Source organism: Rhodococcus sp. NPDC056960 (genome assembly GCF_042674125.1).
Lineage (GTDB): Bacteria > Actinomycetota > Actinomycetes > Mycobacteriales > Mycobacteriaceae > Rhodococcus_F.
Window position 1 is genome coordinate 1 of sequence record NZ_JBHURF010000021.1, and the last position, 113,692, is coordinate 113,692.

The 113,692-nt window shown below is 68.4% G+C and carries 103 protein-coding genes, 2 tRNA genes, 1 other RNA gene and 3 pseudogenes (1 of these 109 cut by a window edge); 40 read left to right on the plus strand and 69 right to left on the minus strand.

Translation table 11 applies throughout. The features are described from left to right. The 3 genes and pseudogenes from ACFTWF_RS29525 to ACFTWF_RS29535 all read right to left on the minus strand — a co-directional run. Positions 1-228 (minus strand): annotated as a pseudogene (locus ACFTWF_RS29525) (ketol-acid reductoisomerase); the annotation flags it as partial. Between the two features lie 50 nt (positions 229-278). After that, positions 279-782 (minus strand): acetolactate synthase small subunit, encoded by a 504-nt coding sequence (gene ilvN, locus ACFTWF_RS29530; RefSeq protein ID WP_015890233.1) that lies wholly within the window; start codon positions 780-782, stop codon positions 279-281. Further along, positions 779-2,722 (minus strand): acetolactate synthase large subunit, encoded by a 1,944-nt coding sequence (locus ACFTWF_RS29535; protein WP_378464678.1) that lies wholly within the window; start codon positions 2,720-2,722, stop codon positions 779-781. The genes ilvN and ACFTWF_RS29535 overlap by 4 nt, the downstream gene beginning before the upstream one ends. A 267-nt stretch (positions 2,723-2,989) precedes the next feature. On the opposite strand from ACFTWF_RS29535, the gene ACFTWF_RS29540 reads away from it, so the two are divergent. The 3 genes from ACFTWF_RS29540 (at position 2,990) to ACFTWF_RS29550 (ending at position 7,241) form a co-directional block, all read left to right on the plus strand. Further along, a complete protein-coding gene (locus ACFTWF_RS29540) occupies positions 2,990-3,487 on the plus strand; it encodes a PH domain-containing protein (RefSeq protein WP_378464825.1) in 498 nt (165 codons plus the stop codon). 52 nt (positions 3,488-3,539) lie between these two features. Then, complete coding sequence (gene ilvD / locus ACFTWF_RS29545) at positions 3,540-5,384, plus strand: dihydroxy-acid dehydratase (RefSeq protein ID WP_378464679.1); 1,845 nt, start codon at positions 3,540-3,542, stop codon at positions 5,382-5,384. A gap of 321 nt (positions 5,385-5,705) precedes the next feature. Beyond that, positions 5,706-7,241, plus strand: a complete 1,536-nt coding sequence (locus tag ACFTWF_RS29550; protein WP_378464680.1) for an amino acid permease — start codon at positions 5,706-5,708, stop codon at positions 7,239-7,241. An 83-nt stretch (positions 7,242-7,324) separates the two neighbouring features. Here ACFTWF_RS29550 and ACFTWF_RS29555 read toward each other — a convergent pair whose 3' ends face one another. Beyond that, on the minus strand, positions 7,325-8,194 hold the full coding sequence (locus ACFTWF_RS29555) for a DoxX family protein (RefSeq protein ID WP_378464826.1): 870 nt from the start codon (positions 8,192-8,194) through the stop codon (positions 7,325-7,327). A 98-nt stretch (positions 8,195-8,292) separates the two neighbouring features. Between ACFTWF_RS29555 and ACFTWF_RS29560 the strand changes: the two genes are divergently transcribed. Continuing rightward, positions 8,293-9,441, plus strand: coding sequence for a PQQ-dependent sugar dehydrogenase (locus ACFTWF_RS29560; protein ID WP_378464681.1), 1,149 nt, complete (start codon positions 8,293-8,295; stop codon positions 9,439-9,441). Positions 9,442-9,531: 90 nt separating this feature from the next. On the opposite strand, the gene gatB is transcribed toward ACFTWF_RS29560, so the two are convergent. The 4 genes from gatB to ACFTWF_RS29580 form a co-directional block, all read right to left on the minus strand. Then, positions 9,532-11,043: an Asp-tRNA(Asn)/Glu-tRNA(Gln) amidotransferase subunit GatB gene (gene gatB, locus ACFTWF_RS29565; protein WP_378464682.1), complete on the minus strand. Its 1,512-nt coding sequence runs from the start codon at positions 11,041-11,043 to the stop codon at positions 9,532-9,534. A 42-nt stretch (positions 11,044-11,085) separates the two neighbouring features. Further along, entirely contained in the window at positions 11,086-12,117 is a 1,032-nt protein-coding gene (locus tag ACFTWF_RS29570; RefSeq protein WP_378464683.1) for an ATP-dependent 6-phosphofructokinase, read from the minus strand. A gap of 96 nt (positions 12,118-12,213) precedes the next feature. Next, a complete protein-coding gene (locus tag ACFTWF_RS29575) occupies positions 12,214-12,876 on the minus strand; it encodes a response regulator transcription factor (RefSeq protein ID WP_073359177.1) in 663 nt (220 codons plus the stop codon). 9 nt (positions 12,877-12,885) lie between these two features. Further along, positions 12,886-14,082: a sensor histidine kinase gene (locus tag ACFTWF_RS29580; protein ID WP_378464684.1), complete on the minus strand. Its 1,197-nt coding sequence runs from the start codon at positions 14,080-14,082 to the stop codon at positions 12,886-12,888. 139 nt (positions 14,083-14,221) lie between these two features. Here ACFTWF_RS29580 and ACFTWF_RS29585 point away from each other — a divergent pair, with 139 nt between their 5' ends. Next, positions 14,222-14,863: a hypothetical protein gene (locus tag ACFTWF_RS29585; RefSeq protein ID WP_378464685.1), complete on the plus strand. Its 642-nt coding sequence runs from the start codon at positions 14,222-14,224 to the stop codon at positions 14,861-14,863. After that, positions 14,860-16,308, plus strand: a complete 1,449-nt coding sequence (locus ACFTWF_RS29590) for an alpha/beta-hydrolase family protein (protein WP_378464686.1) — start codon at positions 14,860-14,862, stop codon at positions 16,306-16,308. Before ACFTWF_RS29585 ends, ACFTWF_RS29590 begins: the two co-directional genes overlap by 4 nt. 12 nt (positions 16,309-16,320) lie before the next feature. On the opposite strand, the gene gatA is transcribed toward ACFTWF_RS29590, so the two are convergent. From gatA to ACFTWF_RS29605, 3 genes are read right to left on the minus strand one after another with little or no spacing between them, the layout of a single operon-like run. Then, on the minus strand, positions 16,321-17,802 hold the full coding sequence (gene gatA, locus ACFTWF_RS29595; protein WP_378464687.1) for an Asp-tRNA(Asn)/Glu-tRNA(Gln) amidotransferase subunit GatA: 1,482 nt from the start codon (positions 17,800-17,802) through the stop codon (positions 16,321-16,323). Next, positions 17,799-18,098 carry an Asp-tRNA(Asn)/Glu-tRNA(Gln) amidotransferase subunit GatC gene (gene gatC, locus ACFTWF_RS29600; protein ID WP_185729131.1) on the minus strand — a complete coding sequence of 100 codons (300 nt, stop codon included), beginning with the start codon at positions 18,096-18,098 and terminating at the stop codon, positions 17,799-17,801. Before gatC ends, gatA begins: the two co-directional genes overlap by 4 nt. Before the next feature lie 59 nt (positions 18,099-18,157). After that, a complete protein-coding gene (locus ACFTWF_RS29605) occupies positions 18,158-18,715 on the minus strand; it encodes an antibiotic biosynthesis monooxygenase (RefSeq protein WP_378464688.1) in 558 nt (185 codons plus the stop codon). 204 nt (positions 18,716-18,919) lie between these two features. Between ACFTWF_RS29605 and ACFTWF_RS29610 the strand changes: the two genes are divergently transcribed. Beyond that, positions 18,920-19,570 carry an amino acid-binding protein gene (locus tag ACFTWF_RS29610; protein ID WP_378464827.1) on the plus strand — a complete coding sequence of 217 codons (651 nt, stop codon included), beginning with the start codon at positions 18,920-18,922 and terminating at the stop codon, positions 19,568-19,570. 39 nt (positions 19,571-19,609) lie between these two features. On the opposite strand, the gene ACFTWF_RS29615 is transcribed toward ACFTWF_RS29610, so the two are convergent. From ACFTWF_RS29615 to ACFTWF_RS29655, 9 genes are all read right to left on the minus strand, one after another. Continuing rightward, complete coding sequence (locus tag ACFTWF_RS29615) at positions 19,610-20,098, minus strand: GNAT family N-acetyltransferase (RefSeq protein WP_378464689.1); 489 nt, start codon at positions 20,096-20,098, stop codon at positions 19,610-19,612. A gap of 58 nt (positions 20,099-20,156) precedes the next feature. Continuing rightward, a complete protein-coding gene (gene ligA, locus ACFTWF_RS29620; protein ID WP_378464690.1) occupies positions 20,157-22,247 on the minus strand; it encodes an NAD-dependent DNA ligase LigA in 2,091 nt (696 codons plus the stop codon). Between the two features lie 41 nt (positions 22,248-22,288). Then, complete coding sequence (locus ACFTWF_RS29625) at positions 22,289-23,311, minus strand: methionine synthase (RefSeq protein WP_378464691.1); 1,023 nt, start codon at positions 23,309-23,311, stop codon at positions 22,289-22,291. Next, complete coding sequence (mnmA, locus tag ACFTWF_RS29630; RefSeq protein WP_378464692.1) at positions 23,308-24,402, minus strand: tRNA 2-thiouridine(34) synthase MnmA; 1,095 nt, start codon at positions 24,400-24,402, stop codon at positions 23,308-23,310. Before mnmA ends, ACFTWF_RS29625 begins: the two co-directional genes overlap by 4 nt. Beyond that, on the minus strand, positions 24,402-25,622 hold the full coding sequence (locus tag ACFTWF_RS29635) for a cysteine desulfurase family protein (RefSeq protein WP_378464693.1): 1,221 nt from the start codon (positions 25,620-25,622) through the stop codon (positions 24,402-24,404). Before ACFTWF_RS29635 ends, mnmA begins: the two co-directional genes overlap by 1 nt. Positions 25,623-25,639: 17 nt before the next feature. Further along, complete coding sequence (locus ACFTWF_RS29640; RefSeq protein ID WP_378464694.1) at positions 25,640-26,515, minus strand: lysophospholipid acyltransferase family protein; 876 nt, start codon at positions 26,513-26,515, stop codon at positions 25,640-25,642. Positions 26,516-26,559: 44 nt separating this feature from the next. Further along, positions 26,560-27,393 (minus strand): GNAT family N-acetyltransferase, encoded by an 834-nt coding sequence (locus ACFTWF_RS29645; RefSeq protein ID WP_378464695.1) that lies wholly within the window; start codon positions 27,391-27,393, stop codon positions 26,560-26,562. 136 nt (positions 27,394-27,529) lie between these two features. Further along, complete coding sequence (locus ACFTWF_RS29650) at positions 27,530-28,486, minus strand: electron transfer flavoprotein subunit alpha/FixB family protein (RefSeq protein ID WP_378464696.1); 957 nt, start codon at positions 28,484-28,486, stop codon at positions 27,530-27,532. A 46-nt stretch (positions 28,487-28,532) separates the two neighbouring features. Further along, a complete protein-coding gene (locus tag ACFTWF_RS29655; protein WP_185729121.1) occupies positions 28,533-29,333 on the minus strand; it encodes an electron transfer flavoprotein subunit beta/FixA family protein in 801 nt (266 codons plus the stop codon). Positions 29,334-29,574: 241 nt separating this feature from the next. Between ACFTWF_RS29655 and ACFTWF_RS29660 the strand changes: the two genes are divergently transcribed. Genes ACFTWF_RS29660 through ACFTWF_RS29670 form a run of 3 tightly spaced genes read left to right on the plus strand, consistent with a single transcriptional unit; the run spans position 29,575 to position 33,238 of the window. Beyond that, positions 29,575-30,402 carry a class I SAM-dependent methyltransferase gene (locus ACFTWF_RS29660; RefSeq protein ID WP_378464697.1) on the plus strand — a complete coding sequence of 276 codons (828 nt, stop codon included), beginning with the start codon at positions 29,575-29,577 and terminating at the stop codon, positions 30,400-30,402. After that, complete coding sequence (locus ACFTWF_RS29665; RefSeq protein WP_378464698.1) at positions 30,399-31,997, plus strand: 1,4-alpha-glucan branching protein domain-containing protein; 1,599 nt, start codon at positions 30,399-30,401, stop codon at positions 31,995-31,997. Before ACFTWF_RS29660 ends, ACFTWF_RS29665 begins: the two co-directional genes overlap by 4 nt. Next, the gene (locus tag ACFTWF_RS29670; RefSeq protein WP_185729118.1) at positions 31,994-33,238 is read left to right on the plus strand and encodes a glycosyltransferase family 4 protein; all 1,245 of its coding nucleotides are present in this window, start codon (positions 31,994-31,996) and stop codon (positions 33,236-33,238) included. The genes ACFTWF_RS29665 and ACFTWF_RS29670 overlap by 4 nt, the downstream gene beginning before the upstream one ends. Positions 33,239-33,324: 86 nt before the next feature. Here the strand turns inward: ACFTWF_RS29670 and ACFTWF_RS29675 are convergent, their stop codons facing one another. Then, positions 33,325-33,582: a DUF3253 domain-containing protein gene (locus tag ACFTWF_RS29675; protein ID WP_378464699.1), complete on the minus strand. Its 258-nt coding sequence runs from the start codon at positions 33,580-33,582 to the stop codon at positions 33,325-33,327. A gap of 22 nt (positions 33,583-33,604) precedes the next feature. Then, the gene (locus ACFTWF_RS29680) at positions 33,605-34,348 is read right to left on the minus strand and encodes an acyltransferase (protein WP_378464700.1); all 744 of its coding nucleotides are present in this window, start codon (positions 34,346-34,348) and stop codon (positions 33,605-33,607) included. A 138-nt stretch (positions 34,349-34,486) separates the two neighbouring features. Between ACFTWF_RS29680 and ACFTWF_RS29685 the strand changes: the two genes are divergently transcribed. Beyond that, on the plus strand, positions 34,487-35,794 hold the full coding sequence (locus tag ACFTWF_RS29685) for a PQQ-binding-like beta-propeller repeat protein (RefSeq protein ID WP_378464701.1): 1,308 nt from the start codon (positions 34,487-34,489) through the stop codon (positions 35,792-35,794). A 39-nt stretch (positions 35,795-35,833) separates the two neighbouring features. On the opposite strand, the gene ACFTWF_RS29690 is transcribed toward ACFTWF_RS29685, so the two are convergent. The 5 genes from ACFTWF_RS29690 to ACFTWF_RS29710 form a co-directional block, all read right to left on the minus strand. Then, entirely contained in the window at positions 35,834-36,991 is a 1,158-nt protein-coding gene (locus ACFTWF_RS29690) for a class I SAM-dependent methyltransferase (protein ID WP_378464702.1), read from the minus strand. Position 36,992: 1 nt separating this feature from the next. Next, the gene (locus ACFTWF_RS29695; protein WP_378464703.1) at positions 36,993-37,964 is read right to left on the minus strand and encodes a class I SAM-dependent methyltransferase; all 972 of its coding nucleotides are present in this window, start codon (positions 37,962-37,964) and stop codon (positions 36,993-36,995) included. A gap of 55 nt (positions 37,965-38,019) precedes the next feature. After that, complete coding sequence (locus ACFTWF_RS29700) at positions 38,020-38,799, minus strand: enoyl-CoA hydratase/isomerase family protein (protein ID WP_378464704.1); 780 nt, start codon at positions 38,797-38,799, stop codon at positions 38,020-38,022. Positions 38,800-38,856: 57 nt separating this feature from the next. Beyond that, entirely contained in the window at positions 38,857-39,699 is an 843-nt protein-coding gene (locus tag ACFTWF_RS29705) for an NUDIX hydrolase (protein WP_378464705.1), read from the minus strand. Between the two features lie 75 nt (positions 39,700-39,774). Beyond that, positions 39,775-40,599 carry an ABC transporter ATP-binding protein gene (locus tag ACFTWF_RS29710; protein WP_378464706.1) on the minus strand — a complete coding sequence of 275 codons (825 nt, stop codon included), beginning with the start codon at positions 40,597-40,599 and terminating at the stop codon, positions 39,775-39,777. An 83-nt stretch (positions 40,600-40,682) separates the two neighbouring features. On the opposite strand from ACFTWF_RS29710, the pseudogene glgX reads away from it, so the two are divergent. Continuing rightward, positions 40,683-42,650, plus strand: a pseudogene (glgX, locus tag ACFTWF_RS29715) (glycogen debranching protein GlgX); the annotation flags it as partial. 14 nt (positions 42,651-42,664) lie between these two features. Here glgX and ACFTWF_RS29720 read toward each other — a convergent pair. The 4 genes from ACFTWF_RS29720 to ctaD form a co-directional block, all read right to left on the minus strand. Further along, complete coding sequence (locus ACFTWF_RS29720; protein WP_378464707.1) at positions 42,665-43,420, minus strand: YitT family protein; 756 nt, start codon at positions 43,418-43,420, stop codon at positions 42,665-42,667. A gap of 77 nt (positions 43,421-43,497) precedes the next feature. Beyond that, positions 43,498-44,277 carry an aminoacyl-tRNA hydrolase gene (locus ACFTWF_RS29725; protein WP_378464708.1) on the minus strand — a complete coding sequence of 260 codons (780 nt, stop codon included), beginning with the start codon at positions 44,275-44,277 and terminating at the stop codon, positions 43,498-43,500. After that, entirely contained in the window at positions 44,274-45,494 is a 1,221-nt protein-coding gene (serB, locus tag ACFTWF_RS29730; RefSeq protein WP_005240300.1) for a phosphoserine phosphatase SerB, read from the minus strand. The genes ACFTWF_RS29725 and serB overlap by 4 nt, the downstream gene beginning before the upstream one ends. Positions 45,495-45,599: 105 nt before the next feature. Next, positions 45,600-47,393: a cytochrome c oxidase subunit I gene (ctaD, locus tag ACFTWF_RS29735; RefSeq protein ID WP_378464709.1), complete on the minus strand. Its 1,794-nt coding sequence runs from the start codon at positions 47,391-47,393 to the stop codon at positions 45,600-45,602. 300 nt (positions 47,394-47,693) lie between these two features. Here ctaD and ACFTWF_RS29740 point away from each other — a divergent pair, with 300 nt between their 5' ends. The 3 genes from ACFTWF_RS29740 to ACFTWF_RS29750 are packed head-to-tail and all read left to right on the plus strand — an operon-like array spanning position 47,694 to position 50,286. Next, on the plus strand, positions 47,694-48,701 hold the full coding sequence (locus ACFTWF_RS29740; RefSeq protein WP_378464710.1) for an ABC transporter substrate-binding protein: 1,008 nt from the start codon (positions 47,694-47,696) through the stop codon (positions 48,699-48,701). A gap of 35 nt (positions 48,702-48,736) precedes the next feature. After that, positions 48,737-49,804, plus strand: a complete 1,068-nt coding sequence (locus tag ACFTWF_RS29745; RefSeq protein ID WP_378464711.1) for an iron-siderophore ABC transporter substrate-binding protein — start codon at positions 48,737-48,739, stop codon at positions 49,802-49,804. Positions 49,805-49,812: 8 nt separating this feature from the next. Then, on the plus strand, positions 49,813-50,286 hold the full coding sequence (locus ACFTWF_RS29750) for an NUDIX domain-containing protein (protein ID WP_378464712.1): 474 nt from the start codon (positions 49,813-49,815) through the stop codon (positions 50,284-50,286). Positions 50,287-50,360: 74 nt separating this feature from the next. Here ACFTWF_RS29750 and nrdF read toward each other — a convergent pair whose 3' ends face one another. The 4 genes from nrdF to ACFTWF_RS29770 all read right to left on the minus strand — a co-directional run bounded on the left by nrdF (position 50,361) and on the right by ACFTWF_RS29770 (position 54,316). Continuing rightward, positions 50,361-51,326 (minus strand): class 1b ribonucleoside-diphosphate reductase subunit beta, encoded by a 966-nt coding sequence (gene nrdF, locus ACFTWF_RS29755; protein WP_015890191.1) that lies wholly within the window; start codon positions 51,324-51,326, stop codon positions 50,361-50,363. 65 nt (positions 51,327-51,391) lie between these two features. Continuing rightward, entirely contained in the window at positions 51,392-53,578 is a 2,187-nt protein-coding gene (nrdE, locus tag ACFTWF_RS29760) for a class 1b ribonucleoside-diphosphate reductase subunit alpha (RefSeq protein WP_378464713.1), read from the minus strand. Then, on the minus strand, positions 53,536-53,994 hold the full coding sequence (gene nrdI, locus ACFTWF_RS29765; protein WP_378464714.1) for a class Ib ribonucleoside-diphosphate reductase assembly flavoprotein NrdI: 459 nt from the start codon (positions 53,992-53,994) through the stop codon (positions 53,536-53,538). The genes nrdE and nrdI overlap by 43 nt, the downstream gene beginning before the upstream one ends. A gap of 88 nt (positions 53,995-54,082) precedes the next feature. Beyond that, a complete protein-coding gene (locus ACFTWF_RS29770; RefSeq protein ID WP_378464715.1) occupies positions 54,083-54,316 on the minus strand; it encodes a redoxin NrdH in 234 nt (77 codons plus the stop codon). A gap of 563 nt (positions 54,317-54,879) precedes the next feature. Between ACFTWF_RS29770 and ACFTWF_RS29775 the strand changes: the two genes are divergently transcribed. After that, a complete protein-coding gene (locus tag ACFTWF_RS29775) occupies positions 54,880-55,704 on the plus strand; it encodes a siderophore-interacting protein (protein ID WP_378464716.1) in 825 nt (274 codons plus the stop codon). Positions 55,705-55,734: 30 nt separating this feature from the next. Here ACFTWF_RS29775 and ACFTWF_RS29780 read toward each other — a convergent pair whose 3' ends face one another. Then, entirely contained in the window at positions 55,735-56,298 is a 564-nt protein-coding gene (locus ACFTWF_RS29780) for an NAD(P)H-dependent oxidoreductase (protein WP_378464717.1), read from the minus strand. A gap of 101 nt (positions 56,299-56,399) precedes the next feature. Between ACFTWF_RS29780 and ACFTWF_RS29785 the strand changes: the two genes are divergently transcribed. Next, positions 56,400-56,999, plus strand: coding sequence for a TetR/AcrR family transcriptional regulator (locus ACFTWF_RS29785; protein WP_378464718.1), 600 nt, complete (start codon positions 56,400-56,402; stop codon positions 56,997-56,999). A 34-nt stretch (positions 57,000-57,033) separates the two neighbouring features. Beyond that, positions 57,034-57,804 (plus strand): META domain-containing protein, encoded by a 771-nt coding sequence (locus ACFTWF_RS29790; RefSeq protein ID WP_378464719.1) that lies wholly within the window; start codon positions 57,034-57,036, stop codon positions 57,802-57,804. Here the strand turns inward: ACFTWF_RS29790 and ACFTWF_RS29795 are convergent. Beyond that, a complete protein-coding gene (locus tag ACFTWF_RS29795; protein WP_378464720.1) occupies positions 57,801-58,352 on the minus strand; it encodes a nucleosidase in 552 nt (183 codons plus the stop codon). The two genes, ACFTWF_RS29790 and ACFTWF_RS29795, sit on opposite strands and share 4 nt — an antisense overlap. Before the next feature lie 50 nt (positions 58,353-58,402). Between ACFTWF_RS29795 and nadE the strand changes: the two genes are divergently transcribed. Then, entirely contained in the window at positions 58,403-59,242 is an 840-nt protein-coding gene (gene nadE / locus ACFTWF_RS29800; protein WP_378464721.1) for an ammonia-dependent NAD(+) synthetase, read from the plus strand. 4 nt (positions 59,243-59,246) lie between these two features. Then, entirely contained in the window at positions 59,247-60,032 is a 786-nt protein-coding gene (locus ACFTWF_RS29805; RefSeq protein WP_378464722.1) for an SDR family oxidoreductase, read from the plus strand. Here the strand turns inward: ACFTWF_RS29805 and ACFTWF_RS29810 are convergent. Beyond that, on the minus strand, positions 60,029-60,286 hold the full coding sequence (locus ACFTWF_RS29810) for a MoaD/ThiS family protein (RefSeq protein WP_378464723.1): 258 nt from the start codon (positions 60,284-60,286) through the stop codon (positions 60,029-60,031). The genes ACFTWF_RS29805 and ACFTWF_RS29810 overlap by 4 nt on opposite strands. Further along, a complete protein-coding gene (gene moaA, locus ACFTWF_RS29815) occupies positions 60,279-61,334 on the minus strand; it encodes a GTP 3',8-cyclase MoaA (RefSeq protein ID WP_378464724.1) in 1,056 nt (351 codons plus the stop codon). Before moaA ends, ACFTWF_RS29810 begins: the two co-directional genes overlap by 8 nt. Before the next feature lie 124 nt (positions 61,335-61,458). On the opposite strand from moaA, the gene glp reads away from it, so the two are divergent. The 4 genes from glp (at position 61,459) to ACFTWF_RS29835 (ending at position 65,694) form a co-directional block, all read left to right on the plus strand. Then, positions 61,459-62,643: a gephyrin-like molybdotransferase Glp gene (glp, locus tag ACFTWF_RS29820; protein WP_378464725.1), complete on the plus strand. Its 1,185-nt coding sequence runs from the start codon at positions 61,459-61,461 to the stop codon at positions 62,641-62,643. After that, entirely contained in the window at positions 62,640-63,614 is a 975-nt protein-coding gene (gene moaCB / locus ACFTWF_RS29825) for a bifunctional molybdenum cofactor biosynthesis protein MoaC/MoaB (protein WP_378464726.1), read from the plus strand. Before glp ends, moaCB begins: the two co-directional genes overlap by 4 nt. After that, positions 63,607-64,020, plus strand: coding sequence for a molybdenum cofactor biosynthesis protein MoaE (locus ACFTWF_RS29830; protein ID WP_037245328.1), 414 nt, complete (start codon positions 63,607-63,609; stop codon positions 64,018-64,020). Before moaCB ends, ACFTWF_RS29830 begins: the two co-directional genes overlap by 8 nt. A gap of 252 nt (positions 64,021-64,272) precedes the next feature. Next, positions 64,273-65,694 (plus strand): DEAD/DEAH box helicase, encoded by a 1,422-nt coding sequence (locus ACFTWF_RS29835; RefSeq protein WP_378464727.1) that lies wholly within the window; start codon positions 64,273-64,275, stop codon positions 65,692-65,694. Here ACFTWF_RS29835 and bluB read toward each other — a convergent pair. From bluB to ACFTWF_RS29850, 3 genes are all read right to left on the minus strand, one after another. After that, on the minus strand, positions 65,691-66,350 hold the full coding sequence (bluB, locus tag ACFTWF_RS29840) for a 5,6-dimethylbenzimidazole synthase (RefSeq protein WP_378464728.1): 660 nt from the start codon (positions 66,348-66,350) through the stop codon (positions 65,691-65,693). The two genes, ACFTWF_RS29835 and bluB, sit on opposite strands and share 4 nt — an antisense overlap. After that, positions 66,347-67,384 (minus strand): CobW family GTP-binding protein, encoded by a 1,038-nt coding sequence (locus ACFTWF_RS29845; RefSeq protein WP_378464729.1) that lies wholly within the window; start codon positions 67,382-67,384, stop codon positions 66,347-66,349. Before ACFTWF_RS29845 ends, bluB begins: the two co-directional genes overlap by 4 nt. A gap of 73 nt (positions 67,385-67,457) precedes the next feature. Then, complete coding sequence (locus tag ACFTWF_RS29850) at positions 67,458-67,943, minus strand: acyltransferase (protein ID WP_378464730.1); 486 nt, start codon at positions 67,941-67,943, stop codon at positions 67,458-67,460. A 127-nt stretch (positions 67,944-68,070) separates the two neighbouring features. Between ACFTWF_RS29850 and ACFTWF_RS29855 the strand changes: the two genes are divergently transcribed. Further along, the gene (locus tag ACFTWF_RS29855; RefSeq protein ID WP_378464731.1) at positions 68,071-68,472 is read left to right on the plus strand and encodes a PAS domain S-box protein; all 402 of its coding nucleotides are present in this window, start codon (positions 68,071-68,073) and stop codon (positions 68,470-68,472) included. 265 nt (positions 68,473-68,737) lie between these two features. Here ACFTWF_RS29855 and ACFTWF_RS29860 read toward each other — a convergent pair whose 3' ends face one another. The 16 genes from ACFTWF_RS29860 to prfB form a co-directional block, all read right to left on the minus strand. Continuing rightward, the gene (locus ACFTWF_RS29860; RefSeq protein ID WP_378464732.1) at positions 68,738-68,947 is read right to left on the minus strand and encodes a hypothetical protein; all 210 of its coding nucleotides are present in this window, start codon (positions 68,945-68,947) and stop codon (positions 68,738-68,740) included. An 87-nt stretch (positions 68,948-69,034) separates the two neighbouring features. Continuing rightward, positions 69,035-69,107 (minus strand) — tRNA-Ala (locus ACFTWF_RS29865). Between the two features lie 162 nt (positions 69,108-69,269). Next, positions 69,270-70,001: a DsbA family protein gene (locus tag ACFTWF_RS29870; protein ID WP_378464733.1), complete on the minus strand. Its 732-nt coding sequence runs from the start codon at positions 69,999-70,001 to the stop codon at positions 69,270-69,272. Positions 70,002-70,042: 41 nt separating this feature from the next. Beyond that, entirely contained in the window at positions 70,043-70,531 is a 489-nt protein-coding gene (locus ACFTWF_RS29875; protein ID WP_378464734.1) for a MauE/DoxX family redox-associated membrane protein, read from the minus strand. A gap of 26 nt (positions 70,532-70,557) precedes the next feature. Then, positions 70,558-71,772, minus strand: coding sequence for an MFS transporter (locus ACFTWF_RS29880; protein WP_378464735.1), 1,215 nt, complete (start codon positions 71,770-71,772; stop codon positions 70,558-70,560). Between the two features lie 59 nt (positions 71,773-71,831). Further along, positions 71,832-73,463 (minus strand): phosphoglucomutase (alpha-D-glucose-1,6-bisphosphate-dependent), encoded by a 1,632-nt coding sequence (gene pgm / locus ACFTWF_RS29885; RefSeq protein WP_378464736.1) that lies wholly within the window; start codon positions 73,461-73,463, stop codon positions 71,832-71,834. A 72-nt stretch (positions 73,464-73,535) separates the two neighbouring features. Next, positions 73,536-73,880: a fluoride efflux transporter CrcB gene (gene crcB / locus ACFTWF_RS29890; RefSeq protein WP_378464737.1), complete on the minus strand. Its 345-nt coding sequence runs from the start codon at positions 73,878-73,880 to the stop codon at positions 73,536-73,538. Beyond that, positions 73,877-74,248, minus strand: a complete 372-nt coding sequence (locus tag ACFTWF_RS29895) for a fluoride efflux transporter FluC (protein WP_378464738.1) — start codon at positions 74,246-74,248, stop codon at positions 73,877-73,879. The genes crcB and ACFTWF_RS29895 overlap by 4 nt, the downstream gene beginning before the upstream one ends. Before the next feature lie 96 nt (positions 74,249-74,344). Beyond that, positions 74,345-74,716, minus strand: a transfer-messenger RNA (tmRNA) gene (ssrA, locus tag ACFTWF_RS29900). 95 nt (positions 74,717-74,811) lie between these two features. Next, positions 74,812-75,666, minus strand: coding sequence for an EamA family transporter (locus tag ACFTWF_RS29905; RefSeq protein WP_378464828.1), 855 nt, complete (start codon positions 75,664-75,666; stop codon positions 74,812-74,814). Between the two features lie 8 nt (positions 75,667-75,674). Continuing rightward, the gene (gene smpB / locus ACFTWF_RS29910; RefSeq protein ID WP_141471363.1) at positions 75,675-76,148 is read right to left on the minus strand and encodes an SsrA-binding protein SmpB; all 474 of its coding nucleotides are present in this window, start codon (positions 76,146-76,148) and stop codon (positions 75,675-75,677) included. Between the two features lie 76 nt (positions 76,149-76,224). Then, positions 76,225-77,130 carry a permease-like cell division protein FtsX gene (ftsX, locus tag ACFTWF_RS29915; protein WP_378464739.1) on the minus strand — a complete coding sequence of 302 codons (906 nt, stop codon included), beginning with the start codon at positions 77,128-77,130 and terminating at the stop codon, positions 76,225-76,227. A 66-nt stretch (positions 77,131-77,196) separates the two neighbouring features. Beyond that, positions 77,197-77,886 carry a cell division ATP-binding protein FtsE gene (gene ftsE / locus ACFTWF_RS29920; protein ID WP_378464740.1) on the minus strand — a complete coding sequence of 230 codons (690 nt, stop codon included), beginning with the start codon at positions 77,884-77,886 and terminating at the stop codon, positions 77,197-77,199. Positions 77,887-77,940: 54 nt separating this feature from the next. After that, positions 77,941-78,405 (minus strand): hypothetical protein, encoded by a 465-nt coding sequence (locus tag ACFTWF_RS29925; protein WP_378464741.1) that lies wholly within the window; start codon positions 78,403-78,405, stop codon positions 77,941-77,943. After that, positions 78,402-79,298: a mechanosensitive ion channel family protein gene (locus tag ACFTWF_RS29930; protein WP_185729074.1), complete on the minus strand. Its 897-nt coding sequence runs from the start codon at positions 79,296-79,298 to the stop codon at positions 78,402-78,404. The genes ACFTWF_RS29925 and ACFTWF_RS29930 overlap by 4 nt, the downstream gene beginning before the upstream one ends. 5 nt (positions 79,299-79,303) lie before the next feature. After that, complete coding sequence (prfB, locus tag ACFTWF_RS29935) at positions 79,304-80,410, minus strand: peptide chain release factor 2 (RefSeq protein ID WP_378464742.1); 1,107 nt, start codon at positions 80,408-80,410, stop codon at positions 79,304-79,306. 167 nt (positions 80,411-80,577) lie between these two features. Here prfB and ACFTWF_RS29940 point away from each other — a divergent pair, with 167 nt between their 5' ends. The 5 genes from ACFTWF_RS29940 to ACFTWF_RS29960 all read left to right on the plus strand — a co-directional run bounded on the left by ACFTWF_RS29940 (position 80,578) and on the right by ACFTWF_RS29960 (position 86,718). Beyond that, the gene (locus ACFTWF_RS29940) at positions 80,578-81,072 is read left to right on the plus strand and encodes a beta-class carbonic anhydrase (protein ID WP_378464743.1); all 495 of its coding nucleotides are present in this window, start codon (positions 80,578-80,580) and stop codon (positions 81,070-81,072) included. A 36-nt stretch (positions 81,073-81,108) separates the two neighbouring features. Beyond that, entirely contained in the window at positions 81,109-81,909 is an 801-nt protein-coding gene (gene hisN, locus ACFTWF_RS29945; protein WP_378464744.1) for a histidinol-phosphatase, read from the plus strand. A gap of 331 nt (positions 81,910-82,240) precedes the next feature. Continuing rightward, positions 82,241-83,653, plus strand: a complete 1,413-nt coding sequence (locus ACFTWF_RS29950) for an acyl-CoA dehydrogenase family protein (protein ID WP_378464745.1) — start codon at positions 82,241-82,243, stop codon at positions 83,651-83,653. 29 nt (positions 83,654-83,682) lie between these two features. Next, on the plus strand, positions 83,683-84,888 hold the full coding sequence (locus tag ACFTWF_RS29955) for an acyl-CoA dehydrogenase family protein (RefSeq protein WP_378464746.1): 1,206 nt from the start codon (positions 83,683-83,685) through the stop codon (positions 84,886-84,888). 195 nt (positions 84,889-85,083) lie between these two features. Continuing rightward, complete coding sequence (locus ACFTWF_RS29960; RefSeq protein ID WP_378464747.1) at positions 85,084-86,718, plus strand: acyl-CoA synthetase; 1,635 nt, start codon at positions 85,084-85,086, stop codon at positions 86,716-86,718. 62 nt (positions 86,719-86,780) lie between these two features. Here ACFTWF_RS29960 and ACFTWF_RS29965 read toward each other — a convergent pair. Next, positions 86,781-86,857, minus strand: a tRNA-Met gene (locus ACFTWF_RS29965). A gap of 440 nt (positions 86,858-87,297) precedes the next feature. Here ACFTWF_RS29965 and ACFTWF_RS29970 point away from each other — a divergent pair. Then, positions 87,298-87,627: pseudogene (locus ACFTWF_RS29970) on the plus strand (transglycosylase family protein); the annotation flags it as partial. 480 nt (positions 87,628-88,107) lie between these two features. Next, positions 88,108-88,668 (plus strand): transglycosylase family protein, encoded by a 561-nt coding sequence (locus tag ACFTWF_RS29975; RefSeq protein WP_378464748.1) that lies wholly within the window; start codon positions 88,108-88,110, stop codon positions 88,666-88,668. Positions 88,669-88,744: 76 nt separating this feature from the next. On the opposite strand, the gene ACFTWF_RS29980 is transcribed toward ACFTWF_RS29975, so the two are convergent. Then, complete coding sequence (locus tag ACFTWF_RS29980) at positions 88,745-91,723, minus strand: UPF0182 family protein (RefSeq protein ID WP_378464749.1); 2,979 nt, start codon at positions 91,721-91,723, stop codon at positions 88,745-88,747. 154 nt (positions 91,724-91,877) lie between these two features. On the opposite strand from ACFTWF_RS29980, the gene ACFTWF_RS29985 reads away from it, so the two are divergent. Next, on the plus strand, positions 91,878-92,489 hold the full coding sequence (locus tag ACFTWF_RS29985; RefSeq protein ID WP_185729064.1) for a PPA1309 family protein: 612 nt from the start codon (positions 91,878-91,880) through the stop codon (positions 92,487-92,489). A gap of 21 nt (positions 92,490-92,510) precedes the next feature. On the opposite strand, the gene ACFTWF_RS29990 is transcribed toward ACFTWF_RS29985, so the two are convergent. Further along, complete coding sequence (locus ACFTWF_RS29990; protein WP_378464750.1) at positions 92,511-93,533, minus strand: PDZ domain-containing protein; 1,023 nt, start codon at positions 93,531-93,533, stop codon at positions 92,511-92,513. Between the two features lie 113 nt (positions 93,534-93,646). Here ACFTWF_RS29990 and ACFTWF_RS29995 point away from each other — a divergent pair, with 113 nt between their 5' ends. The 3 genes from ACFTWF_RS29995 to ACFTWF_RS30005 all read left to right on the plus strand — a co-directional run bounded on the left by ACFTWF_RS29995 (position 93,647) and on the right by ACFTWF_RS30005 (position 97,446). Then, positions 93,647-95,074, plus strand: coding sequence for a zinc-dependent metalloprotease (locus ACFTWF_RS29995; protein WP_378464751.1), 1,428 nt, complete (start codon positions 93,647-93,649; stop codon positions 95,072-95,074). A gap of 120 nt (positions 95,075-95,194) precedes the next feature. Beyond that, positions 95,195-96,088 (plus strand): hypothetical protein, encoded by an 894-nt coding sequence (locus ACFTWF_RS30000; RefSeq protein ID WP_378464752.1) that lies wholly within the window; start codon positions 95,195-95,197, stop codon positions 96,086-96,088. Further along, entirely contained in the window at positions 96,085-97,446 is a 1,362-nt protein-coding gene (locus ACFTWF_RS30005; protein ID WP_378464753.1) for an ABC1 kinase family protein, read from the plus strand. The genes ACFTWF_RS30000 and ACFTWF_RS30005 overlap by 4 nt, the downstream gene beginning before the upstream one ends. A gap of 189 nt (positions 97,447-97,635) precedes the next feature. Here ACFTWF_RS30005 and ACFTWF_RS30010 read toward each other — a convergent pair whose 3' ends face one another. Beyond that, on the minus strand, positions 97,636-97,977 hold the full coding sequence (locus ACFTWF_RS30010) for a WhiB family transcriptional regulator (RefSeq protein WP_252189861.1): 342 nt from the start codon (positions 97,975-97,977) through the stop codon (positions 97,636-97,638). 454 nt (positions 97,978-98,431) lie between these two features. Continuing rightward, on the minus strand, positions 98,432-100,570 hold the full coding sequence (locus tag ACFTWF_RS30015) for an ATP-dependent DNA helicase UvrD2 (protein WP_378464754.1): 2,139 nt from the start codon (positions 100,568-100,570) through the stop codon (positions 98,432-98,434). 78 nt (positions 100,571-100,648) lie between these two features. Here ACFTWF_RS30015 and ACFTWF_RS30020 point away from each other — a divergent pair, with 78 nt between their 5' ends. After that, positions 100,649-100,903, plus strand: a complete 255-nt coding sequence (locus ACFTWF_RS30020) for a mycoredoxin (RefSeq protein ID WP_037245224.1) — start codon at positions 100,649-100,651, stop codon at positions 100,901-100,903. Here ACFTWF_RS30020 and nudC read toward each other — a convergent pair. Together nudC and ACFTWF_RS30030 are read right to left on the minus strand one after the other, a co-directional pair. Continuing rightward, the gene (gene nudC, locus ACFTWF_RS30025) at positions 100,900-101,811 is read right to left on the minus strand and encodes an NAD(+) diphosphatase (protein ID WP_378464755.1); all 912 of its coding nucleotides are present in this window, start codon (positions 101,809-101,811) and stop codon (positions 100,900-100,902) included. The two genes, ACFTWF_RS30020 and nudC, sit on opposite strands and share 4 nt — an antisense overlap. A gap of 20 nt (positions 101,812-101,831) precedes the next feature. Next, positions 101,832-102,899 carry a potassium channel family protein gene (locus ACFTWF_RS30030; protein ID WP_378464756.1) on the minus strand — a complete coding sequence of 356 codons (1,068 nt, stop codon included), beginning with the start codon at positions 102,897-102,899 and terminating at the stop codon, positions 101,832-101,834. A gap of 121 nt (positions 102,900-103,020) precedes the next feature. On the opposite strand from ACFTWF_RS30030, the gene ACFTWF_RS30035 reads away from it, so the two are divergent. Then, positions 103,021-103,419 (plus strand): hypothetical protein, encoded by a 399-nt coding sequence (locus ACFTWF_RS30035; RefSeq protein WP_378464757.1) that lies wholly within the window; start codon positions 103,021-103,023, stop codon positions 103,417-103,419. Here ACFTWF_RS30035 and ACFTWF_RS30040 read toward each other — a convergent pair. Together ACFTWF_RS30040 and ACFTWF_RS30045 are read right to left on the minus strand one after the other, a co-directional pair. Continuing rightward, on the minus strand, positions 103,385-106,729 hold the full coding sequence (locus ACFTWF_RS30040; RefSeq protein WP_378464758.1) for an ATP-dependent helicase: 3,345 nt from the start codon (positions 106,727-106,729) through the stop codon (positions 103,385-103,387). The genes ACFTWF_RS30035 and ACFTWF_RS30040 overlap by 35 nt on opposite strands. Continuing rightward, complete coding sequence (locus ACFTWF_RS30045) at positions 106,726-110,022, minus strand: ATP-dependent helicase (protein WP_378464759.1); 3,297 nt, start codon at positions 110,020-110,022, stop codon at positions 106,726-106,728. The genes ACFTWF_RS30040 and ACFTWF_RS30045 overlap by 4 nt, the downstream gene beginning before the upstream one ends. Before the next feature lie 56 nt (positions 110,023-110,078). On the opposite strand from ACFTWF_RS30045, the gene ACFTWF_RS30050 reads away from it, so the two are divergent. Together ACFTWF_RS30050 and ACFTWF_RS30055 are read left to right on the plus strand one after the other, a co-directional pair. Beyond that, the gene (locus ACFTWF_RS30050) at positions 110,079-110,864 is read left to right on the plus strand and encodes an alpha/beta fold hydrolase (RefSeq protein ID WP_378464760.1); all 786 of its coding nucleotides are present in this window, start codon (positions 110,079-110,081) and stop codon (positions 110,862-110,864) included. Between the two features lie 10 nt (positions 110,865-110,874). After that, the gene (locus ACFTWF_RS30055; RefSeq protein WP_378464761.1) at positions 110,875-111,183 is read left to right on the plus strand and encodes an MGMT family protein; all 309 of its coding nucleotides are present in this window, start codon (positions 110,875-110,877) and stop codon (positions 111,181-111,183) included. 11 nt (positions 111,184-111,194) lie between these two features. Here the strand turns inward: ACFTWF_RS30055 and ACFTWF_RS30060 are convergent, their stop codons facing one another. After that, on the minus strand, positions 111,195-112,475 hold the full coding sequence (locus tag ACFTWF_RS30060; protein WP_378464762.1) for a lipase family protein: 1,281 nt from the start codon (positions 112,473-112,475) through the stop codon (positions 111,195-111,197). Positions 112,476-112,616: 141 nt separating this feature from the next. Beyond that, positions 112,617-113,692 carry the 3' portion of a PLP-dependent aminotransferase family protein gene (locus ACFTWF_RS30065; RefSeq protein WP_378464763.1) on the minus strand. The gene runs 370 nt beyond the window's last position, so 1,076 of the gene's 1,446 nt are visible here — the last part of the coding sequence; its start codon lies beyond the right edge, outside the window; the stop codon is at positions 112,617-112,619.

The window sequence follows — 113,692 nt, forward strand, 5'->3', positions numbered from 1 at the left end:
CACCATGATCAGGTCGGCCCACGCGGAAACCTCGGCGGGGGTACCGACGGTCAGGCCCTGCTCCTCGGCCTTCGCGCGGGACTTCGAGCCCTCCTTGAGGCCGATGCGCACATCGACGCCCGAATCGCGCAGGCTCAGCGAGTGCGCGTGGCCCTGGCTTCCGTACCCGATCACAGCGACCTTACGGCCCTGGATGATCGACAGATCGGCATCGTCGTCGTAGAACATCTCGACTGCCACAGTTCAACCTCTTTCTTGGAATGTGCGTAACTAAAGTACTAGCGAGTGGCCGTGATGGACTTCGGCCCCCGTCCCACGGCCACGACCCCGGACTGCACGATCTCCCGGATGCCGTACGGATCGAGCATCCGCAGCAGCGCATCCAGCTTGGATCGCGTTCCAGTCGCCTCGATCGTGACCGACTCCGGGGAGACGTCGATCACCTTGGCGCGGAACAGATTCACCGTCTCGATCACCTGCGTGCGCACGCTGGCGTCGGCTCGCACCTTGATGAGCACCAACTCGCGGGCGACGGAGGCCTCACCGTCCTGCTCGACGATCTTGATGACGTTGACGAGCTTGTTGAGCTGCTTGGTCACCTGCTCGAGCGGGAACTCGTCGACGGTCACGACGATGGTCATGCGCGAGATCTCGGGAAGCTCGGTACCACCGACGGCGAGCGACTCGATGTTGAACCCGCGACGGGAGAACAGCGCGGCCACCCTGGCCAGCACGCCCGGCTTGTCCTCGACGAGAACACTGAGGGTGTGGCTGGTGCTCACTGATCTTCCTCCCCGGCCGCTGCGGCCGTGCCCGAACGCTGCTCGCGCTCCATGGCCTCGTGGATGACGGCCGGCTCGGCGGCCGCCTCGTCGTCGTCGAACAGCGGACGGATGCCCCGTGCCGCCATGATCTCGTCGTTGCTCGTGCCCGCGGCGACCATCGGCCACACCTGGGCGTCGGCGCCGACGATGAAGTCGATCACGACCGGCTTGTCGTTGATGGACTGCGCCTCACGGATGGCCGCCTCGACGTCTTCTTCACGCTCGACGCGAATGCCGTGGCACCCCAACGCCTCTGCGAGCTTCACGAAGTCCGGGATGCGGACCGCGCCGTGGGTGCCGAGGTTGGTGTTCGAGTAGCGCTCGTCGTAGAACAGCGTCTGCCACTGACGCACCATGCCGAGGTTGCCGTTGTTGATGAGCGCAACCTTGATCGGGATGCCCTCCAGCGCGCAGGTGGCGAGTTCCTGATTGGTCATCTGGAAGCAGCCGTCACCGTCGATGGCCCACACCTCGGTGTCGGGCATACCCATCTTGGCGCCCATCGCGGCGGGCACGGCGTAACCCATCGTGCCGAGACCGCCCGAGTTCAGCCACGTGCGCGGCTTCTCGTAGTTGACGAACTGGGCCGCCCACATCTGGTGCTGACCGACGCCGGCGCAGTAGATCGCGTCGGGGCCGGCGAGCTTGCCGACCGCCTGGATCACGTACTCCGGGGACAGCGCGCCGTCCGAGGGGCGGTCGTAGCTGAGCGGGTAGGTGCGCCGGATTCCGTCGAGGTACGCCCACCACTCCGTGAGGTCCAGCGTGGTTCCGGTGGCCAGGTCGGCCCTGATCGCCTCGATCAGTTCGACGATGACCTCCTTGCAGTCGCCCACGATCGGGACGTCCGCGTACCGGTTCTTGCCGATCTCCGCCGGGTCGATGTCGGCGTGGATGACCTTCGCCTCGGGGGCGAACGAGTCGAGCTGACCGGTGACGCGGTCGTCGAACCGCGCACCGAGGGTGATCAGGAGATCGCTGCGCTGCAATGCGGCCACCGCGGCGACGGTGCCGTGCATGCCGGGCATGCCGCAGTTCAGCGTGTGACTGTCCGGGAACGCGCCGCGCGCCATGAGGGTGGTGACCACCGGAATGCCGGTGAGCTCGGCCAGTTCCAGCAGTTCCGGCGACGACTCCGACTTGATGACGCCACCACCGACGTAGAGCACCGGGTGCTTCGCGTCGGCGATCAGGCGCGCGGCCTCGCGGACCTGCTTGCCGTGCGGCTTGGTGACCGGGCGGTATCCGGGCAGCCGCATCTCCGGCGGCCACGAGAACGTGGTCTGCGCCTGGAGAACGTCCTTCGGGATGTCGACGAGCACGGCGCCGGGACGACCGCTGGAGGCGAGGTAGAAGGCCTCCGCGATGATCCGGGGGATGTCGACGCCCTCGGTGATGAGGAAGTTGTGCTTGGTGATCGGCATGGTGATGCCGGAGATGTCGGCTTCCTGGAACGCGTCGGTGCCGATGAGCCCGCGGCCGACCTGGCCGGTGATGGCGACGACCGGAACGGAGTCCATCTGCGCGTCGGCGAGCGGGGTCACGAGGTTGGTCGCACCGGGGCCCGACGTCGCCATGCAGACGCCGACCTTGCCGGTCGCCTGGGCGTACCCGGTGGCGGCGTGGCCTGCACCCTGCTCGTGGCGGACGAGCACGTGCCGGACCCGCTTCGAGTCGAAGAGCGGATCGTAGACAGGCAGAACGGCACCACCCGGAATGCCGAATACCGTGTCGACCTCGAGCTCCTCGAGGGCTCGGACCACGGACTGGGCGCCACTGACCCGCTCGGGGGCGAGTTGGCGGCGGCTACCGGTCTGCGTCGCGGCGGCCGCGGTCGTCGGGCTTGCTGCCCCCGACTTGCGCGGCGTGGGTTGAGGCCGTGCGGTTGGTGCGCTCACTGGGAAATCCTCTGATTCTGGCTCCGGGCAACAAAAAACCCCCGTCAGCTCATGCTGTACGAGGGTGGCGCGTCGTTATCTGGCGAGTTGAAGGAATCGACTCAGGCGACGACGCGCCGGCCGATTACGAGCAACTCATTCTGTTTCACGCGCTCGACGGTAGGCGCGCTAATGGTGAACAGTCAACTTGGTGAGTCGGCCGTCCCAGAATATGAGATACGTCGGCTGCGGTGCGAAGATGTAGAGGTGTCAACTTCGCAGCAGCCCGTGCCACCGGAATCATCATCCCACACGACGAACCCACCCAAGCAGGTCATCCGGATTTCTCCCCTGGCCTACCTGGGATGCGCCTTCCTCCTGTTCGCCGTGTCGTTCCCCATCTTCGGCTGGCCCGCCGCCTTCGGCTGGCTCGTGATCGCGCCGATCGTCGCGGTGGCCTGGGTCGCGCGGGTGCGCACCACGGTCACATCCGATGGGATCGAGGTGCGCCGGCTGTTCGGCGGCCGGTCCCTCGCCTGGTCCGAGATCACCGGATTCCGCTTCCCCCGGCGCGGGTGGGCCCGGGCGACGCTGGCGGACGGCGGCGAGGTCACCCTCCCGGTCGTCACGTTCGACCGGCTGCCGGACATCGCCGAGGCGAGCGGCGGCCGGATCACCGACCCCTACGCGGCGGACGCCGCAACGGAGGAAGCGGCCCACCACACCGCGACCGAACCGGACGGCGAGCACCCGGCGAAGGACCGGCCCGCCACAGACGGGGAATAGCGCGCGAGTAGCGTTTGTCAGTACTTCCGTACGCTGACTAAGGAATACGCTCATGCCCCCGCTGAGGTCCCGAACCACCACCGCAGGACGAAATGCCGCAGGCGCCCGCGCCCTGTGGCGCGCCACCGGAATGACCGACTCCGACTTCGGGAAGCCGATCGTCGCGATCGCGAACTCGTACACGCAGTTCGTTCCCGGGCACGTCCACCTGAAGAACGTCGGCGACATCGTCGCCGACGCCGTCCGCGCCGCCGGTGGTGTACCTCGCGAGTTCCACACGATCGCCGTCGACGACGGCATCGCGATGGGGCACGGCGGCATGCTGTATTCCCTTCCCAGCCGCGAGATCATCGCCGACTCCGTCGAGTACATGGTCAACGCGCACACCGCCGACGCGCTCGTCTGCATCTCCAATTGCGACAAGATCACGCCCGGAATGCTCAATGCCGCACTGCGTTTGAACGTTCCCACCGTGTTCGTGTCGGGTGGGCCGATGGAGGCGGGCAAGGCCGTGGTGGTGAACGGCGTCGCGCAGGCGCCGACCGACCTCATCACGGCGATCTCGGCGAGCGCCAACGACCAGGTCGACGACGAAGGACTGTCCGAGGTCGAGCGCAGCGCGTGCCCGACGTGCGGATCGTGCTCGGGCATGTTCACCGCGAACTCGATGAACTGCCTCACCGAGGCCCTCGGCCTGGCATTGCCCGGCAACGGCTCCACCCTCGCCACCCACGAGGCCCGTCGCGCGCTGTTCACCCGCGCGGGCACCACCGTCGTCGAGGCCGCCCTGCGGTACTACCGGGACGAGGACGACTCCGTCCTCCCCCGCAACATCGCGACGCCCGCCGCGTTCCGCAACGCGATGGCGCTGGACGTCGCGATGGGCGGTTCCACCAACACGGTGCTGCACACGCTCGCGGCGGCACAGGAGGGCGAGGTCTACGACTTCGACCTCGACAAGATCGACGAGATCAGCCGCAAGGTGCCGTGCCTGTCGAAGGTCTCGCCGAACTCGGACTACCACATGGAGGACGTGCACCGAGCAGGCGGAATTCCCGCGATCCTCGGCGAACTGCGCCGGGCGGGACTGCTCGAGAGCGATGTCTCCACCGTGCACACGAAGAGCTTCGACGAGTGGCTCGACACGTGGGACATCCGGTCCGGCAAGGCATCCGACGACGCGGTCGAGCTCTTCCACGCCGCGCCCGGCGGCGTCCGCACCACCGAGCCGTTCTCGACCAACAACCGGTGGTCGTCGCTCGACACGGACGCCGCGAACGGCTGCATCCGCGACTTCGAGCACAAGCACACGGTCGAGGGCGGCCTGGCGGTGCTGCGGGGCAACATCGCCGTCGACGGCGCGGTCATCAAGACGGCGGGCATCGACGAAGACCTGTTCCACTTCCAGGGACCCGCACGTGTGGTGGAGTCGCAGGAGGAGGCGGTGTCGGTGATCCTCGGCAAGAAGATCCAGCCCGGTGAGGTTCTCGTCGTGCGCTACGAGGGCCCTGCGGGCGGCCCCGGCATGCAGGAGATGCTGCACCCCACCGCATTCCTCAAGGGCTCCGGCCTCGGGAAGAAGTGCGCGCTGATCACCGACGGGCGCTTCTCCGGCGGTTCCTCGGGGCTGTCCATCGGCCACATCTCTCCCGAAGCCGCCAGCGGCGGCGCCATCGGCCTGGTGGAGGACGGCGACCAGATCCTCATCGACATCGCGACCCGCAGCCTGAAGCTCCTCGTCGACGACGCGGTGCTCGCCGAGCGCCGGGCGAAGATGGAGTCGTCCGAGCGTCCGTGGCAGCCGGTGAACCGCGAACGCACCGTCACCACGGCCCTGCGCGCGTACGCCGCCCTGGCCACGTCGGCCGACAAGGGCGCGGTCCGGCACGTTCCCTGACGCGTTGGCAGGCGCACCGAGCAGACACGAAGCCGGGTGCCGCAGCAGGAGGATTCCTGCCGCGGCACCCGGCTTCCGTCGTCGGTGGGGCCACCCGTTCGGTCCGGATGTGACCACCCTCACGGGTGATCAACTCGCTCAAACGAAAACACCCCAGAACACGTTCTACTGATCGATTTGATCAGTTGGGCCGTCGCTTCTTGCACATCGCGCTCAGTAGTGGTTCCCTCAGTTGGCCGTTGAGACCTACATCACAATCGGCAGCCCACCGGAACATCTCCGGCCCACGAGGCCGTCGGGAACACAACCAAGGAGCGACACATGCCCGGAGTCGGCATATGGCGAACGAAATCCGTTGAGCAATCGATAGCGGACACCGACGAACCCGACACCCGGCTGCGGCGGGAACTCACCGCGAAAGACCTCACCGTCTTCGGTGTCGCCGTCGTGATCGGCGCCGGCATCTTCACGCTCACCGCCCGGACCGCGGGCAACGTTGCCGGCCCGTCCATCTCGCTCGCCTTCGTCCTCGCCGCCATCGCATGCGGCCTGGCCGCCCTCTGTTACGCCGAGTTCGCCTCCACCGTCCCCGTCGCGGGCAGTGCGTACACGTTCTCCTACGCCACCTTCGGCGAGTTCGTCGCCTGGATCATCGGCTGGGACCTCATCCTCGAATTCGCCCTCGCCGCGGCCGTCGTCTCCAAGGGCTGGTCGCTGTATCTGGGCAACGTCCTCGGGTTCAGCGGATCCACCACCGCCCACCTCGGGCCCATCGACTTCGACTGGGGCTCGCTGATCATCGTCGGCGGCATCACCATCGTGCTCGCGATCGGGACCAAGGTGTCCTCGCGCGTGTCCGCCGTCATCACGGCCATCAAGATCGCGGTGGTCCTCCTCGTCATCGCCGTGGGCGTCTTCTACATCAAGAAGGAGAACTACGCCCCGTACATCCCGCCGGCCGAGAGCACCGAGACCGCCGCGCACGGTGTGCACCAGAGCCTCTTCTCGTTCCTCTCGGGCGCGGACGGCAGCAGCTACGGCTGGTACGGCCTCCTCGCCGCGGCGAGCCTCGTCTTCTTCGCCTTCATCGGCTTCGACGTCGTCGCCACCACCGCCGAAGAAACCAAGAACCCGCAGAAGGCCCTCCCCCGCGGCATCCTCGGCTCGCTCGCGATCGTCACCGTGCTCTACGTCGCCGTGACCCTCGTGCTCACCGGCATGGTGAAGTACACCGATCTCAAGACCGGCAGCCCGCTCGTCGGCGACAGCAGCGCCACCCTCGCGACCGCGTTCGAGGCACACGGCATCACCTGGGCCCAGACCGCCATCAACTTCGGCGGACTCGCCGGCCTCACCACCGTCGTGATGGTGATGATGCTCGGTCAGACCCGCGTCCTGTTCGCCATGTCCCGCGACGGACTGATGCCCCGTGGTCTCGCGAAGACCGGCAAGAAGGGCACCCCGGTCCGCATCACACTGTTCGTCGGCGCCGTCGTGGCCGTCCTCGCCGCCTTCTTCCCGATGGGCACGCTCGAGGAGATGGTGAACATCGGCACGCTCTTCGCGTTCGTCCTGGTCTGCATCGGCGTCATCATCCTGCGCCGCACCCGCCCCGACCTGCCCCGCGGGTTTCGCGTCCCGCTCGTCCCGCTCGTTCCCATCCTCGCCGTCCTCGCCTGCGGATGGCTGATGCTGAACCTCTCCGTCGAGACCTGGATCCGATTCCTGGTGTGGATGGCCCTCGGAGTCGTCGTCTACTTCGCCTACGGCCGGCGCAAGTCGGTCCTCGGACAAAAGCTCGCCGCACAGGCCGGCCCGCCCGAGGAGGAGAACATCCCCGAGCTCGCCCAGCGCTGACCCTGCAGGAACAACGACTGCGCCGCACTCCCGATCCGGGGATGCGGCGCAGTCGTGGCAGGAAGACGTGGCAAGAAGAACGGTCAGATGAGAGGGTTGGCGCCGTTCAGGAAGATCCACACGCACACACCGGCGGCGATGCCCAGAATCAGTGCCACGAACGACCCGATGAACGGGCGCGTCGCCCAGCCCCGGCGGCCATCGAGGGAGAGGCGTCCCGGCCCGGTGAGAATGATCACGCCCGCGCACACACCGAGGAGCGTCTCGTACTCGGTACCCGCGGGCGCGAAGTACTCGAGCCCCGGTTCCGCGATCTGCCGGAACGCCCACGCATTGATCATCACGGCCAGCACCGAAGCGGCCGCCAGCGGAGTGAGGAGCCCGAGGATGAGCAGCGCACCGCCCGCGACCTCACCGATGGCACCCAGAATGGCGAGCAGTTTCGCTTGCTGGAACCCCGAATTCGCGAGCACCTCCTCGAACCCGTCGAGTCCCGGACCGTTCCACATTCCCGTCAGCTTCTGCAGTCCGTGCACCAGCGCGGTCGCACCCACCGCCAGCCGCAGTGCCAGCAGACCGAGGTCGAGGGTGCCGCGGCCGATCTTCACGTCGCCGTCGTCGATCCTGCCGGTTCGCGAATCGCTCGACGCGGCCGCGAGGGACGAGCCGGAACCGGCGCCGATCACGTGCGTCGGATGATCCGACACGTCCGACACTCCCGACTCCCGGTACGCAGGAATCTGTTCGGTGGGAAGACCCGCGCCGCGGGCGTCGCCGTGGTCGAGTTCGTCGTCGGTGTGCGGGAGACCCTTGCCTGCCGAACCGGACGACGGCGTGGCCGACGGAAAGCGCTCGGTGGGAAGGTCGTACGGGCTCGAAACCTTGCCGTAGCCGGGTGAGCCGCCCTGGTCCACAGCACCCTTGTCCGACGAGTCGCTGGGGTCTTTCCGCATGTCAGTCACACCGTCCAGCCTAGGTCGATCGGCCGGACAACGCTGGTAGGCGGAACCGGCGTGGCGGCGACGTCGAACTCTTCCGTAACGTCTCCATCATGATGGTGGGTGGGCGGCGCCGCACGGCGTCCCGCAAGATGGCGATGTCCGCACTCTGTGTGACGGCGGTACTCGCCGCCGGGTGCGCGAAATTCGACGACTCCGCGTCCTCACCCTTTACCCCAGAGCCGACGGGTGCGTCGGGCGCCGAGGTGGAGCCGGAGAACCCGCCGCCGACCACCACGACCACGCCCCCGCCGAGCGGGCCGCTGGGACCGTGCCAGGATCCGGACCCCAGCGTCATCGCCACCTGTCTCGACACCACCGGCGGACTCGTCGTCCTCCCCGACGGGGCCACCGCCCTGGTCGCGGAACGCCGGACCGGGCGCATCCTGCAGGTCGCGCAGGGACAGACCCCCAAGGAGATCGCACACGTCGACGTCGACGCCAGTTCCGACGGCGGCCTCCTCGACATCGCGCTGTCGCCGAGCTTCGTCGAGGACAACCTGATCTACGCCTACGTCAGCACCCCGACCGACAACCGGGTGGTACGGATCGCGCCGGGTGACTCCGCGAAGGAGGTCCTCGGCGGCATTCCGCGCGGCGACACGGGCAACGCCGGTTCACTCGAATTCTCCGGCGACGAACTGATGGTCCTCACCGGCAACGCGGGCAACCCGGCCGCGGCCGCGGACCCGGCGTCCCTCGCTGGCAAGCTGCTGAAGGTCACGGCGCTGTCGCCTGCCCCGACACCGGCGCAGCCCCGTCCGCAAGTGGTGCTGTCGGGCATCGGGACCGCCGGCGGGGTGTGCGTGGACCCGGGAGTGGCCGTGTGGGTCACCGACCGCACCCCGCTGGAAGATCGCCTGCAGCGGATCAGCGCCGACGGCGCGGTGTCGTCACCGGTGTGGACGTGGCCGGAGCGGCCCGGTGTCGGCGGGTGCGTCGCCGCCGGCGACGTCGTCGCCGTGTCCCTGAGCACCGCAAAGGCCATGTCGGCGCTCGCCGCCGATCCCGGCACCGGCGCCGTCACCACCGCCCCGGGGGTCATCGTGCAGGACCGGTACGGACAACTCGGCGGCGCCGCCCTCGGACCCGACGGGCTCATCTGGGTGAGCACCGTCAACAAGACCGCCGGTCAGCCCGGACCCAACGACGACCGGGTGATCAAGATGCCTCTGCCCTCCGGCGGCGGCGGATTCGACTGACGGTCCACGCCCGGCGCCGCGCCCCACACGCAACGAACGGGACGCTCGTTCGGTTGATCCGAACGAGCGTCCCGTCGGTACAGCGGAAGTTCAGCCGCAGGCCTCGATGACGAGTTCCTTGACGCGGGCCGGATCGGCCTGGCCCCGGGTGGCCTTCATCACGTCGCCGACGATCTTGCCCGCGGCCGCGACCTTGCCGCCGCGGATCTTCTCGGCGATGTCGGGGTTGGCTGCCAGCGCCTCGTCGACGGCGGCCTTCAGCTTCGTGTCGTCGCGCTCGACGACCAGCTCCGGGTGGTTCGCGACGACCTGCTCGGGGTCGCCCTCCCCCGCGAGAACGTGGTCGACCACCTGGCGGGCCACCTTGTTGTTCAGCTTGCCGCTGTCGATCAGCGCGACCACCTGCGCGACCTGAGCCGGGGTGATCGGCAGCTCGGCCAGTTCGACCCCACGGGCGTTGGCCTGCTGAGCCAGGTACGACACCCACCAGGACCGTGCCGCTTCCGGCGCGGCGCCGGCCTCGACGGTCGCGATGACGAGGTCGAGGGCGCCCGCGTTGACGAGGTCGCGCATGACCTCGTCGGAGACACCCCAGTCGGCCTGGATCCGGGCGCGGCGCACCCACGGCAGTTCCGGCAGGGTGCCGCGCAGTTCCTCGATCCATTCCGCACTGGGAGCGACCGGCTCGAGGTCGGGCTCCGGGAAGTAGCGGTAGTCCTCGGCGGTCTCCTTGCGGCGGCCCGGTGACGTCGTCCCGTCGGCCTCCTGGAAGTGCCGGGTCTCCTGGATCACCTCACCGCCGGCCTCCAGCACCGCGGCCTGGCGGCGCATCTCGTACCGGACCGCCACCTCGACGCTCTTGAGGGAGTTGACGTTCTTCGTCTCGGTGCGGGTGCCGAGTTCGGTCGCGCCGATCGGCATCAGCGAGGCGTTGGCGTCGCAGCGCATCGACCCCTGGTCCATGCGGACGTCGGAGACGTTCAGTGACTTCAGCAGGTCGCGCAGCGCGGTGACGTACGCGCGGGCCACCTCGGGGGCGCGGGCACCGGCACCGCTGATCGTCTTGGTGACGATCTCCACCAGCGGGACCCCGGCGCGGTTGTAGTCGAGCAGCGAGTGGCTGGCACCGTGGATGCGACCGGTCGCACCGCCGACGTGCAGCGACTTTCCGGTGTCCTCCTCCATGTGCGCGCGCTCGATCTCCACGCGCCAGGTGGTGCCGTCGTCGAGGGCGACGTCGAGGTAGCCGTCGGTGGCGATCGGCTCGTCGTACTGCGAGATCTGGTAGTTCTTGGGCTGATCCGGGTAGAAGTAGTTCTTCCGCGCGAACCGGCCCCAGGGCGTGATCGAACAGTTCAGTGCGAGTCCGATCCGGATCGCGGACTCGACCGCCGCCTCGTTCACCACGGGCAGGGACCCGGGCATGCCGAGGCACACCGGGCATACCTGCGTGTTCGGCTCGGCGCCGAACTCCGTGGGGCACGGGCAGAACATCTTCGTTTCGGTGCCGAGCTCTACGTGCACCTCCATGCCGAGAACAGGCTCGTACTTGGCGAGCACATCGTCGTAGTCGAGGAGGTCCGGAGCGTCGACAGCAGTCATGCCACAGAGTTTATGCGTCCGGACGTTCACCGAAAAACGCAGTCAGCCGAAAAATGCGGCCGCCTCGTCGTACCGCTCCCTCGGCACCGTCTTCAGCCGCCGGGTCGCGTCCGTGAGGGGCACGAGGTCGATCGACGTGCCGTGCAGTGCGACCATGTTGCCGAAGTCGCCGCGGTGGACCGCGTCGGTGGCGTGCACCCCGAAGCGGGTGGCGAGCACCCGGTCGTAGGGCGTCGGAGTTCCGCCCCGCTGCACGTGCCCGAGGACGGTCGTGCGCACCTCCTTGCCGATGCGGCGTACGATCTCGTCGCCGAGCTGCTGCGCCACCCCGGTGAACCGTTTGTGGCCGAACTCGTCGATACCGCCTTCCCGCAGCGTCATCGACTCGGGCGTCGGGGTGGCGCCCTCGGCGACCACGCAGATGAAATGCGAGTCGCCGCGCTGGAACCGCTTCTTCACCATGGCACACACCTCGCCGACGTCGAACGGGACTTCGGGCACGAGGGTGAGGTGCGCGCCGGTCGCGAGCCCGGAGTGCAACGCGATCCAGCCCGCGTGCCTGCCCATCACTTCCACCAGCATCACCCGCTGGTGGGACTCGGCGGTGGTGTGCAGGCGGTCGATGGCGTCCGTCGCGATGGACAGGGCGGTGTCGAAACCGAACGTGACGTCCGTGCAGTCGATGTCGTTGTCGATCGTCTTCGGAACGCCGATCACGGGTACCCCGCTCTCGGCGAGCCAGCTCGCGGCGGTGAGTGTGCCCTCGCCGCCGATCGGGATGAGAGCGTCGATGCCGTTGTCGTCGAGTGTCTGCCGGATCTGGTCGAGTCCGGCTTTGAGCTTGTCGGGGTTGACCCGCGCGGTGCCGAGGATCGTGCCGCCCCGCGTGAGGATGCGGTCGATCCGGTCGTCGTTGGACAGCACGGTCTTGCGGTCTTCGAGCAGGCCACGCCACCCGTCCCGGAATCCCACCACCGAACTGCGGTAGCGCCCGTCAGCGGTCCGCACCACCGCCCTGATCACCGCATTGAGTCCGGGGCAGTCGCCGCCTCCGGTGAGGATTCCGATCCGCATCCAAGCACCCCTCGTCGTCTCGTGTGGTGATGGTGGTTCTCTCTACACATCTTGCCGCTCGGAGCGGGTTCGAGCACCTCGGACCGGGCAGTCGTCTCAGCCGGGTGTGACCAGCCCGCTCTCGTAGGCCAGGACGACGGCCTGGGCACGGTCGCGGAGGTCCAGCTTGGACAGCACCTTGCCGACGTGCGTCTTGACGGTCTGCTCGGCGACGAACAGTCGATCCGCGATCTCGGTGTTCGACATGCCGCGCGCGATGAGTTCGAGCACCTCGCGTTCGCGTGGGGTCAGTGCCGACAGCGCCGCCGGTTTGCGGCGCGCCGTGCTGCGGCGGCTGGTCACGTCGGCGATCAGCCGCCGGGTGACGGTCGGCGCGAGCAGCGCCTCGCCGTCCGCGACCACCCGCACCGCGCGGATGAGTTCCTCCGCGGGGGCGTCCTTGAGCATGAATCCGCTGGCCCCGATGCTCAGCGCCTCGTACACGTAGTCGTCGACGTCGAACGTCGTCAGCATCAGCACCCGCACCGGCGGATCGAAGCCCGCGGAGAGGATGACCCGCGCGGCGTCGAGCCCGTTCATCTCGGGCATGCGGACGTCCATCAGGACCACGTCGGGCCGGAGGCGCCGGACCTCGCTCACCGCCACTGCCCCGTCCGGAGCGTCACCGATGACGCTGATGTCGGGCTGTGAGGCGAGCAGGGCTCCGAACCCCTGCCGGACCATAGCCTGGTCGTCAGCAATGAACACGGTGATGGCCACGCAGCCAGCCTAGGCGGAGGCGACCGGGAACTCGGCGTGGACCTCGAATCCGCCGTTGTCGTGCAGGTGGGTGGCGAAGGTGCCGCCGACCGCCTGCGCCCGCTCCCGCATCCCGATGATGCCGTTGCCGCCCGTCGATTCGTGCCTGGTCAGCGCGGACACCAGGCTCCGCCGGGGCGGTCCGTTCACGATCGACACCGAGGCGATCGGTGCCTCGTACGCGATCTTCACCTCGACCGCGGCGCCGGCCGCGTGCCGGGCCGTGTTGGCGAGCGATTCCTGCAGGATGCGATACATCACCAGCCCGACCGACTCCGACACCAGCCCCGGGTCGCCGTCGACGTACCAGGCGACGGGGATGCCGGCGCGGCGGCTGCCCTCGAGCAGTTCGGCGATCTGCTGCACCCCGGGCTGGGGCGCGTGCTCGGCGAGTTGCCCGTCGCTGCGCAGGACCCCGAGCAGTCCGCGCACCTCGTTCAGCGCGGCGCGGCCGGCTGCCCCGATCGATTCGAATTCGGCCCGCGTCTCGTCCGACATGCCGGCGAGACGGTACGGCGCGCTCTGGGCCTGCACCACGACCATCGACATGTGGTGCGCGACGACGTCGTGCAGGTCCCGGGCGATGCGGGCCTTCTCCTCGAGGATCGTCCGGCGCGTGCGTTCGAGTTCGCTCAGCTCCTCCTGCTGCGCGAGTTGCCTGCGGGAGAGCACCAGCCACCGGATCAGCAGTCCGAACACGACGATGGCGGTGAGTCCCACCGCCCAGCCGCGCCCGTTCGTGCCCGGAGTGTCGGCGAGGAACAGCAGAACGGTGGAGATCCACGCCACACCGACCACCGGGATCGCGGCCCGCATGCTGACGGCGGCCAGCAGGGCGAGCATCACGAGGATGTGCACGACCTGCCAGGGATAGTCGTACCCGTCCTGCAACGCGAAGACGCGGGGAATGACCAGGGCCGATACGGCGGAGACGGCCCACGCCAGAGCCGGATTCGACCGGATCAGCAGAAACGGGAACGCGGCGAGTGCCGCCACGAACGGCTGAATGGGCGGGCTGACCTGGTGGGTCAGCTGCAGAGTCGGCCACGCGACGGCGAACAGAATCGCCGTGACCACGACGATTGCCACGTTCAGCCACTGACCTTCCGCGGCCCTGCGGATGCGCGTCTTCGTCTTCACACCGTCGACACTAGAAGCCGTGGTCACGGCGTGTCCTCATACCCGGGGCCGATGTCGGTCCAGCCCCGCAGTATGAGATCTCCGGCCTCTCGCACCACGAGGTCAGGAATCGAACCGGACTCCGGTGTGATGTGGCTGCGCAACACGGATTCATAACGTCGTCGTCATGCGAACGACGGGGACTCGGAAGACAGCATGGGCCGCGGTGGCATGCGCCGCAACTGCACTACTGACCACGACGGGATTCGCCGGCACCGGCGCCGCGAGCACGCCCCGGCACGAGAACGTCGCCGCCTCGGCGGCGGTGCAGATGCTCACCTCACCGGAGGGCGTCTCCGAGGACTCCGTACCCGCGGACTTCGATTCCGTCATGGGGTACACGCCGGTGCGGATCGACGGCATGCTCGCCAACCCCGGCGGTGACTGCTCGTCCCCCGTGCCGCTGCCCCTCGAATTCGACACGGCGTGCAAGGCCCACGACCTCGGGTACGACCTCCTGCGGTACGCGTCGCGGTCGGGCGAGGACCTGGGCCCCTGGGCCCGCAAGAGCCTCGACGCCCAATTGGATCAGCGCATGCACGCGGCGTGCGACACCCGCATCGACGAGCGGGCACGGGCGCAATGCTTCGTGATGGCGAACGTTGCGGCCACCGCCGTCACCGGAAACAGCTGGCGCCAGGACTATTCGACGCCCGTCACCGAATCCGGGATCGGGTACGGACTGGCCGGTGGTGTCGGAGTACTGCTCATCGCCGGTGCCGCCTGGTCGTTCCGGCGCCGTCCGTATCCGGTCGGAGCCGTAGCATGACCATCAGCGCTCTGTCCGGTCCCGGACGGAGCACCGCGCGTGGTCGCGGACACACCCAGCCGAATGTCCTGCGGCGCACACTGGTCACGACGATTCCGATCTCCGCACTCCCCCGCGTCTCCTCCACGATCGCCGTCACCGCGCTGACCGTGGCATCGCTGGCCCCCTCACTTCTCCCCCGGAGCGCCCTGACTCAGGCCGTGTTCACCGGATTCCTCGCCGCCGTCGGGTTCGGGACCGTCGTCCTCGTCCGCCGACTGGCCCGGCTCACGACCGGTCCCGCCCACCGCACTCCGCGCGAGTCGGTGCGGTTGCTCGCCCTGATCGGCGCCATGGTTCTCGTCAGCTGGACGATCCTGCTCGCCGACCACTGGCAGGATTCGCTGCGCGCCGCGATGGGCATGCCGGGCGTCGGTCCGGATCACTGGATGCAGGCGATCGTCGGGGCGGCGCTGACCTTTCTGCTGTTCACCAGCCTCGGCAGCGCCGTCGGCGCGGTCGCCCGTCGGCTCGGCTGGATCGGCAGTGTCACCACCGCCGTCGTTCTCGCGACCGGGCTGCAACTGGTCGCCGGACCTGCGTTGTGGGGCATGATGTCCCGCTCCTACAGCGACTCCAACGCAGTCGTCGACGTGTCCCTCCACCGGCCGATGTCCGCCGAACTGTCGGGCAGCCCGGAATCCGCGATCAGCTGGGAGTCGCTCGGGCGGCAGGGTCGCCGGTTCGTGGCGGCGGGCGAGCAGTCGTCGAGCATCCGCACCTATGTGGGGATGGACTCCGCCCCGGACATCGAATCGCGTGCGGCGCTGGCGGTCTCGGAGCTCGAGCGCGCGGGCGGCTTCACCCGCTCCGCCGTCGTCGTCACTGTCCCCACCGGCTCCGGGTGGATCGACGAGAACGCCGCCGAAGGCTTCGAGGATCGCTTCGACGGCGACGTCGCCATCGTGGGCATGCAGTATTCGTACCTGCCCAGCTGGATCACCTTCGCCTTCGGGCGTTCCGCCGCAGACGAATCGGCCGCGGCGTTGTTCGACGAGGTCGCCGAGCGGATCTCCGAACTCCCCGACCTGCTGCGTCCCGCGCTGTACGTGTACGGCCAGAGCCTCGGATCCGTCGGCGGCAGTGCAATTTTCACCGATGCCGACGAACTCCGCGACCGGGTCTGCGGCGCACTGTGGTCAGGGCCGCCCGCCGGGTCCGTGCCGACGGACGGCGCGACGGTGCTCGCCAACACGTCCGACCCGGTGGTCTGGTGGTCGCCCGACCTGATCCTGCACCGCCCCGACCTCTCGCTCGCAGCACGCGATGCGCCGGTACCCCATTGGATTCCGGGCATCACGTTTCTGCAGACGAGCGTCGACCTGATCTCCGCACTCAACTTCGCACCCGGACACGGGCACCGCTACGGCACCGAGCAGGGCACCGCCCTGCCCGACTGCCCCTAGCTCGGGCGCGTGCTAGCTCGGCGAGCCGATCGGACCGCGAGCGGCCTCGTAGGCGGCACCGACGCGGTACAGCCGCTCGTCGGCCAGTGCGGGGGCCATGATCTGCAGACCCACCGGCAGTCCGTCGTCCGCGGACAGTCCCGACGGAACCGACATCGCGCAGTGCCCGGCCAGGTTCGTGGGCAGCGTGCACAGGTCGGAGAGGTACATCGCGAGCGGGTCGCCGACCTTTTCACCCAGCTTCCACGGGGTGAACGGGCTCGTGGGCGACACGAGGACGTCCACCTTCTCGTAGGCCTTGTCGAAGTCGCGGGCGATGAGCGTCCGCACCTTGAGCGCCTGACCGTAGTAGGCGTCGTAGTAACCGGACGACAGGGCGTACGTCCCGATCATGATGCGGCGCTTGACCTCCGGGCCGAAGCCGGCAGCGCGCGTCGCGGCCATCACCTGGTCGGCGCTCATGTTTCCGTCGTCGACGCGCAGGCCGTACCGCATCGCGTCGAAGCGGGCGAGGTTGGACGACACCTCACTCGGCAGAACGAGGTAGTAGGACGCGAGCGCATACTCGAAGTTGGGGCACGACACCTCGACGACCTCGGCACCGAGTTCCGTCAGCTTCGCGACGGCGGCGTCGAACGAGGAGATCACTCCGGGCTGGTAGCTGTCGGAGTGCAACTCCTTCACCACACCGACCTTGACACCCTTCAGGTTTCCGCCGGCACCCTCACGCGCAGCCGCGACCACGGGGCGCACGGGTGCGTCGATGGACGTGGAGTCGCGCGGGTCGTGCCCGGCGATGACCTCGTGCAGCAGCGCGGTGTCGAGGACCGTGCGACCGCAAGGACCACCCTGGTCGAGCGAGGACGCACACGCCACGAGGCCGAAACGGGACACCGTGCCGTACGTCGGCTTGGTGCCGACCGTCGCGGTGACGGCGGCGGGCTGCCGGATCGAGCCCCCGGTGTCGGTGCCGATGGCGAGCGGGGCCTGCCGTGACGCCAGGGCAGCGGCGCTACCGCCGCCGGAGCCGCCGGGAATGCGGGTGGTGTCCCACGGGTTGCGGGTGGGGCCGTACGCCGAGTTCTCGGTGGACGAGCCCATCGCGAACTCGTCGAGGTTCGTCTTTCCCAGGATCGGGATACCCGCCGCGCGCAGCTTGGTCGTGAGCGTCGCGTCGTACGGGGCGACCCAGCCCTCGAGGATCTTCGAGGCGCACGTGGTGGGCATGTCTGTGGTGGTGAAGATGTCCTTCAGCGCCAACGGAACTCCCGCGAGCGGGGAGGCGGGCGCATTGCCCGCGGCGAGGCTGCTGTCCACCTCCTTCGCAGACACGAGGGCCTGCTCGCCGGCGACGTGCAGGAAGGCGTTCAACTCACCGTCGACCTCGGCGATCCGGTCGAGATGCGCCTGGGTGACCTCGACGGACGACACCTCACGGCTGTGGATCTTCGACGCCAGGTCTGCCGCGTCGAGTGTGGTCAGTTCGGCGCTCATTCGCCCTCTCCAAGAATCTGCGGAACAGCGAAGCGATCCTGCTCGACGGCCGGTGCGCCGGACAGCGCCTGCTCGGGCGTCAGGCCGGGAACGATCACGTCGCTGCGGGTCACGTTCGTGACCGCATTCGGGTTCGCCATCGGCGGAACATCCTCGGCGGGCACCTCGGTGACCACCTTCACGTGGCTGAGAATCGAGTCCAGCTGACCGGCGAACTCGTCGAGCTCGGCATCGGTCAGGGCGAGTCGAGACAGCCGCGCGAGGTGCGCGACCTCGTCACGGGAGATGGCAGGCACCGCGGGCCCCTTTCGGTTCGGACGTACAGAAGTGAGTCCCAGCCTAGAGCGTGGCCCGATCAGCTGTGCAGCCAGCGCCGCAACCTGCCCGTCAGAAACGGCAGAACCACGAAGACCATCACCGGTGTGGTGATCACCGACGCCGCCGCGGTGCGGCTCACCACGTCCACGGCCGCGAGACGAGGGGTGACGAACATCGCGACGAGGAGCGAAATCGGGAAGAAGCCGAGCCAGATGGTGATCGCCTGCTTCCACCGCGGTGGCGGCGCGGTGACCCGCACGGCGTGCGTGAGCGTCGACTGCGGCTCGAACCAGCCCTCCACCCCCGTCAGGCGGTGCGTGACGGTGTCCTGCGCCAGCCCGGTCCCCCGTCCCACCCACACCTTCCTGGCCGGCGAGGTCGTCCACGCGTCGAGAGTGTCCTCGTCCGCGAACCGGTACACCACGTGGTACTGCTCCTGGTCGGATGCGGACCGTAGCCAGCCGCCACCGAGGAATCCCGGGAACGTTCCCGCCATCGCCATCCCGGCGTCCGTCCAGCGGAGGAATTCCTGTTCCCGGCCCGCCGCCACCCGTCTCGAGACGGACGTCGTCACTCCCGTTGCCGTGGTGTTCATGCGCCCATGTTTGGGCCGTCGTGTTTCGCGGATGAGGCGAATCCGTATCGGCGGTGTCACGAATCGTGCGCGACCTGCGATCCCCGGCCGCGACCCCGGCGAACCCGCAGGGGGCACCGCATACTCGGGAACGAAAGTGCAAGGATGGTGAGCGACGGGGGTCGCAGGTACTCCCGCGTCTATCTCGTGGTGAAAGGGACGCACGTGTCGTATCTGCTTCGCGTCCAGCTCCCCGACCGTCCCGGTAGCCTCGGCTCTCTCGCCGTCGCCCTGGGCTCGGTGGGTGCTGACATTCTGTCGCTCGACGTGGTGGAACGGGGTGCCGGATTCGCCATCGACGACCTCGTGGTCGATGTCGAGCCGGGATCGCTCCCCGACACCCTGATCACGGCCGCCGAGAATCTGCCCGGCGTCACCGTCGACTCGATCCGGCCGTACGCCGGAATCCTCGACACCCACCGCGAGCTCGAACTCATCGACCAGGTCGCGACGGCCACGGACGATCGGCTGCAGGTCCTCGTCGACGGGGCCCCGCGGGTGCTCCGCGTCGGCTGGTCCGTGGTCGCCGATCTCGGCCCGCACGGCGCCTACCGCGTCGTCGGCAGCTCAGGGGCACCCGAGACCCACGCCACCGACATCCCGTGGATGCCGCTGGAGAAGCCCACCGCGCTCGACGGCGAGGGCGACTGGGTGCCGCAGGTGTGGCGCGACATGAACACCACCCTCGCTGCGGCCCCGCTCGGCGCCACCGGCCGCGTGCTGATGCTCGGCCGCCCCGGTGGTCCGGAGTTCCGCCCGTCCGAGATCGCCCGGCTCGGCTACCTCGCCGGCATCATCGCGACGGTCCTGAGCTGACGTCCGTTCCCCGCCCGGGTCGCCGGGCGGGGTTCCGCGTCAGACGAGTTCGCGGACCAGCACGGTCAGTTCGACACCCGGCACCGGGACCCAATTGCGTTCGGGCACAGGAAGAAATCCGTTGCGGTCGTAGATCCGGCGCGCATCCTCCATGTCGGGCTGCGTCGACATGACGACCGCGCGGTCGCCGCGGTCGTAGGCCGTGTCCAGCACGTGCCGCACGAGCGCGGTGCCGACGCCGGCACCCCGCGCGTCGGGTGACACGGCGAGCATCCGGAATTCGAGTTCACCTGGTTGCGCGACGTCGGCATACGGCGACTCCGGCTCCGCGATCGTGACGGAACCCACGATCTGGCCGTCCTGCAGCGCCACCCGCACGTCCGCGCGCTCCGCACGCTCGGCGGTGTCGCGCAACCGGAGCGTGTACGGATCGTGGGACTCCACGAATCCACCGCCCACGTAGGCGATCACCGTGAGGTCGGCGACGGCCTCGTAGTCGTCCGGCGTCGCATTCCGAATCTCGATCATGTCCAGCACTATGGCAGGGACAGCTCACGCCGCCCAAAACAGAGGCGTGAGGCTCCGATCACACCCCGGGATCCGAGACCGCGTCCGGTCCCCCCTCGAGCAGTCGGCGGAACCCGTCCTCGTCGAGGACCGGCACACCCAGTTCGACGGCCTTGTCGTGCTTCGAACCGGGCGATTCGCCGACGACCACGAACGCCGTCTTCTTCGACACCGACCCAGCGGCCTTGCCGCCCCGCACGAGAATCGCCTCCTTCGCCTGGTCGCGCGAGAACGTCTCGAGCGAACCCGTGACGACGATGGACAGTCCCTCCAGATTGCGCGGAATCGATTCGTCGCGTTCGTCTTCCATCCGCACACCGGCGGCCGACCACTTCTCGACGATCTGCTGGTGCCAGTCGACGCCGAACCATTCGGCGACGGCGGCGGCGATGGTGCCGCCCACCCCGTCCACCGCCGCAAGTTCCTCGACGGAGCTCTCCCGGATCCGCTCGAGCGACCCGAATTCGCCGGCCAGTGCACGCGCCGCCGTCGGCCCCACGTGCCGGATGGACAGCGCGACCAGCACCCGCCACAGCGGCTTGTCCTTGGCGGAATCGAGATTGTCGAGCAGGCGCCTGCCGTTGGCCGACAACCCGCCCGCCTTCGTCCGGAAGAGCGACGTCTCGAGCAGGTCCTCCTCGGTGAGCGAGAACAGGTCGCCCTCGTCGCCGATCGCCTTGGCCTCGAGGAGGCTCGTGGCGGCCTCGTAGCCGAGAACCTCGATGTCGAACGCACCGCGGCCCGCGACGTGGAACACGCGTTCGCGGAGTTGCGCGGGGCAGTACTGCTGGTTGGGGCAGCGGATGTCCGCGTCGCCCTCCTTGGCGGGCGCCAGGACCGTGTTGCACTCGGGGCAGTGGGTGGGCATCACGAACTCGTACTCGTCGCCCGTCCGGGCGTCGACCACCGGACCGAGGACCTCGGGGATCACGTCACCGGCCTTGCGCAGCACCACCGTGTCGCCGATCAGCACACCCTTGCGTTTGACCTCGGAGCCGTTGTGCAGGGTGGCGAGGGAGACGGTGGATCCGGCGACCGTGACCGGTTCCATGTAGGCGAACGGCGTGACCCGGCCCGTACGACCGACGTTGACCCGGATGTCGAGGAGCTTGGTGGTGGCCTCCTCCGGGGGGTACTTGTACGCGATCGCCCACCGCGGGGCCCGCGACGTCGACCCCAGCCGGCGTTGCAGCGACGTCTCGTCGACCTTGACCACCAGACCGTCGATCTCGTGCTCCACGTCGTGCCGGTGCTCGCCCCAGTACTGCACCCGATCCACGACGGCGTCCGCACCGGTGACGCGGGCCGTGTGGGTCGACACCGGCAGACCCCACGCCGCGAGCGCGATGTAGGCGTCGTACTGGGAGACGGGCTCGAATCCTTCGCTCCGGCCGAGGCCGTGGCAGATCATCCCGAGACGCCTGCGGGCGGTGACGGCCGGATTCTTCTGCCGCAGCGACCCGGCCGCAGAGTTCCGCGGATTCGCGAACGGCGCCTTGCCTTCCTCGACGAGCGCCGCGTTGAGGGCCGCGAAGTCCTCGAGCCGGAAGAACACCTCACCCCGCACCTCGAGGAGCGCCGGAACCGGGTATTCGTCTGTGCCGGTAAGCTTTTCCGGGATGTCGTCAATGGTCCGCGCGTTCAGCGTCACTTCTTCGCCGGTGCGGCCGTCGCCCCGCGTGGCGGCCCGCACGAGACGACCGTTCTCGTACACCAGGTTCAGCGCGACCCCGTCGATCTTCACCTCGCACAGGTAGTGGAGGTCCGGCCCGGTCTCCTGCTCCACCCGGCTGATCCAGGTGCGCAGTTCGTCGGTGGCGAAGACGTTGTCGAGGCTCAGCATCCGCTCGAGATGATCGGCTGAGGCGAAGTCGGTGGCGAAACCGCCGCCGACGAGCTGTGTCGGCGAATCGGGTGTCCGGAGGTCGGGGTACCGGTTCTCGAGGTCGTTCAGCTGGCCCAGCAGCGCGTCGAACTCCCCGTCGGAGATGATCGGTGCGTCGCGGACGTAGTAGCGGAACTGGTGCTGCCGCACTTCCTCGGCCAGCTCGTTCCAGTGCTCCCGCTCGTGTCCGGGGGCCGGGGTCGGGGCTTCGGTCGATTCACTCACCACCGAAGATTAACCGGTCCGGCCGACAGCGAACGACGGACTCAGAGTGATTCGGGGTCGTCGTTGAACGCGCTGCTCACCTCGGCGCACGACTTCAGCGCCTCCCTGCTCCAGGACGCGCCCGCGCCCGCGAGTCCGCAGGCGGGCGTCACGGCAATCTGGGTCCGCAGCGTGGTACGCGGGAATCCGAGGCGATCGATCAGCGTCACCGCAGGTCGGGCCAGGTCGCGCCAGGTGGCGGGGACGGCGGGTGCGGCGGTGGGGACGAGCCCGAGGGCGAGCTCCTTGCCCGCGTCGAGCAGCTCCCCGATCCCGTCCAGGTCGGCGGCGGTCAGTTGTGCCACGTCCAGACCGACCGCTCGCGCGCTGCTGCGCCGCAGGAGGTCGGCGGGAAGATCGCCTGAACAGCAGTGGATCATCGTGACCCCGCCCGATCCGGTGAGGGTGGCCTCGAGCACCGCGAGCGCCTCCGGTTCCGGCATCGCCTGCACGGTCTCGAGGCGGGTGCGTCCGGACAGTGTGCCCGCGAGCACGGCGGGCAACCGCGGCTCGTCGAATTGGATCAGCACCTGCGTACCGAGGCGACGGGTGACCTCGGCGGAGTGCCGTGCGAGTCCCTCACCCAGCGATTCGGCGAAATCCCGCACCGCACCGGGGTCGGTGAGCACACGCCGGCCGGTGCCGAGTTCCACTTCGGCCGCGAGCGTGAGCGGGCCCACCGACTGCACCTTGACCACGTGATCGGCGCCGACGAGGCCCGCGGTCTCCCACGCCTCCTCGAGCGCGTCGAGGTCCTGGTTCAGCAGGTCGGCTGCACGCTTGGCGACGGATCCGCGCCGTTGCACCACACGGTAGGCCGTCGTGGACACGTCCAGTTGCAGATCGACGAGCAGGGCGCAGGCGCGGCCGATCATGTCCGCGCCGAGCCCGCGGGCGGGAAGTTCCACGAGGTGCGGGAGGCGGCCGAGTTCGCCGAGAACGATCGTGGCGGCTTCCCGAGGATCCGTTCCCGGCCACGAGCCGACGCCGGTGACGGCTCCGGCCAGTGAGATCGCCTGCGTCACTGCGCGTTCGGACGCGCGTCGGTACCCGAGATGGTTCCGCTGCCCAGCACGATGTCGCCGGCCGGGTCGGTCCGGTAGAGGACGACGGCCTGCCCCTTCGCGACACCGGTGAGTGGTTCACGCAACGCGATACGGATACCGCCGTCGACCGCTTCCGCGACCGCCTCGGCGAGTCCGCCGTGCGCGCGCACCTGGACGGTGCATTCGACCGGCCCGGCCGGCGCACTCCCGGACGTCCACACGGCGCGGTCCGCGACGATCGCGTGGACGTCGAGGTTGCGGGCGGAACCGACACGGACGGTGCCGGTTTCGGGCTCGATCGACGTCACGTACCGCGGCTGCCCGTCGGCGGCGGGACCCTGAACACCCAGGCCCTTCCGCTGCCCGATCGTGAACCCGTGCACGCCTTCGTGTTCGGCGAGTACCTCACCGGAATCGGCGTCGACCACGCTGCCCGGACGGACACCGATCCGGGCGCCGAGGAACGCGCGGGTGTCGCCGGACGGGATGAAGCAGATGTCGTGGCTGTCGGGCTTGTTCGCCACTGCGAGGCCGCGTTCGGCGGCCTCCTCCCGGATCCGGTCCTTCGGGGTGTCACCGACCGGGAACATCGCCCGCGACAACTGCTCGGCGGTGAGCACACCGAGCACGTACGACTGGTCCTTGTCCGCGTCGACGGCCCGGCGCAGCACGCCGTCCTCGAGCTGCGCGTAATGGCCGGTGGCCACCGCGTCGAACCCGAGAGCGATCGCACGATCCGCGAGGGCGGCGAACTTGATCTTCTCGTTGCACCGCAGGCACGGGTTGGGGGTTTCGCCCGCGGCGTAGGACGCCACGAAGTCGTCGATCACGTCTTCCTTGAATCGGTCGGCGAAATCCCAGACGTAGAAGGGAATTCCGAGTACGTCCGCGGCACGACGGGCATCACCGGCGTCCTCCTTGGAGCAGCAGCCCCGGGACCCGGTCCGCAGCGTGCCCGGCTCCGCGGACAGCGCGAGGTGCACACCCACCACGTCGTGCCCGGCAGCGACTGCCCGGGCCGCCGCCACGGCGGAATCGACACCGCCACTCATGGCCGCCAGTACTCGCATCAACGATCCCCTCCACGTGCTCCGACACCGGCGAGCCCGGCGGCGCGGGCCCGCTCGACAACTTGCGGCAGTGCCGCGACGACTGCATCCACATCCGCGACCGTCGACGTGTGCCCCAGCGAGAACCGCAGCGATCCCCGCGCGGTCGCGGAATCCACGCCCATCGCGATCAGGACGTGGCTCGGGCGGGCGACACCGGCGGTGCACGCCGAACCGGTCGAACACTCGATCCCGGCGGCGTCGAGCAGCATCAGCAGCGAGTCGCCTTCACAGCCGGGGAACGTGAAATGGGCGTTGCCCGGCAGCCGGGCGCTGCCGGTCGGCCCGTTCAGCACGGCACCGGGGACGACCTCGGCGACGCGCTCGATCAGGCGGTCACGCAGGACGGTCAGTTCCGCTGCCCGTGCGGCGAGATCTTCGGTCGCGTCCCGCAGCGCCGCCGCCATGCCGACGACACCCGCCGTGTCCGGGGTGCCCGACCGCAGGTCGCGTTCGTGCCCGCCGCCGTGCAACAGCGGCACGCACGGCACCTGCCTGCCGAGCAGCAGCGCACCGACGCCCTGCGGTCCGCCGACCTTGTGCGCGGCGATGCTGAGCGCGGACAGCCCGCTCGCCGCGAAGTCGACGGGGACGTGGGTGACAGCCTGTACGGCGTCGCTGTGCATGGGCACGTCGAACTCGGCGGCGACTTCGGCGAGTTCGTCGATCGGCATGATCGTGCCGACCTCGTTGTTGGCCCACATGATCGTGACCAGCGCGGTCTCGTCGGCATGGATCGCGAGTTCGTCACGCAGCGTCTGCGGGGACACCCGGCCCAGCTCGTCGACCGGCAACCACGTGACCTGCGCGCCCTCGTGCTGCTCGAGCCACTCGACGGCGTCGAGGACGGCATGGTGCTCGACCGCGCCTGCGAGGATCCGCACCCGTGCGGGATCGGCGTCGCGCCGCGCCCAGAAGATGCCCTTGACCGCGAGGTTGTCGCTCTCGGTGCCGCCGGAGGTGAAGATGACCTCGGACGGTCTGGCGCCGAGATCCGCGGCGATGGACTCGCGTGCCTCCTCGATGCGACGGCGGGCGGCGCGTCCGGAACCGTGCAGCGAGGACGCATTGCCCACGGTCGCGAAGATGTCGGTCATCGCCCGGACGGCCGCAGGCACCATGGGAGTGGTGGCTGCGTGGTCCAGGTAGACAGGGCGATCGGCACTGCGGGCAGAGGTCATGACGTGACCAGGATAGCTCAGGCCACGAGACGCTCCGCCGCCTCGATGCCCGCAGCAGCCGTCGCGGGTGCGCCCTGCAGCGGATCGATGATGTCGTGCGCTGCGAGATCGATCCGTTCGGTGCCGCGGGCCGCACGCTCACATCGCTCGGCCAGATCCCGGCGGGACTCCCCCGGAAACTCGATCGGGGCGAGCCGGACCTCCGCCGTGACACCCTTGTGCCGGATGATGCGCCGGATCGACTGCCCGATCGTCTCCTCACCCACGAAACACGGCCCGGTCGTCAGTTCCCCGCCTCGCGCGGTGTACCGCAGCGAGATCGGCTGGACCGGGCATTCCGCATCGATCGCCGCCTGGAACAGCGCAGGCCGGAAGCCGCCGTAGGCCCGCCCGCACCACGTGGTCCCCTCGGGGAACACCACGACCCGTTCGCCGGCCCTCAGCCTGCCGGCCGTCGTCGCGACCGTGCCCGGAAGCGCCCGCAGATTCTGCCGTTCGATCGGGACGACCCTCATCCGCCGCGCGAGCGATCCCAGAACCGGCCAGTCCAGCAGATCCCCGCGGGCGACGAAGTTCGCCGGCGCGAGGGCGCTGAGTACCAGCACGTCGGTCCAGGACACGTGGCCCGCGACCACCAGGATCCCGCCGGAGTGGCGGCGCTTTCCGCGGTGGTCGACGACGACGAGTCGAATTCCCACGCAGCGCAACAGGATCGCCGCGTATCGCCGCTGCAGACCGGTCCGCCACGACCGGGGCAGCAGCCAGCCCGCGGTCAGCAGCGGCGCCGTGGCCAGGGCCGACATCACCAGGAACCACCGGGCGGCGACGGTGGGTGCGGACACTCCGTCCGCCTCGGCCGGCAGGCATCCCGCGCCGCACGGACTAGCCGGCATCCAGGAATGCGCCGTCGCCGCCCCCGTCCCGGTCACCGCGGTGCTCACGCCGGCGCCCCGGCCTCGAGCGTGGCCGACGCCGAGCGCAGACGCTCGAGGTACCGCTCGTTGGCGCCGTGCAGTCCCTGCAGAGCAACGAAATCGGCGACACCGAACTCCGGATCGTGCGCCGGCTCGCCGCACACCTTCGCGCCGAGGCGCAGATAGCCCCGCAGCAGCGGCGGCAGCGAGGGCCGGGCGGGCGGCTCGATCTCGTCGAGGGAGCGTCCGCCGACGAACACCGGATTCCGGGGCACGGCGCGCGCCGCCGGATCGTTGGCGTGCTTGCGGAGCAGCAGGTCGCGCACGCCGCGCACGTTGGAGCCCGCCACCGCGTCCGGATGATCCTGCATCGGCACCGAGACACAGCCCATGACCCATTCGTATCCGGTCAACTGCAGGTAGTGAAGGATTCCGGCCCACATCAGACTGAGGACCGAACCGGAGCGGTGGTCGGGGTCGACGCACGCCCGGCCCATCTCCACGATGCGGTTGCCGACGGGGTCGAGTGCGGAGATGTCGAATTCGGTGGCGGTGTAGTAGCCGCCGGCCTGCGCGGCGGCGTCGGGCGGGAGCATGCGGTAGCAACCGACGAAGTTGCCGGTCTCTTCATGGCGGACGAGGAGGTGGTCGCAGAAGTCGTCGAACCGGTCGGCGTCGAGGGCGTCCGCGTGAGCGGGGACGGAGAAACCGGGTTCGGAGGCGAACACTCGATAACGCAGACGCTGGGCTGCCACGCGATGTTCGCGGTCGGAGGAGACGACCAGGGAGTATCTGGGCGCGGTCACAACAGAATCGGCGGTCTCACTCGGTGCGCGGAGAACAGACGAAGTTGTCATGGCGCAGGTTTACCGAGCAGGGGCGGCGTGGGGGCATCGGCCGGGTGTCGTGTCGATGCAGCCCGGATGAACGACGAACGATACGACGACGGCCCCGCTCCCCCGGAAGGGAACGGGGCCGCCGTCGGCCGAGAGATCAGCCCTTGTGGGTCTTGACCGCCTCGGTGAGCTGCGGAGCGACGTTGAACAGGTCGCCGACGATGCCGAAGTCGGCGATCTCGAAGATCGGGGCTTCCTCGTCCTTGTTCACGGCGACGATGGTCTTCGACGTCTGCATACCTGCGCGGTGCTGGATGGCACCGGAGATGCCGAGCGCGATGTACAGCTGCGGGGAGACCGTCTTACCGGTCTGACCGACCTGGAACTGGCCCGGGTAGTAACCCGAGTCGACTGCGGCGCGCGACGCACCGACAGCGGCACCCAGCGAATCGGCGAGTTCCTCGACGACGGCGAACTTGTCGGCGCTGCCGACACCGCGGCCACCGGAGACGACGACCGTCGCCTCGGTGAGCTCGGGGCGGTCGCCACCGACGATCGGATCACGCGAGGTGATCTTTACGGCGCCCTCGTCCTGGGCCGGAACCTCGACGGAAACCTTCTCGCCCGCACCTGCTTCGGGCTTCGCCTCGATGGCACCCGGACGGACCGAGATGACCGGGACGTCGCCGTTGGCCTTGGCGTCGACGGTGAACGCGCCACCGAAAATGGAGTGGACGGCGCTGCCGTCGGACTTCACGTCGACGACGTCGACGAGCAGGCCGGAGCCGATACGGGCAGCAAGACGTCCGGAGACCTCCTTGCCCTCGACGCTGGCGGCGGTGATGACCGCGGCCGGCGCGGCCGACTCGACGAGCGACGCGAGCACGTCGACCTTCGGGGTGACCAGGTAGCCGTCGATGTCGTCCGACTCGGCGACGTAGATCTTGGCCGCGCCTGCGGCGGCGAGGCCCTCGGCCAGCTTGTCGGCGGTGCCGGCGGGACCGGTGACCACTGCGGCCGGCTCACCGAGCGCGCGGGCGGCGGTGATGAGTTCGGTGCTGACCTTCTTCAGTGCACCCTCTGCGTGCTCGACGAGCACCAGTACTTCTGCCATGTCTAACTCTCCCTGTATGTGTCTGCTGGTCTGTAGAGGGGCGCGATCAGATGATCTTCTGGCCCACGAGGTAGGCAGCGATCTTGCTGCCGCCGTCGCCTTCGTCGACGATGCGCTCACCAGCGGTACGCGGGGGCTTGGGGGTGGAGGCGGTGACGGTGGTGCCCGCGTTGGCGACACCGACGGTCTCCGGGTCGACACCCAGGTCTGCCAGCGAGTAGACGAGAACTTCCTTCTTCTTCGCGGCCATGATGCCCTTGAAGGAGGGGAAGCGGGGCTCGTTGATCTTCTCGGTGACGCTGACGATGGCCGGCAGGCTCGCCTCGAGGCCGAAGACGCCCTCGTCGGTCTCACGCTCACCGGTGACGGTGCCGTCGGTGACCGTGAGCTTGCGCAGCTGCGTGAGCTGCGGAATGCCCAGGTATTCGGCGATGATGGCCGGGACCGCGCCGACGCGGCCGTCGGTGGCCTCGTTGCCGGCGATGATCAGGTCGGCCGGCTCCTCGTTCTCGAACGTGATCTGCCCGAGCGCCGCGGCCAGGGTCCACGCGGTCTGCACCGCGTCGGAGCCGTGGAGGGCCGGGTCGTTGATGTGCACAGCCTTGTCGGCACCCATGGACAGGGCCTTGCGGATGGCGTCGGTGGCGCGGTCCGGACCTGCGGAGAGAACGGTCACCTCGCCGCCCTGAGCCTCCTTGATCAGGAGCGCTTCCTCGACGGCGCGCTCGTTGATCTCGTCGAGCACGGCATCGGCGGCCTCGCGGTCAAGCGTGTAGTCACCGTCGGTCAGCTTGCGCTCGGACCACGTGTCGGGGACCTGCTTGATCAAAACAACGATGTTCGTCATGGGTCTTCGTCGACCTCCTGTGTGTTCTTGCGTGGTTATCGTGAGTTGCTCCGCATGGGCCGAGCTCTCGTCTTCGATATTTCGTCGCACGAGTGCTGTGCGACAGATTACCCCACGCTAAGTTACCCGTCGGTAACTTGCGTGAAAGTCTCGTTCACCATAACGGCCGAAAGCGCATTTCATCCCTGTGATGTAGACCACCTGGACGAGCGACCTTGCCGTGGGCACTAACCTCGCACCGGTGAGCGAATCATTTGTCGGCGACCGCGCGGACGCACCGCTGCCCTCGTCCGGTCACGAGCACTCGTCATCGACCGGGGACGAACACCTGCCCCTCACGGGCGAGCGGACCGTGCCCGGAATCCCCGAGGAGAACTACTGGTTTCGGCGCCACGAGGTGGTCTACCGCGACCTCCTGTCCCGCTGCGCCGGGCGCAGAGTTCTCGAGGCCGGATCCGGAGAAGGCTACGGCGCCAACATGATTGCCGATGTCGCGCAGCACGTCACCGGCCTCGACTACGACATCTCCGCGGTCGAACACGTCCGTGTGCGGTACCCCCGCGTCGAGATGCTGCACGGCAACCTCGCGGAGCTTCCGCTGGCGGACGCGTCCGTCGACGCCGTCGTCAATTTCCAGGTGATCGAACACCTCTGGGATCAAGCGCAATTCCTGCGCGAATGCTTCCGGGTGCTGACCCCCGGAGGGGAACTGCTCGTCAGCACACCCAACCGGATCACGTTCTCGCCGGGCCGCGACACACCGCTCAATCCGTTCCACACCCGCGAACTCGACGCCGCCGAACTGACCGAACTTCTCGAAGAGGCCGGATTCACGGTGGCCCTCATGACCGGCGTCCGTCACGGCGATCGGCTGAAGGCCCTCGACGCCAAGCACGGCGGCTCGTTCATCGGCGCACAGATCGACCGCGCTCTCGCCGGTGAGCCCTGGCCCGACGAGCTGGCGCGCGACGTCGAGAGCATCACCGTCGACGATTTCGTACTGCACGAGGGCGACATCGACGACAGCCTCGACCTGGTGGCCGTCGCGGTGAAGGATCCTGTTCGGTGACCGAATCCGACAACCGCACCGGAGCGGGCGACGCGACGGAGCCGGGCATGTTCTGCCTGGTCCTGCACTCCCACCTGCCCTGGCTCGCCAACCACGGCCGGTGGCCGGTCGGCGAGGAGTGGCTGTACCAGTCGTGGGCGGCGTCGTACCTCCCGTTGACGGCGATGCTGCGGCGGCTGTCCGACGAGGGCCGCTCACGCCTGCTGACCCTCGGGATCACGCCCGTTCTCGCAGCTCAACTGGATGATCCGCACTGCCTTGCCGGGATGCACCACTGGCTCGGCAACTGGCAGATCCGCGCGCACGAGGCCGCCGGGATGCCCGACGACGCGCACCGCGACCTCGGTGCGCGCGAACACCGCGCCTCCGCCGCCGCACTCGCCGACTTCGAACTGCGGTGGCGTCACGGCGGCTCCCCGGTCCTGCGCGACCTTCTCGACCGGGAGGCGTTCGAACTGCTCGGCGGCCCACTCGCCCACCCGTTCCAGCCGCTGCTCGACCCGCGGCTGCGTGCCTTCTCGCTCCGTGAGGGACTCGCGGACGCCGCAGCCCGATGGAACTGCACGCCGACAGGTATCTGGGGGCCCGAATGCGGGTACACCCCCGGCATGGAGACCGGATACGCGGAGGCGGGCGTCCGCCACTTCATGGTCGACGGGCCCGCCCTGCGCGGCGACACGTCACTCGGCCGGCCCGTTCGCGAGTCCGACGTCCTCGCGTTCGGGCGCGACCTGATGGTCAGCTATCGCGTGTGGTCACCGAAGTCCGGCTACCCCGGCCACGGCGCCTACCGCGACTTCCACACCTACGACCACGCGACCGGCCTCAAACCCGCCCGGGTCACCGGCCGCACGGTCGACTCGGCCGGCAAGGCGCCGTACGACCCCGAACTCGCCACCGCCGCGGTCGACCGGCACGTGGCCGACTTCGTCGCCACCGTCCGCACCCGGCTACGCGACGAGTCCGCGCGCATCGGGCGGCCCGCGCTCGTGGTCGCCGCATTCGACACGGAACTGTTCGGGCACTGGTGGCACGAGGGTCCCGAGTGGCTCGAGAAGGTGCTGCGCGCGCTGCCCGAGGCCGGAATCCGGGTCGGCACACTCGACGACGCCAGGCGGCAGGGTTACGTCGGCGCACCCGTCGACCTCGAGAACTCGTCGTGGGGATCCGGCAAGGACTGGCGGGTCTGGGCCGGTGACCAGGTCTCCGACCTGGTGCAACTCAACACCGAGGTGGTCGGGACGGCCCTCGACACCGTCGACAAGTCCCGGGATGCCGACGCCGCACCGGGACGTCCCGCGCTCCGGAACCGTGTGAACGATCAGATACTGCGTGAGGCCCTCATGACGGTGTCGAGCGACTGGGCATTCATGGTCAGCAAGGACTCGGCGGCCGGATACGCCCGCGACCGCGCGCACAAGCACGCGCACGCCACCCGCGAGATCGCCGCCGCCGCGTCGGCGGGCAAGGACGCGGCCGCGACTCGGCTCGCGGAGGGATGGAACCGCGCCGACGGCCTGTTCCCCGGGCTCGACGCGCGGCGTCTGCCCGCCGGGGACCACCGGCTGCCGGGCACCGAGGGAGGGGCGTCGTGAAAATTCTGATCGTGTCGTGGGAGTACCCACCCGTCGTGGTCGGCGGTCTCGGCCGTCACGTGCACCACCTGGCCACCGAACTCGCGGCGGCCGGACACGAGGTGGTGGTGCTGTCGCGGCGGCCGTCGGGCACCGACGCCTCCACTCACCCCACCGTCACCCACATCGAGGACGGCGTCCTGGTGGTCGCGGTCGCCGAGGATCCCGCTCATTTCGTGTTCGGCGAGGACATGCTGGCGTGGACTCTCGCGATGGGACACGCGATGGTGCGGGCCGGTGTCGCCCTGCACAAACCGGGTGTCGGGGAGGGGTGGCAGCCGGACGTGGTGCACGCCCACGACTGGCTCGTCGCGCACCCGGCCATCGCGCTGGCCGAATTCTACGACGTCCCTTTGGTTTCCACGTTGCACGCCACCGAGGCCGGGCGGCACAGCGGCTGGGTATCCGGCCGGATCAACCGCCAGGTGCATTCGGTGGAATGGTGGCTCGCCAACGAATCCGATGCTCTCATCACGTGTTCCGCGTCGATGGAGGACGAGGTGACCACGCTCTACGGTCCGCAGCTCCCGCCGATCACGGTGATCCGCAACGGAATCGACGTCACCACCTGGAATTTCCGTGAGCGCGCGCCGCGGTCCGGACCGCCCAAACTGCTGTTCGTCGGCCGCCTCGAATACGAAAAGGGCGTGCAGGACGCCATCGCAGCACTCCCCCGGATCCGCCGCAGCCACCCCGGGACGACACTGTCGATCGCCGGCGAGGGCACCCAGTTCACCTGGTTGTATCAGCAGGCCCGCACCCATCGGGTGGCACGCGCGGTGAACTTCCTGGGCACCCTCGACCACATCGAGCTTCTCGGCTGGCTGCACGGCGCCGACGCCATCGTCCTGCCCAGCCGGTACGAACCGTTCGGCATCATCGCGCTCGAGGCGGCCGCCGCCGGAACGCCGCTCGTCGCGTCCACCGCGGGCGGCCTCGGGGAAGCGGTCGTCGACGGCGAGACGGGCATGTCGTTCCAGCCGGGCGACGTCACCGGTCTCACGTCCGCGGTGCGGGAGGTCCTCGACGACCCGGCCGCGGCGCAACAGCGCGCCCTGGCCGCCCGCGACCGTCTCACCGCGGATTTCGACTGGCACACGGTGGCCGAGGACACCGTCCACGTCTACGCGGGCGCCAAACGCCGTGTGCGGCATCCGCTGGCGAGGCCCGAGATCCCCGAGCGCCCACTTCCCGGCCGCTGACCGGGCGAACGTACCGTTCGGCGCATCCGTGGCGCCGGACGGTACATTCGCCCCAGTCCCCCAGTCCCCCAGTTGCCCCGGTCGCCTCAGTTGCCGCGGGCGCGGCGGATCCGGATAGGACCCCGCGCCGACGCCGGATCCACCACGTCGCCCTTCTGCGTGATCTCGACCTCCCCCGCCTCGACCAGTCGCCGGGCGGCCACCCGCACGGGTTCCATCAGCGGTCGCCAGTCGTCCGGCGCGACGGCGCGCGCGACGTCCGACGGGCAGATGCTCGCACCGTCCGCCCGGGCGTCGAGCAGAGTCCCGATGGCGTTCTCCAATTCGCGTTCGGACGCGGTCATGGATCCGACTATGCCACCGCGGTCAGTTCTCCTGCGCCGCCTTCTTCCGGGCGATGTCCTCGAGGGCCGCGATGTACTTGGCGCGTTCGGCCGCGCCTGCCTCCCAGTCGGCCTTGCGGTTCTTCACCGGCTTGGCGGGCGACCCGACGGCGATGCTGAAGTCGGGGATGTCACCCTTCACGACGGCGTGCGCGCCGAGGACGCAGCCCCGTCCCACCCGCGTGTTCCGCAGGACCGTGACCTTGGCCGCCACCCACGTGTCGGGCCCGATCCGGACCGGGCCCTTCACTATGCCCTGATCCTTGATCGGGACGTTCACGTCGTCCATGCGATGGTCGAAGTCGGTGATGTAGCACCAGTCGGCCACGAGCGTCGACGCGCCGATCTCGATGTCGAGGTACGTGTTGACGACGTTGTCCTTGCCGAACACGACCTTGTCGCCGATGCGCAGGGACCCCTCGTGGCAGCGGATCGCATTACCGTCGCCGATGTGCACCCAGCGACCGATCTCGAGCCGCGACAGGTCCGGGGTCGAATGGATCTCCACCCGCTTGCCGAGGAACACCATGCCGCGCAGGATCACGTGCGGGTTGGCCAGCTTGAACTTCGCGAGCCGGTAGTACCGCACCAGGTACCACGGCGTGTACGCCTTGTTCGCCAGGACCCACCGCAGCGAGTCACGCGTCAGGAAGCGGGCCTGCTCACTGTCGCTCCGCCGGGATCCTCGCCACCTCGTACGCATCGGTGCGCCCCACATGCTCGTCATAACCCGTCAGCCTACGTTCACGCCTCACATCCCCGTCCGGGTGCGTCCGAACGCCGGCACCGGCCTCGGGGTGTGTGCTCGGCCCCTCCTCGGCGGGATAGTCTCTGGGCCGAGCGTTGTCGAAGACGAGGAGAAGTAATGCGGCGGGTCCTACGTTCGTCAGTACTGGCGCTGGCGACGATCTCGGCTGTCGTCCTCAGCGGCTGCAGCAGCGGACCGCAGGTCGACGACATCTTCTCCGCAGGCGGGTGGCCCGGCATGCACGCCGACGCCCGCAACAGCGACACCAGCCCCGTCACCGGCTCCCGCGACATCTCCTTCGCATGGTCGCGTCCGCTCGGCGGTCCGGTGGCCAACTACGCGTCGGTGGCCGCCAGCGGCCAGATCTTCGTCACCGCCCGCACCGAGAAGGGCTGCAACCTCTTCTCCTTCCAGATGGACAGCGGCCGCAAACGCTGGTGCCGTCAGCTCGCACCCGGTGTCGTGGCGTCGACGCCGATCGTCGACGGTGCCGCCAACGTGTACGTGGGCGAGAACGGCGCCATCAACTCGTTCAACGAATACGGCCAGCTGCGGTGGCGCACACCGGTGGTCGGGACGCCGCTCTCGGCGCAGTTCACCGGCGACGGCAAGCTCCTCTTCATCACCCAGCTCGGCCAGATCAACGTCGTGGACACGCAGACCGGTCAGAAGGTCGTGGCGCCGTACGATCTCGTCCCGCCGCCGTCCGTCGCCGACGGCGCGAACGTCGACATCCTCCCCGACGACAAGGGCCTCAGCGGCTGCTTTTTCGGCTCGGCCGACTGCCCGGTGGCCAACATGCCCGCGATCGACCTCCAGTCCGGCAAGTTCTACTTCACGTTCTTCGCACCCGGCGCGCCCCAGGCGAAACTCGTCGCGATGAAGTACTCCGGCGGCGACACTCCCGTGATCACCCAGGAATGGTCCAGCGACACCCTGCCGGGTGGCAGCGCGTCCAGCCCCGACCTGTCGTCCGACGGCTCCGTCGTCTATGCCAACGACAACTGGGGAACGCTGTGGGCGATCGACTCTGCGACCGGCGATCCGAAGTGGAGTTACGACATCGGGTACGCCGCCGCCGGCAGCCCGTCGACGTCCGCGGACGGTCTGATCATCCCCGCGGGCGGGCCCGACGGCCACCTGCTGGCTCTGCAGGACAGGGGCGACCACGCCGAACTCGCCTGGGAGCGGAAGGATCTGATCCAGCTCGGGGTCCCCGCTCAGACGGCCGGGTCCACCGGATACGCGGTGATTCGCGACGGTGCGGACGGACTGGCGATGATGACGTTCGACACGGGAACCGGTGAAACCCTCGATCAGGACGCCCTTCCCGGGGCGAAGGGGTTCACCGTCGGCACCTCCGTCGGACCGAAGGGCGAAGTTCTCACACCGACGCTGCTGGGCGAGCTGTTCGTCCTCCGCTGACCCGTGAGTACTTGTTAACGTCCGGCGGTTAACAAGTACTCACGGGCGCGCAGCGCAAATGAAAGCGACACCGGCGCGTCCGATCCGGGTGATCACCACGCTGAGCGAGCGACTTCCGCGCAGCTTCAGCTTGGGACGCAGGACTGCGGGATCGACGTCGACGCCGCGCACGAGGATTTCGGCCACACCGCAGTCGTGACGTGCCAGCTCCTGCCGCAGCGACTTCTCCGAATACTTCACCTGTTCGAGAATGCGGAAGCCCCGCACGCCGTCGGGAACCGAATCGCCGGTGAGATAGGCGATCCGGGGGTCGAGCTGCCACAGTCCGTGCCGGGCCGCGTAGTGCCGCACCAGGCCCGCACGCACGACGGCCCCGTCGGGATCGACGATCCACTCCCCCGGCGCACGTTCGGGGACGTCGTCGTTCTCGGCGTCCGTCACCGTCCATGCGCTGCCGTCGGAACCGAGGACGGTTGCCCGCCGCGTGACACCGGCCCCGGACAGCCCCGGCGACCACAGGCATGCCTCGCGCACCCCGCCGTCGAGGGAGACCACCTCCACCTCGCCGTCCCAGCCGAGCCGGTCGAAATCGAGTCCGGGAGCGCACTTCACGGCGAGGTCCCGTCCGCGGTACGTCTCGATGAGATCCGGCAGCGGCGGTTCCAGCGCGGCGGGGTCGTGCGTGCGCCTGCCGCCCGAGCGTCGCGCCGGGTCCGCGAGCACGACGGTGCCGCGGGTGCACGGGACGAGCGCGTCCGCGCGCAGAACGGTCGCCCCGGGGACGTTGTGCTGCGCCATCAGCAGCCGCACCGGGTCGAGGTCGCTGCCGATCACCGTTGCGGCCGTCCCGACCACGGCGTCCAGTTCGGCCCCGATGGAACAGGTGACGTCGTGGACGTCCCGGTCGGTCAGCCGCATCGCACGGTGCGCGGCGACGGCGCGCGGCGTCGCCTGCTGCAGGGCGTCGTCGGTGAAGAACCAGGTTTCGGTGCCGGGGAGTTTGGCGGCCGCCTTCCGCCGCAGCAGCACGGTTTCGACCAGTAACGCCACGTGCGAGCCGAAACGCGTACGCGCCCGGCCGATGTCGGCCAGGCGCGTAGACGCGGTCAGTGCGAACCCGTCCACTTCCGCGAGCGCGGCCGCCCCCTCCGGGCTCCGCAGGAACTCCACGTCCCCGGGAGTGAACGCATAGCCCAATTCAGTTGCCGGGCTTCACGCCGGTGATCATGACGTTGTAGAAGAACCCGCGCGGCACCACGTGCCGGAGAATCTTCTCGTCGACCCAGCTGAGCGTCTTCCATCCGGTGAACGCGAAACGCCCCCAGCCCCACCCCAGCTTCTCCGGGGGCACAGCGGCCTCGAACGTGCGGACGGGCCATCCGAGCAACGCCGCGGCGAATTCCTCGGTGGCAGCGTGAACCTGCTCGGCGCCTGCCGACTTCGCGATCTTCTCGAGGTCGCCCGGATCGAACGTGTGGAGGTCGACGACGGCCTCGAGCGCGGCCGCGCGGGAGGACTCGTCCAATTCCGCCTGCGGTCGACGCCAGTCGGCGAGGAACGGCAACTTGGTGACCCGGGTGGTGACCTCCCACGTCGCGCGACCCAGCCAGCGGGCGTAGAAGTTGCCGATCGTGGTCGGCTCACCGGCGAACACGAAACGTCCGCCCGGCTTGAGCACGCGCAGAACCTCGCGCAGCGACTGCTCGACGTCCGGGATGTGATGCAGGACCGCGTGTCCCACGACGAGGTCGAACGTGTCGTCCTCGTAGGGGATGGTTTCCGCGTCGGCGACGCGGCCGTCGACGGGCAATCCCAGACCCTCCGCGTTGCGGAGCGCGACCTTCACCATGCCGGGCGAGAGGTCGGTGACCGAACCGGTCTTCGCGACCCCACCCTGCATCAGGTTGAGGAGAAAGAATCCGGTGCCGCAGCCCAGTTCGAGCGCCCGCTCGTAGGGCAGCGGCTGATCGCCCGCGACGGCGTCGAAACGACCGCGTGCGTAGTCGATACACCGCTCGTCGTACGAGATCGACCACTTCTCGTCGTACGTCTCGGCTTCCCAGTCGTGGTAGAGCACCTGGGCGAGTTTGGTGTCCTTCAGCGCAGCCTCGACCTCTTCGGCGGTGGCGTGCGGATGAGGAGCGGGGTCGTCGTGGGCGCTAGCAGTCATGCGGCAAATCCTACTCGCTGGTAAGAGTGAACAGGTTCTAGTTCCGGGCTTCAGACTACTCGCCCGTGAACTGAGCCTTACCTGGGCCGTTCTCGATGAACGATTCCATCCCGATCTTCCGGTCCCGGGTGGCGAACAGCGAGGTGAACAGTTGACGCTCCACCGCCAGGCCGGTGCCCAGGTCCACATCCAAACCGTGGTCGACGGCAGCCTTCGCCGCCGCCAGGGCGCGGGGGGCGCCCTTCGTGAACTGCGACGCCCACTTGCGCGCCGCCTCGTACACGTCGTCCGGTGCCACGACCTCATCGACCAGGCCGATGGCGAGCGCCTCCTCCGCGTCGACGAACCGCCCGGTGAACAGCAGATCCTTCGCCTTCGACGGTCCGATCAGCCGGGCGAGGCGCTGGGTTCCGCCGCCGCCGGGAATGACGCCGAGCAGGATCTCCGGGACACCGAGTTTGGCGTTGTCGCCGGCGATGCGCCGGTCGGCCGACAACGCGACCTCCAGGCCGCCGCCGAGCGCGTACCCGGTGATGGCGGCGACGGTGGGCTTCGGGATCTCGGAGACCGCCGCGAGGTCGGACTGCAGGTCGCCGATCACGTCGGCCATCTGCCCGAATTCCATCTCGGACATTTCCTTGACGTCGGCGCCGGCGGCGAAGACCTTTTCGCCGCCGTAGACGACGACGGCCCTCACGTCGGAGTTGACGGTCGCCTCTCGTGCCGCCGCCCGCAACTCCTGCTGGACCTGACGGTTCAGGGCGTTCATCGGGGGGCGCGCGAGCCGGATCGTGCCGATGCCTTCGGATACCTCGAGAGTGACAAACTCAGCCATGAGGCAAAAGGCTACTTGTCTGCCTCCGACCCGGTTTCGCGGCCCGCCGCATCGCGATCAGTCGCGGGACGCCCACGGATGCGGACCGGCTTCGTAGTAGCCGTCCTGCCCCGGGAACTCGACGCGGAGCTGCTCCTCGTCCGTGATGAGCGTCGGCAGGATCACCGGGATCTCCGGCTCCGCGGCCAGGACCTCCGCGACCGAGCCGTACGCGCTGAGCGCCGTGAGCTGACTCCAGGTCGGCGGCAGCAGAATGCTTCCGCCGCCCTGCCAGTGCGCGAGTGCCGCGGCCGGACTCTGCCACTGCACGTCCTCGGCTTCGGACGTCGCACCGTCCGCGATCTGGCCGTGCGGGGAGGCGGCGACGAAGAAGCGGGTGTCGTAGCGGCGGCCCTCACCGACCGGGGTGATCCAGTTGGCCCAGGGGCGCAGCAGGTCGGCCCGCAGCACGAGGTTCTCCCGCCTCAGGAAGTCGCTGAACGAGAGTTCGCGCGTCTCGAGCTGGGTGCGCGACTGCGCATACCGCGACGTGTCCGCGACTACCGTGTCCGCGCTCGGCCCCGCGAGGAGCACGCCGCACTCCTCGAACGTCTCGCGTACCGCCGCGCACACGAGCGCCTTCGCGCGCGCCGCATCGGTGGAAAACCGCTCGGCCCACCACTCGACGGGCGGACCCGCCCACTCGACCTCGGCTTCGGCGTCCGAAGGATCGACCCCGCCGCCGGGGAAGACCGTCATGCCGCCGGCGAACGCCATCCCCTTCACCCGGCGGAGGAGGAAGACCTCGATACCGGACGCCGCGGCATCTGCCGCGGCGTCACGGATAAGGATGACGGTGGACGCGTCCTTGGGGGCCACGTCGGTGTTGTCGCGGGGCGCCTGCTCTTGCTTCGAGACCATGTCTCGGAACCTACGCCGCCGGGTGACGCGGGTCGCAGTCGGTCCCCTACCGGGTCACGCCGACCGGTCCGGTGCTCAGCCCCGCCGGTGCGCGCCGGGGACGCGGGTGCGCCGCGCGAAGAACCGGCCGTCGACCTTGTCGAGGCTGATGGACTGGCTGAACGCCTCGCTGAGGTTCTCGGCCGTGATGACCTGATCGAGAAGACCCTGCGAGACCACTCCCCCTTCCTTGAGGAGCATCGCGTGGGTGAATCCCGGCGGAATCTCCTCGACGTGGTGGGTGATGAGGACCGTCGCGGGGGCGTCGGGGTCGGCGGCGAGGTCGGTGAGGCGGGCCACGAGTTCCTCACGCCCACCGAGGTCGAGACCGGCCGCGGGTTCGTCGAGGAGCAGCAGTTCCGGGTCGGTCATCAGCGCACGGGCGATGAGCACACGCTTGCGCTCACCCTCGGACAGGGTGCCGTAGGTGCGCTTGGCGAGGTGCTCGGCGCCGAGGCTCTCGAGCATCTCCACGGCACGGTCGGTGTCCATGTCGTCGTACCGCTCACGCCAGCGGCCGAGCACGGCGTATCCGGCGGAGACGACGAGATCGCTCACGATCTCGTCGGACGGCACCCGGTTGGCGAGCGCCGAGGAGGACAGTCCGATCCGTGGCCGGAGTTCGTTGATGTCGACGCGGCCGAGCCGCTCACCGAGGAGGTAGGCGCTTCCGCTCGTGGGATGCAGTTCGGCGGCCGCGATGCGGAGCAGCGACGTCTTGCCTGCCCCGTTCGGTCCGAGGATGACCCATCGTTCGTCGAGTTCCACCTTCCACGTGACCGGGCCCACCAGAGTGTTGCCCCCGCGGCGGAGGAGAACGTCGTCGAATTCGATGAGGAGATCGGGATCAGGTTCATGCACGGACCCATCTTCTCGCACATCTTCCGAGCATTCACGGCAGGATCAGTTGCGTGTCGCCTCACATCGATTCGCAGCCCGGCGAGATGTCGTCACTCCCGCCGAGTCTGCGGCTGCCCGGGTCCCCGTTTCCCCTGGGAGCGAATGTCCGTGGCACCGGAACGCAGTTCGCGGTTCACTCCCCCGACGCCGAACTGGTACAGGTGTGCCTGATCTCCGAGGGCGGCGACGAGACCCGGATCGACCTGGTCCAGCAGACGTACGGCATCTGGCACGGCGTCGTCGACGGTGTGGGCGAGGGACAGCGGTACGGGTACCGCGCGCACGGTCGATGGGATCCCGCGCGGGGCGTGCGCCTCAATCCGGCCAAGCTGCTTCTGGATCCGTGGGCGAGACGCATCACCGGCGAACTCGGCGACCACGACGCCCTCGTCTCCCACGACGGCGACCCGTTCGGCGGCCCCTCGCGGGTCGACAGCCTGGGCCACACGCCGCTGTCGGTGGTGACGGCCGACCGGCCCCGCACGAGCGGACCGCGGATCGAGAGACCGTGGGAGGAAACCGTCGTCTACGAACTGCACGTGGGGTCGTTCACCGCCCGGCACCCCGACGTCCCGCCGCAGTACCGCGGAACGTATCTGGGCGTCGCCGAACCCTCCGTCGTCGGTCACCTCGTCCGCCTCGGGGTGACCGCCGTCGAACTGCTGCCGGTCCAGGCGTACGTCTCCGAGGCGACCGTGCGCTCACGGGGCATGCGCAATCACTGGGGATACTCCACCGCAGCCTTCTTCGCCCCGCATCCGGGCTATGCCGCCGCGGCGGGCGAGGAGATCACCGAGTTCCACACCATGGTCGATGCGCTGCACGCCGCGGGCATCGAGGTGATTCTCGACGTGGTGTACAACCACACCTGCGAGCAGGGTGTCGACGGCATCAGTCTCGGCTGGCGTGGCCTCGATGCGCCCGGCTACTACCTCCTGGACGCCGACGGTCGCGACATCGACCTCACGGGATGCGGCAACACCGTCGACGCCCACTCCCCCGTCGTCGTCCGCATGATCGGCGACAGTCTCCGCTACTGGGCTCACGACATGGGCGTCGACGGCTTCCGCTTCGACCTCGCGTCCGCTCTCGGCCGTCCGGGTGGACGCCGATTCGATTCCCGCGCTTCGGTCTTCTCCGCTATCACCGCCGATCCTGTTCTCTCCCGCTGCAAACTGATCGCGGAACCGTGGGACGCCACTCCGGACGGATACCGGGTCGGCCAGTTCGGACTCCAGTGGTCGGAATGGAACGACAAGTACCGCAACACTGTTCGGCGGTTCTGGAACGGCGACACGGGGGTACGCGACCTCGCCTCGCGGGTGGCGGGCTCGGAGGACGTGTTCGGTGCGCGGCGACCGTGGGCGTCCGTCAACTTCGTGACCGCACACGACGGGTTCACCGCCGCCGACCTCGTGTCGTACACCCGCAAGCGCAACGAGGACAACGGCGAGGACAACCGGGACGGCGCCGATCACAACGACTCCGTCGACCACGGCGTCGAGGGCCCCACCGACGACCTGTCGGTCGTCGCGGCGCGGTCCCGCCACGTCCGTGCCCTGCTGGCGACGCTGGCATTGTCGACCGGCACGCCGATGTTCACCGCCGGCGACGAATTCGGGCACACGCTGGGCGGCAACAACAACGCATACTGCGTCCCCGAAGGCACGCCGCGGGAAGACGCCTGGCCACTCGACTGGACGGGACGCGACACGACCCTGACCGCGTTCGTGACCCGCGCCCTCGATCTGCGTCGCGCCTCTCCCGCACTCCGTCAGCCGGAGTTCTTCGAAGGCAGGCGCACGCCCACCGGCCATCCGGATCTCGTGTGGTTCGGTGCGGACGGCGCAGAGATGGACGACCGGGCCTGGCACGACGAGTCCCGGCGCACCCTGCAGGCGTGGATCGACGGATCCGACATCCGCTCCCACACCGAGGACGGGCACGAACTCACCGACGACAGCTGGCTGCTCGTCTTCCATTCCGGCGGGCCCGCGGCGATCACTCTCGGGTGTCCCGAATGGTTCTACGGCACGGTGCTCGCCGAATTCGACTCGGCGTCCCCCGACGGCGCACCCGCACCGGGCGGCCCGATCTCGGGCGACTCGGCGATCACGCTGTCCGGTCCCACGCTGCTCGTCTTCCGCGCGGTCGGGTAGAGGTTTCCGAAGCGCATCATCAGCTGGATGAGCGGGCCGATGCCGAGCGCGTAGACGACGGTGCCCACCCCCACGGTGCCGCCGAGCAGCCAGCCGGTGGCCAGCACGGTCACCTCGATCGACGTGCGGATCACGCGCACCGACAGCCCGGTGCGCGCCACCAGCCCGGTCATGAGACCGTCCCTCGGTCCGGGACCCATCCCCGCCCCGATGTACAGCACCGTCGCGAGCGCGTTGAGGACGACACCGCCGAGCATCATCGCGCCCCTCACGTACAGGGAATCCGCGGAGTCGAGCACCGCCAGCGACGTGTCCACCGACACGGCGATGACCACCACGTTGGCGATCGTGCCGAATCCCGGTCTCTGGCGGATCGGGATCCACAGCGCGAGGACCACGACGCCGGTCAGTGCGGTCACCACACCGAAACTCAACGGCGTGCGACCCGCCACGCCTTGATGGAACACGTCCCACGGATCGAGGCCGAGTCCGGCGGTGATCATCATGGCCATCGAGAAGCCGTACAGCCACAATCCGGCGAACAGTGCGATCAGGCGTCGAGCGAGCATGATCGTCAGTGTTCCGCGAAACCGCGCCGCACCCCATAGCCATGACGCGGACACTGGACTGTCGACGCGTCGGTCACAGGGCTCAGGGCTCAGGGCTCAGGGCTCAGGGCTCAGGGCTCAGGGCTCAGGGCTCAGGGAGAGGCGATCACGGTCATCGATCCAGGGGCCACCTCGGTGAAGCCGGCGTCACGCACGGCGATCGCCCTGCCCCGCACCACCTCGATCGTCAGCTCCTCCCACAGTCCGACATCGGCGTCCCGCACCGCGCACCGGTAGCCGGTGGCCGCCCACGCGCGTGCCTGCTCGGTGCTCATCGCACCCGCGAGCAGCATCGATGCGTGACCGACCTGCGCCGCGGCCTTGCCGACCGTCATGTCCAGGGCCGAGTTGATCCACAGCACCGGAATCCCGTCCGGGATCTCGCCGGGGTCGTCGTGGTCGAGATCGGTCCCGCCGATCTGCAACTTCTTGACACGCGGATCGAGGGCGCCCACCGCGACGGGCACGAGCGCGCGGGCCTGCGCACCGTCGACGTCGACGGTGATCCCCTCGACGTCCTGCGCCGCCTGCCACTGCGCCCCTCGGGCCCGGCGGGACACCTTGCGAATCCGCGACCCGATCCACGCGAGGTAGTCGTCCTGCCACGGTCCGGGCGCGCCCGTGTCGTCGGGGCCGACGCGCGGGTCGAGGCACAGCGCCACCGCCGCGGTCGCGGCGGCCTCGAGCAACGCAGTGCGCGGCGGCGGATCGGCCTTCGGAATGTGCAGCACGACCGGCATGGCGAGGACCTGCGCCGGATCGTCCGGATCCGGCCGGCCACCGTATCCGGCCGCGAGGACGGCGTGACGCGCGGCCCACAGGGAGTCGTCACCGGTCTCCCCGGCGACGACGTCGCGGCACGATTCCGTCACGACAGCGGGACTCGTCGCACCACGCCGTCCACCGCGTCGGCGGCCTCGACCTCGTCGCGGGTGACACCGAGGATGAACAGGACGGCGTCGAGGAAGGGGTGCGACAGTGCCGTGTCCGCGACCTCCCGCAGGGCGGGTTTGGCGTTGAACGCGATTCCCAGACCGGCGGCGTTGAGCATGTCAATGTCGTTGGCACCGTCGCCGACCGCCACCGTCTGCTCCATCGGGACGCCGACCTGAGCGGCGAACTTCCGCAGCGCGGTCGCCTTCGCGGCCCGGTCGACGATGTCGCCGATCACCCGGCCGGTGAGCTTGCCGTCCACGATCTCGAGCGTGTTGGCCTGCACGAAGTCCAGTTCCAGTTCGTGGGCGAGACCCTCGATGACCTGCCGGAACCCGCCGGACACCACACCGCAGTGGAAGCCGAGCCTGCGAAGCGTCCGGATGGTGGTGCGGGCGCCCGGTGTCAGTTCCAGATTCTCCGCGACGTCGTCGATGACCGAGGCGTCGAGACCGGCGAGGGTCGCGACCCGCTGATGCAGGGACTCGGTGAAGTCGATCTCGCCGCGCATCGCGGATTCGGTGACGGCGCGCACCTCGTCCTCGACTCCCGCGCGGGCCGCGAGCATCTCGATGACCTCGCCCTGCACGAGGGTCGAGTCGACGTCGAACACGATGAGCCGCTTGGCGCGACGGGCCAGTCCCCCGCGCTCGACCGCGATGTCGACGTTCTCGCGCACGGCCACTTCCGCCAGCACGGTGCGCAGGCTCTTGTCGGCCTCCGCCGTGCCGGGGGCCGACACGAGGAGTTCGAGACCCGTCACCGGGTAGTCGGCGACGCCGCGGATCGAGTCGATGTTGACCCCGAGGGTCGCCATCTCCCGTGCCACCGAACGCAGTGCGCGGGCGGACACCGGGCTGCCGAGGACGACGACGGCGTGGGTGGACAGCGACTGCCTGCCGGGATCGGCACCGATCTCGACGTCCACCGACATCCCGACGGTGGCCATCGCCTCTTCGAGTTCCTCCTGCAGCGCTTCCCCGTTCTCGGGGCAGGCCACCAGCACGCCGAGGGTCAGTCGCCCACGAATCACCACCTGTTCCACGTCGAGAAGGCTCACGTCGTGGCGGGAGAGCGACCCGAAGAGCACCGAGGTGACGCCGGGTCGGTCGGGGCCCGTCACGGTCACCAGGACAGTGGTGTCAGCTGCACCCACCGATGTACTCCGATCATGTTGCTCGCGCGGCTTGTCCGGCACCCATTGTGCCAACTGAAAGGCCCCGCCCGTTGCTGGGGCGGGGCCTTTCCGAAACGTGCTGTGTCAGCGGCGGCCGGTGTCGGTTCCGGGGTCGCCTTCGTCGCCGACGGTCAGCGGCTCGTGGCGTTCCTTCTCGAGCACGGTGCTGGCGTGCTTGCCACCGTGGCCCGGTCCGACGTGCGCCTCGGCCTTCATCCGCTCGACCATGTGCGGGTAGTGCAGCTCGAACGCGGGACGCTCGGAGCGGATGCGCGGCAGCTCGGTGAAGTTGTGCCGCGGCGGCGGGCAGCTGGTGGCCCACTCGAGCGAGTTGCCATAGCCCCACGGGTCGTCGACGGTCACGACCTCGCCGTACCGGTAACTCTTGAAGACGTTCCAGATGAACGGCAGCGTCGAGGCACCGAGGACGAACGCGAAGATCGTCGAGAACGAGTTCAGGAACGTGAAGCCGTCCGAGGGCAGGTAGTCGGCGTAACGGCGCGGCATACCTTCGTTACCCAGCCAGTGCTGGACGAGGAACGTGCCGTGGAAGCCGATGAACGTGGTCCAGAAGTGCCACTTGCCGAGACGCTCGTCCATCATGCGGCCGGTCATCTTCGGGAACCAGAAGTAGATACCGGCGTAGGTGGCGAACACGACGGTGCCGAAGACCACGTAGTGGAAGTGGGCGACCACGAAGTACGTGTCCGTCACGTGGAAGTCGAGCGGCGGGCTCGCGAGGATGACGCCGGACAGACCACCGAAGAGGAACGTGATGAGGAAGCCGATCGAGAACAGCATCGGCGACTCGAACGTCAACTGGCCCTTCCACATGGTGCCGATCCAGTTGAAGATCTTCACACCCGTCGGGACGGCGATGAGGAACGTCATGAACGAGAAGTACGGAAGCAGCACGGCGCCGGTGGCGTACATGTGGTGCGCCCACACCGCGATGGAGAGGGCGGCGATCGCCAGGGTCGCGTAGACCAGGCCGCTGTAACCGAACACGGGCTTACGGCTGAAGACCGGGAAGATCTCCGAGACGATGCCGAAGAACGGCAGCGCGATGATGTACACCTCGGGGTGACCGAAGAACCAGAACAGGTGCTGCCACAGCAGCACACCGCCGGTGGCCGGGTCGAAGATGTGGCCACCGAGGTGACGGTCGACGAACAGACCCATGAACGCGGCGGTCAGCAGCGGGAACGCCAGCAGAATCAGGATGCTGGTGATGAAGATGTTCCACGTGAAGATCGGCATCCGGAACATCGTCATGCCGGGGGCACGCAGGCAGATGACGGTGGTGATCATGTTGACACCACCGAGGATGGTGCCGAGGCCGGCGACCGCGAGACCCATGACCCACAGGTCGGCGCCGACACCCGGGGAGTGCAGCGCACTCGTCAGGGGCGTGTAGGCGGTCCAGCCGAAGTCGGCGGCACCACCGGGGGTGATGAAGCCTGCGGTCGTGATGATCGCGCCGAACACGTACAGCCAGTAGCTGAACGCGTTGAGTCGCGGGAACGCCACGTCGGGGGCACCGATCTGCAGCGGCAGGATGTAGTTGGCGAACCCGAACACGATCGGCGTCGCGTACAGCAGCAGCATGATCGTGCCGTGCATCGTGAACAGCTGGTTGAACTGCTCGTTCGACAAGAACTGCATACCGGGCACAGCGAGCTCGGCGCGCATCATCAGGGCCATGAGACCACCGATGAGGAAGAACGCGATCGAGGTCGTCAAGTACATGATTCCGAGCACCTTGGGGTCGGTGGTCGTAATCATTTTGAAGATGAACGAGCCCTTGGGTCCCTGCCGCGGCGGGTAAGGCCTGGCTGCAGCTATCGCGGGGACTGGCTGGGGCGCTACGGCAGTCACTGATCCTCCTGAATGCGCGTCCGACCCCGGGCTGCGAGGCGAACGGTCTCTGGCTTGCGCTCATCGAATCGTAGACCGTGCCCTGAGCGGCCTCCGACTGGGTCCTACCCACTGTCGTACTTGCCCGGACTCACAGCAACTCGGTGCGCATTCGACCTGCGGATTGTCATACGGGGAGTGCTCACTGTCACGCGGTCCGGCGTGTCGCACCCGGCCGTTGACACGGCCCGCGCGAGCCGCCGGCACAGATCCGGCGCGGTGCTAAGGTTTCCCTCACCTAACTTCGATCAGGAGCTCCATGTGAACGTCCTTTCCCGTCGCCGGGTCGTCGCCGGCGCGGTCGCCCTCGCCGCGGCAGCCACCTTCTCGATCACGTCCTGCTCCAGCAGCGACGAGACCGCCACCGCACCCGGCACCACCGCGTCGACCGGGCAATTCCCCCGGACGATCGACCACTTCCGCGGCAGCACCGAGATCCCGGCCGCCCCGCAGCGCGTCGTGGCACTCGACAACAGCTTCACCGACGCCGTCCTCCTCATCGAGACGCCGCTCGTCGGATACGTCGACTACCGCGAGCCCGGGCTCCCCGACTACCTCGGCTCCTCGCGCGACGAATTCGCGCCGGACGCCGCATCGGTCGGCAAGGTCAGTAACGCGAGCCTCGAACAGATCGCCGCACTGCAACCCGACCTGATCATCTCCGCCGAGGTGCGCGACGCGAAGAACTACGAGCAACTGTCCGCGATCGCGCCGACCATCTTCACCGAGACCACCGGGCCGACGTGGAAGGACAACATCAGGCTCGTCGGCAAGGCACTCGGCAAGGAAGAACTCGCCGAGCAGAAGATCGGCGCCTATGAGGAGCGGGCCGCCACCGTCGGCGCGGAGATCAACGGCACGGCGTCGAATCCGGTGATCTCGGTCGTCCGGTTCGCCGGCGAGCCGACGGCACGCCTGTACCGCACCACCTCGTTCAGCGGCATCGTCCTGTCGGACGCCGGGTTGGCTCGTCCCGGCAGCCAGGGCCCCGATCCGGCCGATCCGGACAACATCATGCAGGCCATCAGCCCCGAGCTCATCAGCGAGGCGGAAGGCGATGTCATCTTCGTCAGCACCTGGCAGGACCCGGCAGGCAAGAGCGCCGAAGCGGCGAAGCCCTTCCTGGAGAGCCCGCTGTGGCAGACGCTGAAGGGACGCAAGATCGGCGTCGACGACGCCCGCTGGATGTCGCCGGTCAGCGTCCAGGGCGCGCATCTCATCCTCGACGACCTGTCGGACACGTTCGGGGTGGACAAGCACAGCGGCTAACCTGAACGCGCCCGCACACACAGGAAGTCGCCGAATTGTCCCCTCGTAGGTTCTCCGCCCGCCGCGCGTCCACCGGTCTCGTCGCCGCCGTCGTCGCGCTCGCGCTCGCCGGCTGCTCGCAACCGTCCGACGACGATCCCGCAGCGTCCATCGTCCGGACCACCACGCAGATCGCCGGCGCCGGTGTGGTCGGCATCGAGCGGGACACCACCACGGCCTGCGCCGCGCCGGCCCCCGTCGACGCCGCGCTCGCGGCCGGGTCGACGCACCGGGTGGTGCACACGAAGGGCGAGGCCGTCGTGCCGTCCGATCCGCAGCGGATCGTCGTTCTCGACAGCGCCGCGCTGGACGCCGTGTGCGCGCTCGGACTGTGGGAGCACGTCGTCGGCGCGGCGACCGTCGACGGGGACTCACCGCAGCCCGGATACCTCGGCACCGGCATCTCGGAGATCCCGGGCGTCGGAACGGTCGACGCTCCGGACGTGAACAAGATCGCCGCGGCGAACCCGGACCTGATCCTCGGATCGAGCCCCGCGTCCGACCAGCTGTACGGCGAACTGTCCCCCATCGCGCCCACCGTGTTCGCCGGTTCCGATCCCGTGTACTGGAAGGCGCAGTTCGTCCTCGCAGGCAACACCCTGGGCCGGGCCGACGCCGCGACGGCCGCGCTCGAGCAGTATCAACAGGACGCCAGGCAGCTCGGCGTCGACATCGACTCCGCGCAGACCCAGGCGTCCGTCGTCCGCTTCGGCGCCGACAGTATGGAGGTCGAGGGTCCGGCCACGTTCGCCGGCCAGGTCCTCACCGACGCCGGGGTGCGGCGGCCCGCCTATCAGAACCTCGACGGCGCGGTTACCGAACCGATCTCCGACTCCGACATCGACCGGGCCGAGGGCGACCTCATCTACGCCGTCCTGGACGGCAAGGAGGGCACCGCGCATGCCGAGGACGTCATGTCCGGTGAGGCCTGGGAGGACCTCGAGGCCGCCTCCGACAAGCGCGTCTTCGCCGTGGAGGGTGACGTGTGGGGCGGAAATGGTCTCGTCGCCGCCCGCGCGATGCTCACCGACATCAGGAACACGCTGAACGGCTACGTCGGCTAGGAGGCCCGGTGCCCGTCCCCGAATTCGTCACCGCCCTGCGCGGGCACGTCGGCACGGCGCCGCTGTGGCTGTCCGGGGTGAGCGTCGTGGTGCGTGACGACGACGGCCGGGTGCTGCTGACTCAACGCGTCGACAACGGCAAGTGGGCCGTCGTGTCCGGCATCCTCGAACCCGGTGAGGAACCCGGCCCGGCGGCGCTGCGCGAGGTCCGCGAGGAGACCGGCATTCACGCGGAACTGGTCCGGATCAGCAGCGTCGATGTCACCGACCCGGTCACCTATCCCAACGGCGACGTCGCGCAGTACCTCGACGTGTGCTTCCTTGCGCGGTACGTGGGCGGTGACGCTGTCGTCTCGGACGACGAGAACCACGACGTCGCCTGGTTCTCCCCCGACGCGCTGCCGCCGGACCTCACCCCGTCGTCCCTCCTGCGTATCGACAAGGCGCTGCAGGACCAGCCGGAGGCGTGGTTCCGCCGCTGAACGCACCTCGCCCGATGTCACATCGGTGCAGTTGGACTGCACCGATGTGACATCGGGCGAGGGGGTGGCAGTTCTTAGAAGTCCCAGTCTTCGTCTTCGGTGTTGACGGCCTTGCCGATGACGTAGGAGCTGCCCGAGCCGGAGAAGAAGTCGTGGTTCTCGTCCGCGTTGGGTGAGAGCGCCGACAGGATCGCCGGGTTGACGTCCGTCTCGTCCTTCGGGAACAGACCCTCGTAGCCGAGATTCATCAACGCCTTGTTGGCGTTGTACCGCAGGAACTTCTTGACGTCCTCGGTGAGGCCCACTTCGTCGTAGAGGTCCTGGGTGTAGTCGACCTCGTTGTCGTAGAGCTCGAACAGCAGCTCGAACGTGTAGTTCTTGAGGTCGTCGCGCTCGGCCTCGGTGAGTTGTTCGAGGCCCTTCTGGTACTTGTAGCCGATGTAGTACCCGTGCACGGCCTCGTCGCGGATGATGAGGCGGATGAGGTCGGCGGTGTTGGTGAGCTTCGCCCGCGACGACCAGTACATCGGCAGGTAGAAGCCGGAGTAGAAGAGGAAGCTCTCCAGCAGAGTGGACGCCACCTTGCGCTTGAGCGGCTCGTCGCCCTGGTAGTAGTCCATGACGATCTCGGCCTTGCGCTGCAGGTTCGGGTTCTCCTCGGACCAGCGGAAGGCGTCGTCGATGTCACGGGTGGAACACAGCGTCGAGAAGATCGAGCTGTAGCTCTTCGCGTGCACCGACTCCATGAATGCGATGTTGGTGTACACCGCTTCCTCGTGCGGGGTGATGGCGTCGGGGATGAGGCTGACGGCGCCCACCGTGCCCTGAATGGTGTCGAGGAGCGTCAGCCCCGTGAACACCCGCATCGTGAGCTGCTTCTCCTGGGCTGTGAGCGTCCCCCACGACGGAATGTCGTTGGACACGGGCACCTTTTCGGGCAGCCAGAAGTTGCCGACGAGACGGTCCCACACCTCGGCGTCCTTCTCGTCCTGGACGCGGTTCCAGTTGATCGCGGATACACGACTCACCAGCTTGACCATTGATTCCTCACTTCGTTCGGCTGTGAGTACTTCTTAACCGCCGGCGGTTAAGAAGTACTCACGGGCTAGAGCATGCAGGAGACGCAACCTTCGACCTCGGTACCCTCCAGAGCCATCTGACGCAGCCGGATGTAGTACAGCGTCTTGATGCCCTTGCGCCACGCGTAGATCTGCGCCTTGTTGATGTCGCGGGTGGTGGCGGTGTCCTTGAAGAACAGCGTCAGCGACAGGCCCTGGTCCACGTGCTGGGTGGCCGCGGCGTAGGTGTCGATGATCTTCTCGTACCCGATCTCGTAGGCATCCTGGTAGTACTCCAGGTTGTCGTTGGTCAGGTAGGGCGCCGGGTAGTAGACGCGGCCGATCTTGCCTTCCTTGCGGATCTCGATCTTCGACGCCACCGGGTGAATGGAGCTGGTGGAGTTGTTGATGTATGAGATCGATCCGGTCGGCGGCACCGCCTGCAGGTTCTGGTTGTAAATGCCGTGCTGCTGCACGGACGCCTTCAGCTCACGCCAGTCGTCCTGCGTCGGGATGTGCAGGCCCGCATCGGCGAACAACTGCCGCACCCGCTCCGTCTTCGGTTCCCACACCTGATCGGTGTACTTGTCGAAGTACTCACCCGAGGCGTACTTGGACTCCGGGAAGCCGGCGAAGTATGTGCCGCGCTCCTTGGCGATCTCGTTGGACGCCCGGATCGCATGGAACACCACGGTGTAGAAGTAGATGTTCGTGAAATCGATGCCCTCGTCGGAGCCGTAGTGGATCCGCTCGCGTGCCAGGTATCCGTGCAGGTTCATCTGCCCGAGACCGATGGCGTGCCCCTCGTCGTTCGCCTTCTTGATCGACGGGACCGAGTCGATGGAGGTCTGATCGGCGACGGCGGTCAACGCGCGGATCGAGGTCTCGATGGTCCGCGCGAAGTCCGGCGAGTCCATCGTCTTGGCGATGTTGAGCGAACCCAGGTTGCAGGAGATGTCCTTGCCGATATGACTGTAGGACAGGTCGTCGTTGAACTCCGACGGCGTGGAGACCTGCAAAATCTCCGAGCACAGGTTGGAGTGGGTCACCTTGCCCGCGATCGGGTTGGCACGGTTCACGGTGTCCTCGTACATGATGTACGGGTACCCGGACTCGAACTGCAGCTCGGCCACGGTCTGGAAGAACTCGCGTGCCTTGATCTTCGACTTGCGGATCCGCTTGTCGTCGACCATCTCGTAGTACTTCTCGGTGACGTTGATGTCCGCGAAGGGCACCCCGTAGATGCGCTCGACGTCGTACGGCGAGAAGAGGTACATGTCCTCGTTCTTCTTTGCCAGCTCGAACGTGATGTCCGGGATGACGACGCCCAGCGACAGCGTCTTGATGCGGATCTTCTCGTCCGCGTTCTCGCGCTTGGTGTCGAGGAAGCGGTAGATATCCGGGTGGTGGGCGTGCAGGTACACCGCGCCGGCACCCTGACGCGCGCCGAGCTGGTTGGCGTACGAGAACGAGTCCTCGAGCAGCTTCATGATCGGGATGACGCCCGAGCTCTGGTTCTCGATCTTCTTGATCGGGGCGCCGTGCTCACGAACGTTGCTGAGCAGCAACGCAACTCCGCCGCCGCGCTTGGACAGCTGCAGGGCGGAGTTGATGGAGCGGCCGATCGACTCCATGTTGTCCTCGATGCGGAGCAGGAAGCAGGACACGGGCTCGCCGCGCTGCTTCTTGCCGGAGTTGAGGAACGTGGGGGTGGCGGGCTGGAACCGGCCCGCGATGATCTCGTCGACCAGCTTGGTGGCCAGATCCTCGTCGCCAGCGGCCAGCGTCAGAGCGACCATGCAGACCCGGTCCTCGAATCGCTCCAGGTACCGCTTGCCGTCGAAGGTCTTCAGCGTGTACGACGTGTAGTACTTGAACGCGCCTAGGAACGTGGGGAACCGGAACTTCTTCGAGTACGCGTGGTCGATCAGCGACTTGACGAAGTTGCGGGTGTACTGGTCGAGAACCTCACGCTCGTAGTAGTTCTCCTTGACCAGGTAGTCCAGCTTCTCGTCCTGGTTGTGGAAGAAAACGGTGTTCTGGTTGACGTGCTGGAGGAAGTACTGGTTCGCGGCCTCGCGGTCCTTCTCGAACTGGATCTCGCCGTTGGGGCCGTACAGGTTCAACATCGCGTTCAACGCGTGGTAGTCGAGTTCTCCCGAGGAGACGTCGGGTCGTGCCACAGCGCGTTCTACACTCCCAGCCGGGGCTGTGTCTGTGATTGTCGGTGCCACTGTTCACTCTCCATGAATTGTTCGAGCCCGTCCCGGACTGCTACTACGTCTTCGGCGGTACCCATGAGCTCGAAGCGGTACAAGTACGGAACCCTGCACTTCTGCGAAATCACGTTTCCGGCATAGCAATACGACTCGCCGAAGTTCGTATTACCTGCAGCGATCACCCCACGGATGAGGGAGCGATTGTGCGTGTTGTTGAGGAATCTGATGACCTGCTTGGGCACGTAGCTCGTGGCTCGACCGGTCGCGGTGATCCCGCCACCGTAGGTCGGCAGGATCAGGACGTACGGCTCATCGACCTCGAACGTGCCCGCGCGGTCGTGCAGCGGAATGCGCGTGGCCGGGACACCCAACTTCTGAACGAAGCGATGGGTATTCTCCGAGGCGCTGGAGAAGTACACCAGCGATGTCATCGGTTTCCACCATCTGGACTAGTACTACCGTTTACTGCCGCCCGGGAATCTGCTCGTTCTCCGCCTCGGGCGGTGCGATCGCCTCGCTTCAAGCAGCGTTTGCCGAGAGGGTCTTGATGCGGTCGGGGCGGAAGCCCGACCAGTGCTCGTCACCGGCCACGATCACGGGCGCCTGCAGGTATCCCAGTGCCATGACGTAGTCCCGGGCTTCGGGATCTTCGGTGATGTCGACGACGGCGTATTCGATGCCCGCCTTGTCGAGAGCCCGGTAGGTGGCATTGCACTGAACGCAAGCGGGCTTGGTGTAGACGGTGATGCTCATGAAGTCCCTCTTTCCACTGCCGAATGGAGCTGACGAAGTGTGTGTTCAGCGCACTGAGATCACCCCTGATCGAGATGGCGGTGACCCCCGATGGAGATGCTCACCGAGTCGGTTCTCGTTGTGGTCTCTCAGTGCTCAAGACACTACACCTAGTGGCCGACAGAAACACTTAACCCGAGATGTTGTGAGTCACATCGATGAAATTCCCAGGTCGTCATTCTGGCGACCGCAAATTTCCCACTCACGTCGGCGTGTCGCGCATCACATTTTCGGCGTGATGCCGGACACCCCGCGGATCGCGCTCGTGGCGCCGGAGGCTCAGGGAGCTTACGTCACCTCGGCGGACACGCCCGCATCCGTTGCGTGGACCCCGCAGATGGACCGTCGGCACCGCCTCGGGCGCCAGTCGGACGGACGCCGTCCGCACCCCTCGGCGGCCACGCGAGGCCACCGCCGCGGCCCGTCCCCCGCGGCCCGGCGCCGGACGTCGCGAGCACGGCACCCGGCGCGCTTGCCGGCCGGTAACTGCCGGACCCGACGGCGGCGCCCGGTAGCGTGAGCGGATGCCCGAAGAGCCCCTCGATTGGTCGGCGCCCGTGGCGCGCACCCGGCGGGTGACGCCGAACATGCAGAGGATCACCCTCGCCGGCGGGGATCTCGGCCGATTCGAATCCAGCGGGACGCCGGACGAGCGCCTTCTCCTCGCGTTCCCGCCGGACGGCGCGGAGAAGCGCAGTTACACCGTCCGCCGGTGGGACCCGGACGCGCTCGAGATGGACATCGACTTCGCCGTCCACGCGGGCGGGACCGCGGCGCAGTGGGCGGCGCGCGCACAGCCCGGTGAATCCCTGGGATTCTCCACCGCGTCGGGGTGGTACGCGCCGCCCGCCGACGCGCAGTGGCAGCTGCTGCTCGCCGACATGACGGCACTGCCCGCCGTCGGCCGGATCGTCGAGGAACTATCCGGTTCGGCGCGCGTGCACGTGATCGCGGAGGTCACCACCCTCGGCGACCGGCAGCAGTTCACCACTGACGCCGCGCTCACCGTGACGTGGCTGCACGGGAGCGGCAACGGCGCCGGGGACAGCGTGCTCGCCGAGGCGGCCCGCGACTGGTCGCGACCGGATGCGCCGGGATACGTGTGGTTCGCGGGCGAGGCCACGGTGTCCCGGGTGGTGCGGCGCTGGCTGCGCCACGAACTGGGCTGGCCCGCGGAGCGGTACGACGTCATCGGCTATTGGCGCGACAAGAAAGAGGACTGGATCGCGCGGTACGAGACGGTGCGCGAACAAATAGAAGCCGCCAGGGACTCTGCCCTGGCGGCCGGGGACGACTTCGACTCGGTGCGGGACGCCGTCGACGCGGCCCTGGATCGGACCGGGCTGTAGCGACGACGGCATCCCGCGTCCGAGGGACCGTCAGGCGTCGACGAGCTGCTTCGTGGCGTCGACGAGGCTGGCGACGACGCCGGCGACCTGCTGCGCGACCTCGGCGTTCTCGCGCGGGTGACGGTCACCGAACTTGTCGATGGTGCCGCCGATGGCGAGGGTGACGTCCTCGAGGACCTTGCCGCCGGCGATGCGCACGGCCTTGCGGGTGTCTTCGTGCGCCCACTGTGCGCCGTTGCCGCTGGGCGAGGCGCTGATGACGGCGACGGGCTTGTCCTTCACGGCGCCGGTGCCGTAGGGCCGCGAGATCCAGTCGATGGCGTTCTTGAGAACGGCGGGGATGGTGCCGTTGTACTCGGGCGTGAGCAGCAGCAGCGCATCGGCGCGGCCTGCGGCGTCACGCAGCGCCTCGACGGCGGGAATGGAACCGGCGACGTCGATGTCTTCGTTGTAGAAGGGAACCTCTCCGAGTCCGTCGAACACCGTCACCTCGGTACCCTCGGGCGCCACGGCGACCGCGGTCTCGGCGAGCTGACGGTTGACCGAGGCGGCGCGCAGGCTGCCGACGAGAACGAGAACGTTGGTCTGTGACATGTCAATAATCCTTCGATGGTGCGTAGGGCGACTCGCGAACATGTATACCAACTAAACGGACCGCGGTCCACTTATGTTCCCGTCACGGTAGGATGCGAAGCGTGACGAGCCCCCTGCTGCCCCAGATCGGAGTCGATCCCCCCGAACGCGGAGATGCCGCACGTAACCGCCGCCTCCTGCTCGATGCGGCTGCGCTACTGGTGGCAGAGCGGGGAGTCGACGCCGTCACCATGGACGCCGTCGCCTGCAAGGCCGGCGTGGGCAAGGGCACAGTGTTCCGCCGGTTCGGAAGCCGGTCTGGTCTCATGCACGCACTTCTCGACCACACCGAACGCGAACTCCAGCAGGGCTTCATGTTCGGTCCCCCGCCCCTCGGGCCCGGCGCCGACCCGATCGACCGCCTGATCGCCTTCGGCCACGCCCGCATCGCGATCGTCGAAGTGCAGGGCGAGGTCCAACGCGCCGCCGAGAACTCCCTCGAGTTCCGCTTCGCCGCACCCGCGCGGGCGGTCTCGGTCCACCACGTCGTGTCCCTGCTCCGCGCCGCGGGGGTACGGGGCGACCACGAACTGCTCGCCTGCTCGCTCCTCGCGCCGCTCGAGGCCACGCTGGTGCTGCACGAACTGCGCGACCTCGGGATGTCGGTGGAGCGTCTCGGCAACGCCTGGGAGGACCTGATCCGGCGCGTCACCCGATCGTGAACCCGGATCGGGACATTCTGTCTAACCTCGGGGAATGCGCACCACCGCCGTCGTTCTCGGCCTCCTGACATTCGCCTCGCTCACCGGCTGCGGCGGGGAGGAGCAATCCGCGCACCCGGATCCGTCGGGCCGCACCTTCGTCTCTACCTCGGTCGACGGCGATCCCATTCCCGGCGGTGGGCCGCTCGTGCTCGGGTTCACCGACCCCGGACGTCTTTCCGTCGAGGCCGGGTGCAATCACGGCAGCGCCGACGTCGACCTGTCCGGCGGGAAGGTGGTGACCGGCCCGCTCGCGATGACGCTGATGGCGTGCCCGGGAGAGGCGGCCGGCGCGGACGCCTGGGTGACAGGACTGCTGGACGCGCAACCGACCTGGACCCTCGACGGCGACCGGCTTACCCTGACCACGGCCACCGGTGCGGTGACGCTGACGGACGAGAAGGTCGCCCGGCCGGATCGTCCCGTCGTCGGGACCACCTGGACCGTGACGGCACTGATCAGCCCGGATGCTGTCACGACGACAGCGGCGCTCGAGCGGACCGCGCCTCGGTTGCTCATCGCGAACGACGGTTCCGCGTCCGGGTTCACCGGCTGCAACCAGATGAGCGGGTCCGCGGATGTGGGGCAGAGTTCGATCACGTTCGGGCCGTGGGCCACCACCCGGATGGCGTGCCCCCCGGATGTCACCGAGGTCGAGCGTGCGGTTCTCGCCGCACTGACCGGCGAGACGAGCTACAGCGTCCGTTCGGACACGTTGCGGGTGACGAATGCCGACGGATTCGGGTTGACGTTCCGGGCGAGCTAAAGGGCCGCGAGCCAGGCGCCCAGTGCCCGGGCGCTCCCGTCGATCCGGGCGGGCCAGTCCAGGGCGGAATCGTCCGCCGTGTCGCTGACGTGTTTGACCAGCCGGCACCGGGCACCGCTTCGGGCGCTGGCGTAGGCGACGGCGAACCCCTCCATGTCCACGAGGTCGGCTCGCCGGGCCAGGACGTCGCGCACGGCGGCATCCGCCACGAACAGATCGCCGGTCGCGAGCACGGAACCGTCGCCGTCCGGCAGGTCGAGGAGGTCGGAGACGTCGTGTCCGAGCGCGCGGATGGCGTCGCCGCTGATGTCGTGGTTGAGAACGGTCGACGGCGTGAACAGGCCGCTGTGATGCTCGTGCAGCGCACCCGCGGTGCCGATGTTGACGACGAGCGGCCGGTCCGTCCGCGGGTAGTGGGCGAGAGCGGTCGCCACGGCCACGGCAGCGCTCACCTTGCCGATGCCGGTGATCAGCACGTCGAACTCGGGTGGGACGTGCACGGCCTCCGCCTTGGTCGCGCTGACCACCAGGACGTCCGATCTACTCATGCGCGGAACCGTACCCTGCACTCGTCAGGGGCACTCGCTAGAGTTCTGTCATGTCGAATCTACGTGCGCAGATCCTCGAGGAACTCGGTGCCCGGCCCACCATCGACGCGGCCGACGAGATCCGCAAGCGCGTTCAGTTCCTGAAGGACTACCTGCTGTCGACCCCGGCCACGGGTTTCGTCCTGGGGATCAGCGGCGGTCAGGACAGCACCCTCACCGGACGTCTCGCGCAGCTCGCGGCGACCGAGCTCCGCGAGGAGGGCCACGACGCCGAGTTCGTCGCCGTCCGACTCCCCTACGGCACCCAGGCCGACGAGTCGGATGCGCAGATCTCCCTCGACTTCATCAAGCCCGACCGGTCGGTGGTCGTCAATGTGAAGCCCGGTGCGGACGCCACCGCGAAGGAATCGTCCGAGGCGCTGCGCGACATCATCGGCGACGGCGGCACACTGCGCGATTTCGTGCGCGGCAACATCAAGGCCCGCGAGCGCATGGTGATCCAGTACTCCATCGCCGGACAGCTCGGGTACCTCGTGGTCGGCACCGATCACGCCGCCGAGGCGATCACCGGATTCTTCACCAAGTTCGGCGACGGCGGCGTGGACGTCACCCCCCTCACCGGATTGTCCAAGCGTCAGGGCGCCGCACTTCTGCGCGAACTCGGCGCACCCGAGAGCACGTGGAAGAAGGTTCCCACCGCCGACCTCGAGGACGATCGTCCCGCCCTCCCCGACGAGGAGGCGCTGGGAGTGACGTACGCGCAGATCGACGACTACCTCGAGGGCAAGGACGTGCCGGACGCCGTCGCCGAGAAGCTCGAGTCGATGTTCCTCGGCACCCGGCACAAGCGGACGGTCCCGGTAACGCCGCTCGACACGTGGTGGCGGTGACCCGATGGTCCAGGCGCTGGTCGCGGGCGGTACCGGCACGGCGGGCCGGCAGGTGGTCAAGGAGTTCCTCGCGCGCGGTCACTCGGTCCGGGTCCTGACCCGGCACGGCGGTGCCCCCGGAACCGAAATCGTCCATTTCCACGGCGATCTCGTCACCGGTGACGGTCTCGCGGAGGCACTCGAGGGCGTCGACGTGGTGGTCGACACCACCGACGGCAAGACCCGTGGCACGCGCGCGGTGCTCGAGCGGGGCAGCGAGAATCTGCTCGCCACCGCGGACGGCGCCGGCGTCGGACGCGCAGTCCTGCTCTCCATCGTCAACGTCGATCGGAGCGAATTCGCGTACTACCAGGCCAAGCGCAAGCAGGAATTGGTGTACGAGAACGCGGCGATCGACACAACGATCGTGCGGGCCACCCAGTTCCACGACTTCATTCCTCTGGTCGCCAAGCCGGCGAGCAGGGTCGGTGTGATTCCCGCGTTCTCCAAGACGAGTTTCCAGACGATCGACACCCGGGACGTCGCGACCGCACTGGTCGACGCCGCCCTGGCCGCCGAGCCGTCCCCGGACGGCCCGATCACCATCGGTGGCCCGGAGGTGCGCACCGCCCGCGACCTCACGACGGCATGGAAGAAGGCCACCGGCACGCACGGTGTCGTCGTCACCGTTCCGCTCCCCGGCGCGATGGGGAAGTTCCTGCGGGACGGGTCGAACCTGGTGCCCGACAATCAATTCGGAACGATCACCTTCGACCGGTGGCTGGCCGACACCACCCGCGCGCTGGCCTAGCCGCCGGCGAACGGCGGCAGCACGTCCACCTGTGTGCCTGCCGTCCGGGTGAGATCGCGCGTCAGTTCGGAATCGACGAGGAACGCCGAGACCGACAGCACCTGCTGCATGTCGGGACCGTACTTGGCGAGGAGAAGGTCTTTCACCTGGGCGAGGTCTGCGCTCGCGGGGAGATCGAGCGTCTCCTTCGTGCACCCCGCCGCGTCGGCGGCGGCCGCGAAATACCGAACCGAGATACCCGTCACGTCAACCACCGATTGCTCCCATGCTGCGTTCCGGCGGAGCGAAACCGTCCGCGTTGATTCCGTGGCCTGCCCACTTGTTCCACATCGCGCCGCGCCACAACCGCGCCAGCTCTTCGTCGTCCGCACCCGACCGCAGCGCTGCCCTCAGGTCGATCTCCTGATCGCTGAACAGGCACGACCGTACCGTTCCCTCGGCGGTGAGCCGGGTGCGGTCGCAGTCGGCGCAGAACGACCGGGTGACGGACGCAATGATCCCGACCGTGGCCGGACCACCGTCGACCAGCCACTCCTCGGCCGGTGCCGACGGGTCGTCCCGGCCGTGTTCGGTGAGGGTGAACCGCTCGCCGAGGACGGCCAGTAACCGGTCGGCGGTGACCATGTTCTCGCGTGCCCACTCGTGATCGGCGTCGAGCGGCATCTCCTCGATGAAGCGCAGCGTGACGCCCTCGCGCAGGCACCATTCCAGGAGATCGGCCGCTCCGCTGAGCGTTTCGGGCATCAGCACCGCATTGATCTTCATCGGCGCCAGTCCGGCTCTGGCGGCGGCTCGGATACCGGCCATCACGGACGGCAGACGGTCGCGACGCGTCAGTCTCGCGAAGTGCTCGCGATCGACCGAATCGAGGGAGACGTTGACGCGGGTCAGACCGGCTCGCGCGAGTCCGGCTGCACGGTGTTCGAGACCGACCGCGTTGGTGGTCATCGCCAGCGGGACCCCGGGCACGCGCGCGGCGCAGCCCGCGATCATCTGCTCGAGGTCCACCCGCATCAGCGGCTCGCCCCCGGTGAACCGGACCTCGCGCACGCCGAGGCGGTGGACGGCGATGTCGACAAGCCTGACGATCTCGCCTGCGGTGAGGAGATTCTGCGCCGGAATGGCGGGCAGGCCCTCCTCGGGCATGCAGTACGTGCAGCGCAGCGAACACTTCTCGGTGATGGACACCCGCAGGTCCCGCGCCACGCGGCCGAACCGGTCGATCAGGTGGTCGACGTCCGGTCTTCCGTCGAGCGAGACCGACGACCGGACGGACGGGATCCCCATCTCCACTGTCGTCATCGAGTTGCCTTTCCCTGCATCTGTCCAGTATGCCGCTAGGGGGTGATCGCTGTGTGACGCGGTGCACTCTCGCCGTGTCTCCGGAGGCGTGCCTAGGATTGGTGACCATGGCCGGAGGAATATCGTGACCGCACGCTCCGTGGAGCAGCACGCCCAGCACGTCGCCGAACTTCTCGCGACCCTCCACGAGCGGCCGGCGGAGGAGGTTCCGCTCGGGGAGTCACTCGGGCGCATCCTCGCCGCCGACGTCCACTCCCCCGTCGACCTGCCGTTGTTCCGAAATTCGCAGATGGACGGGTACGCGGTCGACGCCGCGTCCGTGGCGTCGGTCCCGGCGGTACTGCCGGTGCGGGGCGTGATCCCCGCGGGACCGGCAGGCACCACCACCCATACTCCCGGGACCGCCTACCGGATCATGACCGGTGCGCCGATCCCCGAGGGCGCCGACGCGATCGTCCCGGTCGAGGACACCGAGGCCACCGACGGACAGGTCCGCATCGACCGCTCCCGTACCGCCGGCGAGTTCGTGCGTGAGCGCGGTAGCGACGTCCGCGAGGGCATGCTCCTGCTGCCCGCAGGCAGTGCGCTCGCCGCCCGGCACATCGCCGTCCTCGCCGCCGTCGGCCTGCAGCACGTCCCGGTGCTGCCGCGCCCGCGTGTCGCCGTCATCACCACCGGCGCCGAACTCGTGGACGCCGGCAGCAAGCTGCATCCGGGAGAGATCTACGACTCCAACGGAATCGCCCTCGCGTCGAGCGCCAGGGCCAACGGCGCCGAGGTCGTCTCGATCGCCCGCAGCGGCGACGACCCGGCCGAGTTCCGGACCCTGCTCGCGGAGGCGACCACCACCGCCGATCTCGTCCTCACGTCCGGCGGGGTGTCGATGGGCGATTTCGAGGTGGTCAAGGAGACCCTCACACCGCTCGGCGCACACTTCGGCCACGTGGCGATGCAGCCGGGCGGTCCCCAGGGCACCGCCGTGGTGGACGGCACACCCGTCCTCAACTTCCCCGGCAACCCCGTGAGCACCCTCGTGTCGTTCGAGGTGTTCGCGCGTCCCGAGATCCGGCGCGCAGCGGGGCTCTCCCCGACCGAACCGGAGGAACTGCCGCTCGCCGTGGCCGTCACCTCCATTCCGGGCAAGCGGCAGTTCCTCCGCGCCCGCCGTACCGATGCCGGGGTCGAACTCGTGTCCGGCCCCGGTTCCCATCTCGTCGCCGCGATGGCGTGGGCGGACGTCCTCGTCGACGTTCCCGCCGATGTCACCGCGCTCGACGCAGGCCAACTCGTGAAGGTGATCCCCCTATGACCGACCTGACACACCTCGACAGCGAGGGCCGTGCGCGCATGGTCGACGTGAGCGCGAAAGCGGACACGACCCGAACCGCGGTGGCCGCCGGGCAACTGGTCACCACACCCGCGGTGATCGAACTGGTCAGGGCGGACGACCTCCCGAAGGCCGACGTCCTCGCGACCGCCCGGATCGCCGGGATCTCGGGTGCGAAGAAGACGTCCGAGCTGATTCCGCTCTGCCATCAACTCGCACTGTCGTCGGTGAAGCTGGAGTTCGGATTCACCGACACCGCCATCACCATCGAGGCCACCGCGAAGACGAAGGGCCCGACCGGCGTCGAGATGGAGGCCCTCACCGCCGTCGCGGTCGCCGGACTGACGTTGCACGACATGGTGAAAGCGGTCGACCCGGCCGCGACACTGGACGGGGTCCGGCTGCTCACCAAGGACGGCGGCAAGCGCGGGCACTGGACGCGGGAGCAGCAGAACACCGGAATTCCCACGGTGACACCGCGATCCGCGGCCGTCCTGGTCGCTTCCACCGGCGGGGCGAGGGGCACCCGGGAAGACACCACCGGCCCGGTCATCGCGTCGTGGCTCGAGGAACGGGGCTTCACCACCCGCGGTCCGCTCGTCTACGCCGACGCGGACATCGCGGCCGGCCTCGCCGACGCACTGTCCGGTAGTCCGGCGTTGGTCATCAGCACCGGCGGCACCGGAGTCTCCCCCACCGACGCCACCCCGGAGGCCACCCGCGCCGTGCTCGATCGAGAACTCCCCGGTGTCGCCGACGCCATCCGGAACCGCGGAACCGCGGTGACCCCGCACGCCTCGCTGAGCCGCGGACTCGCCGGTGTGGCGAACGGCACAGTCGTGGTGAATCTCCCCGGCTCGCCGGGCGGGGTCAAGGACGGATTGTCCGTCCTCGACCCCATCGTCGATCATCTTCTCGCTCAGGTCGCCGGTGGAGGTGCGCACGATGCCTGACATTCTCGCCCAGATCTCGGATCAGCCGCTCGATCCTGCCGTCGTCGACGCCGCGGTGGCCGGGCCCGAACACGGCGCCGTCGTCGTGTTCACCGGTGTCGTCCGCAATCACGATGGCGGACAATCCGTTTCGGCCCTCGAATACCAGTCGCACCCGGACGCCGAGCGCTTCCTCCGCACCGTCTGCGAGGAAGTCGCAGCCTCCTCCGGACTCCCCGTTGCGGCCATCCACCGGGTCGGATCCCTCACCGTCGGCGACCTCGCGGTGGTCGCCGCGGTCGCCGCACCGCACCGCGCCGAGGCGTTCGCCGCGTGCGCCGAACTGGTCGAGCGGATCAAGCACGAGGTACCCATCTGGAAGCGGCAGAAGTTCGCCGACGGGGCCTCGGAATGGGTCGGTCTGTGACTCCTCGGTCGGACCGATCCGCGGCCACCAGGTAGACTCTGCACCACTAGATGACCACGACGGTCATCCAGCGTCGTAGAACGCATTCAGTTCGGTCACCCGAATCCTGTTGGATGTGCACCACCGCATCCGCTCTTCTTACGGCGAAGAAGCTTGCCGACCGGCAACGCCGCCAACCTGTGCTCGAGCTCCGACGGAGACCTTCCGTATCGGCCCTCCGGGCACGACCCTGTGCCCGAAAGGCCTGACCACTTGTCTGACACACACGCTCCCGACACGACATTCGCCGCGCTCGGTGTCCGCGAACCGCTGGTGAAAGCACTCGCGGACAAGGGGATCACCTCCCCGTTCCCCATCCAGGTCGACACCCTTCCCGACACGCTGTCGGGTCGCGACGTCCTCGGCCGGGGCAAGACCGGCAGCGGTAAGACGCTCGCCTTCTCCATTCCGATGGTGTCCCGCCTCGCCGGCGAGCTGTCCGGCGGCAAGCGCCGCCCGGGTCGCCCGGTGGGCCTGATCCTGGCCCCCACCCGCGAGCTCGCCACGCAGATCACGGCCACCCTCGAGCCCCTCGCCGCCGCCTACGACCTGCGCGTCACCACGATCTTCGGTGGTGTCTCCCAGAACCGTCAGGTGAGCGCACTCAAGGCCGGCGTCGACATCGTCGTCGCATGCCCCGGCCGGCTCGAAGACCTGATGAAGCAGAAGTTCGTGAGCCTCGACGCCGTCGAGATCACCGTCCTCGACGAGGCCGACCACATGGCCGACCTCGGGTTCCTGCCCGTCGTCACCCGCATCCTCAACGCGACCCCCCAGCAGGGGCAGCGGCTGCTGTTCTCCGCCACTCTGGACAACGGCGTCGACAAGCTGGTGAAGCGCTTCCTGAAGAACGAGGTCCTGCACTCGGTCGACGAGGCGAACTCCCCCGTCGCCGCCATGACGCACCATGTGTTCGACGTGGACGGCGTCGAGGCCAAGCGCAAACTGGTCGAGCGGCTGGCGTCCGGCACCGGACGACGCATCCTGTTCATGCGGACCAAGCACCAGGCCCGCAAGCTGGCGCGTCAGCTCACCGAGGCCGGAATCCCGTCGGTCGACCTGCACGGCAACCTGTCGCAGGCGGCCCGCGACCGCAACCTCGCGTCGTTCTCCGCCGGTGACGCACGTGTGCTGGTGGCCACCGACGTCGCGGCGCGTGGTGTCCACGTCGACGACGTGCAGCTGGTCGTCCACGTCGATCCGCCCGCCGAGCACAAGGCGTACCTGCACCGTTCCGGTCGTACCGCACGCGCGGGCAGTGCCGGCGACGTCGTGACGGTGGTCCTGCCCGAGCAGCGCAAGGATCTCGCCGTCCTCATGCGCAAGGCCGCGATCAAGGTGACGCCCGTCCGCAGCACCGCGGATTCCGCGCACGTCCTCGACCTCGTCGGCGACATCGCACCGCACGTCGCTCCCGCCCCCAAGGCGGCACCCGCGGCGAACGGCGGCGGACGCAACCAGCGCCCGGGCGGCGCCCAGGGCGGACGCGGCGGTCAGGGCGGACGCGCGCACGGTCAGGGCGGCGGCGCACGTCGCTCCCGCTCGGGTGGAGCCGGACGCCCCCGCGCAGCCTCCTCCACCGGCGGCGGAACCCGCACGGCGTCCGCCGGCGGATCACGCCGCCGTCAGGGCTAGAACCTCTCGAGGTGGACGGCGTCGGCCAGCGGCCGGCGCCCCCGCCACCCGAAGCGCTCGAGGTCCGGCACCTGCTGGAACTCGGCGACCCTCCCCACGCACAGCCAGGCGATGGGACGTACCGGCTCCGGAATGCCCAGCAGCTCGGTGAGATACGGCTCGTCGTAGAACGACACCCACCCGACGCCCACGTTCTCGGCGGCCGCCGCGAGCCACAGATTCTGGATCGCGAGCACCGCGGAGAACAGGCCGGTGTCGTCGACCGTGTGCCTGCCGAGGATGTGTTCGCCGCCGCGACTCCGGTCGTAGGTCACGACCACACCCATGCCGCTCTCGCAGATCCCTTCGATCTTGATCGGGTCGAACGTCGCCTTCCGGTCTTCGGGCAGCGATTCCGCGAACCGCCTGCGGGCGCCTGCCACGTGGTCGGCGAAGGTGCTCAGCGTCCCGGTGTCGCGCACGACGACGAAATCCCACGGCTGCGTGTTGCCGACGCTGGGGGCGCAGTGCGCGGCGCCCAGGATGCGATCGAGGACCTCCGGCTCGATCGGCTCCCCGGTGAACTCGGCTCGCACGTCCCGGCGACGGCGGATCGCGTCGTACACGGACAGCACGGGTTCGGGGTGGGGTTCAGGACTACAGGCAGACTCGGTCACGCCGTCACGGTATAGCGGTGCACACCCAGCATCGCGCCGGGGTCCGCCTCGTCTCCGACTGCCACGACGCAGTCCGCGAGCCGTTCCCGCACCTGCTCGGCTTCGATGTCGGCCCCGATGAGCACCAGCTGCGTTGCCCGTTCCTCGCCGGGCTCCCAGCGCGCCGACGTGAATCTGATGTGCGGGCCGACCGTCTGCACTTCGAACTTCCGTGACTGCCCGGGCACGGCGAAATGCACGAATCCCTTGATCCGGTAGATGCCGACCGGTCGCTTCTCGAGGAACTCCACGAGTCGCCGCGGATCGATCGGCTCCTCCGATGCGAAATCGACCGCCTCGTACGACGAGTGCAGATGATCGGAGTCATCACAGTGCTCGTGCTGATCCAGCAGGAGCTGATCGAGCGTGAGCTGCTCCCCCGCCGCCGGTTCGCGCCCGGGCTCGCGGTCGAACAGGAGGGTGGGCTCGATCCGGCCGTGCGCGGTGGTGAGGACGGGTGCGCGGTCGTTGTACCCGCGGACCGTCGCGTGCACGGCAGCCCGCCGGTCTTCGTCGATGCGGTCGGTCTTGTTGAGGATCACCAGGTCGGCGAGCGTGACGTGCTTGCCGAGGTCCGGGTGCTGCACCGACATGTCCTCGAACTGCTCACCGTCGACCATCACGACGAGTCCGCCGTACACGACATGCGGGTTCGCACTGCCGAGGACGAGCCGAATCATGTTGCGCGGCTCCGCGAGCCCGCTCGCCTCCACGATGATCACGTCGATCTGCGACGTGGGATGGGCGAGGCGGTCCAGCATCTCGTCCATGTCGCTGACATCCACGGCGCAGCACATGCACCCGTTGCTCAGCGACACCATGGAGTCGACCTGACCGGCCACCATCATCGAATCGATGTTCACGGCGCCGAAGTCGTTGACGATGACGCCGACGCGGACCCCGCGGTTGTTCCGCAGCACGTGGTTGAGCAGTGTGGTCTTCCCCGAACCGAGGAATCCGGCGACGATGACGACCGGAATCCGCTTCTTCGCCACCGCTGCGACCTCCGTGGACCCTCGACTTCTACCGGGCGCCCATCCTAGCGCCCTGCTGCCGACAGGTCCGCACTCAGCCGGCGGACGGCGCGGGGTCCAGGTCGCGGACACGGGACGCGGGTGAGCCGGCGTACAGCCCGTTCGGATCGCAGTCACGGGTGACCACCGCGCCCGCCCCGATGACGCACCCGTCCCCCACCGTCACCCCGGGAAGGATGATCGCGCCGGCGCCGATCCAACACCCGTCGCCGATCACGATCGGACGATGGACCACCCGCCCACCCCGACCGGAAGCCGGACCGATGTCGTGGGTGCTCGTGACGAACTGCGCACGATGCCCGACCGCGACCTGCCTGCCGAGCGTGATGGGCGCGGTCCCGTCGAACAGCACACCCCGGTTCACGAACGTTCCCACACCCATCGAGATGTCCTTGCTGCCGAAGTAGCAGCCCGAATAGATGCCTGCACCCCACACCTTCGCGCCCGCCCCCATCAGGAGGAGTACGCGCAGCCAGACGGGGACGAACGCGGAGGCCTGAACGATGGTGACGAAGCGCACCCCGTCACCCTAGCCCCGACGAGCCCGGTGACGACCGAAGATTGCTCGCCATTAGCTGTTCCCCCGCCCGAACCCGAGGACTGCGGCGTACGATGTGGGCGCCGACGAAGGGGCCCGAGGGGGGACTGTGAGAGAACTGGATAGCGACGGATTCGCTGCACTGGTGGAGTCCATCCCGCACGCGATCAGCGTGCACGACCGGGACCGAAACGTCGTGTTCAGCAACTCCGCATGCGCCGCCCTGATCGGCTACGACACCGAGGAATTTGCAAACCTCGAACACGAGCAACTGTTCCACCCCGACGACGCCGAACTGTGGGGCACCATGCTCGCCCGCGTACTCGGAACGGAAAACCCGAGCGCCACAGCACATCTCCGGCTCCGCCACCGAGCCGGTCACTGGATCTGGGTGCTCGTTGCGGCATCCACGTTCATCGCGGGCACCGACAGACTGGTCGCGCTCGTCCTCCAGGACGTATCCGACACGATCTGGGGCAACCCCACGGCCGCACGGCAGCCCATCCGATAGCCCGCTCACCGCCCCGCACCGGGCGCAGGGCAACTACACGGCGGAGTCCGGATCGTGGCGCCGCAGCGCCGGCAGTAGTGGGTGCGGTGGCCACCGTTGTTCGACGTCGCACACCCGCACACCTCCCACCCCACCAGGCACGTGTTGGCGGCGAGCAGATGTCCGTTCGGACAGCGTCCCGGCGCGGTTTCCGTTCTGGCGGCCACGGGTCGAATCTACCCCGAGATCGAACACATGTTCCCATCGGTGCCGTCAGGCTGTCGGGTCACATGTAATTGCCGGGAGAACCGTCCTCCTGCCCGTCCTCGCACTCCACCAGAAACCAGCTGCCGGGGGCGTAGATCAGTTCCCGGGCGGCACGGACGATGACGAGGGCCCCGGACTCGTGGATGCTGTAGCTGTCGTCGTCGCCGAAGTCGGTGACGGCGAACTCCGCCAATTGGTCGAATGATCGATGCGTCACAGTGAATGTCATGACGCCAGTGTCCCACCGGGACAACGGGGAAGAATGAGGAAAACCTCCCACCCGCATGATCTGCGGATGGGAGGCTTTCCTCGAAAGTGGAGCTAAGGGGACTCGAACCCCTGACCCCCACACTGCCAGTGTGGTGCGCTACCAGCTGCGCCATAGCCCCGTATTCGGTTGTTCTCCGCACTCGGAATGACTTCCTCCGTGCTCGAAGAAAGTTACACCATTGCTGACCGGGCCAACAAATCGGCTGGTCAGAGGCGCTTCGCGCCCGTGCGCCTTTCTGGTTGTTCCAGCTACCAAAAAGGCGCACGGGCGGCAGAGCCGCCTACAGCTGCGACACCCAGTTCTCGTTGGACAGCGCGTCGATCACGGTGCCGTCCTTCACCACGGCAGGGGTGCCGGTGGCGCCGCTCGCTGCGAGGGCCTGACGGCCCGCCTCGGCGTGCGCCCGGGCCTGCTCGACCTTCGCACCGGTGCTGATGCACTGGGTGGCGGCGTCGGACGCTCCGGCGTCGCCGGCGATCCGCGCGAGATCCTCGTTGGTGTGGTCCGAGCTGCCGTTCTCCTTCGGCTGATTCGCGGGCGAGAAGAGGGCCGCGTGGAACGCCGAGTACGCCACCGCGTCACCGGTTTCGGCGATGCACTCGGATGCGGCGACGGCGCGGGTGGAGTAGTCACCGGTCGCCGACAGCCTGTCGAGGAAGTTCAGGACGTGGTAGCGGACGGCCACCTTGCCGTCGTCGACGGCCTGCGCGACTTCCTGACCGTTCCGGTTCTCGAGTTCGGCGCAGTACGGGCACATCGGGTCTTCGAACAGATCTATCGTGGTGGCCGCGTCGGGGCGACCGAGAACGACCACGCCGTCGTCCTGCAACGCCACCCGGACCTCGGAGTTCTGGACTCCGCCGTATCCGTCGTTCCGCGGCTTGCTGCGGTTGCTCTGCCAGATCACACCCCCAATGACCAATGCGGCAATCACCAGAACGGCGAGCCCACCGAGAATGTAGGTGGACCGGCTGGATTCCGGTTGCGGGTTGTACTTGTTCTTCGCGGTCACGTGGATGCAGTCCTTCGACGTCGGATCGATTTACCGAATGCTTACTGTGCCACCGTCTGCTGAGGGGTCACTGAGAGAGTGTCGCGGGAGCGGAGCCCCAGCGCGAACGGCGTGCGCGGGAACACGATCAACCACGCTGCCAGTGCGAGGAAGCCCACATCGCGGAGGATTTCCCTGGTGTAGTCCCAGCCGTTCACGTCGGCCGCACCGCCGCCGCCGAAGCATCCGCAGTCGATGGACAGCCCGCGGGCCCACACCGAGACGATCACGCCGATGAGCACGAGCAGCAGCACGGCCGACACGGAGGCCGTGACCCGGACGGCGAGACCGATCAGCAGGAGCAGTCCCAGCGCGATCTCGAAGAACGGCAACGTGTTGGCTACCGGACGGACGAGGTCCTCGGGGAGCAGTTGGTAGGCGCGGACGGCGATGACGGTCTGTGCGGGGTCGGCGACTTTCAGTGCGCCGGAGACCAGCCAGACGCCGGCAAGAGACAGCCGGGCGAGGAGGGAGACGATCTTGATCCACACCCGACCGAGCGTACAGAGGCCGCCGGTCAGACCGCTTCGACCGACACCTTGGGGGCCGCCCTGTTCGGCACCAGCAGCCAGCCCACGGCCGCGAGGAGCATGACCCCTCCGGTCACGCCGAACGCGACCGCGTACGACAGGTGCTGAGCGAGCAGACCCGCACCCACCGGGCCGAGCACTCCGCCGACGTCGGCGACCATCTGGAACGTGGCCAAAACCGGACCGCCGCGGGATTTCGCGCCGACGACGTCGGCGACCGCGGCCTGCTGCGCCGGGCTCATCACACCGGACCCGATGCCGGCGATACCCGACAGCACCAGGAACACCGGGAGGCTCTCGCTGAGACCCATCCCGATGGTGCTGGCGCCGCACACCAGCAGACCGAGGAGAACGAACAGCTTTCGTCCGTAGACGTCGGACAACCGTCCCGACACCATGAGGACGAGCGCGTTCCCGACGGCGAAGACGGTGAGGGCGATGCCGGCGAGGGACGCGTCGCGGTGCAACGCCTCGACGACGAACAGCGGGACCATCGCGACCCGCACCCCGAAGATCACACCGCCGAACGCGAAGTTCGACCCCAGCGCGGCCCGGTAGATCGGCTGGCCGAGGGCTTCCCGCAGCGTCATGGTGGCACCGGCGGCGGTGGCGTCCGGCGCGGTGAGGTGGGAACCGCGCAGGCTCACGAACACGACGGCGGCGGCGATGACGAGGGCGATCGCGTAGATGACGAACGGAACCCGTAGACCGAAGCCGACGAGCAGACCACCGACGAGCGGTCCGGAGATCGAGCCCATCAGAAAGCTCGTCGCGTACAGCCCGGACACGCGCCCACGACTGTCCACCGGCGCTATGCGGATGACGAGGCCCATCGCCGACACCGTGAACATCGTCGAGCCGATGCCCCCGAGTGCACGGAAGATCAGCAGCTGCCAGTAGTCCCCCGCGACCGCGCAGGCGGCGGTCGACGCGGCGACGATCAGGAGACCGGTGATATAGACCGGACGCTCTCCCAGTCGCTGCACGAGCCGTCCGCTGACCGGGGCGAAGACCAGGCGCATGAACGCGAACGAGGAGATCACGACGGTCGCGGCCGTGACGCTCACGTCGAAGCTGCGGGCGAACTGAGGGAGGGCGGGTGCGACGAGCCCGAACCCGAGTGCGATGACGAAGCTGGCCGAGACCAGCACCCAGATTTCGGAAGGGAGCCGCGGGCCCTGCCCGGCTGCGCGAGTGTTCATAGTTGAATCCGATGGTAGGTGCCGCGCCGTCGGCGACGGCACCTACCCCGCCCGAGCACCTACTTCAGGACGTCGGCCACCAGTTCCTTGGCCGCCGCCTGCACCTCCGCCAGATGGTCCGGGCCCTGGAAGGATTCGGCGTAGATCTTGTAGACGTCCTCGGTTCCCGACGGCCGCGCCGCGAACCACGACGAATCCGTGGTGACCTTCAACCCGCCGAGGGGCGCTCCGTTGCCCGGCGCACTGGTCAGCGTCGCGGTGATCGGCTCGCCCGCCAGTTCGGTGGCGGACACCTGTTCGGGTGACAGCTTCGCCAGCACCGCCTTCTGCTCCCGGCTGGCGGGGGCGTCGATGCGCGCATACGCCGGGCTGCCGAACTTCTCGGCCAGTTCGAGGTACCGGACCGACGGTGTCTTGCCGGTCACGGCCGTCATCTCCGAGGCGAGCAGGGCCAGGATGATCCCGTCCTTGTCGGTGGTCCACACCCCGCCGTCGTGGCGCAGGAACGAGGCCCCCGCGCTCTCCTCCCCGCCGAAACCGAGCGAGCCCTCGAGGAGTCCGGGGACGAACCACTTGAATCCCACCGGAACCTCGAGCAGTTCGCGGCCGAGGCTGTCGACGACGCGGTCGATCATCGACGAACTCACGAGCGTCTTGCCCACCTTCACCGTCGGCCCCCACCCCGTCCGGTGGGAGAACAGGTAGTCGATGGCCACCGCGAGGTAGTGGTTGGGATTCATCAGTCCCCCATCGGGAGTGACGACTCCGTGCCGGTCCGCGTCGGCGTCGTTTCCGGTGGAGATGTCGAACCGGTCGCGGGCTCCGATCAGCGAGGCCATGGCATCCGGTGACGAGCAGTCCATGCGGATCTTGCCGTCGGTGTCGAGGGTCATGAACCGCCACGTCGGATCGACCAGCGGATTGACGACCTCGAGATCGAGCCGGTGAGTGTCGGCGATGGCGCCCCAGTAGTCGACGCTGGCACCGCCCAGCGGATCGGCGCCGATCCGCACACCGGCGCTCCGGATCGCGTCGAAATCGAGAACGCTCGGCAGGTCGTCGATGTAGAAGCGGAGGAAGTCGTATCGCTCGGCCCGCCGGATCGCCCGGTCCGCGGAGATTCTCCGCACACCCGAGAGGTCCCGGCGGAGTAACTCGTTCGCGCGGTCGGCGATGATCGTCGTCGCGTCGGAGCCGGCAGGGCCGCCGTGCGGCGGATTGTATTTGAAGCCGCCGTCGCGGGGTGGGTTGTGCGACGGGGTCACGACGATCCCGTCGGCCCGAGACTCCGGGCCGCTGCGGTTGTAGCGGAGAATCGCGTGGCTGACCGCGGGGGTCGGGGTGTACCGGTCGCGCGAATCGATCAGCACCGTCACGTCGTTCGCGGCCAGGACCTCCAGCGCCGACGTCCACGCCGGCTCCGACAGAGCGTGGGTGTCGCGTCCGAGGAACAGCGGGCCGTCGATGCCCTGCGACGCGCGGTATTCGACGATGGCCTGGGTGGTGGCCAGGATGTGAGCCTCGTTGAACGCCGTGTCCAGGCTCGAGCCTCGGTGCCCAGAAGTCCCGAACAGTACTTGCTGCAACGGATTATCGGGGTCGGGCACACCGCTGTAGTACGCGGTCACCAGGTGCGGGATGTCGACGAGATCTTCCGGCAGTGCCACCTGACCCGCCCTGTCGTGCGCCACGAGACCTCCTGAAGACGTCGGGATCGAACTCGACTACCCACCCATCCTGCACCCTCGCGCCGGACTCTGCCCTCAAGACGTCCATCGGAATCCGAGCCAGGCAACGGCCAAACCGATGGCCACGCTCGCGACCACGTACACCAGGGACGTGAGAGTGTGACGGATCCGCGCGAGGCCCACCGATTCGACCGCGAACGTCGAGTAGGTGGTCAGTCCGCCGCAGAATCCCGTGCCGAAGAGCGCGAAGGCCTGCTCGGACATCGATGCCCCCGACAAGAGTCCGAGGATCAGGCACCCGGAGACGTTCACGACGAAGGTGGCCACAGGAAAACTGCGGTACGAATCCACGTACCGGCCCGTGAGGTAGCGCGTCGTCGCACCGAGCGCACCACCGAGCGCCACGAGCAGAACCGTCATGCGGCGGCCCTCCGCGCGACCGCGCGCCGGTACACGTGACCGGCGAGCATGCCCAGCCGCGCGGCGAGCAGAGCGGGTACCAGGGTCGCCACCACGTAGAGCGCGGCGGTGGCCGCGTCCTCACGCGCGGCGTCCACGGCGAATGTCGAGAACGTGGTGAATCCGCCGAGCACGCCGACCCCGAGGAACAGCCGCCACAACCGGTCCGGGCCGAGGATCTCGGCCAGGCAGCCGAGCAGAAGCGACCCGACCACATTGATCACCAGGACGGTCCAGATGCCCGGCCACAGCTCGGACAGCAGGAATCTCGCGCACGCGCCGAGGGCACCACCCAGCGCGACCACGGCCACCGGTTTCGTCAGGGACACGGCTCACATCGTGTCACGGCGGCGGCTCGGGTCGTCCGAACTCGGCCGGGCACAAAAAAATCCGGGCCGGACACCTGATGGTGTCCGGCCCGGACTCGGTGGAGCTGCCGGGAATTGAACCCGGGTCCTCCGCAGCAGAGCTAGGGCTTCTCCGTGTGCAGTTTGCTATGTCTCTACTTGGATCTCCCAGTCTCACAAACAAGCCAGGATGACGATCCCAGTCGCTGTTGGTTGTCCCGTTCGACTCCGCGACCGAGTCGAACGGTAAAGCCCTCTAGCTGATGCCAGTACCCGGACCGAGGGCGAACCCGGACTGACAGACACGCAGTCGCTACTTAGGCAGCGAGTGCGTAGTCGCGCTGATTGGAATCGGCGCTTATATGTTTGCAGCGACGCTCACGGTGGTCTCTTGCCTGCACCGACACGCTTCCCCTACCTCAACGTACGCAGTCGAAACCGTTCAGCCCCGTACGTGCCCCACGAGTCTCGCGGGGCCACCCAGTGTAACGCGAACATCGTCCGGAATCATCCCGATATCGTCGGCACGTGTCGGTGGGCGTGTTTCAGCTGGCCACGGCGATCATCGCGACGGCCGCCAGCGCGAGCAGCATGCCCGCCTGCTGCATCCGGCTCACCCGTTCGCCGAGCATCACCATCGCCAGGAGCACCGTGGCCGCGGGGTACAGCGACCCGATCACGCTCACGAGCGACAGCAGCCCGCCCTGGAACGCGTACATCATGGCGGCATTGGCCAGAACGTCGAGAAAGCTCACGTACACCGCGAGCTTGAACGGTTCACCGTGCGGCAGCACGAAATGTCCGGCGGACAACGCGACCAGCCACACCACCGCGGTCGCCGAGGCCCGGGACACGGCGAGGGCCCACAGTCCGCCGTCGTCACCGATCTGGTGCAACGAGACGAAGGAGAGCGCGAACGCGACACCGGATCCGACGGTGAGCAGCGCCACGGTCCGGGTGAACCGCAGCACCCTCCCGCCGGCCACCTCACCCGCGGTCTCGTCGGGCGACTCCCGGCTCACGAGGACGACGGCCACCAGCGCCACCACGATCCCGACGAACGCGACCGGCCCGGGCCGCTCCCCGAACACGATCCCGACCAGTACCGGAATTCCCGCCACCAGCACGGCCGTCAGCGGCGACACCACCGACATCGGCCCCGACGCCAGCGCGAGATAGAACCACCACACCGCCACACCACCTGCCACGCCGGCCAGGGCTCCCCACACGACGGACGTGGTGGTGAGGGTGCCACCCGCGAACGGTGCGATCACCAGGACGATCAGCAGCGACAGCGGATACGACACGATCACGACCCGGAGGGCCGCAACCCGCCGGGAGGCGACGCCCCCGACGAAATCGCTCACGCCGTAACCGATCGCGGCCACGAGCGCGAGCAGGATGGAGGTCAGCGCATGCCCTTGACTCGGCGTCCGAGTTCGCGGGTCACCTCACGCTCGGCGGTGCGCCTGGCCAGATCCTGCCGCTTGTCGTAGTCCTGCTTACCCTTCGCGAGCGCGAGCTCGACCTTGACCTTGCCGTCGGAGAAATACATCGACAGGGGAACCAGGGTCTGATTGCCCTCGCGTGTCTTGCCGACGAGGTGCTCGATCTCCCGCTTGTGCAGCAGCAGCTTCCGGGTACGGCGCGGCGCGTGATTGGTCCACGTTCCCTGCGTGTACTCGGGGATGTGCAGTCCGCGCAGCCACACCTCGCCGTCGTCGACGGTGGCGAATGCGTCCACCAGCGATGCCTTGCCTTCGCGGAGACTCTTCACCTCGGTGCCGACGAGCGCGATGCCCGCCTCGTAGACATCGAGGATGCTGTAGTTGTGACGCGCCTTACGGTTGGTCGCAATGACCTTGCGGCCCTTTTCCTTCACGTTCCGGGCCTTTCAGTCCGCGATGTCCGAGATGAACAGTTCGTATCCTCCAGCATAGGAGAAGGAGCAAACCGAATTATTCGCGGACGTACAGGCGCAGGGTCACGTAGGCCGTGACCGCCGCCATTCCGACACCCACCAGCACCAGAACGGGTGAGACGAAGAGCACGTCGCTGTTGGAGATCCGGGCGACGATGTTGGCGTCGTAGACGTCCGACAGCACGTCGTCGATGAACATGTTCTTCGCGGTGAACAGTCCGACGATGGCGAGCACCGCACCCACGAGGGCGGCGACCACCGCCTCCAGCAGGAACGGCAACTGCGTGTACCAGCGGGTGGCACCGACCAACCTCATGATGCCCACTTCGGTGCGCCGGGTGAAGGCCGCGATCTGAACCATGTTCGCGATCAGGAGAATTGCGGCAACGGCCTGCACGATCGCGATCGCGAACGCCGCGTTGCGCACCCCGTTGAGCACACTGAAGAGCCGTTCCACCAGCTCACGCTGATTGAGGACACTCTCGACACCCGGGCGGGTACCGAAATTGTCGTTGATCACCCCGAAACGCTCCGGATCGCTGAGCTTCACCTTGAACGACGCCGGGAAACTGTCGGGGCTGACGAGTGCGGCCAGCTCCGGCTGATCCTTGAACACCCGCTCCGTTGCGTCCTTCACGGCGTCGTCCCGATTCAGGTACTCCACCGACACCACCGACGGTGTCTCCTCCAGTTCCTTGCGGAGCACACCGCAGATCTCCCCCTCGCAGCCCGGGTCGGACGTGGAGATGTCGTCGGTGAGGAAGATCTGCACCTCGACGCGGTCCAGGAAGATCTGCTGCGTCTTGCCGGCCATCTGCACCACCAGCAGCCCGCTGCCGAACAGGCCCAGGGAGATCGCGGTGGTGAGGATCATCGCGATGGTCATGGTGACGTTGCGACGGAGGCCCGTCAGGACCTCACTGAAAATGAAACTGGCACGCATCGGGGAATCGGAGTCCTTCGTAGACGACTGGGGGACAGTACTGAAGCCGGAAGTGCAGGGAGGCCGCTAACGCCCCACGCCGTACACACCCCGAGCCTCGTCGCGCACCACTCTGCCGAGGTCCAGTTCCACCACGCGGCGGCGCATCGAGTCGACGATGTGGTGGTCGTGGGTCGCCATCACCACCGTCGTCCCGGTGCGGTTGATCCGTTCGAGCAGCAGCATGATGTCCTGGCTCGTCTCCGGGTCGAGGTTGCCGGTGGGCTCGTCGCACAGCAACACGAGCGGCCGGTTCACGAACGCCCGCGCGATGGCGACACGCTGCTGTTCGCCACCCGACAGTTCGGTGGGGAGGCGATCCGCCTTGCCCGACAACCCGACCATCTCGAGCACCTCGGGGACGGTCCGGGAGATCATCGCGCGCGGCTTCCCGATCACCTCGAGTGCGAACGCGACGTTCTCGGACACGGTCTTCTTCTGCAGGAGCCGGAAGTCCTGGAAGACGACGCCCATGCTCTGCCGCAGCTTCGGAACCCGCCAGGCGGACAGCTTGTTGACGTGGAAATCCCCGATGTGAATGTCACCGGACGTCGGCGACTCCTCCTTGAGCAGCAGTCGCATGAAGGTCGACTTTCCCGAGCCCGAAGGGCCGATGAGGAAGACGAACTCGCCCTTGTCCACGTCGACGCTCACCTTGTCCAAGGCGGGCCTCGTGGAGGTCTTGTACGACTTCGACACATTCTCGACGCTGATCACGAGGAGCCAGTCTAGACGTTATCGAACAGTGACCAAATGGAGCGACGCGCGGCGTCATCCCCCACGCGGCGGTGTCACCGACGTCGTCGGGACGGACGACGTGATCGGCGGAGTGCCCGTCGCCGCAGGTGGGAACGGGTTCGGGATCCCGAACGGCAGCGTCGGTGTGGTCGTCGGCATCCGGCTGGTCGCGGTGGGCGCCGTCTGTTCCGGCGTCGGCTCGGGTGTCGTCTCGGTCGTTGTGAGCGTCTCCGACGGCAGCTCGGTGGTGTACTCCGTCGTCGACGGCGGGTAAGTGGTCTCCGGAGCAGGCGCCTCCCGGGTGGGAACGACAGCCGGAGCGACCGGCCCCTGAACCACCTCTTCGGCGGGGTTGAGATACGTGTACAGCGTGTACAGCAGCACCCACAGGATGCACAGCACCAACGTCGACATCCGCACCCGGCCGCCGAAGATCTTGGCGGGAACGACGGACGAATGCAGGAGCCGGTCGAGGCCGCGCCGGGGTTCGCCGGTCATCCCTCGCCCTCCGCTGCCCGCACCGTCTGGAGGTCCGGCTCGACGGTGATTCCCTGCCGCCTCATCGCGGTGGCGATGCGCACCCGGAGGGCGCGTCCGACCTGGAACTGCTTACCCGGCAGGGTCCGCGCCACGACGCGAACGCTGACCTCGTCGACAGTCAGACTCTCCACTCCCATCACCGTCGGCTCGTCGAGCAGTAGTTTCTTCAGTCCGCGATCCGCGAAGGCCTCGACACCTACCTGGTGGAGCACCTCGTTGACCCGGTTGATGTCGGACGACGCGGGAACGGGGACGTCGATCACGGCTCGCGCCCAGTCCTTGGACAGGTTCACGGCCTTGACGATCTGCCCGTTGGGAACGGTGATGACCTCACCGTCCGAATTCCGCATCCGCGTGACCCGGAGCGTGACGTCCTCGATCACACCCTCGGCGTCCTCCGACGACCCCGTGACCGCCAACTGCACCGTGTCGCCGAACCCGTACTGACGCTCGGTGATGATGAAGAACCCGGCCAGGATGTCCTGGACGACGCGCTGCGCACCGAAGCCGAGAGCCGCACCGAGCACGGTCGCCGGGGCGACGAGGCTGCCGATCGGCAGATTCAGCTGGTCGAGCACCTTCATCGTCGCGATGACGTAGATGATCGTGATGATCACCCAGGTGATGACCTGCGCCACCGAGTGCCGGTGCTTGGTGGCCTCGGACCGGACGAGGGCGTCGCCCTGCTTGTAGTTGTTGTCGATCCGGTCGGTGATCTTACTGCCGCCCCAGTTGACGAGTCTTGCCATCAGCACGGCCCCGAGCACGGTGAGCGAGACCGCCAGCCCCGTCGACGAGAGCCAGTCGAGCAAGTTCCGGGTGGGCGCGAACATGGCTGCCGTCGTCTCCATCGGTGTCAGGACGCCTGATTCTCGCGCATCCGCCACCGGATGCCGGACTCGAGGAAGCCGTCGATGTCGCCGTCGAGAACGGCGGACGGGTTGTTGACCTCGTACTCGGTACGCAGATCCTTGACCATCTGGTACGGGTGCAACACGTACGACCGCATCTGGTTGCCCCAGGAACTGCCGCCGTCGCCCTTGAGCGCATCCATCTCGGCGCGCTCCTCCTTGCGCTTGACCTCGAGCAGCTTGGCCTGCAGGACGCGCATCGCCGACACCTTGTTCTGCAGCTGCGACTTCTCGTTCTGGCAGGTCACGACGATTCCGGTCGGGATGTGTGTCAACCGGACCGCGGAGTCGGTGGTGTTGACGGACTGTCCACCGGGACCCGAGGAGCGGTACACGTCGACGCGGACGTCGTTCTCGTTGACGTCGATGTGGTCGGTGGTCTCGACGACGGGCAGCACCTCGACCTCGGCGAACGAGGTCTGGCGGCGGCCCTGGTTGTCGAAGGGGCTGATCCGGACCAGCCGGTGGGTGCCCATCTCGACGGACAGGGTTCCGTAGCTGTACGGCGCCTTGACCGCGAACGTCGCGCTCTTGATGCCGGCTTCTTCCGCATAGGACGTGTCGTACACCTCGACGCCGTAGCCGTGCTTCTCCGCCCAGCGGATGTACATCCGCATCAGCATCTCCGCCCAGTCGGCGGCGTCGACGCCGCCGGCGCCGGAGCGGATGTTGACCAGCGCGTCACGTTCGTCGTATTCGCCGGAGAGCATCGTCTTGACTTCCATCGCGGCGATGTCTTCGCGCAGGCTGTACCGCTCGGCGTCGGCGTCGGCTATCGCGTCGGCGCCCTCGTCCTCCGCGAGTTCGTACAGCACCGGCATGTCGTCGAGCCGGGAGCGCAGTTCCTCGACGCGGCGCAGTTCGGCCTGGGAGTGCGACAGCTGGCTGGTGACCTGCTGCGCGTGCTCCTGGTCGTTCCACAGCTCGGGATCGGCGGCCTGATGTTCGAGCTCGTCGATGCGGCGGCGCAACTCCTCCACGTCCAGCACCGATTCGACGGTACGGAGGGTGGTGTCGAGCTCGCTGAGGTCTGCGGATACGTCGGGATGCACGGTTCCCAAGGTTACCGGGTGCGGGCCCGGGCCCTGTCACCCCTTCGTTCCAGCGGAAGTCACCCCTTCCGATCGCGTCGCGTGGAAGCATTGCGGGCACCGGGTCCACCTTGTTCCATGCACGGGTACGCACATGCTTGTGCCGCCATCCTTGGACGGAGTCGACGATGACCGTGACCGACCAGTACCTGAAGAACAACGAGGCCTACGCGGCCGGATTCACCGGGCCGCTCCCCCTCCCGCCCAGCAAACACGTCGCGGTCCTCGCCTGCATGGACGCGCGGCTGGACGTCTACCGGGTCCTCGGCATCGGCGAGGGCGAGTCGCACGTCATCCGCAACGCCGGCGGTGTCGTGACGGACGACGAGATCCGATCCCTCGCGATCAGCCAGCGGCTGCTCGGCACCACCGAGATCATCCTGATCCACCACACGGACTGCGGGATGCTCACGTTCACCGACGACGACTTCAAGAAGTCCATCCAGGAAGAGGTCGGGATCAAGCCGGCCTGGTCAGCGGAGGCGTTTCCCGACCTCGACGAGGACGTCCGGCAGTCGCTGCGCCGGATCGAAGCCAGCCCGTTCATCACGGCGACCACGTCGCTGCGCGGGTTCGTCTTCGACGTCGCCACCGGCAAGCTCGCCGAAGTGAAGATCGACTGACTTCCCGCCGGCCCGGTACGAGTAATCTGTGCGACCGTGACCGACCTCCGCGCCGACCTGCAGCTCGCCCTCCGAATCGCCGACGAGGCGGACGCGATCACCAGGGCCCGGTTCGGGGCGCTCGACCTGACGGTCGACGACAAGCCCGACCTGACGCCGGTCACGGACGCCGATCTGGCCGTGGAACGGGCGGTCCGGGCGAGGCTGGAAGTCGAGCGACCCGCGGATGCCGTGCTGGGTGAGGAGTTCGGCGGCGACGCGCAGTTCGCGGGACGGCAGTGGGTGGTCGATCCGATCGACGGCACCAAGAACTTCGTCCGGGGCGTCCCCATCTGGGCCACGCTGATCGCGCTGCTCGAGGATGGGGTTCCCGTCGTCGGGGTCGTGAGTGCCCCGGCGCTGGCGCGCCGCTGGTGGGCTTCGGCGGGCGCCGGTGCCTGGTCGGCGTTCGACGGGTCCGAGCCGGCGCGCCTCTCCGTTTCGGCCGTCGACCGACTCGGTTCGGCCAGTCTCACCTTCTCGAGCCTGTCGGGCTGGAAGGAACTCGGCATCCGCGAACAGTTCCTCACCCTGACGGACGACGTGTGGCGGGTCCGGGGCTTCGGTGACTTCTTCTCCTACTGCCTGCTCGCGGAGGGTGCTGTCGACATCGCCGCCGAGCCCGAGGTGTCGCTGTGGGATCTCGCGCCCCTCGACGTGCTGGTCCGCGAGGCCGGCGGCCGCTTCACCAACCTCGCCGGCAACGACGGCCCGCACGGCGGCAGCGCGCTGGCCACCAACACGCTGCTGCACGACGAGGCGCTGTCCCGCCTGCGCTCGAATCGACCCGGTGCGTAATTCACACAGCACTGTCCGAAGCATCTGACAACACCCCGACGGCGTAGTCCGGTTCCGGGGTCCTCGGGCTCGCGATCCGGCGCGCCCTCCTGAGCGACCCGCCTCTGCGCCGTTCGTTCCGTGCGCGCCTGCGCCCCCGGCGGATGGGACTTCCCCTATCCATGCCTGCCTCCTTCTCGTCGCCGACGGCGCGAGATCCACCCCATCGCGACCGACGGCGGTCTCTTCGCGGACCGTGGTCGTGGCAACTCGAACTTACTCGATAGTAGACACTCACCTTACCGCTGAGTAAGATAGGAGAGGTCCACGCCCGAACACCGAGAAACAGCTGGTGATCATGAGCAAGCAAGACACAGTTGCCCCCCACGACCGTGCGAAGCGGAAGCCCCGCGACACGTCCGCCGTCGGCCTGAATCCGGTCAAGCGCGACGCCATGGGTGCCGCGATGCGTGTGCTGACCAAGATCACCGGTTCCGACCTGGCCGAGAAGTACAACCTGCGCCAGACGATCGACCGGGTGACCTATGAAGGAACCAAGACCGGATTCAAGACCCTCGGCGCCGCGACCCGCGGTTTCCAGAAGGTGTCCGGCGGCGGCGCGCCGAAACGCCTCCCCGACAATCCGACCGCCAAGGCCGGCTACTTCGACCTCACCCCGAGCGACGAGCAGCAGATGATCGTCGAGACCGTGCGGGAGTTCGCGGCCGAGATCCTGCGGCCCGCGGGCCACGACGCGGATGCTGCCGCTGCCGCCCCGGCGGATCTCGTGAAACGCGCCGCCGAACTCGGCATCACCCTGATCAATGTCCCGGAGGAACTCGACGGGGCCGCCAGCGAGCGCGGCGCCGTCACCAACTCCCTCGTCGCCGAGGCCCTCGCGCACGGCGACATGGGACTCGCGCTGCCGATCCTCGCGCCGAGCGGCGTCGCCGTCGCCCTCACCCAGTGGGGCACCGACGCCCAGCAGAAGACCTACCTCCCCGCGTTCACCGGCGAACAGGTTCCGAACGCGGCGGTCGTCGTCAACGAGCCCCGCGCACTGTTCGACCCGTTCGTGTTGCAGACCAAGGCGGTTCGCTCCCCCAGCGGCTACAAGCTCAACGGCGTCAAGAGCCTCGTGCCTGCCGCCGCGTCGTCCGAGCTGTTCATCGTGGCCGCCGAACTCGACGGCAAGCCGTCCTTCTTCATCGTCGAGGCCGACACCAAGGGACTCGTCGTCGAGGCCGACCCGAGTATGGGTCTGCGCGCCGCGGGCCTCGGCCGGCTCGACCTCACCGACGTCGCGGTGCCCGAGTCGGGTCTGCTCGGCGATGCCGACGCCGACGTGCGGGTGGCCGAATACGCCGACGCGATCCGGCTGGCCCGCCTCGGCTGGGCGTCACTCGCGGTCGGCACCGGGCAGGCAGTACTCGACTACGTGATCCCGTACGTCAACGAGCGGGTCGCTTTCGGCGAGCCGATCAGCAACCGTCAGGCAGTTGCCTTCATGGTCGCGAACATCGGGATCGAACTCGACGGCCTGCGTCTGGTGACGTTGCGCGGCGCCTCCCGCGCCGAACAGGGGCTCTCCTTCGCACGCGAATCGGCGCTCGCCCGAAAGCTGGCGTCCGAGAAGGGCATGCAGATCGGCCTCGACGGCGTCCAGCTGCTCGGCGGCCACGGTTACACCAAGGAACATCCCGTGGAGCGCTGGTACCGCGATCTGCGCGCCATCGGCGTCGCCGAGGGCATCGTCCTGATCTGAGCGGCCGGATTCGAACTAAGGAAACTGTCATGATCAACCTCGAACTTCCCAAGAAGCTCAAAGCCTCCGCGAACCAGGCTCACCAGGTCGCGGCAGAAATTTTCCGGCCGATCTCCCGCAAGTACGATCTCGCCGAGCACGCCTACCCCAAGGAACTCGACACCATGGCCGCCATGGTGGAGGGGCTCAACGACTCCGGTAAGGGCGCGGCGGGCGCGGCACTCGGACGCGGCGACGAGCCGAAGGTCATCGGAAACGTCAACGGCGGCAACATGTCCTCGCTGATGAACGTCATCGAAACCTGCTGGGGCGACGTGGGCCTCACCCTGGCGATCCCCTACCAGGGCCTCGGCAACTCGGCCATCGCCGCGGTCGCGACCGACGAGCAGCTCGAACGCTTCGGCAAGGTGTGGGCGTCGATGGCCATCACCGAACCCGGCTTCGGTTCCGACTCCGCCGCCGTCACGACGACCGCGGTCCTCGACGGTGACGAGTACGTGCTCAACGGCGAGAAGATCTTCGTCACTGCCGGCGAGCGTTCCACCCACATCGTCGTGTGGGCCACCGTCGACAAGACGAAGGGCCGCGCCGCGATCAAGTCGTTCGTCGTCCCGCGGGACGCCCCGGGCCTGAGCGTCGCCCGCCTCGAGCACAAGCTGGGCGTCAAGGCGTCCGACACCGCGGTTCTGCTGTTCCAGGATTGCCGGATCCCCAAGGACAATCTGCTCGGCACGCCGGAAGTCAACGTGGAGAAGGGCTTTGCCGGCGTCATGCAGACGTTCGACAACACCCGTCCGATCGTCGCCGGCATGGCGGTCGGCCTCGGCCGCGCCGCGCTCGAGGAACTGCGCAGCATCCTCTCCGACGCCGGTGTCGAGATCTCCTACGACACTCCCGCGTACAACCAGCACGCCGCGGCCGCCGAGTTCCTGCAGCTGGAGGCCGACTGGGAGGCGGCCTACCTTCTCGCGCTGCGCGCGACGTGGATGGCGGACAACAAGAAGCCGAATTCGCTCGAAGCGTCCATGTCGAAGGCGAAGGCAGGCCGGACCGGCACCGCCATCTCCCTCAAGGCCGTCGAACTCGCCGGCACGTTGGGGTACTCGGAGCGCCCGCTGCTGGAGAAGTGGGCACGCGACTCGAAGATCCTCGACATCTTCGAGGGCACGCAGCAGATCCAGCAGCTGATCGTCGCGCGCCGTCTGCTCGGAAAGTCGTCGGCAGAGCTGAAGTAACAGCTCGCGGGGATTTTCGACGAGGGGTGTAGCCCCCGCCGCGCTCACCCGTGGCGGGGGCTTCTTCGTGCGCGAAGCGCGGTAGACACCTGCCACGCTCCGTCGGTCGGACTGTCGGGGCAACGGGGGCGGCCGAGCCCTTCCCTTCCTCTACGCTGAACGGGACATCCGTCACTGCAGCCGGAAGGGTTCTCCATGCCAGCTCAGCACATCCTCACCAAGATCACGGACACCGTGGGAGCTGTGCGGGTGATGAACCGCGCGGGCCTCGTTCCTTTTCCCCGTGTGGACCAGGGAATCCGATCCATCCTGGCAGTTCGGAAGTACGGTCCGTTCGCAGGCCCCGTCCACGCGAATGCCGAGGCGGGGCTCGATGCGGTGGCCCTGATCGATGAGCGCGGTTCGCTCACGTACGCCGACATCGAAGAGCAGTCCAACGCCCTGGTGCGGGCGTGGCAGGCCGACGGCATCACTCCCGGCTCCGTCATGGGATGCATGTGCCGCAACCACCGCGGTCTGGTGCTCACCATGCTCGCCGCCGCCAAGAACGGCACCAAGCTGGTGCTCATGAACACCGGCTTCGCCCGGCCCCAACTCGTCGACGTCGCGGCGCGCGAGCAGGTGCAGGCCTTCGTGTACGACGACGAATTCTCCGCCGTCGCCGAGGCCCTCCCGGACGAGGTGCTCGTCTATCGGTCATGGGCCGAGGAGGATTCGACGTCGCAGGTCCGCTCGCTGGACGACGTGATGCAGGGCCGAGACCGCAGTTCACTGCCCGCTCCGTCCACCCTGGGCGGGTTCGTCCTCCTCACCAGCGGCACGACGGGCACACCGAAAGGTGCTCCCCGCGGACACACGTCGCCGCTCGCGTCGGCGCAGTTCCTCGACCGGGTGCCGCTCCGACGCGGACAGACGATGATGATGGCGGCCCCCGCGTTCCACGGGACGGGGGTGTCGCAGTTCGCACTCGCCCTGGCACTGGGCCAGACGGTGGTGATGCATCGCAAGTTCGATCCGGAGAACACAATTCGTCTGGTCGAGAAGCATCGCTGCGACACTCTGGTCGTCGTCCCCACGATGCTGCAACGCATCATCGATCTCGGACCGGAGACCCTGGCCGGGTACGACACGTCGAGCTTGAAGATCATCTTCGCCGCCGGGTCGGCGCTCTCCCCGGACCTTTGCAAACGCACCACCGCCGCGTTCGGCGAGGTGCTCCACAACCTGTACGGCTCCACGGAAGTGGCTGTCGCCACGGTCGCGACACCGGCCGACCTCGCGCTGGCACCGGGCACCGCGGGGCGGGCCCCCGTCACGTGCCACGTGGAGCTCTACGACGAGTCGGGTCGACGGATCACCGAACCCGAGACGGTTGGGCGCATCTTCGTGTCGAGCGGTCTCAGTTTCTCCGGGTACACCGACGGCCGCGACAAGGAGCGCATCGACGGCCTGCTGTCCACCGGCGACGTCGGACACTTCGACCGCAACGGCCTGCTGTTCGTGGACGGCCGAGACGACGACATGATCGTTTCCGGTGGCGAGAACGTCTACCCTCTCGAGGTCGAGAACCTGCTCGCCGACCGTGACGACGTCATCGAGGCTGCCGTCATCGGCGTCGAGGACTCCGAATTCGGCCATCGCCTCAGAGCTTTCGTCGTACCCGGGCCGGGAGCCACCAAGGATGCCGAGGAGATGAAGGCGCACGTGAAGGCAAACCTGGCGCGGTACAAGGTGCCCCGCGAGATCATCTTCATCGAGGAACTCCCCCGCAACGCCACCGGCAAGTTGCTCCGTCGCGTCCTGATCGAGATGGACGTCACGGAGAGCTGACCGCCACCGACGACAGACAAAAAAGAACCGGTGTCCTGGATTCCAGGACACCGGTTCTTTCGTGGTAGCGGGGACAGGATTTGAACCTGCGACCTCTGGGTTATGAGCCCAGCGAGCTACCGAGCTGCTCCACCCCGCGTTGCATGAACGAAGTTACACGAGCGAACGAACGGATTGCAAATCGCCCGGAAAGCGTCCGTTCAGCAATCTTTCAGCACCACTCGAGTCACATCCGTTACCTAAAAGTTATGACGCTCGTCACAATTGAGGCGAGATCTGTAACGTTTTCGAAACCTGAGTTTTGATGGTCCACCTGCGGAAACGACGTCCGTTCATCCCAGTATTTGGACGGACGTCACAGAAAATCGGCCCGTGACCATTCCGTGATCGCCGCGTACGTTCGTTGCCAGCCCGAAACCACCGGGCAACGCCGACCCGCCGCAGCTCGACCTGCCCCAGCGGGATCCGGAATCCCGACACCTCGAGGGGCAGGACGAGGACAGATCGACCAGCGGGTCGGCACACCAGCCGTCACCCCCACGACCACCTCGTCGGCAGGCGCGGAGAGGAATCAACCACATGATCAATTCCAGCATCGTCAAGCGGACCATGGGCGCAGTCGCACTCACCGGAGCAGTCATCGGAGTGCCGCTCGGCCTCAGCACTGGGACTGCCTCGGCCGCTTCCGGAGACTGGGACGCCGTCGCAGCGTGTGAGAGCAGCGGCAACTGGGGCGCCGACACCGGAAACGGCTTCTCGGGCGGTCTGCAGTTCACCGACAGCACCTGGGCAGCGAACGGCGGATCCGGCTCGCCGGCCAACGCCTCGCGCGAGGAGCAGATCCGCGTCGCGGAGAACGTCCTGGCGACCCAGGGACCCGGTGCCTGGCCGGTCTGCGGACAGTACCTCTGATCCGCACCACACTCTTGCTCGAAGTGCCCTGCGCGCAGCACGTCTGCGCGCAGGGCGCTTCTGCATTGTGGGTCGGTCCTACACCATCACGAGCCGCATTCCGGTCATCTTTTGCGTGAGCCGCTGCACAAATTCATGGTGATCTACACCACATAACGACGGGGTAACGAATGCACTCCGAAACGATATCGAGACGGTTTGACCTGCGGAAACAATGGAATTTCGGCCTCGACACCGGACAGTTGTCCACGAATTTCGCCAGGTGAACTGCGGGCGAAGCTCCCGTACGGTCGCTCTCGGCCCGAAACAACCGGGCGAAAGCCGGCCCGCCGCTGCTAGCTCTGCCCCGCGGGTTCGGAATCCCCGAAACCTTCGAGGGGCAGGGACGCGGCACAGAATCGCAGCCCGGATCGACGACGCGAACGTCGTCGCCCGCAGGCCGGCCACGCCAGCAAGCGCGGAGAGGATTGACCCCGCATGACCAATCACAGCATCAGCAAGCGTGCCCTCGGCTGGATCGCCGTCACCGGCGCCGTCGTCGCCGTCCCGCTCGGCCTGAGCACCGGCACCGCCTCCGCCGCCTCCCACAACTGGGACGGCGTCGCGCAGTGCGAAAGCGGCGGCAACTGGGGAATCAACACCGGAAACGGCTACTACGGCGGCCTGCAGTTCTCACAGAGCACCTGGGAGGCCAACGGCGGCAGCGGGTCGGCATCGAGCGCCAGCAAGGCCGAGCAGGTCCGCGTCGCCGAGAACGTGCTCGCAACCCAGGGTCAGGGTGCCTGGCCGGTGTGCGGTCAGTACCTGACCACCGGCGGCAGCGGGGTCACCGAGGCTCCCGCGCCCGCACCGGAGCCCGCCCCGGCCCCGGCTCCGGCCCCCGCGGCTCCGGCCCAGGTCCAGGTTCCCGCCCCCGCCCAGCCCGGCGCGCAGCAGGCACTCGACGCCGCTCGTCAGATCGCCGAGCAGAACGGCCTCGGGCAGCAGTTCCAGCAGCTGGTGGACACCAACCCGCAGTTGGTCGACGCACTGCGCTGATCTTCGCGTGAGATTACGACGAGGCCCTGTCATCCGGAACGGATGACAGGGCCTCGTTCGCTCTGTGGGTGAGCCCCTACTTGGGGAGCGCCTCGTATGCGGCGACCGCCTTCTGGACTCGGGCGAGGGCCGCGCCGTACGCCGCGAAGTCACCACTGCGCTGCGCCGCAGACAATGCGGTGAGCGACGCATCCAGTTCGGCGACCGCAGCCGAGACGTCCGTGCCGGACGGCGGTGTCGCCGGGGCCGTCGGCGCGGGTGCCGCGCCCTGGTCCGTGGGCGGCGTCGTGCTCGTCTCCGGAGGTGTCCCCTCCGCCGCGCTGGGCGCCGTCGCCACCGACCCCGTCCCGGCACCGAACACCTGATCGAGCGCTTGCGCCAGCGTCGGGGCGTACCCGACTCGCACACTGTTACTCGGCGGCGGCTCACGGTAGCTGACGAGCACCCGCGACAGCTGCGGGAACGTCGACGTGTTCGGGCCCGTCGAACTTCGCTCCGTATACATCGGCTCGACGTACAGGATGCCGCCGTCCGCGATCGGCAACGTCAGCAGGTTGCCGTACTGGATCTTGTTCGATCGCTCGAGCAGTGTTCTCTCCGATGCCACGCGTGGATCGGAGATCATCGAGTTCTGCGTCTGCTGCGGACCCTGGGTCTGCGTGTCCGTCGGCAACTGGAGTACGGTGAACTTGCCGTAATTCTCCGGATCGGATTTCACCGACAGATATGCGGACAGGAACTCGCGACTGTAACCCACCATCGCGCTGGTCAGATTGAACGACGGTTTCCCGGTCTCGGGATCACCGACCAGCACGTAGTACGGCGGCTGGTTCGCGCTCGTGTCGATCGTGGGATCGCTCGGCACCGACCAGAACGCGTTGTTGGTGAAGAACTCCTTCGGATCGTCCACGTGATACTTGGCGAGCATCTCCCGCTGCACCTTGAACAGGTCCTCGGGATAGCGGAAGTGCGCGCGCAGTTCGTCGGGGATCGAATCCGCCGGTTGCACCGCACCCGGGAACACACCCATCCACGCGTCGAGCACGGGATCGTTCTGGTCCACCTGGTACAGCTTCACCGTGCCGTCGTACGCGTCGACGGTGGCCTTCACCGAGTTACGAATGTAGGACACCTCCTTACGGGGCAGCAACCGGCCGGTGTTCTGGTCGATGCTGTCCTCGACGAGTCCGTCGAGCGAACTGCGCTGCGCGTACGGGTAATCCTGCAGTGTGGTGTAGGCGTCGACGATCCACACGACCTTGCCGTCGACGACGGCCGGGTACGAGTCGCCGTCCGCGGTCAGCCACGGGGCGACGTGGGTGACCCGGTCCCGCGGATCGCGGTTGTAGATGATCTTGGAATCCGACCCGATCGCACCCGAGAACAGGATGTTGCGCTCGGTGTACTTGGCGGCGAAGGCCAGCCGGTTGAACCAGTTGCCGATCGGCACGCCGCCCGAACCGGTGTAGGTGTAGCGGGAGGTGTCGGTGTCGTACTCCCGCGGGTCCGAACCCTGGGAGCCGCCCACGATCGCGTAGTCGGCATCGGTGTCGGCGATGACCTCGCCGTAGTAGATGCGCGGCTGCTCGACCGGAATGACCTGGTTCCCCGCCTCCTGCGAGGCGATGTCACTGACCATATAGACGGGGTAACCGCTGTTGCTGTTCGCGGCCTCCTCCGCCGATTCGCCGGCAGCGGCGTTGACGCGGTTCGCGGGAGCCGCGACCAGTCCGTTGCCGTGCGTGTAGACGGTGTGCTTGTTGATCCAGTCCGTCTGGTTACCGGTCAGGCTCTTCGACGACAACTCGCGGGCCGCGACGATGTAATCCCGCATCTCCCCGTCGATGTCGTACCGGTCGATGTCGAGCGTCGGCGGGAATCCGTAGAAGTTCTTCAGCTGCTGCTGCTGGGTGAACGTCCGCGACAGGATGTTCGGATCCAGCAGGCGGGTGTTCGCGATGGTCGTGACGTCGGCCGGCACCTCGCGCGGCGGCTTCGTTCCGTACCCCTGGTAGTCCTGGTACTCGACCTTGTCGTCTGTGATGCCGTACGCCTGCCGGGTGGCGGCGATGTTCCGCTCGATGTACGCGCTCTCCTTGTCGGCGGCGTTCGGACGCACCGAGAACTGCTCGACCACGAGCGGCCACACCGCGCCGACCAGGATCGACGACAGCACGAGAAGTGCTGTCGCCATTGCGGGAATCCGCAGATCACGAAGAAAGATCGCCGCGAAGAACGCACCCGCGCAGATGACCGCGATCGCCAGCAGGATCAGCTTGGCCTGCAGCACCGCATTCATGTCCGTGTAGCTACCGCCGGTGAACGTGGGTTCCTTACGGCTGCTCGACAACAGCGAATAGCGATCGAACCAGTACGCGACGGCCTTGAGAAGAATGAACGTTCCCGCGAGCACGGCCAACTGGACCCGCGCCGCATTGGTGAGGGCGCCGCCGCGGCCCGCCAGCTTCAACCCACCGAATATGTAGTGCGTCACCAGGCTCGCAAAGAACGCCAACAGCACCGCGACGAACAACCAGTTGAGAACGAACCGGTAGAACGGCAGATCGAACGTGTAGAAGCCGACGTCGAGGCCGAATTCCGGATCGGCGACCCCGAACGCGCCCCCGTTGATGAACAGCTGCACCGTCACCCAGCTGGACTGCGCGATCAGACCGGCGAGCAGTCCCACCGCGATCGGAATGGCCGAGCCGAACAGTCGCAGCCGTGTCATCACCGTGGTGCGGTACCGCGCGACCGGATCGTTGGGGCCCGACACCGGAACGAACACCGGCCGCGACCGATACGCGAGCAGCAATGCCAGCCAGACGATTCCGCCGACCACCACCCCGACCACGAGGAAGAGCAGCAGACGGGTGACGAGGACCGTGGTGAACACCCCACGGAATCCGACCTCACCGAACCACAACCAGTCCGTGTAGGTACTGATCAGCCGCGGACCCACCAGCAGCAGGGCCGCGACGACAAGCGCCAGCACCAGCAGCACACGACTGCGTTTGGACAACGACGGTAAACCTGCGGGGGGCCGCATGCCCACGTGCCACACTCCAAGAACTCGGCGACGCTGTCGCGCCGCGATCAACTGCACTGCTCGGCCGTCCACACCCGAACAGCAAGGGCGTGACCGTTTCGTCCCACTCTACGTAACAACCGGGAGATGCGGCCGTCGGTCCTGTTCCGGGGGTGGGAAGATGGGTCTCGTGAGTGAAGAGTATGTGAACCGGGAGCCCGACGCCCTCGCCCGCTGTGTGCGCGAAGTAATCGAATTCGTCGACGCCGGAGGGTGGGATCAGCCGCCCCAGATGTTCGCACTCGTCCCGACCGAACTCCTCGCGGCCGCCGAACCGAGCCTGCTCGACCAACTCGCCGACGGCGCGGAACTGACCCCGGTGGAACAGGATCCGTTCCCCGACGACATCGACGGCGGGTCACGCGCGCTCGACGAGTTCCTCGCCACCACCAGTTGGCCCGAGTCCGTGGTGGGGTGTGCTCTCGTTCAGGAGATCGTCGTCCTGCCGCCCGGGGCGGAGTCCGACCTCGACGACGCACTCGTCCCGCTGCTGTCCGACCGCGACGCCGCCGACGAGGCGGCGCGGGCCACGGCCGAGTCGCATCCCGACCGCCGGTCCGCCCGGCTGATCGCCGCCGTGCTGCGCGACGGGCCGTCGCTGTGCCTGATGCAGTTGCGCCCCGACGAGGACGCCGACCCGTACGCCGGGATCGAACTGCTCACCTCCGAGGATCTCGCGCCGAATCTCGTGAGCGCGTTGTACGCCACCCTCGACGCGACCGAAGAAGACTAGGCAGGAAAGGCGTCCGGGCGCTCAGCAGCCGGGCGCGTCGCCACCGGCGTCGATGGTCTCCAGCGCGTCGACGGCTCCGGCGAGCGTCTCGACCTTCACCAGCCGAAGCCCGTCGGGTGCGCCCTGGCGGGCCTCGTCGCAGTTCTTCGCAGGCACGAGGAACGTCTCGGCGCCGGCCTCGTCCGCGGCGATCAACTTGTACTTGATGCCACCGATGGGTCCGACGTCGCCGTCGGAATCGATCGTGCCGGTGCCGGCGACGAATTTGCCGCCGTTGAGTTCGCCCGGGCTCAGCTTGTCGATGACGGCGAGCGTGAACATCAGTCCCGCCGACGGTCCGCCCACGTCGGCCAGGTTGAAATCGATGGTGAACGGAACGTCGGGGACCTCTTCGGGCGTGATTCCCAGATAGCCCTTCGACTCGTCGCCCGGACGCGCCCCGACGGTCACCCGGACCGTCGTCTCCGCGCCGTCCCGGCGGACCACGATCGGCACCTCCGTGTTCGGCGCCACCGCGGCCACCGCCTCCTGCACGTCGCCGACCGTCGAGACCGCCGTTCCGTCGACGCTCACCAAGCCGTCGCCCTCACGCAGGATTCCCGCGGACGGGCCGTCCTCCCCGACCTTGGCGACCCGCAGGTCGACGGGCTTGCCGAGGAAGTGGAGCGCGGCGAGTTCGGCACTGTCCTCGGACTGCTGGAAGTCGGCGTCGTTCTCCTGCTTGACCTCGTCCTTCGACTTGTCCGGCGGGTACACCTCCTCGCGGGGGACGATGCCCTGGCGTCCGCTGGCCCACAATCCGAACGCTTCGAACACGTTGAGGTCGTCGCGCACGGCGACCGTCGTCATGTTGAGGTGCCCGGTGGTCTCGTCCACCTCCGTCCCCTGGATCGCGACGACCTGCTCACCGCCCACTTCACCGAGGGTGTTGAACGTGGGGCCCGGGCCGAGAGCCACGAACGGCACCTTGATCACCGTGCCGAGAATTCCGAGTACCACGATCGGGGCCAGCGCGGCCAGAAGCGTCACGATCCGTCGATTCACCTGGACCAGCGTAGAGCGCGAACCGGCCGGCGCCGCCGTCGGCCGTCCGCGTGTTCGCCGTCAGCGTGACGTGGTGGGCACCTACGCGACCATGCGCCTTGTACCGTTGAGTCATGAGCAATCTGCCGTTCGGCTTCTCCAACTCCGACGACGATCCCGATCGTGACAAGAACACGGGGGATCAGAACGGACCCGACCGCGACAAGAACGCGGGTGGTTCCGGCGACTTCGGTTTCGGGGCGGGTGGTTTCCCGGCCGGGGGGTTCGACCCGGCCGCGCTCGGTCAGATGCTGACCCAGTTCGGTCAGATGCTGAGCGGGATGGGCACGTCGATGGGGTCGGGTGAACAGACCGGGCCCGTCAACTACGAGATCGCGAAGAAGCTGGCCCGCCAGCAGATGGGGTCCGTCGCTCCCATCACCCAGGGAAATTCCGAGGCGATCGCCGATGCTTCGCGGCTCGCCGAACTGTGGCTCGACGCCGCGACGACGTTGCCCGCGGGCGCGTCGAAGACCGTCGCGTGGACACCCAACGACTGGCTCGACAACACCCTCGACACGTGGAAGCGGCTGTGCGACCCCGTCGCGGAGAAGGTAGCCGGCATGTGGGTGCAGGGCCTGCCCGAGGAGGCGCAGCAGATGGCCGGGCCCATGCTCGGCATGATGAGCCAGATGGGCGGCCTCGCGTTCGGCTCCCAGCTCGGCCAGGCACTCGGCCAGCTGTCGAAGGAAGTGCTCACCTCCACGGACATCGGTCTGCCGCTCGGTCCGGCGGGCACGGGCGCGCTGCTTCCCGCCGCCGTCGAGCGGTTCAGCAAGGGACTGGAGCAGCCCGACCGCGAGATCCTCGTGTTCCTCGCCGCGCGCGAGGCCGCATACCAGCGCCTCTACAGCCACGTCCCGTGGCTCCGTCAGCGCCTCCTCGCCACCGTCGAGGAGTACGCCCGCGGCATCACGATGGACTTCTCCGCGATCGAGGACATGGCGAAGAATCTCGATCCGTCGGCGCTGAGCGATCCGTCGCAGCTCGAGAACATCCTGCAGCAGGGGGCGTTCGAGCCGCAGACCACACCCGAGCAGAAGCAGGCGCTCGAACGCCTCGAGACGCTCCTCGCCCTCATCGAGGGCTGGGTCGAGGTCGTCGTCGGTTCAGCGCTGAACGACCGCCTTCCCGGTGTCGCCGCCCTCAGCGAGACGCTCCGCCGCAGGCGCGCGACCGGTGGACCCGCCGAGCAGACGTTCGCAACCCTGGTCGGACTCGAATTGCGTCCCCGCAAGGTGCGCGAGGCCGCGCAGCTGTGGAATCGCCTCACCTCCGAGTCCACCGTCGACGCCCGTGACGGCGTGTGGGCTCACCCCGACCTGCTGCCCGACTCGTCCGACCTGGACAGCCCGGACGCGTTCGTCGACCGGGTGCTCGGCGGCGGCGACGGCGGAAACTTCGACAATCCGATGGCCCAGTTGGAGGCGACCGAAGCCCGTGAGCGGGCCGAGGAGGCCGAACGCGGCAAGTCCGGCAAGGACGACGAGCCGGAGTCCTGACCGCCTGAAAATCACCAATATCGTGGTAGCGGGAAATCCACAGGTCGAGGCATGTTTCGGCCTGTGGACAACTCGCATTCCGCGGGCTGACACGCGGTCGGGGCCTGCAATTCTCTGGATGTGACCATCCAGAACCCACCGCACGTCGGCGTCACCCTCGACCCTCGCATTCCGGTACTCGTCCGCCCCGACGGACGGGTCCAATTCGGCTGGGATCCCGAACGCGCGCTCGTCCTCGCTCCGCCGCCCGGGGTCCGGACCGAACAGCTCCTGGCCGTCGTGCGGCTCCTCGACGGCAAGCATTCTCGGCCGCACATCCTGTGGACTGCCGTCGGGTACGGCCTGGCGCCGACGGACGTGTCGAAACTCCTCGGTGATCTCGACCGGGCCGGCCTGATCGAGGTCGGCACCGCGTCCGCTGTCGCGGACACTGTCGTGATCCGCGTGCACGGGCGCGGCCCGCTCTCCGACGCGTTGTCGGCCGGGCTCTCCGACGCCGGGATCCGGGTGTCCCGGTCCCACCGTTACTCCGCCGACGGCGACGTCCGGCGGTGGAACGCCCTGTGCGTCGTGCTGGCGGACGATCTGGTCGCCGAGCCGCGACTCGCCGCGGACCTCGTCCAGAACGGGATTCCCCACCTTCAGGCCCGGCTGCGGGACGGACGCGGCGTGGTCGGTCCTCTGGTGCTCCCCGGTCACACCAGTTGCCTCCGGTGCGCCGACCTCCTCCGCGCCGCGTACGACGAGGACTGGCCGCACCTGTCCGCACAGCTCCTCGGGACCGTCGGGCACGCGAGCCCCGCCGTGATCATGGCCACCGCCGCGGTCGCCCTCGGCCAGCTCGAGGCGGTTCTCGCCGCGCCCCGCGGGGCGCCGCCGAGCAGCCTCGACGCGACCCTCGAGATCGACCTCGGCGCGCATCGGCTGGTGACCCGGCGCTGGCCTCGGCAGGCGAGTTGCAGCTGCACGTATCTGGCACCGGCCGTGGGTGAATCCAACCGTCGACCGTCATGATGCATGATGGTGGGGTGTCCGACATCCCCCGCAGGAGTTCTGCCCGCACCGCCAAACTCGCGAGCATTCCGTTGGGGATCGCGGGACGCGCTGCGATGGGCTTCGGCCGCAAGCTGACCGGCGGCGACAGGGACCAGATCGACGCCCAGCTCAGCGCGAAGGCTGCCGAGCAATTGTTCGCCGTCCTCGGCGAACTCAAGGGCGGGGCCATGAAACTGGGGCAGGCGCTCAGCGTCATGGAGGCCGCGATCCCCGAGGAGTTCGCGGAGCCCTACCGTGAATCGCTGAACAAGCTGCAGGCGCAGGCACCCCCGCTGCCGGCGCGTGCCGTGCACAAGATGCTCGACCAGCAGTTGGGCACCCGGTGGCGTGACCGGTTCGAGTCGTTCGACGACACCCCCACCGCGTCGGCCAGCATCGGCCAGGTACACCGCGCGGTGTGGGCCGACGGTCGCGACGTGGCGGTCAAGGTGCAGTACCCCGGCGCCGACGAAGCGCTGCGCGCCGACCTGAAGACGCTCGGCCGGTTCGCGGGACTGTTCGCTTCGGTGATGCCCGGCGTCGACGTGCGCCCCGTGATCGACGAATTCACGGCCCGCACCGAAGAAGAACTCGACTACCGGATCGAGGCGAACAATCAGCGCCGCTTCGCCAAGGTGTACGACGGTGATCCGCAGTTCGCGATTCCGCACGTGGTGGCCAGCGCTCCCAAAGTAGTGGTGACCGAATGGATGTCGGCGAAGCCCCTGTCCGCGATCATCGCGGACGGCACACCTGAGGAACGCAACACCGCGGGGGCGCTGCTCGCGGAGTTCCACTTCGCCTCCCCCACGCGCGTCGGTCTGCTGCACTGCGACCCGCATCCGGGAAACTTCATGCTGCACAGCGACGGCCGTCTCGGTGTCATCGATTTCGGTGCGGCGGCACCGTTTCCGCACGGGCTCCCACCCGTGCTGGGGGCCATGGTCCGCCTGTCCGTCCACGAGCAGTTCGACGAACTGACGGAGTTGCTGCACGCCAACGGATTCGTCCTCCCCGGGAGAACGGTCACCGACAAGGAGATCGCGGACTACCTGCGCCCGGTCACCGACCCGATCCGCACCGAGTCGTTCCACTTCACCCGTGCCTGGCTGCAGAAGGCCGCGGGTTCCGCCACCGATTTCAACAGTTCCCAGTTCCGTACGGCCCGGGCACTGAACCTGCCCGCCGAGTATCTGATGATTTTCCGGGTTCTCGTCGGCTCGGTCGGGATCTGCGCTCAGCTGGATGCGTACGCGCCGTACATGGAAATCCTGACGCGGTGGCTTCCCGGGTTCGCGGAGCCCGCGCCCGAGGACGAGGACGAAGACACGATCTGAGCCCCGATACACAGAACGGGCGTTGGGGCCGCCCCCCCCCGGGGGTTGGGGGGGGGCCGCCCCCCCACAGAAACCCCCCCGCGGGTGGTGACCAAAACACCAGGCGGGGGCGGGGGTGGGGGGGTCGCGGGGGGCGGGGTGGGGGGGGGCGGCCCCCCAACGCCCGAACTCTTCCGCCCCGTATCGGTTCTACGCACAGACCAAGGTCTGCGTCTTGCGTGGACGTCCCCGGGAACGCTTGCGGGCGATCACCACACCCTGGTCGAAGATCTCGCCGCCCCACACGCCCCACGGCTCGGCCCGATCGAGGGCGGCGTCGAGGCAGCGAGAGCGGATCGGGCAGGACGCGCACAGCGCCTTGGCCTGCTCCAGCTGGGTGGGCGAGTCCGCAAACCACAGGTCGGGGTCGTCGACCCGGCAGGGCAGGTCACCACGCGTGGACACTATCTGAACAAATCCGCTTGTGGCGGTTGAGGTTTCGGATACCCCTCGGCATGTCACGGTAGACACGTCCTTCTCCTCTGCTCTCATTGCAACGGTCATTCTCTTCGGTTCGATGGAGTGGGTGCGAACCAGAGCCGAGGCTGCGAGCAGGAAGAGTGCTCGAACTACGAAGGCCACGGTCCGCGATGCGGGTCCGTGGCCTTGAAAAAGACGGTGGGAGTGACGTTCTATCGAGGAATTCCTCGACCACTCCGATACACGGACTCGACTGCTGCTGCGGGACGACGACGGGCTGCCGACCAGACGATCGCCGGTGCCGGTTCCGCCGCGTTCATGCCGAACAGCGGGGAGGCAGCAGCGCTTGCCGTCACATGTGCTTGGTACTTCGTCATCTCACTGCCACCTCCATTTCTTCTCGATCCGATGTAAACCACACGAGTCTCCCCGTGCACTGAAACCACAGTAGGCAATTCTCCGGAACCGCACAACCTATTTTTGACCTGCGGTGATGGGCTCAACTCCGCCGCTGCGCGGAAGTGTTTCAGCTGCTGCCGCTTCCCTTGATCACGCCGAGGACGTCCTCGCCGAACTGCTCGAGCTTCTTTGCGCCGATCCCCGGGATCGCGACGAGCCCCCGATCGTCCTGCGGGCGCTGCTCGGCGAGGGCCGTCAGCGTGTTGTCGCTGAACACGACGTACGCCGGGACCTTCAGCTCCCGCGACTTCTCGAGCCGCCACGACCGCAGCGATTCGAGCAGTTCCACGTCGACGTTCGACGGGCACCCCTCGCAGCGACCGAGCATGGTCGCGGTCGTCCCGATCAGCTGTTTTCCGCACAGCCGGCACCGGGGACGCTTCTTGTTGCTCTTGACGGGCGCCGCGATCCGCGAGGCGGGTGAGTCTTCGGGAATGAGTCCGTGCAGGAACCGCGAACGCCGCCGCGACTTGCGGCCGCCCTCGTTCCGCGACAGCGCCCACGACATCTGCAGGTGCTCCCGGGCGCGGGTCACGCCGACGTACAGCAGCCGGCGCTCCTCCTCGACGGCGGCCTCGTCGGGGGCCGAGTTGGCGTCGCCGAGCACGTGCTGGATGGGCAGTGTGCCGTCGGTGAGCCCGACGAGGAACACGGCATCCCATTCGAGACCCTTCGCGGCGTGCAGGGACGCGAGCGTCACACCCTGCACGACGGGTGGGTGTCGCGCCTCCGCGCGGAGACTCAGCTCGCGCAGCAAGGCGTCGAGCGTCAACTCCGGGTCCTGCGTCAACTGTTCCTCGGTGAGGGCGACCAGCGCCGACAGCGACGACCACCGTTCCCGGGCCTGCGCACCCGCCGGTTCCACGTCGGTCAGCCCCAACGGCGTGAGCACCGCGCGGACGAGAGTGACCAGATCGGCGCCGACGGCGTCCGGCAGATCGTCGCGGCCGGCGGCCTGGCGCAGCGCCGCGACCGCCTGGCGCACCTCGGTGCGCGTGAAGAATCCCTCGCCGCCGCGCACCTGGTACGGGATATCGAGTTTCGTCAGCGCCTGCTCGTGCACCTCCGACTGGGCGTTGATCCGGTACAGGACCGCGATCTCCGCCGCCGGGGTGCCCGACGCGATGAGCCGCTTGATCGTCCGCGCCACACCGGCGGCCTCGGCCGGTTCGTCGTCGAACTCGACGAAACTCGGTTCGGGCCCGGAGTCGCGTTGCCCGATCAGCTGGAGGCGGGTGCCCGCAATCCTGCCGCGGGCCGCCCCGATGACCCGGTTCGCCATCGACACGACCTCGGGGGTCGACCGATAGTCGCGCTCGAGGCGCACGACCGTCGCCTCGGGGAACCGCCGCGAGAAGTCGAGCAGGTAGTTAGGTGTGGCGCCGGTGAACGAGTAGATGGTCTGGTTGGCGTCACCGACGACGGTGAGGTCGTCCCGTTCTCCGAGCCACGCATCGAGGACGCGCTGTTGCAGCGGCGTGACGTCCTGGTACTCGTCCACGACGAAGCAGCGGTAGCGGTCGCGGAACTCCTCGGCGACCGCCGAGTGTTCCTCGAGCGCCGCCGCCGTGTGGAGCAGCAGGTCGTCGAAATCGAGGAGCATCCCGTCCTGACCGCGGGCCTTGAGTTGCTCGTATCCGTGGTACACCTCGGCGACCTTGGCGGCGTCGACCGGGGCCTCCCTGCGCAACTTCGCCACCGCGCGCGGGTAGTCCTCCGGAGCGATCAGGGAGGCCTTGGCCCACTCGATCTCACTCGCGAGGTCGCGGACGCTTTCCGTGCTGGTGGACAACCCGACCCGTCCCGCGGCGGAGGACACGACCGCGAACTTGCGGTCGAGCAGCCGCCACTCGGTGTCTCCGACCACCTGCGGCCAGAAGTACCTCAACTGTCGCAGCGCGGCGGCGTGGAACGTGCGCGCCTGGACCTGCGCTCCCCCGTCACCGATGCCGAGGCTGCGCAGCCGGCCCCGCATCTCGCCTGCCGCGCGGGCCGTGAACGTGACCGCCAGCACCTGCCCCGCCGCGACGTGCCCACTGGCCACGAGGTGCGCGATACGCCGGGTGATGGTCCGGGTCTTCCCCGTGCCCGCCCCCGCCAGCACACAGACCGGGCCCCGCGGAGCGAGTACCGCTGCGGACTGTTCGGGATCGAGACCGGTACTCGTCACCTCTGCTGCGCCGGCTGCTGACATGGCGTCCATCATGACAGGGGCAACCGACACGACGCGAAGCGGACGAACCGCGGTGGGAACACAAGACGGGGTCGTGGTGTTATATGCGCCGTGACTGCAACCGACACCCCCGCCCTGACCATCTACTCCACCACCTGGTGCGGCTACTGCCGCCGCCTGAAGACGCAACTGGACGAGTCCGGTATCGGCTACGTGGAGATCGACATCGAGGACGATCCGGCGTCGGCAGAATTCGTCGGCAGCGTCAACGGCGGGAACCATGTCGTCCCCACCGTCAAGTTCGCCGACGGCAGCACCGCGACCAACCCGTCGTTGTCGCAGGTCAAGAAGCTCCTCGGCGTCTAGGACGCTGCTGCTGCTCCCGCCCAGGACTCGATGATGCCGCGCGCAATCGAGATCGAGCCCGGGAGCAGCAGCGGGGCGTCGCCGTCCGACGCCCAGTCGCCGAGTTCGAGTGCCGTGCGCACCTCGTCCCGGGTGAACCACCGGGCCTCGGCGATCTCGCCGTCCGGGAACGTCAACGGGGCGTCGGGATCGGCCACGGCCGCGAATCCGATCATCACCGAACGGGGAAACGGCCAGGGCTGGCTGCCCAGGTAGTGGACGTCGCGGACGTCGACACCCACCTCTTCCTTGATCTCCCGGACGACGCACGTCTCGAGTGACTCACCGGCCTCGACGAACCCGGCCAGGATCGAGAACCGCCGCGGCGGCCACGTGGGCTGCCGGGCCAGCAGGACGCGATCCCCGCCGTCGTGGACGATACAGATGACCGCCGGATCGGTGCGGGGAAATTCCTCGTGCCCGGTGCTCGTCGAGATCCGCGACCACCCCGACATCGTCGGCTCCGACGGCGCACCGTCGAGGGCGCTGAAGCCGGCGTTGTCGTGCCAGTTGAGCATCGCCAGCGCGCCGGTGAGCAACCCCGCGTCGGCGTCGTCCAGGGTCCCGCCCAGCATCCGGAGGTCGGCCAGTTCGCCGGTCAGCGCCTGCACCCGGACCGCCCACACGTGCCGGTCCTTGCGGACCCCGAGGAAGACTGCGCCCGGTTGCGGCTCGGGGCCGAGTTCGGTGGCCTCGGCGAAGACCAGTCCGTCGTCTCCCACCCGCACCTGTCCGCGGTGGTTGACACGCAGCAACTGCGCCTCCGGCCAGCCCGCCCGCAACGCGTCCGTGTCCGAACGCAATTCCTCGGCCCGCCCGACAGCGGAACGGGACAGGAGCGGGGTTTCGTTCAACCGGAATGCAGTCACGTCGTCGACACTACTGCCGATCAGTTAGTGACCCTACGGATGTACAGCAGTCGGTCGTTCTCCTCGATCGAATCGACCTCCGGCGAACCGACCCGGATCAACCGTCCGTCCCGCACGACACCGAGCACGATATCCGCGAGGTGGCGGGGCGAGCCGCCGATCTCGTCGCGCTCCACGGAGCGCTCGGCGATCGCGAACCCGGCCTCGGGGGTGAGCAGATCCTCCATCATCTCGACGACGCTGGGCGTCTTCGTCGCGATGCCGAGGAGCCGGCCCGCCGTCTCCGAGGACACGACCACCGAGTCGGCGCCGGACTGCCGGAGCAGATGCGTGTTCTCCGATTCCCGGATGGCCGCCACGATCTTGGCCTTCGGGGCGATCTCGCGCGCCGTCAGCGTCACCAGCACCGCCGTGTCGTCGCGGTTGGCCGCGACGATGATCGCCGACGCGTTCTGCGCGCCCGCCAACCGCAGGACGTCCGATTTGGTGGCGGACCCGTGGACCGTCACCAGGCCCTTGCTGGCCGCCGAATCGAGCACCGCATGGTCGGTGTCCACCACCACGATCTCCGACGCCGGAACGTCGTCACCGAGCATCGCGTCGATCGCGGTGCGTCCCTTCGTTCCGTAGCCGATCACCACGGTGTGATTGCGCACGTGCTGCCTCCAACGCTGGATTTTGAACGCCTGCCGGGAGCTCTCCGTGAGCGCGGAGAGGGTCGTACCGACCAGGACGATGAGGAAGAAGATTCGAAGGGGCGTGATCAGGAGGACGTTGACCAGTCGCGCGGACGGCGTGAACGGCGTGATGTCGCCGTACCCCGTCGTCGACAACGACACCGTCGCGTAGTAGATGCAGTCGAGCAACGACAATTCGTTGTCCTGCGCGTCGCGATAGCCCTCGCGGTCGATGTAGACGATGAGGACCGCCAACGCCAACGCCGCCAAGGCGATACCCACCCGGCGGTAGATCGCCCGGGCCGGACTGGTCTGCAGCTCCGGGATCCGCAGCACACCCACCAATGCGAAATCCGGCCGGTCGGTGAGGGTGTCCGACCTGCTCAATCTCTCACGCAGCCTACCGGCCATATGTTTGTCTCCACGTTGCACCGAACTCCGACATCGGCTGGCAGCCTAACCCCGATTGCCCCACCGGTGACACGTCGGAGCCTCGTTGTCGCGAACCGGGCGGTTCGTGCAAGCTGGCGTCATGCAACGACAGAGCCACACTCCACGACCGAGCCAGAAGCCCGCACTGCGCCTTGCCGCGCTGTTGCTCGGCGCCGGCACCATGCACTTCGTCGCGCCCAAGTTCTTCGATTCCACGGTGCCCACCCAGTTGCCGGGCGAGGCCCGCACCTACACCTATGCGTCCGGGGTCGCAGAACTCGCCATCGGCACCGCGCTGGCCGTGCCGCGGACCCGCAGGCTCGGCGGCGGTCTCGCCGCGCTGCTCTTCGTCGCCGTCTTCCCCGCCAACATCAACATGGCGGCCGACTGGTTGAAGAGTTCCAAGACGACGACGGTGCAGAAAGCCGGTGCGGTGCTGCGACTTCCGTTGCAGATCCCGCTGGTCACCGAGGCGCTGAAGGCTCGTCGTCAGGCCTGAGTTCCTGCCCGGCGCCGGCGGACCGGATGAGGTGGGCGAGCGCGACGGCGTCGGGTAGACGGTCCGGCGCGATCGTCCGTCCGGTCCGCACGTAGTGGAACGCGGCGCGCACCCGCTCGATCGGCACGTCCATCAGTTCGGACCAGGCCAGCCGGTAGGCGGCCAACTGCATCACCACGGCCTTCTCGTTGGCCGCGCTCGGTTCGGCGCCGGTCTTCCAGTCGATCACCGTCCACCCACCGTCGGGATCGGCGAACACCGCGTCGATCCGACCGCGGAGCACCGTTCCCGCCACCGACGTCTCGAACGGCACCTCGACCTCCGTCGGGTTGCGTTCGGCCCAGGACGAACGCAGGAACGCGTCCTGCAGGGTCGCGAGATCGGTGTCGGGGCCCGCGCCCGTGTCCGCGGCACCGGGGAGCTCGTCGAGGTCCAGCAGCCGGGTGGCCCCGAAGCGGCGCTCCACCCAGGCGTGGAACGCGGTGCCGCGCCGGGCGAGCGGATTGGGTGGGAACGGCAGCGGTCGCCGGAGCCGGGCGGCCAGAGCGTCCGGGTCGGCCTCCAGCTCGACGAGCTGACTCACCGACAACTGGGCGGGCAGAACCACTTCGGTGCGGGCATTCGCTCGTGCTTCCCGCTCCGCGAGCAGGGCATCGACGTCCGCCGCCCAATTCTCCGGATCGTCGTCCTCATCCCCCTCGGCCGGTGTGCCGGTGTGCTTCAGCGCCGCGACGACCAGCGCCGCGCCACGTTCCACCGACTCCCGGCGGAGCCCGAGCGGATCGCGCGGCCACGCGGCCGATTTGGGGGTACTGGTCAGCGGATTCTGCTCCTCCGGCTCGGGTGCGGGCGCCCACACGTCGACGATGCCGATTCCCGCGTGGTCCTCGTCCGTCACCGTGTCGCGCAACTCTGTGAGGAACTCCGACGGCCCCTTCGGCTCGGTGCCGGACTCTGCCCAGTGATGGCCCGACGCGAAGAGCACTCGTTCGGTCCGGGTGAGTGCGACGTAGAACAGCCGGCGGTCCTCGTCGAGTTTGCGTGCCGCCAGCGAAGCCTTGTGCGCCTTCACTGCCTCTTCGAGATCCTTCCGGTCGTACAGATTCTCGAGCTCGAGAACCGGCACGCCGTCGGCCGACTCACCCGGCCGGGCCCGGTCTCCGCGCAGCGACGGCGGAAGTTCACCGACCGCTCCGAGCCAGGATCCGGATGCCGTCCGCGAGGGAAACACGCCGGCGGTGAGGTGGGGTACGGCCACCACTTCCCATTCCAGCCCCTTGGCCGAATGCACGGTCAGCACCTGGACGCGGTGCGGATCGACCTCCACTTCGCCCGGTGCCAAACCCTTTTCGACCGATTCCGCGGCCGCCAGGAAGGCGAGCAGCCCGGTGACGGTGGCCGAGGTGCGGCTCGCGTACCCGGCGACGACGTCGGCGAAGGCGTCGAGATGTTCGCGCCCTGCGCTCCCGCGTGCCGCCTGCCGCGTCCGGGCATGCGCTTCGATGCCGATGCCCAGCACCCGTTCGACCTCCGCCACCAACTCTGTGAGCGGCTGCCCGATCCGCTCGCGCAGCGACGCCAACTCGCCCGCGACGGCGGTGATCCGCGCGTATCCGACGTCCGAATAGCGTTCGGCGGGTCCGGGATCCGCCAGCGCATCCGCCAGCCCGGCCTGCTCGGCGTGTTCCCCGGGCAGTGCCTCGCCGACGGCCTCGGCCAGCGCGGACGAATCGGTGACGGCGCCGGTGGTGCCGTACCCCGTCCCGATGGCCAGCTCGGATGCCCGGCGCGACAACGCCGTCAGGTCGGCGGCCCCGATCTGCCATCTCGCCCCCGTGAGCATCCGCACGGCGGCACTACCTGCCATCGGGTCGGCGACCACCCGCAGCATCGCGATCACGTCGGCCACCTCGGGCGTGTGGAGCAGTCCGCCGAGACCGACCACTTCGACCGGCAGTCCCCGGGAGCGCAGCACCTCCGCGACCGGCGCGGCGTCGGCGTTGCGGCGGATCAGCACGGCCGCGGTCGGCGGGTCCTCGCCGCGGCTCGCGGCGTCGGCGTACTGCTCGGCGATGCGATCGGCCACCCATTCCCGTTCCTGGACCACGTCGCCGGTGAGAGCCAGCCGCACGTCACCGGGTACGGCCTGGGGGCGCGCCCGCAACGTGCTGACCGACACCCCTCGCTCACGCAGGGACTGCGAGGCCATGTTGGCCAGTGCCAGCGCCTCCGGCGGATTGCGCCAACTGGTGAGCAGTTCCAGCGTCGGCGCCGGATCTCCTTTCGCCAGCGGGAAATCCGTGGCAAAGCGGGGAAGGTTGGCCGCCGACGCTCCGCGCCAGCCGTAGATCGACTGCATGGGGTCGCCCACCGCGGTGAGCGCGAGTGCGCCGTCCAGACCACCGCCGAACAGCGACGACAGCAGTACCCGCTGCGAGTGCCCCGTGTCCTGGTACTCGTCGAGCAGCACCACCCGGAACCGCCGGCGTTCGGCCACGCCGACCTCCGGATGGTCGGAGGCGACGCGCGCCGCCAGCGACATCTGACTGCCGAAATCGAGTGCGCCCTCCCGGCGCAGAGTGTCTGCGAGACGCTGCACCAGGGGAAGGAGCTCCACCCTCCGGTGCTGGGTGTCGAGGATGTCGAGCAGTTCCTTGCTCGGGCCGCCGCGCTGCCGCGGTCCGGCGGGGAGGGTGTGGACGAGTTTGTCGAGCTCGGTGTGCGCCTCCCGCAGGTCGTCCGGTTCGACGAGGTGCTCGGCCAGCTGCCCCGACAGTGCCAGCACGGCTTCGGTGACCGAGGCCGGATTCCGGTCGGTGTCGAGGTCGCCGTCCCACGAGCTGACCACCCTGTGCGCCAGCTGCCACAGTTCCGTTTCCGACAGCAACGTCGCCGACGGTTCGATGGGCAGCAGGAGCCCGTGTTCGGACAGCAGTCGTCCGGCGTACGAGTGGTAGGTGCTGACCTCCGGTTCTCCCGCAAGGATTCTCGACCGGAGATCGCCGCTGGGGTCGACCCGGCGGAGCAGTTCCGAGCCGGCCAGCCGGGCGAGCCGCTTCCGGATCCGGGCGGTCAGCTGTTGTGCGGCCTTGCGGGTGAACGTCAGCCCGAGCACCGCCTCGGGGTCGACGACACCGTTGGCCACCAGCCACACGACCCGGGCCGCCATCGTCTCGGTCTTGCCCGCGCCCGCCCCCGCGACCACGAGGGTGGGGCCGAGCGGGGCGGCGATGACGGCGGCCTGCTCCGGGGTCGGCGGATGCTGCCCGAGGCCGATCGCGAGTTCCACCGGGTCGATGCGGCCGGTCATTCCGACGTCACCTGCCGTCCCTCGTCGTGTGCCGGGCAGCTCGTCCGCACCGGGCAGTGCCTGCATCCGTCGTTGACACGGGCGAGGAACTTCGGCCCCTGGGTTGCCGCTGCCGCCGCGTGGATGACGGCGGTCCACATCTCGAGGTCGTCGTCCGACAGGGGCGCCTGTACGCGCTGCGTGGCGCCCTCCTTCCGGTGCGGCTTGGCGACGAAGACCAGCCGCGCCCCACCGGGTTTCGAGGCCGGCTCCCCGTCGATCGCGCCGGTCGCGGCCGCCACCTGGTAGGCCGCGAGCTGGGCATGCTGCTGGGCGTCCTCCTTGGTGACGGGTGACCGGGCGGTCTTCACGTCGACGATGACGGGTCTGCCCTCGGCATCGCGCTCGAGCCGGTCGATCCGCCCCCGCAGCCGGATCTCCGGAGCGCCCTCCTCCCTCGGTTCCAGGATGCCGTCGACCGCCACCTCCACGCCGATCTCGGTGAGTTCGGATCGGGTGTTCCCGAGCCAGGCGGTGAAGGTGGCGAGCATGTCCCGGGTGCGGTCGAGTTCGCGACGCGAATACCACTGCGACCCCAGATCGATGGACTCCCAGGCGGTCTCGAGCGCATGCTCCACCTGGTCGGGCGGGATACGCCCGGCGAGGGCCTGCACGAGCGTGTGCACGAGCGTTCCGGCGATGGCATGGGTGTTGTCGCCGTCCGTCCCGCCGTGGCGTTCGAGCAGCCACCGCAGCGGGCACGTGTTGAGCAGGTCGACCGTGGACGGCGACAGCGACACCGGCCCGTCCTCGGCGTTCCACAGCGCGACGCCGGTGCTGGGTTCGGCTGTGCCGTACCACTGGTCGGGGTGTGCGCCGCGTACCCCGGCTTCGGCGAGCCGGGCGAGTTGACGCGCCGCGCGTTCCTGCCGCGCGGGGTCGGATTCCGCGACCTCCGGATCGCAGACCACGCTGCGCAGTTCGGCAACGAGCGCAGGCAGTGCCAGAACCCGGGTCGCCGGGTCCTCCGCCTGCACGACCGCGTCCTCGACGTCGGAACCCTGATCTCCCGCGAGCAGTTCGTCGACGAAGCGGGAGTGGACGAGATCGGCGTCGCCGCTCGCCGAATCGACGGCGGTGACGAGCAGACTCCGCCGGGCGCGGCTGCACGCGACCAGGAACAGCCTCCGCTCCTCGGCCAGTAGCGGCGCGGTACGCGACATCCGGTCGGCGGCCGTCTGGCTGCCGTCGGACACCCCACCCGTGAGATCGATCAGCGCCTCCGTGCCGAGCAGGCTGCCCCGGGCACGCAGACTCGGCCAGAGCCCTTCCTGCACACCGGCTACGGCGACGACGTCCCATTCGCGGCCGGCGGCCGAGTGCGCACTGAGCACCGACACGGCGTCGACAGGGACGGCGGAGACGGTACGGGCGGTGGGAATGGCCTGCCCGGTGAGGTAGTCGACGAACCCGGCGAGTTGCGCGCGAGGGAGCCGGTCGACGTAGCTCGCGGCCGCGTCGAACAGGGCGACCACGGCGTCGAGGTCGCGGTCGGCCTGGGCCCCGATCGGGCCACCGCGAGCCGAGGCGGCCGCCCAGCGACGTTCGAGTCCGGTGGCCTGCCAGGCCGCCCACAGCACGTCCTCGATGCCGCGGCCCCGGTCCAGCGGGACCTTCGCCTTCCGCAGGACGGACAGCACCCGGTTCAAGGAGGCGGCCTCGACGTCGGTCAGTCCGGCCGTGACCCGGCGGGTGCTGTCGGTCTCGCCGACGAGGACGAGCCGGAGAAGCTCCGCGGAGTCCCGGTCGCCGCCGGATGCCAGTTCGGCGCGCCGCAGGCCCCGGCGAAGACGCCGGAGCGCCACGGGTTCCGCGCCCCCGACCGGACCGGCCAGCAGGGCGAGCGCGTCCTCGCCGGTGAATTCCTGGCCGGACAGTGCCCGCAGCACGAGCATCAGTCCCGACACCCCGTGCTGCCGGGCCAGGGGCAGTTCGGAGGCCGCGGTGGTGACGGGCACACCCGCCCCCAGCAGCGCACGCCGCAGCGGGGCCAGCGCACGCGGCACCGAGCGCACGATCACAGCCATCTCCGACCACGGCACGCCGTCGAGGAGATGGGCGCGGCGCAGGGTGTCGGCGATCAGGGCCGATTCCTTCGCCGCCGTGCCCAGGACCCGGACCACGGTTCTGCCGCCGTCCCGCGACGGCACCCAGATCCGATGCGGCAAGTGGCCGGGGAGCCGGGACGTGATCCGCGCCGCGGTGGTCGCGACCTCCGCCGCGCTGCGAAAGTTGACCGGTAGCAGCACCTGTCGCGGATCGCCCTTGCCGGCGAGCTCGACGAGGAACGACGGGTCGGCCCCGCGAAATCCGTAGATCGACTGGTCCGGATCGCCGGCGACCACCGTGGTGCGGGTACCGGTTCCGAGGAGGCGAACGAGTTCCGCGGCCTGCGGATCGAGGTGCTGCGCGTCGTCGACGAGCAGGTGCCGGACCCGGGCGCGCTCGGTGCGCAGCAGGTCCGGGTCGGTGGCGAACGCGGTGAGGGCGGCACCGATGAGTTCGGCGGCGTCCAGTGCCGGCGCCGTGGCCTCGGGGGCCTCCACACCCACGGCTCCGCGCAGCAGCATGCCGTGCTCGTAGCGGGTGGCGAACATTCCCGCCGCGACCCACTCCGGACGGGAGTGCCGCCGGCCCAGCTTGATCAGGTCCTCGGGGCCGAGCCCCCGCTCGCTGGAACGCAGCATCAGGTCGCGCAGTTCGACGGCGAAGCCACCCAGTGCCAATGCGGGACGCAGCCGTTCGGGCCACATCTCGCCGCCGTCCTCGATGTCGCCGTGCAGCATCTCGCGCAGCACTGCGTCCTGCTCGGCTCCGGTGATGAGCCGAGGCGGTGGGTTTCCGTGGGCGGCGGCCTGTAGTCGCAGCACCGCGAACGCGTAGGAGTGGACGGTGCGCACGAGCGGTTCGCGGGTGGCGCGGGGCCCGTGCTGCTCGTCGTGTCCGACGAGTGCGGCGGTGACCTCCTCGCGGACCCCGCCCGCCGCCCGCCGCGACTGCGTGAGCACCAGCACCGACTCGGGGTCTTCCCCGCCGGCGATCCGGTCGACCGCGGTGTCCACGAGCAGCGACGTCTTACCCGTGCCGGGGCCGCCGAGCACCTGCCAGGGATTCCAGCCCAGGCCGAGTGGTGGGGCGGTGAGGACCCGCTGCGTGGAGTCGTCCCACACCCGGGTCTCTCGGCCGGGGCTGCGCCGGTGCACCAGCCGGGCACGAGGAGCCGACGCCTTGGTGCGCACCGCCGATTCCGTCATGGGCAGCATTCCACCAGAACGGTCCGACATCTCGTCCGGCGACCCGATCCGGCATCATGGGTCAGGTGTCAGCACTGAATACGTACCTGTTCGGCGCCGAGGACGGCACCGAGATCCTCGCCCTGCACGGACTCACCGGTCACGGCAGACGGTGGGAGACGCTGGCCACCGAGCATCTTCCCGGCGCGCGCTGGATCTCCCCCGACCTGCTCGGGCACGGCCGCTCCACGTGGGCGCCGCCGTGGAACCTCGAGGCCCACGTCGCAAGCCTCGTCGACACGCTCGACGTCCACGCGCGGGGACCCGTCCTGGTGGTGGGACACTCGTTCGGTTGCGCCCTGGCACTGCACCTGTCGCGGGCCGTCCCCGACCGGGTCCGCGGGCTGGTGCTGCTCGATCCCGCGATCGGGCTCGATCCCGCGACGATGCAGTCCGTGGCGGATCTCACCATCTCCTCCCCCGATTACACCGACGTCGACGAGGCCCGCGCCGACAAGGTGCACGGTTCGTGGGGTGAGGTGGCCCGGGACGTTCTCGAGAACGAGATCGCCGAACATCTGGTGCCGCTGGAGAACGGGCGGGTCAACTGGCGCCTGTCCACCCCGGCTGTGGTCACCGCGTGGGGCGAACTGGCCCGCGAGGCCGTGCTGCCGCCTGCTCATCTGCCGACCGTGCTCGTCCAGGCGTCCAAGGTGCAGCCGCCGTACGTCACCCCGGAATTCCGGAAGGCGCTCACCGACCACCTCGGCGAGAATCTCACCGCCGTCGACCTCGACTGCGATCACATGGTCCCGCAGGCCCGGCCGGCCGAGGTGGCCGACCTCGTCCGCACGCTCCTCTGACGGTGTCGTGATGGTGGCGACGACGGAGGAACAGGTCGAGGCGGTCCGCGCGCTGGTCGCGTCGATCCCGCCCGGCCGAGTCGCCACCTACGGCGACATCGCCTCGGCGGCAGGGCTGTCCAGTCCGCGGACCGTCGGCTGGATCATGCGCACCGACTCCGCCGACCTCCCCTGGCACCGGGTGCTGGGAGCGTCGGGCCGGCCGGCGGCGCACCTCGCGCACCGTCAGATCGCGAAGCTCGAACTCGAGGGTGTTCCCATCCGGGACGGCCGGGTCGATCTCGCGGCGGCACGCCACCGATTCGATCACGCCGACTGAACGCCGCCGCGTCAGCAGGTGCTCGGTGCCGGATCACCGCGGAAGCGCGCGTCCATCCAGTCCAGTCCCTGGGGCAGTCCCAGCGCCGCCGCCGACAGATGGTCGGGAGTCGGGGTGAGCAGCGTCTGCACCGGGGTGCCCGCGTCGCAGTACCGTTTCATGGTGGTGTCGATCGAATCGACCGGGATCAGCGCATCCGTCGGGCTGTGCCATTCGAAGATCGGTGCGGTGGGCACGCCCGGATACAACTCCAGGCTGTTCTCCTCCATCACCTTCCACGCTTCGGGATCGTCCATGAAGTTCTTGTTGTCGGTCATCTGTGACGCACTGTGCCCGAGCCCGAACAGCATGATCTCGTTGGTGCACCCGTTGCCGATCAACTGCTTCATCATGCGACCTTCGTCGTTGAGCTGATCGGTGACGTCGATTCGGTCCGGGTACTCGCGCTCGAGCCCCAGCGCGGCGGCCATGGCGAGGCCGAACGCGGGATGCGGGTTCGTACCGAGCGCGTCCGCCATCTTCACCAGGTTCATCGGGGTTCCGCCCTCGGCGGCGCCGACGATGTTCAGTTCGGGGGCGTAACTCGGCGCCAGTGCCGCGGCCCAGGCCGTCGCCATCCCGCCGCCGGAGTATCCGCCCAGTCCGACCTTGCTGTTCTGCACCTGCAGTTCGGGCACCCGCTGGACGGCACGGATGCCGTCGAGGGTGATCTGGCCACCGAGTTTGGCCGCGCCGTAAGCCATCCGCGGACCCAGGTGATCGGGCAGCGCCACGGCCCACCCGCGAGCAAGTGCGATGTTCAGGCCGGCGGCCTCGCGGATCTGGTGCATCGGATCGTCGGTGTAGAGCTCGTTGACGATCTTGCACTTGTTACCCAGTGAATTGATGATGTGCTGGTAGGACACCAGCGGGCCGTCCGGGGCGTGATTCGGGGGGAGCACGTACGTGGTGTTGGCTGCGATCGGCCTGCCCTCCGAGTCCGTGGTCCGGAACAGCAACTCCCACATCGCGCTGCCGGGAAAGTAGTACGACGGCGGCATCTGGCGAATCTTCAGGACGTCTCCCGGCGCGTGGTCGGCGACATCCGAGGGCTGGATGTAGAACGGGTCCGGGTCGGCGACCGGGAAGATCGCGTCGGCAGACGGTGGTGCGGGCAGGAGGGGTGACAGCACCGAGGGTGACAGCAAGGGTGGTTCCGCCGCGGACGTGCCTGCGCCGACGAGGGCTCCGGTCAGCGCGAGGACCGAGCCGAGTACAGCGGTGCCGAAGGATCTGCGGAACAACGAGCCCATGACATACCCCACATTCAGCGAGCCAGGTCGACGGCATCACTATGCCAGAGCACCGATAAAGATCAGCCCCATTCGCGGTACCGAACAGGTCTCTGACCGATACTTTGATTCACAGATACTTTCGCACCGGGCGTCCGGCCGTCACACCACCAGCGTCGGAGTCGCGGACATCGCCCCGTCGCCGGACACCACCAGTGCGGCAAGGACGTTCACGGCCGCGGCCAGCTCGGACGCCGGTCGCGTGAAGGGCAGCCGCTGGTGATCGTCGAACAGATGACCGGTGCCGAAACGGGGTCCGGGCGCCAGCAGTAGCCCCCGCGACCGGGCCGAGGCGACGAGTCCCGTCGAGCTCGTGCCGGCGGGAAGCGCGCACCACAGGGACAGCCCGCCCGCCGGCAGGACGAAACTCCACCCCGGCAACCGGGCGTCGACCTCCGCCGCCAGCACGTCCCGCTGCGCCCGGAGGTCGCGGCGGCGCCTCTCGACCAGACGGTCGTGCTGCGCGAACAACCGCACGGCGGCGAGCTGATCCAGCACCGACACCGACAGTTGCCGGCGGGCCATGATCCTCGCCATCTGCGCGGTGCGGGCGGCCTCGGCGCGCACCCACCCGATCCGGATGCCTCCCCACACCGTCTTGCTGAGGCTCCCGATCGCCACGGTGGCCGATTCGGGTACCGGGACGCCGAACGGCTCGAGGCAGTCCGAGCCGTCCAGCACGAGTTCGGCCGCCACCTCGTCCACGACCGTCACCACGCCGTGACGGGCCAGCGTCGCAGCGAGCCGCCTCCTGCCCTCGGACGTGGCCCGCGCCCCGGACGGGTTCGAGAAGTCCGGCATGAGGTACGCGACGGTCGGGGCACTCTGCCGGGCGGCCCGGTCTGCGTCCGCGACGAAGGCGTCCGGGTCGGTCGCGTCGATCGGCACCGGGACGGGCCTGCCGCCGGCGGCCTGCACGGACTCGACCGCGCCGGGATACGTGGGGTGTTCGACGAGGACGCGATCGCCCACCTCGACCAGCGCCTCGAACACCACTTCGGTGGCGTCGCCCGCGCCGCCGGTGACGAGAATCTGGTCTGCAGTGGTCGGGCGGCCCCGGCGGGTGTAGTGGCCTGCAATCGCGGCACGGAGCGTCGTGAGCCCGCCCGGGTGGTATCCGTGTTGCGGCATGAAGCGGGGCAACTCGTCGACGGCGTCCAGGTAGGCCTCGCGGAGTT

What these genes read in the sequence shown, in the direction of transcription:
- ACFTWF_RS29585 (WP_378464685.1), top strand. Translation starts at nt 14,222, where the DNA reads ATGCGAACGACGGGGACTCGGAAGACAGCATGGGCCGCGGTGGCATGC.
- ACFTWF_RS30055 (WP_378464761.1), top strand. Translation starts at nt 110,875, where the DNA reads ATGGTGGCGACGACGGAGGAACAGGTCGAGGCGGTCCGCGCGCTGGTC.
- ACFTWF_RS29795 (WP_378464720.1), bottom strand. Translation starts at nt 58,352, where the DNA reads ATGAGTAGATCGGACGTCCTGGTGGTCAGCGCGACCAAGGCGGAGGCC.
- mnmA (WP_378464692.1), bottom strand. Translation starts at nt 24,402, where the DNA reads ATGCGAGTACTGGCGGCCATGAGTGGCGGTGTCGATTCCGCCGTGGCG.
- ACFTWF_RS29645 (WP_378464695.1), bottom strand. Translation starts at nt 27,393, where the DNA reads ATGACAACTTCGTCTGTTCTCCGCGCACCGAGTGAGACCGCCGATTCT.
- ACFTWF_RS30030 (WP_378464756.1), bottom strand. Translation starts at nt 102,899, where the DNA reads ATGGCCGGTAGGCTGCGTGAGAGATTGAGCAGGTCGGACACCCTCACC.
- ACFTWF_RS29635 (WP_378464693.1), bottom strand. Translation starts at nt 25,622, where the DNA reads ATGACCTCTGCCCGCAGTGCCGATCGCCCTGTCTACCTGGACCACGCA.
- crcB (WP_378464737.1), bottom strand. Translation starts at nt 73,880, where the DNA reads ATGACGGTTCTGCTCGTGGCGCTCGGTGGTGCGCTCGGTGCGACGACG.
- ACFTWF_RS29995 (WP_378464751.1), top strand. Translation starts at nt 93,647, where the DNA reads ATGAGCAATCTGCCGTTCGGCTTCTCCAACTCCGACGACGATCCCGAT.
- ftsX (WP_378464739.1), bottom strand. Translation starts at nt 77,130, where the DNA reads ATGCGTGCCAGTTTCATTTTCAGTGAGGTCCTGACGGGCCTCCGTCGC.
- ACFTWF_RS29615 (WP_378464689.1), bottom strand. Translation starts at nt 20,098, where the DNA reads ATGATCGAGATTCGGAATGCGACGCCGGACGACTACGAGGCCGTCGCC.
- nrdI (WP_378464714.1), bottom strand. Translation starts at nt 53,994, where the DNA reads ATGACATCGCTGGTGTACTTCTCCAGCGCCTCGGAGAATACCCATCGC.
- ACFTWF_RS30050 (WP_378464760.1), top strand. Translation starts at nt 110,079, where the DNA reads ATGGGTCAGGTGTCAGCACTGAATACGTACCTGTTCGGCGCCGAGGAC.
- ilvD (WP_378464679.1), top strand. Translation starts at nt 3,540, where the DNA reads ATGCCCCCGCTGAGGTCCCGAACCACCACCGCAGGACGAAATGCCGCA.
- ACFTWF_RS29985 (WP_185729064.1), top strand. Translation starts at nt 91,878, where the DNA reads ATGGGTCTCGTGAGTGAAGAGTATGTGAACCGGGAGCCCGACGCCCTC.
- ACFTWF_RS29930 (WP_185729074.1), bottom strand. Translation starts at nt 79,298, where the DNA reads ATGGAGACGACGGCAGCCATGTTCGCGCCCACCCGGAACTTGCTCGAC.
- nrdF (WP_015890191.1), bottom strand. Translation starts at nt 51,326, where the DNA reads ATGGTCAAGCTGGTGAGTCGTGTATCCGCGATCAACTGGAACCGCGTC.
- ACFTWF_RS29925 (WP_378464741.1), bottom strand. Translation starts at nt 78,405, where the DNA reads ATGACCGGCGAACCCCGGCGCGGCCTCGACCGGCTCCTGCATTCGTCC.
- ACFTWF_RS29860 (WP_378464732.1), bottom strand. Translation starts at nt 68,947, where the DNA reads ATGACATTCACTGTGACGCATCGATCATTCGACCAATTGGCGGAGTTC.
- ACFTWF_RS30010 (WP_252189861.1), bottom strand. Translation starts at nt 97,977, where the DNA reads ATGAGAGCAGAGGAGAAGGACGTGTCTACCGTGACATGCCGAGGGGTA.
- ACFTWF_RS29830 (WP_037245328.1), top strand. Translation starts at nt 63,607, where the DNA reads ATGCCTGACATTCTCGCCCAGATCTCGGATCAGCCGCTCGATCCTGCC.
- ACFTWF_RS29650 (WP_378464696.1), bottom strand. Translation starts at nt 28,486, where the DNA reads ATGGCAGAAGTACTGGTGCTCGTCGAGCACGCAGAGGGTGCACTGAAG.
- ACFTWF_RS29960 (WP_378464747.1), top strand. Translation starts at nt 85,084, where the DNA reads ATGCCAGCTCAGCACATCCTCACCAAGATCACGGACACCGTGGGAGCT.
- moaA (WP_378464724.1), bottom strand. Translation starts at nt 61,334, where the DNA reads ATGACGACAGTGGAGATGGGGATCCCGTCCGTCCGGTCGTCGGTCTCG.
- ACFTWF_RS29940 (WP_378464743.1), top strand. Translation starts at nt 80,578, where the DNA reads ATGACCGTGACCGACCAGTACCTGAAGAACAACGAGGCCTACGCGGCC.
- ACFTWF_RS29570 (WP_378464683.1), bottom strand. Translation starts at nt 12,117, where the DNA reads ATGCGGATCGGAATCCTCACCGGAGGCGGCGACTGCCCCGGACTCAAT.
- ACFTWF_RS29770 (WP_378464715.1), bottom strand. Translation starts at nt 54,316, where the DNA reads ATGAGCATCACCGTCTACACCAAGCCCGCTTGCGTTCAGTGCAATGCC.
- ACFTWF_RS29675 (WP_378464699.1), bottom strand. Translation starts at nt 33,582, where the DNA reads ATGACCGCGTCCGAACGCGAATTGGAGAACGCCATCGGGACTCTGCTC.
- ACFTWF_RS29655 (WP_185729121.1), bottom strand. Translation starts at nt 29,333, where the DNA reads ATGACGAACATCGTTGTTTTGATCAAGCAGGTCCCCGACACGTGGTCC.
- ACFTWF_RS30035 (WP_378464757.1), top strand. Translation starts at nt 103,021, where the DNA reads ATGCAACGACAGAGCCACACTCCACGACCGAGCCAGAAGCCCGCACTG.
- gatA (WP_378464687.1), bottom strand. Translation starts at nt 17,802, where the DNA reads ATGAGCGCCGAACTGACCACACTCGACGCGGCAGACCTGGCGTCGAAG.
- ACFTWF_RS30040 (WP_378464758.1), bottom strand. Translation starts at nt 106,729, where the DNA reads ATGACCGGCCGCATCGACCCGGTGGAACTCGCGATCGGCCTCGGGCAG.
- nadE (WP_378464721.1), top strand. Translation starts at nt 58,403, where the DNA reads ATGTCGAATCTACGTGCGCAGATCCTCGAGGAACTCGGTGCCCGGCCC.
- ACFTWF_RS29880 (WP_378464735.1), bottom strand. Translation starts at nt 71,772, where the DNA reads ATGAACACTCGCGCAGCCGGGCAGGGCCCGCGGCTCCCTTCCGAAATC.
- ACFTWF_RS29780 (WP_378464717.1), bottom strand. Translation starts at nt 56,298, where the DNA reads ATGTCACAGACCAACGTTCTCGTTCTCGTCGGCAGCCTGCGCGCCGCC.
- ACFTWF_RS29685 (WP_378464701.1), top strand. Translation starts at nt 34,487, where the DNA reads ATGCGGCGGGTCCTACGTTCGTCAGTACTGGCGCTGGCGACGATCTCG.
- ACFTWF_RS29700 (WP_378464704.1), bottom strand. Translation starts at nt 38,799, where the DNA reads ATGGCTGAGTTTGTCACTCTCGAGGTATCCGAAGGCATCGGCACGATC.
- ACFTWF_RS30005 (WP_378464753.1), top strand. Translation starts at nt 96,085, where the DNA reads ATGATGCATGATGGTGGGGTGTCCGACATCCCCCGCAGGAGTTCTGCC.
- ACFTWF_RS29805 (WP_378464722.1), top strand. Translation starts at nt 59,247, where the DNA reads ATGGTCCAGGCGCTGGTCGCGGGCGGTACCGGCACGGCGGGCCGGCAG.
- moaCB (WP_378464726.1), top strand. Translation starts at nt 62,640, where the DNA reads ATGACCGACCTGACACACCTCGACAGCGAGGGCCGTGCGCGCATGGTC.
- gatB (WP_378464682.1), bottom strand. Translation starts at nt 11,043, where the DNA reads ATGACTGCTGTCGACGCTCCGGACCTCCTCGACTACGACGATGTGCTC.
- ACFTWF_RS29555 (WP_378464826.1), bottom strand. Translation starts at nt 8,194, where the DNA reads ATGCGGAAAGACCCCAGCGACTCGTCGGACAAGGGTGCTGTGGACCAG.
- ACFTWF_RS29705 (WP_378464705.1), bottom strand. Translation starts at nt 39,699, where the DNA reads ATGGTCTCGAAGCAAGAGCAGGCGCCCCGCGACAACACCGACGTGGCC.
- ACFTWF_RS29680 (WP_378464700.1), bottom strand. Translation starts at nt 34,348, where the DNA reads ATGACGAGCATGTGGGGCGCACCGATGCGTACGAGGTGGCGAGGATCC.
- ACFTWF_RS30060 (WP_378464762.1), bottom strand. Translation starts at nt 112,475, where the DNA reads ATGGGCTCGTTGTTCCGCAGATCCTTCGGCACCGCTGTACTCGGCTCG.
- ACFTWF_RS29695 (WP_378464703.1), bottom strand. Translation starts at nt 37,964, where the DNA reads ATGACTGCTAGCGCCCACGACGACCCCGCTCCTCATCCGCACGCCACC.
- ACFTWF_RS30015 (WP_378464754.1), bottom strand. Translation starts at nt 100,570, where the DNA reads ATGATGGACGCCATGTCAGCAGCCGGCGCAGCAGAGGTGACGAGTACC.
- ACFTWF_RS29560 (WP_378464681.1), top strand. Translation starts at nt 8,293, where the DNA reads ATGATGGTGGGTGGGCGGCGCCGCACGGCGTCCCGCAAGATGGCGATG.
- ACFTWF_RS29955 (WP_378464746.1), top strand. Translation starts at nt 83,683, where the DNA reads ATGATCAACCTCGAACTTCCCAAGAAGCTCAAAGCCTCCGCGAACCAG.
- ACFTWF_RS29605 (WP_378464688.1), bottom strand. Translation starts at nt 18,715, where the DNA reads ATGAACACCACGGCAACGGGAGTGACGACGTCCGTCTCGAGACGGGTG.
- ACFTWF_RS29790 (WP_378464719.1), top strand. Translation starts at nt 57,034, where the DNA reads ATGCGCACCACCGCCGTCGTTCTCGGCCTCCTGACATTCGCCTCGCTC.
- ACFTWF_RS29640 (WP_378464694.1), bottom strand. Translation starts at nt 26,515, where the DNA reads ATGCCGGCTAGTCCGTGCGGCGCGGGATGCCTGCCGGCCGAGGCGGAC.
- ACFTWF_RS29975 (WP_378464748.1), top strand. Translation starts at nt 88,108, where the DNA reads ATGACCAATCACAGCATCAGCAAGCGTGCCCTCGGCTGGATCGCCGTC.
- ACFTWF_RS29775 (WP_378464716.1), top strand. Translation starts at nt 54,880, where the DNA reads ATGCCCGAAGAGCCCCTCGATTGGTCGGCGCCCGTGGCGCGCACCCGG.
- ACFTWF_RS29590 (WP_378464686.1), top strand. Translation starts at nt 14,860, where the DNA reads ATGACCATCAGCGCTCTGTCCGGTCCCGGACGGAGCACCGCGCGTGGT.
- ACFTWF_RS30045 (WP_378464759.1), bottom strand. Translation starts at nt 110,022, where the DNA reads ATGACGGAATCGGCGGTGCGCACCAAGGCGTCGGCTCCTCGTGCCCGG.
- ACFTWF_RS29550 (WP_378464680.1), top strand. Translation starts at nt 5,706, where the DNA reads ATGCCCGGAGTCGGCATATGGCGAACGAAATCCGTTGAGCAATCGATA.